The sequence below is a fragment of the Corynebacterium sp. HMSC076D02 genome, from assembly GCF_001813815.1.
Taxonomy (GTDB): domain Bacteria; phylum Actinomycetota; class Actinomycetes; order Mycobacteriales; family Mycobacteriaceae; genus Corynebacterium; species Corynebacterium simulans.
The window spans coordinates 246,442-330,726 of the sequence record NZ_KV814082.1 but is presented as its reverse complement, the minus strand read 5'-3'; the positions used below and the strand labels follow the sequence as shown (position 1 = coordinate 330,726).

The window sequence follows — 84,285 nt, the reverse complement described above, 5'->3', positions numbered from 1 at the left end:
TTTTCGATGAGCTCTTCGGCGCGCTTTTCCTTCGAGGTCTTCGTCGCCCACTCGCCGAGGACCAGAATGGTGGTCTTTTTGGTGACGTTCTTGCCAATCTTGCCGCCGCGCTCAGCGATGCCCTTCCAGAGCAGACCTTTATCGAAAGGCTCAAAGTCACCGGTCAGAGTTACGTTTTGGCCAAAGAGCGCGCCTTCCGGATCCGCATCGAGGTTCGGGTCCGGAATGGTATCCGGTGTGGCTACCGACTGCCACGGAGCGGGTCCGCGGCCGGACTTCTTTTCCTTTCCGCCGGTCTTTGCGTCGGTCTTAGTACCCGACTTACGGGTCTTGTCGCGGAAGTCCGTGCCAGCGCCAAGGTCGGCCGCAGAGGTAGGCGCGGTATGCGCGCGCAGTACCGGCAGAATTGCCTCTTTATCCAACTTGCCGAGGCTAAATTCGCGGGAACGGAAGAGCTCATCCACCGAGCCCACGTGCCCAAAGCGCCGCGCAAGGTCCGCGACGATGACGCCGGCTGCGCGGGCGTCGGCAGTTGCCTCGTGGTGTTGGAAGTCATCGGCACCACAGAATGCCGCCACCGTGGGCAGCTTGTGGTTGACCACATCGATAACGCCGGCAGAAGAGGCATCGCGAGCCAGTGCTAGCGAACATGCCAAAGTGATCTCCGGAATCGAACCGCCAGCCTTCAGCAGGCCCTGACGCAAAGCGGTGGAATCGAACTGTGCGTTATGCGCGACTAAAACATCGCCGTCCATGAACTCAAAAAGTTCCGCCGCGGCCTCTGCAAAAGGCTGGGCACCCTCGACGTCGGCAGGCTTAATGCCGTGGATCGAGATGTTGATATCGGCGAACTTCTCAAGGCCCGGCGGGGGAGTACACAGCCAAGTGCGGGATTCGGTTTCCTGCCCATCGCGGAAACGCACCGCACCAATCTGGCACACCGAACCCCAATCATCGTTGGCGGTTTCCACATCAACGGCGGTGAAGTTCAGCCCGCTGACCGAGGCCGCCTCCGCCGGCGCCTCACCGCGCAGCGCAGCCTCGACCGCACGCGCGAAAGCCGCCGCGTCCTGATTGGGGGCAAAGGCAATGCGCTTGCCGACGCCGCCTAATTCCACGTATCCAAAGCCCGCCGCGGTGGGGGCGCAGACGGTGACATCGGTGACGTCGCTTAGCGCAACCTGCTCCTGTTTAGCCTTGCCCAGGCAAGCAGAAAGCAAAGAAGCTTGGAAAATAAGCTCCTTATTCGTGACATCGATGCGGGTGGCGTGGGCGTGAAAAGACACGAACTACCTTTCCGGGGAAAATCGGAGGAAAATTTCTTAAGCGTCGAAGACTGGCGGCTCTTCCTGGCGCAGAATCAGCGTCGAGCGCGGTTGAACAGTGATCGTACCCTCTGCATCAATGTAGGTTTCCTCCGCGGGGTAGCCGCCGGAATCCGCCGTATCGACCATAAGCCGCCAGCGCGCGCCCAAGTCCTTGGTAGGCAGGGTGAACTCAATCTCGCCGTGGTGGGCGTTGAAGATCATGATGAAGGAATCATCGGTGATGCGCTCGCCGCGGGCTGTGGTCTCGGTGATTGCGTTTCCGTTGAGGTAAACCATCAACGCGCGGCCAAAGTCATGATCCCAGTCGTCCTGCGTCATCAGCTTGCCAGAGGGCACCAGCCAGGCGATGTCGCGGTCCTGCACGTCGGAGCCCAGCGGGCCACCGGCCAAGAAACGTTGCCTGCGGAAGACCGGATGCGCGCGGCGGATGGCGAGCACGCGCTTGGTAAAGCCCAGCATCGCCTCGGACTTTTCTTCTTCCAGCAGCGACCAATCCATCCAGGAAATCTCGTTGTCCTGGCAATAGACGTTGTTATTGCCGCCCTGCGTGCGCCCGAACTCGTCGCCGTGGCAAAGCATCGGCGTGCCCTGGGAAAGCAACAAGGTGGTCAGGAAGTTGCGCACCTGCCGGCGGCGCAACTTCTTTATCTCTTCGTCCTCGGTAGGCCCTTCCACGCCGTGGTTCCAGGAACGGTTGAAGGACTCGCCGTCGCGGGAGTCCTCGCCGTTTTCCTCATTGTGCTTGTCGTTGTAGGTGACGAGGTCCCGCAGCGTAAATCCATCGTGGGCGGTGATGAAGTTGATGGAAGCGGTAGGGCGGCGGCCATTGTTGCCATAAAGATCGGAAGAGCCGGTAAGCCGCGAGGCAAACTCTCCCAAGGTGGCGGGCTCGCCGCGCCAGAAATCGCGCACGGTGTCGCGGTACTTGCCGTTCCACTCGCTCCAAATCGGTGGAAAGTTTCCCACTTGGTAGCCATCATGGCCCACGTCCCAGGGCTCCGCGATGAGCTTTACTTGGCTGACCACGGGGTCTTGTTGCACGAGGTCGAAGAAGGTGGCGAGCTTGTCGACGTCGTCAAGCTCCCGCGCCAGCGTCGCCGCCAGGTCGAAGCGGAAGCCGTCCACATGCATCTCCGTGACCCAGTAGCGCAGCGAATCCATAATCAGCTGCAGCGAGTGCGGATGCCGAACGTTAAGGGAATTACCGGTGCCAGTGTAGTCCATGTAGAGGCTCTTGTCCTCATCAACCAGGCGATAGTAGGCGTGGTTATCGATGCCGCGGAAGGCGATGGTGGGGCCTAGATGGTTGCCCTCCGCGGTGTGGTTATAGACCACGTCGAGGATGACCTCGATGCCTTCCTCATGGAAGGCACGCACCATGGCCTTGAACTCCGCGACGGCCTCGCCGGGCTTTTTGGCATAGGCATAGTCCAGGTGAGGAGCGAAGAAGCCGAAGGTGTTGTAGCCCCAGTAGTTGCGGAGGCCGAGGTTGCGTAGGCGATCATCCTGCAGGAACTGGTGCACCGGCATCAGCTCGACGGCGGTGACGCCGAGCTCCTTGAAATAGTTGATGATCGCTGGATGCGCCATGCCCGCGTACGTGCCTCGCAGCTCCTCAGGCACGTCGGGATGGCGCATAGTCATGCCCTTGACGTGGGCTTCGTAGATGACCGTCTCATTATCAGGGGTGCGGGGGCGGCGGTCGCCGGCCCAATCGAAGAAGGGGTTGATGACCACCGAAAGCATGGTGTGGCCGAGGGAATCTTCAGTGTTGCGGCCGGTGCCTTCCTCTTCGGCGTGGATGTCATAGGAGTAGAGGGAGGCGTCGCCATCGAAATCGCCGTCGAAGGCCCTAGCATACGGATCTACCAGCAGCTTTGAGGGATCGCAGCGCAGGCCATTGGCGGGGTCATAGGGGCCATAGATGCGATAGCCATAGCGCTGGCCCGGGCCAACGTTGGGCAGGTAGGCATGCCAGACGTGGGCTGTTATTTCATTCAGCTCGACGCGCTCTTCTTTTCCTTCGCGGTCGATGAGGCAGAGCTCGATTTTTTCGGCGATTTCAGAAAAGATGGCGAAGTTTGTACCGGAGCCATCGAACGTGGATCCTAGTGGCGCGGGTTTTCCTGGCCAGGCTTGGGTAGGGCAGACAGCGGTTTCAGTCATGCCCTAGAGCATAATTAATTTTCCGTGCCCGCGAGCGGGTTGCGCAGGCCGTTTACGATGATCTCGACGCCGCGGTGGATATCTGGGCGGTGGTCTACGGGGGATTTATCCGCGGCGTCTGCAGAGGCTGTGGCCTTAGCTGACTCCACCAACTGCTGGCGCGATTGCTCCATCTGGGTAGCGCCCAAGACTAGGTGCGCGATGGCTAGTGACGCCGCCTGAACTTCGGCTTCCGAGGCACAGTGGCCTTCGACTGACTTAAATGAGGCGGCGATCTTTTCGGTGAGTACTTCCCAAGTTTCGGAGTCAGGGTAGGCGAGGCCAGCGCTGGCAACCTCTGCGCCATCGCGCCAGCTGAGCAGGGCAGAGTGCAGGCTCTTTGCGACGTCTAGCGGGCTCGTGCCGGAAACAGGCGCTAGGATTTTCTCGGCCATGGCGGCGATGAGCGCTTGCTTGTTGGCGACGTGCCAGTACAGCGCGCCGGGCGCTACGTCGAGTGCGGTGGAGACTCTGCGCATCGTAACATCCGCGAGCCCGTAGGAATTTAAGAGCTCGAGGGCAGTCGAAAGAATACGGTCTCGGTCTAATTGCACGCTGTTATCTTACCCGTCCGGCTGTCGGTGCATCCGTGCGGCACGGCAGGTGTATAAGGCCTGTGCGCCGAATAGTGGTGACTGGCTTAACATTTGCCAGTAAATGTGTAAGAAAAGGCCTAAGTTCACAGGCTTCTTTGAGGGATCCGACATGTATTCCGCACCTTCGACTTGTTAGGATGAGGCGGAAAGAAAACTGGCTCAGGCTGTTTCGCTCGCGCTGAATCGGCGACCATTCGGAACCGATTTACAGCGACCTACATTTAGCCTTGACGCCAGCCATCGTAAATATTTCAGGAGCCTAACCCTTGTCTTTTCTAACCCCTGCGAAGAAGTCCCTCGTTGCTGTAGCCATGGTTCTGCCGATGACCCTCGTTGCCTGCGGTAACGACGAAGAAGCCAACAACGCTCAGGGTGGCGACAAGACCACCGCCACGAAGACCACGCAGGCTTCCAAGGATGCGGACAAGTCTGCTGCTGCGAGCAAGGAAAAGAAGTCCGAGGACAAGGACGCAAACAAGGATAAGAAGGACGGCAAGGACGCAGAGAAGAAGGGAGGCGCAGACAAGGACTCCAACGCAGCCGCTGCGGAGGAGACCCTGGCTAACCCATTCGAGGGTGGCGCCAACCCGCTTGAGAACGCCGCGCCGGTCGCTCCGGTTGAGGGCGCTCCGGCAGAGCAGGGAGATGTCGACGGCATCAATCAGCTGGTCCGTGGCCTCTACGAGACCAAGACCATGCGCCAGTTCTTCAAGTACATGCCGGATCACACCTGCTCCGCAGTGCTGAACGCGCAGGGCTCTGAGGTTGCCAACATGGACTACAACCAGATCCCGGATGTTCCGATGAACGAGCTGAAGAACATGCTCGCAGCTTCCGGCCAGGACACCTCCCAGCTGGATGGCTTCGACTGGAACGCAATTGGCGTTGAGTCCATCAACGACGTTGTTGTCAACGGTGACGATGCTTCCGCAACCGTCAACGTCAACACCAACGAAGGTCTGGATAGCTCCACCATGCGTTTCCGCCGCGAGAACGGCAACTGGACCTTCTGTGGCGAGGTCTAAACTCTCCGCGGAGAAAATAGCGTCAAACAAGGCGCTGTAATTTATAAGGAGGGAGTGCTTTGGCACTTCCTCCTTTTCGTTTTAGTTCTTTCGAGTCAGGCCTTATAAAGAAATGGTGTCCAAGTCCAAGTTTCGTATTCCTCGCTCCATCGGGTTCGGTGCGGGGCTGCTTGCCCTAGTCCTTGTTGTCTATTCGGTAGTGGGGGCGGTGTGGGGGATGTGGCGCCCGACTCTTACCGGCCGTGAAGTAGAAGACGGCGGCTATGCCATCGAAAATGTTGCTGACGTGCAATTTTCTTCCTTCATTGTATTCGCTGTCCTGGTGGGTTTCTTGGGGCTTTGCTTCGGGCTGTTTTCTTATATGCGCGGCGCGGCGTTCCGCGGCGTCGGGCAATTGCTGTGGTGTGGGGTGGCCTGCCTGGCAGGTGCGGCGGCTTTCTATGTGGTTGGCGGGGTAACGGCGCATTCCGCGCCGGCGGATCCGGGGCAGGTGGTCCAGTTTGTGCCAAAGTTTGCCCCGGGGATCGCGTGGGTGGTTTCGCCGTTTATGGCGATGTTTGCTTATTGGTCGGCGGCCTTCGTGGATGTGCCGGGCGTAGATTAGAGGCCGAGGATGCGGGGCTCGGGGGTATACATTATGTGTAATTTGCTGGACGTGTGGCGGGAATCATGCTGTGGAGTAAACCAGCATTGTTCCAGCTATGCGGGTTGATTTTGCCCAAAAGCTAAATAAGCACGGAAAAACCATTGGTATTTCGGGGTGGGTGCGACACAATGAAAAATAAGTCACACTAGTGAAAAGTTGTATCTCTCACCACCGAGGAATTTTCCCATGGACTATGTATTGGCTCTGGGTGAAAACCCAGACTTTCCTATCTGGTTGCGGGCCTCGCACCTCATCAACTTCGTACTCATCGGTATGCTGCTGCGCTCCGGCATCGAAATGCTCTCTTCCTTGCCGCGTCTGTGGTGGCGCAGTGATTGCGCGCCTGGCACCGAGTGGATCAAATTTACAAAGCGTGAGCTGCCCAAAGAGGAGGGCGTTTACACCTCCCTTATGGATGAGCTTTCGGTCTCGCCGATGCTTTCCCTGCCCGGCCGCGAGAACATCGGATTGGGCCGCCACTGGCACGGCGCCGCGGTGATGCTGTGGGTGCTCAATGGCTTTGTCTACGTTACCCTGCTCTTTGCCACCGGCCTGTGGCGCCGGCTGATTCCGACCTCCTGGGATATAGTCCCTGAGGCCTGGGAATCGGCCAAGGTCTACTTGAGCCTGCAGGCACCCTCGCTGGAGCACTTCACGCCATACGACGCCCTCCAGCAGCTCGCGTACTCCTTCGTCATTTTCATCCTGGCGCCGTTTATGATGCTCACCGGCGTAGCCATGGCCCCGGCCGTGCGAGTGAAGTTCCCTCGCTACGTGAAGTTCTGGGGTGGCCACCAAGGTGCTCGCTCCCTGCACTTCATTGGAATGGTGCTGATGAGCGCGTTTATTGTTGTGCACGTCTTCCTCGTGTTCTTCGTTCACCGCGAGCACAACATGGTCCACATGGTCTTCGGCGACGTGAGCGTGGAGCGCTACGCGCAGGCCTTTACCACCGTGGTCTTTACCATCGTGGTGGTCATTTTGTTCTGGATCTTCTTGTCCTACTGGTCCCTGGCGGATCGCGCCCGTGCCCAGCGCATCGTGGTGAAGTTTACCGAGCTCGGCCGCAAGCTCTTCCTGAACTGGTTGAAGGTTTCGCCTTCTACCCAGCAGGCTTATACCGATAAGGACATTTCCAAGTTTCACTGGACTAACGGCCTGCCGCCGACGCCCGATGAGTCGCCGGAGTGGACCAAGTTCCGCGAGAATGACTGGAAGGGCTACGAAATCACGCTGGCTGATGACATTAATGGCGTAGAGAAGGTCGTCACCATCGAGCAGCTACGTGAGTTGCCGCAGCAGTCCTACGTGGCAACGCATACTTGCATGCAGGGTTGGTCGGCGACCTCCCGCTGGGCTGGGCCTTCCATCGAGGACGTGCTAAGCCTGTTGGGACCACGCCCAGAAGGCGCCAACTACGTCATGGTCGAGTCCTATGGCCTAGCGCAGAAGATGTACGACAACCGCCCGCGCGAGCCCTTCTATGCCTGCTTTAGCATTGACGACGCCCTGGATGCACAGTCTGTCATCGCCCTGTCCCGCAACGGCCATGAAGTCGACATCCATCTCGGTGCCCCGGCGCGCTGCCGCGTGGAATCCAACCACGGCTACAAGGCCGTGAAGTGGGTTTCCAAGGTTAGCTGGATCGCTGATTACGCAGGCTACGGCGACGGCCGCGGCGGTACCCGCGAGGATTCTGCGCTGCAGGCGTTCAACGGCCGTATCTAAGTTCGGGAATCTAACGGCAAAAGTCGTACAATTTGACTCATGTCGATTATTGTTTCCACTCACTACCACGTCAGCGGCGTAAAGAATGACAACGATGTCCGCAAAGCGCTGCAGGCACTCTATGACATCTTCGCTTCCGGTGGCCTGGGCCAGGCCACCTTCGAAATTACGGACCATGAGTATGCCCGCCTTGTGGTCAAGCACAAGGACGATGTGATCCCCTCCGTCCCGGCGATGAACGAGGCCCTGGCTAAGGCTGGCAACTACGAAATCGTCCAGTAGTTTGAGCCTTTAAGGCCTGTTAAGGCCACTGGACCGGTGAGGCGCCAACCGCCTCTCGGGCAATATCGTCGATGCCGTGCAGGATGTGCTTCATGCCGCGGCCCAGGCTGGTCAATAGCTGGGCGTCGGTAAGCCCGCCGCCTGCCATGACCGCGTAATCCAAGCGCACCTGCAGGCCGTCGACGTTCGAGTGACAAAACGCCGCCGCCGAATGATGCGTGCGGTTCCAGTCGTTGCACGTTAAAAATATGCGGGTGAAATCCTCACCCTTTAAGTTCGGGTCCCAGTGGCCCTTGATGATTAGGCTCGGGCCCACATCGAGCACGAATGCAAATAAAACATCGTTTATCCAGGCATAAACGGATTGCTCGGCGTCCGTCTGGAAGCGATTGATGCCTAGCCTGCGCAGGATATCCTCCACCCGTGCGATGTCCACGGGCAGCACCTCCGCTGTTGCGCTTTCCGACGCCGGCGAATCCTCCGCTGGGGATGGCTGGCTGCGGAGGGAAGGGAAGGCGTCGGCAAGCGCGTTCAAAAACAACCTCGCATTGCGCAAAGCCGGCACCAGCGCTGCCTCCAACTGGGAATCCTGCGGCTCGTCCTGAACCACCAAGAATGTATGCCCCCACAGCGTGACCGCAGTGGGGTCGGCATAATCCACCACCACGCGCGGCGAGATGCAGTCGTGGTTCCAGTCGTTGGCGAATTCGCCGAGCGCTGCTATATCTTCGAAGCCCAAGTGGCCTTGGTGGGTGGTATAAAAATGCAACACCGGCTCGCCCGCAGCGTCGAGGCTCACGCGGGTTTCACCCGCTGTGGAATGTGGAAAAATCACTAGCTCATCAGTGGCTTTAATGGAATGAATACCCAAGCGGGAAGCGATCTCGCACATGCGAGCCAGGAGCCTCGTGCTCGTGGCGGACTCGCAGCTGGCATCTGAATCGAATTCATCCATGCGCTGGGCCCTGCCTTCCATAATTTGCTTAAGCGATAGTGCAATAAGGGGAGAGAAGCTGTGGCCCAATTCTATTACCAAAACTCGCCCTACCGCTGGGGAATCGGCGTTAGTATATTGGTCTAGCTATAGAAAGGGCTCGGACTATGTTGCACACCATCGATCTGCGCGGAAAGACTTTAAGCCCCGCCCGCCTGCGCCGAGTCATGCCACGCGGCGGCGCTGACGTTGCGGCTTATCTGGACAAGGTAGCACCGATGGTGCATGCGGTGCGGGAAAAGGGCGCGGCTGCGGCATTGGACTATGGCGAGCATTTCGATCGTGTACGCCCGGCCGCCGTGCGCGTTTCCCAAGCCGCGCTCACTGCAGCCGCCGCCGGGCTGGAGCCTCGGGTCCGTGCCGCTATCGAGGAATCCATCAAGCGCGTGCGCAAGGTGCACGCGGAGCAGAAGCCGGCCGCGCACACTACGACGCTTGGCCCGGGAGCCACGGTGACGGAGGTCTTCCAGCCGATAGAGCGCGTGGGCCTTTATGTTCCAGGTGGCAAGGCGGTTTATCCTTCCTCGGTCATCATGAATGCCGTTCCCGCGCAGGAGGCGGGCGCTTCCAGCCTGGTGGTGGCCTCGCCGCCGCAGGAGCAGTTCGCTGGCATGCCGCATCCGACAGTGCTGGCAACCTGCCACATGCTGGGCGTCGACGAGGTATGGGCCGTCGGCGGGGGACAGGCCGTAGCCTTGCTAGCCTACGGCGATGAGGAACCGGTGACGGGCGAGGCCTCCCTCGAGCCGGTAGATATTATTACTGGCCCTGGCAATATCTTCGTCACCGCAGCCAAGCGCCTGGTACGCGGCGTGGTGGGCACCGATGCGGAGGCAGGGCCCACAGAGATTGCCATCCTCGCGGATTCCACGGCAAACCCGGTCTATATTGCCTACGATCTAATCTCCCAGGCAGAACACGATCCGCTGGCGGCGAGCGTGCTCATCACTGACTCGCCGGAGCTTGCCGCGCTTGTCGACGCCGAGGTTTCCATGCGCTACCTTGTCACCCGCAACGCCGAGCGGGTGCGCGAGGCGCTGGAAGGCCAACAATCGGGAATCATTCTGGTCGATGACCTAGAGGCCGGAATCGCGGTTGCCAATGCCTATGCCGCAGAGCACCTGGAAATCCACACCAATGATGCCCGCGCTGTGGCCGAACGCATTAAGCATGCTGGCGCGATTTTCGTCGGGGAGTACGCACCGGTGCCGCTGGGGGATTATTCCGCAGGCTCCAACCACGTGCTGCCAACTTCTGGAACTGCCCGCTTTAGCGCCGGGTTATCCACTCATACTTTCCTGCGCCCAGTAAACCTCATCGAGTATGACCGAGCGGCGCTGGCAGAGATCTCTGACAACGTCATCGCCTTCGCCGCCGCCGAACAGTTGCCAGCCCATGGCGAATCCATCGCCGCCCGTTTTCAAGGAATATAGCCATGACCCAACTTTCTGATCTGCCCCTGCGTAAAGAGCTGCGCGGCAAGTCTGCCTACGGTGCGCCGCAGCTGCGTGTGGCCAACCAGCTCAACACCAACGAAAACCCTTATTCGCCTTCTGCCGCCCTCGTAGCGGATCTCGTGCGCAGCATCGAGGAGCAGGCAAGCACGCTCAATCGCTATCCGGATCGCGACGCCACCGAGCTACGCCGCGCGCTGGCTGAGTACTTAAGCGCCCAAACCGGCACCAAACTGAAAGCGGAAAACCTCTGGGCGGCAAATGGCTCCAACGAGGTTCTGCAGCAACTCCTGCAGGCCTTCGGCGGCCCAGGGCGTAAAGCCCTGGGCTTTAGCCCCAGCTACTCCATGCACCCCATCTTGTGCGCGGGCACCCACACCGAGTTCATCGATTGCCCACGCGGTGCGGATTTCCGCATCGACGTGCCCCGAGCACTGGAAGCTATAGCGCAGCACCGCCCCGACATCGTGTTTATCACCACGCCGAATAATCCCACCGGCGATGTCACGCGTCTTGCAGACATCGAAAAACTGGTCCAGGCCGCGCCGGGAATCATCATCGTGGACGAGGCCTACATGGAGTTTTCTTCCTCGCCCTCGGCTGCCCACTTGATTGCGAAATATCCCACCAAGGTGGTGGTCTCGCGCACCATGTCCAAGGCCTTCGACTTCGCCGGCGGGCGCCTGGGATACTTCGTGGCTGACCCAGCCTTCATCGAGGCCGTTATGCTCGTGCGCCTTCCTTATCACCTTTCCACGCTTTCCCAGGCCGCGGCCATCGTCGCGCTGCGGCATAGCGCTGAGACACTGGAAACGGTGCACAAGCTGGCCACGGAGCGCGAACGCGTCGTCGCCAAGCTGCAGGAGCTGGGATATTTTGTGGTAGAAAGCGAGGCCAACTTCGTGTTCTTTGGCCGCTTTGCAGATCAGCACGCGGTCTGGGAGCGGTTTTTGAGTAGCGAGGTGCTGATTCGCGACGTCGGCCAGCGCGGATTTCTGCGAGCCACCATCGGGCTGCCGGCAGAAAACGATGCCTTCCTTGCGGCGGCAGCGAAACTTAGCGGTACAGTAACTGCGGAAGGAGAAGACTAATGGCAAACCGCATCGGCAAAGCGGAAAGGGTGACCAACGAGTCCCAAATCCGCGTCGAAATAAACCTCGACGGCAGCGGGGACGCAGACATCAGCACCGGCCTGCCATTCTTCGACCACATGCTGGGCGCGATGTGCACCCACGGCAGCTTCGACCTCATGGTCCACGCCCAAGGCGATACCCACATCGATGCCCACCACACGGTGGAAGACACCGCGATTGTGTTGGGCCGCGCGCTTGCCGACGCCGCCGGCAACAAAGCTGGCATCCGCCGCTTCGGTTCGCAGCTTTTGCCCATGGATGAGACATTGGTAGAAGCAGTGGTGGATCTTTCCGGCCGCGCCTACTTCGTGATGAACGGCGAGCCGGAGCATCTACAATGGCAGATTATTGGCGGCCACTATGCCACAGTCATCAACCGCCACTTCTTCGAAACATTGGCCACACACGCGGCAATGACCTTGCACCTCAACGTGCGCTACGGGCGCGACCCGCACCACATCACCGAGGCAGAATTCAAGGCGGTAGCCCGTGCGCTGCGGCAGGCCGTCGAACCGGATCCCCGAGTAAAGGGGATTCCTTCCACGAAGGGAGCTTTATAATTTCTGGGAACTTTTTGATTTTGGTCCTGTTCTTGGTGGCAGGACTTCTTTTTGGTGGTGCCTGGTCTGCTTATCAGCAAGGCTCTAAGTTCTTTACCATCGTGGCTGCTGTGCTCGGCGCGGTATCCATCGCAGCGGCGCTGGCGTGGATGTTTGGTGTGATGGGCCAGTGAGCAACGCGAAGCAGTCCATCTGGAAGGTCCCGGGCTATACCGCCACGATGGTCGCCGTTGCGGCGGCCTTTGGCGCGTGGTCCATTCTGCTGCCGGTGGTCCCGCTGGCGGTTCTAGACTCGGGCGGCTCGGCAACCCTGGCAGGCGCCTCGACCGGCGCTTTCATGGCTGCCACGGTTATCACCCAGACTTTGACCCCGCGCATGTTGCGTACCTTTGGCTACCGTCCCGTCATGGCGGCGGCCGCGCTGCTGCTCGGTGTTCCGGCCTTCGGCCACTTGCTTGGTAACGCCGCCGTTGTCGTGCTTGTCTTTTCCGCCCTGCGCGGGATTGGCTTCGGCGCGTTGACAGTTTCGGAAAGCGCGCTGATCGCAGAAATCGCCCCCTCGCGGCTGCTGGGCAAGGCCACCGGAATGATTGGCGTCTTTGTCGGATTCGCCCAGATGGTCTTCTTGCCGGCTGGCATTGCGATGGGGCAGGCTTGGGGCTTTGAAACCGCGTACATCACCGCTGGCATCATCGGCATCATTGGCTTCGTGATGTGTTTGCGTGTGCCATCGCTGAAGGCGGCGTCGTCAAGCGTGGCGAACCGTGAGACCGGAGCCGTCGCTCCGATGTGGAAACTCTTCGCCGTGCCGGCCCTAGCTCTTACCACCTTCTCCATGAGCTACGGCGTGGTCTCCACGTTCATCGCCCCCGCGGCGCGAGAACTGGACCCAGCCACCGGCGCGGCCGTCGGCGGCCTGCTGCTTTCCTTAGTGGGTGCTGCGACGATGGTGATGCGTTACTTCGCAGGCGCGGTGGCAGACCGCCTTGGCAAACCCGGCACTTTGTATATCCCGGCCCAGCTCGCGGCCGCCGGTGGCGTGGCGTTGATTGCCTTCACGCTCGCGCAAGGCTGGTCGCTGTGGCTGCTGGTTTGCGGCGCCGTAATTTTCGGCGGTGCCTTTGGCATCGCGCAGAACGAGGCACTGCTGGCGATGTTCGACCGCGCGCCTCGCGAAAAGATTTCCGAGGCCTCTGCGGTGTGGAATATTTTCTACGACGCGGGCACCGGCCTGGGCTCCACGGTGCTGGGCGCGTTGGTCGCCAGCACCGGCTATAGCGGCGCGTTTGGTGCGGGCGCCGCGATTATCGCGGGCGGGCTGTTGCTGACCGTCAGCGATACGCTGCTGGGACGTACCCGCGTTAGCGAGACACACGATATTAAGACCCGTTTGCGAAGGTTGCGTAAGGTATAGCCCATGACAGGCAAGAATGTTGTTGTGCTGGACTACGGTGCCGGCAATCTGCGTTCGGCGCAGCGCGCGCTTGAACACGCAGGCGCGCAGGTCACCGTCACTGCGGATCCCCAGGTGGCCGTAGCTGCCGACGGCCTCGTGGTCCCCGGAGTCGGCGCCTTTGCCGCGTGCATGGAGGGGCTGAAAAGGGCCCAGGGCCCGCGGATCATCGGCCAGCGCTTGGCCGGTGGCAGGCCGGTGTTGGGGATCTGCGTGGGCATGCAAGTGCTTTTCGACGCCGGCTTCGAGCACGGCATTGCCACCGATGGTTGCGGGGAGTGGCCCGGCCGGGTGGAAAAGCTGCAGGCTGACGTGCTTCCGCATATGGGCTGGAATACCGTGGAATTTGCTGCGGACTCGGCGATGTTCGCGGGGATTTCTCCGCAAGAGCGCTTCTATTTCGTGCACTCCTATGCGGCCCGCCGCTGGGAGCTGGAAACCGAAATCACCGAGCCGCCGCGGGTGGCCTGGGCTGAGCACGATGGGGACCGTTTCGTGGCGGCCGTGGAAAATGGCGCGCTGTGGGCCACCCAGTTCCACCCGGAGAAGTCCGGCGAGGTAGGAGCGCAGTTGTTGCGCAACTGGATTAATACGCTTTAAGTAGGATTTGAAACCATGACCTTTACTTTGTTGCCGGCCGTCGACGCCGTTGACGGCCAGGCTGTGCGACTTGACCAAGGCGCGGCCGGAACCGAAAAGAACTATGGCACCCCGCGCGAGGCCGCGCTCAAGTGGCAGGAGCAGGGAGCTTCATGGCTGCACTTTGTCGACCTCGATGCGGCTTTTGGCCGCGGTTCTAATCACGCGCTGATGGCGGAGATCACCGCGGAGCTTTCGATGCAGGTGGAACTGAGCGGCGGAATTCGCGACGATGAGTCTTTGGAGCGTGCGCTTGCCACCGGTGCGCGGCGGGTCAACATCGGCACCGCGGCGCTGGAGAAACCGGAGTGGGTCGAGGAAATGCTGGAAAAGCACGGCGACAAAATTGCCGTGGACTTAGCGGTGCAGCTAGAAGAAGGCGAGTGGCGCTGCCGCGGCAACGGCTGGGTATCGGATGGCGGAGACCTCTGGGAGGTACTCGAGCGCCTCGATGCGGCAGGCTGCCAGCGCTTCGTGGTCACCGACGTCACCAAAGACGGCACCCTCGAAGGGCCCAACGTGGAGCTGCTGCGTGAGGTTGCTGCGGCTACCGAGGCAAAGATTACGGCCTCGGGCGGCATCTCTAGCCTGGATGATCTTCGCGAGCTGGCGCTGTATGAAAACGAGGGCATCGATTCCGCGATTGTCGGGAAAGCGCTCTATGAGCAGCGCTTTAGCCTCGAAGAAGCAATCGCGGCGGTGGCGGAGGTAGAGCCGCTGCCGGAAGAGGATTACATCGACCCCATTGACACCTATTAAAGCGAGGAGCGCCAATTCATGACTCAACCGCGTGAGCTCGTGGCTTTTGCCGAGGCGGCCGTTGACCAAGTAAGCGAATTATTCCGCGCCGGCCTCGGCGCGCCGCCTGCCCATTTCAAGGGCGAGGGCGATTTTGCCACGGAAGTGGACCTGCAGATCGAGGCGCAGCTGCGCCAGCATCTCACCCAGCTCACAGGCATTCCGGTTTATGGCGAGGAGTCTGCCTCGCCTTCCGGCGTGTTTGCGTCCGAGGAGACCATGTGGGTGGTCGATCCCATTGATGGCACTGCGAACTATTCCGCGGGCAACCCGCTGTGCGGCGTTCTGGTCAGCCTCATCCATGACTCCCGCCCCGTAGTTGCGGTGGCGGACTTCCCGCTGCTGACGCGCCGCGTGGTGGCTGCCGAGGGCATGGGCCTGCGCTCGGTTGGCGGACCTGCCACAGGCTTTGGCGGCGGCGCGGATTCTCTCGGTTTTGACGAAGGCCGCGGGCACGTCGGCTGCTCTTCGCACCTGCCCATGGATATCTTCCACGAGCTGCGCGAGACCGGGCTGCGCCCACGCATGACCGGCTCCGTGGGGGTTGATTCGGCTTTCGTGGCGCAGGGCGTCTTCGACGGCGTGGTGAACTTCTCGCCGCATCCGTGGGACAACGCCGCGGGCGCTCTGCTCATCAAGGCCGCTGGCGGCATCGCGACCGACCCCGAAGGCAACGACTGGGCACCGGGCGCCCGCGGTCTGGTCGCCGGCACCCCTCAGGTGCACGCCACGATTCTCGACATCGTGGCCCGCCACAGTCAAAAATCTTAAAAAGGAGGATGCCATGGCCTTGGCCGTGCGTGTTATCCCTTGCCTCGATGTGGACAACGGCCGCGTGGTCAAGGGCATAAACTTTGAAAACCTGCGCGATGCCGGCGACCCAGTAGAGTTGGCCGCCCGCTACGAAGAACTCGGTGCCGATGAACTGACCTTCCTCGACGTCAGCGCCTCGAAAGAAGGCCGGGGCACCATGCTCGAGGTGGTGCGACGTACCGCAGACCAGGTCTTTATCCCACTGACCGTGGGCGGCGGCGTGCGTTGCATCGACGACGTCCGTAAGCTGCTGCGCGCCGGCGCCGATAAAGTAGCCGTCAACTCCGCGGCGTTTTCCCGCCCGGAGCTGCTGCGCGAGCTTGCCCGAGTCTTCGGCTCCCAATGCATCGTCCTATCCGTCGACGCCCGCAGAACCCCACGCATGCCTTCCGGCTTCGAGGTCACCACCCACGGCGGCACGCGCTCCGCTGAACTCGACGCCATCGAATGGGCGACCCGCGGCGCGGAGCTGGGCGTCGGCGAGATTCTGCTGAACTCCATGGACGGTGACGGCACGAAGGCAGGCTTCGACATCGAGCTCATCAAAAAGGTGCGTGCTGCGGTGTCTATCCCCGTCATCGCCTCCGGCGGAGCGGGCAAGGCGGCCGACTTCCCACCGGCTATTGCAGCTGGCGCCGACGCCGTCCTCGCGGCCTCCATCTTCCACTTCGGCGAGGTGGAAATCGCCGAGGTGAAGGATGCCCTCGCGGCGGCCTCCTACGAGGTACGCAAGTGAGTAGCCCGGAAGACTTCGAGCTAGACCCGGGCGTCGCTAAGCTGCTCAAGCGCAACGCCGACGGCCTGGTTCCCGCCATCGCCCAGTCCGAACAAGGCGAGGTGTTGATGTTGGCATGGATGGATGACCACGCACTCGCGCACACCTTGGCCACGCGCAAGGGCACCTATTACTCGCGTTCGCGGCAGGACTATTGGATAAAAGGCCAGACCTCGGGGCATACCCAAGAAGTACTGGGGGTGCGGCTGGATTGCGATGGCGACACCATCCTGATTACAGTTCGCCAAGAAGGCGCGGCCTGCCATACCGGAGACCGCACTTGTTTCGATTCTCGTGACCTTTTGGGAGGCGCATTTTAGATGGCACGCCGTCTTGGCCCACTTTTAATTGCTGCAGGCGCAATCCTGCTGTGGCTTTCATCCCGCATGACGTGGGCTACCGCTGCCGTAGAAGACGATAAGTCCGGCTCCAGCACCGTCGACATGGTGGGTTCCTTCTGGTCCCTCGAGCTAATCGCGCTGACCCTTGTGCTGTTGGCCGGTTCGGTCGCCGTGGCGGCCCTGCGTCGCACCTCCCGCCGCATCGTGGCCGTCATTTGCGCGCTGGCCGCAGCCGCCGTGGCGTGGAGCCCAGTCTCCCTGCTGACCTACGGCGCCGACGCCGCTCGCGCCCAAGAACTCCTGCGCGCCGGCTCCTCCGACGAGAATGCCGTCAACGGTGCGCATATCTCCGAGTGGGCCACCGTCCTCAGCACCGAGGCCGCAAAGGCTGGCCCCATTCTTGCCATCTTCGGCGCAGCGTGCGCGCTGTTTGGGGCGATGCTGCTGGTGCGCAAACCGGGCGTCGACAAGCCCCGCTCGACCAAGTACGAAAGCCCGGCCGCCCGCCAGGAGCGCATCGCCGAGGAACTAGAGACCACCACCGATTCCGGTCGCGTGATGTGGGATGCGCTCGACGCCGACATTGACCCCACGGACGTAAAACGCCCCTGAATTTCTATTTCGCGGGCCATCGCGATAGCCTAAGTGTGATCTCAAACGCCCCTGTGGAGGGAGGTGCTGATGTCCACTCCGATCGCCGTAGACCACCTGATAGCAGGTGTGCTTGACGACGTCGCCGTGCGCGAAGCCCGCGTCTCCTTCCAAGACATCAAAGCGCGCTCGCGTTCCATGAGCGAGCCTCGCGACGTCCGCGCTGCGCTGTTGCGCCAGGGCTGCTCCGTGATTACCGAAATCAAACGCGCCGTGCCTTATGCCGGCGAAATCGCACACCTGGACTCTCCGGAGTCGGTGGCGCAGATGGCCGCGCAGCTAGCTGCCACGGGGGTCCACCTGATGGCCTGCCAGACCGACAGGCGGCGCTTCCACGGTTCTTTGGAGGATATGCGCCAGGCCCGCGAGGCGATCGATATCCCGATGATTTGCCGCGACATCATCGTGGACCCGTACCAGATCCACGAGGCGCGCTGCTATGGCGCGGATGCGGTGCCGCTGCAGGTGGAGATCTTGGAGCAAGCGCGGTTGGAGGCGCTGCTCGATCGCATTGAATCGCTGGGAATGACCGCAATTTTAGAGGTGCGCACCTGTGATGAAGTCGACCGCGCCATCAAGGCCGGTGGCAGCGTGGTGGCCATTAACGCATGGTCGGTGGCCTCGGATGCCATCAACCGCGAGGCCTTCTCCGAGATTGTGCCGGGGCTGCCGGAATCCATCGTGCGCATCGCAATCGGCGGAGTGAATTCGCCACGTAACGTGTTGAGATATGCCTCCCAGGGCGCCGATGCGGTGCTGGTAGGAGAGGCCATCATGGCGGCCCAAGACCCCGCCGCCGCGGCGCGTTCCTTGGTCGCTGCTGGCCAGCACCCGGCGTGCCCTTCGCGGAAGTCTCTTTAGTGGCTTTGTCCCGCCGGATAAGGCAAACTGTCTAGCGTGCAAATTCTGGCAAACATCCCGTCCCCGCCGCAGGGCGTGTGGCATTTAGGTCCGTTTCCGCTGCGTGCTTACGCACTTTGTATCATTGTCGGCATTCTGGTGGCGATGTGGATGACGCAGCGCCGCTACGTTGCGCGTGGCGGCAATTCCGATGTCGTGTGGGATGCAGCCATCGTTATCATCCCGGCGGGCATCGTCGGCGGGCGCTTGTATCACGTGATTACGGATCACCAGAAGTATTTCTGTGCCGACTGTAACCCGGCCGACGCCTTGAAAATCACCAACGGCGGCCTCGGTATTTGGGGCGCGGTGGCGCTCGGCGTGTTCGCGATTTGGGTGATGTTCAAGATTAAAAAGGTGCCCATGGCGCCGTTTGCCGACGCCGTCGCTCCCGGCCTCATCCTTGCCCAAGCCATCGGGCGGCTCGGCAACTGGTTTAACCAGGAGCTTTACGGCCGGCCCACCGACGTTCCGTGGGCGCTGGATATTTACTACCGCATCAACGAGGCAGGGGAGTATGCGCCGGTCTCGGGCCGCTCAACTGGGGAAGTAATAACGTCCGTGCACCCGACCTTCCTCTACGAGCTGGTCTGGAATGTTGCCGTGTGCTTGTTCTTACTGTGGGCGCAAAAGGCGTGGAAGCTGGGGTACGGCCGAGTGTTTGCGCTCTATGTGGCGGGGTATACGCTGGGTCGTTTCTTCGTTGAGAATATGCGCTCGGATGAGGCCACGATGGTCTTCGGCCTGCGAATCAACGTCATTGTTTCAGTAGTGCTTTTCATCGTGGCGCTGGTGGTATTTTTCAAGCTTCCGCGCGGGCAGGAGACTCCCGCTGAGGTAGATCCTGCGCGTAACGGGCCGAAAGCGCTCGGTGAGTCGCAGGAATCACACTAAGCAGTGTACGTTGCCCATTCATGCCCGCTTTTAAGCGGGCATTTCTGGTTTTGTTGGCTTTGGCAGTGGCCGTTGCCGGCGAACGCGGGTAGGTTGGGTTTCGTTAGCATTCCCGATGTGAATAGGGCTTTTAATGTTGGATAGAAGAACCAAAATCGTTTGTACCTTAGGTCCCGCTGTGGCAAGCAAGGACGGAATCCTGCGCCTCGTGCAAGAGGGCATGGACGTCGCTCGCCTTAACATGTCCCACGGCGAGCACACCGACCACGAAGCCAATTATCGCTGGGTACGTGAGGCCACCGATGAAACTGGCCGCGCCGTCGGCATCCTAGCCGACCTGCAGGGCCCGAAAATTCGCCTGGGTCGCTTCATCAACGGCGAGGAGATGTGGGCAGATGGTGAAATCGTTCGCATCACCGTCGACGACGTCGAAGGCACCCACGACCGCGTTTCCACCACCTACAAGAACCTCGCGAAGGATGCGAAGGCCGGCGACCGACTGCTTATCGACGACGGCAAGGTCGCCGTGGTCTGTAAAGAAGTAGATGGCAACGACGTCGTCTGTGAGGTCACTGAAGGTGGCCCCGTATCCAACAACAAGGGTGTTTCCCTGCCCGGCATGGATATCTCCGTGCCGGCTCTATCCGAAAAGGACATCACCGACCTGCGCTTCGCTCTGCAGCTCGGCGTCGACATGATCGCGCTGTCCTTCGTGCGCTCGCCAGCCGACGTCGACCTAGTCCACGCCATCATGGACGAAGAGGGCCGTCGCGTGCCGGTCATCGCGAAGCTGGAGAAGCCGGAGGCGGTCGATGCTCTGGAGTCCATCGTCCTTGCTTTCGACGCTATCATGATTGCCCGTGGTGACCTGGGCGTCGAGGTGCCGCTCGAGCAGGTGCCGCTGTTCCAGAAGCGCGCCATCCAAATCGCGCGTGAAAACGCTAAGCCGGTCATCGTGGCAACCCAGATGCTGGATTCCATGATCAGCAACCTGCGCCCGACCCGCGCGGAAGCATCAGATGTGGCCAATGCCGTGCTCGATGGCGCCGACGCCGTCATGCTCTCCGGCGAAACTTCCGTGGGCATCGACCCACAGAACGTCGTGCGCACTATGTCTCGTATCGTGCAGAACGCTGAGTCCGATGGCCAGGTGCCGCCGCTTTCGCACGTTCCGCGCACCAAGCGCGGAGTGGTGTCGTACTCGGCGCGCGACATCGCTGAGCGCCTGAATGCGAAGGCAATCGTTGCCTTCACCACCTCCGGCGATACCGCAAAGCGCGTGGCGCGTTTGCACTCCAAGCTGCCGCTGCTGGCGTTTACCCCGTTCCCGGAGGTGCGCTCGCAGCTGGCCCTGACCTGGGGCGCACAGACTTTCCTGAGCGATGCCGTGGACTCCACCGACGACATGATGGCTACCATCGACCGCTCGCTGCTGGCCATGGATAGTTACAAGGAAGGCGACCTCATCGTCGTCATCGCTGGCACCCCGCCGGGAATTGCGGGCAACACCAACATGATTCAGTGCCACATGTTGGGTGAAAGCCGCTAACCGAGCTCCTTGAGCGCGCTTCGCCGGCGCTCGGTAATCGCTGGCCCGTCAGCCCTGTGGCCTTCCTGCTTTTGCGCAGGGAGGCCTCTTTTTGTGGATAACTTTGTGGCCGCGTCATCGGAAAGCGCGTTTTAGCCTCTTTTAGGCGAAGTTATCCACAGACCAAAAATTGATGCTTGTGGCGGTCTTGTGAGTGCTTTTAGCGTGAAAGGTATGAACCTTCAGACGTATTTGCAAGCACGGGCGCGCGGCGTGGATCTTCTCGCCGAGGCGGCCGCGCTAAGCAAGTCTGAAATCATGGCATTAGGCGCAAGCCCCGATGACGCCGACCATCTCATCCGCCTCGCCGAGCCTTATTTTGGCAAGACGCCGTATACCCGCAAGCAGGCTCGTGCGCTCGCCGGCGCGCGGCGCCGTGGCCATGGATTGAGCGTGCTGGCCCGAATCGAAAAATACGTCGCGCGGGTGCGCAACCACCATCACGCGTGGGACCTAAGAGTCGAGTTGTGCCACGTGCCAGCCAATAACGTGGACGGGCTCGCGCGCGCTCGGCTACGCGAGCTCCTCACTCCGCCGCAGCCCCAGCCGCAGGTATCGCATACCCGGTACTCCAACGGCCTGGGCGCAATCCGTATCACCGATAAGGCGATGACCATCGAGGACTTTCGCGCCATCATTTCGCATGCGGACGGCGCCCTTGAGGGTTTTCGCGCGTTGGTGGCCGGAAACGCGAGCGGCGGGGCCGTTAAAGTATCGACCTCGGCGATTGTTTATCTTGACCAACTCGACCGCATCGTAAATGGTGAGGGTGAGGAGGTCACCATTGAGCTGAGTAACGGCGCGGTGGTCTCTGGCGCGCAGTATATTCAGCGCGCGCTGGCCCAGCATGGGGAGGCCGTCCTCGTGCATCCGCTGGCTGGGCCGGTCGATGCTTTCCGAACCCAGCGCATCGCAAACGATAAACAGCGTGCCATGCTCAAAGCGAAGTTCCGCGAGTGTGTGTGGCCGGGATGTTCCGTGCCTTTCGATGACTGCCAAATCCACCACATTGAAGCCTGGAACCACGGCGGGCACACCAACCTCCAAAATTTGGTGCCACTTTGCGCCTATCACAACGGGCTCAACCAGGATGACCCGCTAGGGCCCGCGCATCGCGGACGCATCACGCTTATCGACGGCCGCCTTGCCTGGCTTTCACCCAAAACCGGCAGGCCGTTGTTTCTAAAACACAACCTCCGCCCGCCACCCTAGGTTTGCGCCGGGCCGCCCCTGCCGGTCGCTCGTGCAAACGGAGCCACGGGTTGCACGGCGGGGGTGTCAGTAGCGGCGGTTGAGTAGCGGCGGTTGAGTGGCGGCGGTTGAGTGGCGGGGCCGCGTAGGGCGGGGAAAGCCAAAAAGGCGCTAGGTGAAATGCCTAGCGCCTACTGGTCGTGGTTACTTACTAATTGGGGTGGGGTCGTGGTTACTTACTAATTGGGGTGGGGTTGAGCTTCCAGACTTCGGCGGCGTAATCGGCAATCGTGCGATCAGAGGAGAAGCGGCCGGAAAGGCAGATATTCAGCCATGCCTTCTTGGCCCAGTCGAGTGGGGCGTCGACGTAGTCCTGCGCCATGCGGTCGCGGGTCTTCCGGTAAGAGTCGAAGTCACCGAGAACGTAGTAGGTGTCTTGGGCGTGGATGCCCTGGCCGTCGAGAAGCGAGGAGCGCAAGTCGCCGAACATACCGGAATTCTCGTGGCCTAAAGTGCCATTGTTGAGGGCGTCCAGAACGCGCTTCAAACCCGAGACGGATTCGTAGAGCTCGCCAGGGTTATAAGACTCTCGCAGCGCTGGCAGCTCCTCGTTGGAAGCGCCGAAGATATACGCGTTGTCTTCGCCGACTGCCTCTACGATTTCGACGTTTGCCCCGTCCATCGTTCCCAAGGTGAGCGCGCCATTCATCATGAACTTCATGTTCGAGGTGCCGGATGCTTCCTTACCCGCCACCGAAATCTGCTCCGAGATGTCGGCGGCCGGGATGATGTGCTCGGCAGGGGAGACGTTGTAATTTTCCACGAACACAACGCGAATGACATCGCGGGTGTCCTCGTCGTTATTGACCAGCTCAGCGATGGAGTTGATGAGCTTGATGATCTCCTTAGCACGGACATAGCCCGGGGCGGCCTTCGCACCAAAGATGAAGGTACGCTTCGGCACGGACTCGCCGTCTTCTTTGATACGGAAATACAAGTCCAGGATATAAAGCGCATTCAACAGCTGACGCTTGTACTCGTGCAGGCGCTTGATCTGCACGTCGAAGATAGAATCCGGGTCGACTTCCGCGCCCTGATGCTGCATGATCCACTCTGCGAAGTCGACTTTGTTTTTGTGCTTTACCTCCATGAGCTTGCGCAGAACCTTCTTGTTCTCAGAAAGCTGGGTAAGCGAGGCAAGTGAGTTAAGGTCGGTGACCCACTCATCAGAACCGGACTGCTTGGTCAGAAGTTTCGCCAGGCGCGGGTTACACATCTTCAGCCACCGGCGAGGCGTGACACCGTTGGTCTTGTTGTTGAATTTCTCCGGCCACAATTCATGCCACTCGTAGAGCGTGTCGGCCTTGATGATCTCCGTATGCAGGGCGGCGACGCCGTTGATAGAAAACGCTGCGTAGCAGGCAATCCACGCCATGTGCACCTGCCCGTTGGATACCGGCGCCATGTATTCGATGCGCTGGGAATCGATGCCCCGAGCTTCCATATCCAGCCGGAAACGACGGTCGATTTCTTCCACCAACTGCCAGATGCGCCAAAACAGCTTCTGGAAAATAGACACTTCCCAGCTCTCCAGCGCCTCGGCGAGAACGGTGTGGTTGGTATAAGCAAAAGTCTCTGTGACAACCTGCCAGGCATCGTCCCAGGATAAGCCGTGGTCGTCGAGAAGCAGGCGCAAAAGCTCTGGAATCGCCAGCACTGGGTGTGTGTCGTTGAGCTGGATGCAGTTGTACTTCGCGAATCCGCGCAGGTCGTCGCCGTGGTGGGCGATGTAGTTATCGATCATCTGCTGCAGCGAAGCAGAAACGAAGAAGTACTGCTGGCGCACGCGCAGCACCTTGCCCTCGTAGGTCGTGTCGTTGGGGTAGAGCACTCGGCAGATGTCCATGACGCGCTCGCGCTCGACGATGGCGTCGGTAAACCGCTGTGAGTTGAACGCATCGTAGTCGAATTCGTCGATGGGTTCGGACTTCCACAGGCGCAGGGTGCCGACGTTGTCGGTGCCGTAGCCGGTAATCGGCATGTCGTAGGGAATCGCGCGGACGTCCATGTCATCGAAGTGCACACGACGCTGATCGGAAGCACGGCGAATGACAAACTCGTAACCGTTTTCCATCCATGCGTCGGGCTGCTCCTTTTGGTGCCCATTGTCAAAGGACTGGCGGAACAAGCCGTAGCGGTAGAGCAGGCCGTAGCCGGTGACTGGGTAGTCCTGCGTGACCGCCGAATCGAGGAAGCAAGCAGCGAGTCGGCCTAGGCCACCATTGCCGAGGGCGGCGTCGTGCTCGGCCTCGAGGACGTCGGAAAGCTCGCGGCCGGCTGCCTTCGCTGCGGCCTTGGCTTCGTCGACCAAGTCCAGGTTGGTGAGGTTATTAAGCAGCGCGCGGCCTTGCAGGAACTCGGCGGAAAAGTAGTGCTGCTGGCGGGTCGCAGAGTAGGCAGCGCGGGTAGCTTCCCAATTGTCAGCGATTTCGGCTACGACAGCAGAAGATAAGCCGGACCAGAATTTGCGCTGGCTGGCAGCAGAAGGGCTAACCCCGGCAGCGGAGCGCACGTGTGCGGGGACAGTGGACTGAAAAGCAGAGTGCTTGGGCTGGCTCATTTATTACCTATCTGGTTCTTTAAGAGAATGGAAAATACCGTGTGCCAGCTTATCCGGCCTTGAGCGCAAGCGCTTGCTTAATTTGCGAGGTAGGCCAGCACCGCTGCTGCGGCGGCTTGGGTACTCGATGCCACGGTGGGTTCATAATCGGGCAGGAATATCGCTTGGTGGTTGACGGGTGGGTTATCTGCCAGTTCCGCGGGTGTCGAGCCAATAAACCAGAAATAATACGGCACACCCCAAGCTTGGGGGAGGTAACAAAAGTCCTCGGAGGCCGTTGAAGGTTCGGCTGTACCCGAGGCCGCGCCGAAGACGGCGTCGAAGACTGCGCGCACGGTTTCGTGGGCGGCAGGATCGTTGTCGGTGACTTCGCCGTGGGCAAAGTACTCGAATTCCGGCGGCTTGGGGGCGTCGGAGGCTTCGCATTCCGCGCGCACCATTCGCTCGAGGGAGGCATACACACGCTTGGCGACGTCCGGTTTGTAATAACGGGTATTCAACACCAGCTCGGCGGTCTCAGGAATGATGTTGTTTTTATCGCCTGAATGCAGCTCCCCTACAGAAATGACAAAGAAGTCATGCGGTGCCACCTCGCGCCCAACGATCGCTTGCAAACGCGTGATGACCATGGCGGCGATATAGGTCGGGTCAACGGCTGCGTGCGGCATCGAGGCATGTGCCGAGCGTCCGTGAATGGTGATGCGCAGGGAGTCGCAACCGGCCATGATTGCTCCGGAGCGGGACAGAACATCGCCTGCTTTGCCGGGCATAACGTGTTGGCCGAGGCAGATGTCGGGTTTCGGGACGCGGGTAGTAAGCGAATCGGCCAGCATATATTTTGCTCCCATGGAAGATTCTTCTGCTGGCTGGAAAAGAGCGAGGAAGGTGCCGGACCAGGCGTCGCGGTGGGCGTCGAGAAGCGCGCAGGCTCCCAGCAGCGCTGTAGTGTGCATGTCGTGGCCGCAAGCATGCATGTTGCCGTTGCGGGAGGCGTATGCAACTGCCGTTTCCTCTTGCACGGGCAGCCCGTCGAAGTCAGCGCGGAAAAGAGCGGTGGGGCCGGGACCGTTGCGGAAGATGGCCACAGCTCCGAAGCCGCCGATGGGCTGGACAATCTCGCAGTCGAAAGTGCGCAGGCGCTCAAGGATTCGACCGGCGGTGCGCTCTTCTTCGTGGGAGAGCTCAGGGTGAGCGTGAAGGTCCTCGTAGAATTCGCGCTGCCAGCTAAGGTCTACGCGGGAGTCTTTCAAGAGGTTTGCGATTTTGGTGGAATCTGCCATAGCTAATCTTCTTTTCGTTAGGGTAGGGTTACCTACATGCCAATTATTCAGTTTGATGTTCTTGTGCCGGATGCCCAGGCCGAGCGAGTGGCGGAGGTCTTTAGCACCGCCACCGAAAAGCTGGTTGCAAATGAAACGCTGGCCGCTGCCCGCGTAACCCGCGAGGAAAATCCCACCTTGCCGGCCGGCTTGGAGGAGCAGTTGCGCCAAACCTACCGCGACGAGCACTTCGACCGCGAACTAGAAGATGCCAACGTTTATCGCTACAACATTGAGGTCGACGGCGTGAAGGGATCCGTGAACCAGCTGACGATGGTGCTCGCGCGACTTCTCACCCCGCACGCGGTGTTGCCGAAGGACCACGTGCTTTTGGAAGATGAGGTCGCGCACGAGCGGCCGGCTATTTTTCCGTGGTCTGTACAGGTGCAACCTTAGCTGCCAGCGCGTGGGCGGCGGCGCGCAATTGCTCCACGACGTCGCCTTTCGCGGCGCCTTGCGCATTGTCGAGCTCGACTCCTACGGCGCCGTGGGGAAGCGGCGATGCGATGGAGCCTGCGATGACGCCGACTGGCGTTTCGCCGGCTAGCTCGGCGACGGTACCGACAACTTTGCCGGTGAGGGATTGCTCATCAAAGCGGCCCTCGCCGGTGACAACGAGGTCTGCCTCGGCGAGTTTCGCCGACAGGCCGATTTTTTCTGCCACATACGCGCCGCCGGGGACTACTTCGAAGTGTTCTTCGCTTCCCCAGAGCGTTTGCGAAAGCCAGCGCAAAGCGATGGGGATGCCGCCTGCGGCGCCAAAGGATTCGGCGTTTTCGTCGGTGCCGGTTACTTCGCAGAGGCGAAGAAGAGCGCCCGCGAGCAGCGCGATGTGTTCTCCCTCGACGCCTTTTGTGGGCCGTACATGGTAGCGGCCTGGATAGGCACGGCTCGGGTATCGGCGAGCAGGGTGTAGTCAAGGGCACCGGCCTTGATGTTGAGCTGGGCGGTGTCGATGTTGTCGAGGCGAACGAGGGGAGCACCGCCCTTGGGTAGCGCGTAGCCGCGCTCGTCGTGTGCCGCAGCACCAAGTGCGGCGAGGATGCCCATTCCGCCGTCGATGGTCGCGCTGCCGCCAAGACATAAAACGATGTGCTTAGCGCCGCGGGCTTCGGCGTCCACGATGAGCACTCCGGTGCCGTAGGAATCCGAGTGCAGTGGGTCGAGGTCATTGGCGACGGCGGGCAGCCCGGTGGCGGAGGCGACGTCGATTAGCGCATGCTCGCCGGCCAGGAAGTAGCTGGCTTCGGTCAGCCGCCCGCGGGCGTCGGTAGTGGGCAGTGTAATCGTTTGCACCTCGACGCCGGAAAGGCTGGCGGCGGTGGCGAGGATTTCGGAGGTGCCTTCGCCGCCGTCGGCCATGGGGCAGGTGGTGATGGTGGCGTCGGGAAGGGCCTCGCGCAGACCGCCAGCGATGGCTGCCGCGGCCTGCATTGCGCTTGCTGTCCCTTTGAAAGAGTCCGGTGCGACGATGATATGCATGCCGAAAAGTATAGGTGGCCACTAATTCGTGGGCGGTTTTACCTCGCGGATACTTGCACTTTTGGTCACACGATAGAAAACTGTTTGGTGTCCTGTAAACCACCGATTCGGCACCCTCGCCGGCGAAAGGCGCACCAGATGCACATCGAAAAGCAAATTTCCAACTACTACGACATGCTTTTAAAGCGAAACGCCGGCGAGCCCGAGTTTCACCAAGCCCTCTCCGAGGTACTGGATTCGCTGAAGATTGTCCTGAACAAGGATCCGCACTACGCCGACTACGGCCTGGTCGAGCGCCTATGCGAACCCGAGCGCCAGCTCATCTTCCGCGTTCCCTGGACCGATGATCGTGGAAACGTTTGCGTCAACCGCGGTTTCCGTGTGTAATTCAATTCCGCACTGGGCCCGTACAAAGGCGGGCTGCGTTTCCATCCTTCGGTGAACCTGGGCATCATCAAGTTCTTGGGCTTTGAGCAGATTTTTAAAAACTCGCTGACCGGCCTGCCCATCGGTGGCGGTAAGGGCGGTTCTGATTTCGACCCGAAGGGCAAGTCGGATGCGGAAATCATGCGCTTTTGTCAGTCCTTTATGACGGAATTACACCGCTACATCGGTGAATATCAGGATGTTCCGGCAGGCGATATCGGTGTTGGCGGGCGCGAGATTGGTTACCTGTTCGGCCAGTTCCGCAGGCTGGAAAATCGCCACGAGTCTGGCGTGCTGACGGGCAAGGGGCTGTCCTGGGGTGGCTCCCTGGTGCGCACCGAGGCCACCGGCTACGGCTTGGTCTATCTCACCGCAGAGATGATGAAGACCCACGGCGAGTCCTTTAGCGGAGCAAAGGTCATTGTCTCTGGTTCCGGAAACGTGGCGATTTACGCGGCCGAGAAGGTCCAACAGTTGGGCGGCACCGTCGTAGCGATGTCTGACTCCGCGGGGTATGTCGAAACCCCAAACGGCGTTGACATCGAGCTGCTGAAAGATGTCAAGGAGATTCGCCGCGAGCGCATTAGCGTATATGCCCAGGAGGCAGGCGTGAAATATGACGAGGGCGGCAATATCTGGGCCACGCCTGCCGACGTTGCGTTGCCGTGCGCTACTCAAAACGAGCTCGACGTCGACGCCGCGCGGCTGCTGGCAGAAAATGGCGTGTGCTACGTCGCCGAAGGTGCGAACATGCCGTGTACCGCAGAAGCGACGCACTTCTTCGTGGGCTCGCAGGTTAAATTCGCGCCGGGCAAAGCCGCGAATGCCGGCGGCGTGGCCACCTCTGCGCTGGAGATGCAGCAAAATGCATCGCGCGATTCGTGGTCTTTTGACTACACCGACAAACGATTGCACGAAATCATGTCGAAGATCTTCAAAAACATCGACCGCACCGCGCGGGAGTATGACATGGAAGGCGATTATGTCGCGGGCGCGAATATCGCGGGCTTTAAGAAGGTGGCTGATGCGATGTTGGCGCAGGGCGTCGTATAGCGCTGCTTAAAGCCTGAAGTCGAACTTTAGATTTTTATTGCAAGTGCCGCGTGGGAAACGTGTGAAAAAAGTTTCTTTGGTTACTCTGAGCGCATGTACCGCGTATTTGAGTCCCTAGATGAACTTGTTCGCAATCTGGAGCAGGCCTACTCCGTTCCCATGACGGCCAACTGCATGGTCCCGCGCCACGAGATGCTCGCGCTTCTCGACGACCTCCGTAACGCCCTGCCCGTCGAAATGGACGATGCGCAGGATGTCCTAGATAAGCAGGACGAAATCTTGGCTGGCGCGGAGGAACGCGCTGCGCAGATTGTCGCGGATGCAAACGCGCAGTCTGACGAGATTATGGCGCGTGCGCAGGAAGACTCTGACGCCATGCTTTCCGACGCCCAGCAGCGCTCGACCACCATGGTCGCCCAGGCGGAAGACGATGCCAGCGCCATGATCGAAAGCGCGCGTGCCGATGCGGACCGCACCATCGCGCAGGGTAACCAGGAGTACGAGCGCAGCGTCGCCGCAGGCCAGGCGGAGCAGGAACGCTTGGTCTCTGAGTCCGAGGTGGTCCGCCGCTCGAACGATGAGGCGCAGCGCATTGTGGAGACCGCCCACACCGAGTCGAATCGTTTGCGCACCGAGTGTGATGAGTTTGTCGATTCTAAGCTCGGCGAGTTTGAAAGCTCTCTTTCCGGCCTGCTGCGTACCGTGAACTCTGACCGTCAAGCGCTGCGCCGCGGCGCGGGCGTGCGTTCCCGCATAAGCGATCCGCGCGCAGATGTGCGCAGCGAGTACCGCACCGACCGGGGCGAGCGCGGCGAGTACCGCGCCGAAAGCTCCGAGCGCTAGGAACGCTAAGACCTATAGCCCGGATGCGTCAAAGCGCCGAGAGCTTCCGGCACCCGGGCGCTAGCGCGGCGATTGCATACTCTGTTTGCATAGGGTTTGCATAGGTCGGCTGCGGCGCGGAGACGATGGTCCTTGCTGGTGGCCAGACGGTTTGTCGTACACCGTCTGTTCATCAGCTGGGGCCATCGTCTTTGTAGCAACGGCGATCGCCGCCGATACCGCAGCGGGAAAACCGAACACGCCCCACATCAATGCAAACGTTTCCATAGGCGTACCCGCGATGAGGCGCACAGAAAATAGCGCCTCCACCAAATATTGCCCTGCGACAACGCTCAAAATTCCGCCGAGCGCCGTAGCAACGGACATGAGAACGCCTGATAGTCCTTCGCGCGCATTCCAGGCCAGCCACGCGGTGCCAAGGCCTAAGAGCGCGGAGGCGACAATCATCGTGATGTCGAAGGGCAGCGGAAGCGCCACGAAAGCACCAATCACAAACCCCAAACCCAGACCGCGATAGGCCAGGGAGCGCAGTGCCATCCCCGGCCGTAGGCGGCTGCGGCGGTATCGCAGATATGCGATTGCGCCAAGCGCTACCACCGGCAGCGCACAAAGCAGAGAAAACGCCCATCCAAGCTGGGCTAATTCGCTGTTTGGTGCAGTGGTGCCGTAATTCATAGTCCCCAGACTAAGGCCCCCTAAGCCATTGGGAAACCACCTGCCTTTAGTGCATAAGACCTTGTGCGGTGCAGTTCAGGCAACACCCAGATAGCGGGCAAAAGGCGGCGTCGGCAAGCGTGGGCAAAGCTCTGCTAAAAGGATAGCGCCGCACAATGTAGGCTAAGAGACGTTATGGCAGATGTATTGGAATCACCGCTGAAATTTAACGTGGCCGAGCTCTTGCGTGGCCAGGGCGCTGCCGCAATGCCGGAGCAGCGCGTGCAGAAGGGCCCTGCGCCCGAACGTATCGGCGTCGAGATGATCGCCGTTGCAAAAGGCGACGAGATTACGGTCGACGCTACCTTGACACCCCTGGGATCGGGCGTGCTTGTCGACGCCACGGTTACCGGCACTCTCACCGGCGAATGCGCTCGTTGCTTGCGCCCGCTGCAGCCGCAGCTGGATCTGCAGGTCTCGCAGGTTTTTGCTGCAGACGAGTCTTTCATCAGCGGCGACGAACTCGATGATGAGGATGCAGGCTCTGGCGATGAAGTTCCTGAGGTCGTAGACGACGAAATCGATTTACTGCAGACTGTCATCGATGAAGCTGGCCTGAGCTTGCCTTTCGCGCCGGTGTGCGAGGAAGGCTGCGACATAGAGATGCCGGAGGGTGTTTCCACCGGAGTCTCTGGGGAAGAGGAAGACAAAGTCGATATCCGTTGGTCTGGACTGGAGAAGTTCCTGTGAGCAAGAAGAAGAAGCTGACCGGCGAGGAAGCCCTCAAGCAGGCCTATAGCGCCGTCGATCATGGCCCGTTGCTGCAGGCATTGGGCATCGACCTGGCCGATGAAAACTTGCGTCTGGCGCTGACCCACCGCTCTTTTGCCAACGAAAACGGGTACTTGCCCAACAACGAACGCCTCGAGTTTCTAGGCGACGCTGTCCTTGGCCTGTCCGTGGCTTCGAAGCTCTACGAGCAGTATCCTTCGCGTCCGGAATCGGATATTTCGAAGATGCGCGCTTCCATCGTCTCGCGATACGGGCTTTCCGATATCGCTCGCGAGATTGAGCTGGGCCAACATATCCTGCTGGGCAAGGGCGAGCAGTCCACCGGCGGCCGCGACAAAGATTCGATTCTGGCGGATACTACCGAGGCCATCTTCGGCGCGATTTATCGCCAGCACGGCTTTGAGGTCGCGCGCGATGTCATTTTGCGCCTGTTCCAGAAGAAGATCGACAACGCTGTCGTCTCCGGCCGCCACATGGACTGGAAGACCAACCTGCAGGAGCTGTGCGCCGAGCTGAAGGCCCCGATGCCGGTCTATACCGCTACCTCGACCGGCCCAGAGCACGACCAGACCTTCACCGCGGTGGCTACCGTCGCAGGCCTGACCGTGGGCAACGGCGTTGGCCACAACAAGAAGCTGGCCGAGCAGCAGGCGGCGCAAGAGGCGTGCGATACTCTGCGCGAAACTCCGCTTTTGGTCCAGGGCACCGCTAACCGTGAGAATTAATGCCTGAACTTCCAGAAGTCGAGTCCGTCCGCCGCGGGCTGGAGGCCTATCTTCCCGGCCGCCGCTTCGAGTCCGTGAAAGTCTTGCACCCGCGGGCCAACCGCGGCCAGGATGGCCCCTTGGAACAGCTCCTAGCCGGCCGCGAAATCGCGAATGTGGCACGGCGCGGCAAGTTCATGTGGCTGGAATTTGTCGACGAAGACCTTACGGATCCCGGCCGCGATGTGCTTTTCGTACATCTCGGCATGTCCGGCCAAATGCGGGTGGGGGAGACGGACTCGAAACATGTACGCATCGCGGCGTCGTTAAGCGGCGGCGTCCAGCTGAACTTCGTGGACCAGCGCACCTTTGGATATTGGTTGCTGGCCCCCTGGACGAAGATCGCGCACATCGCGCGGGACCCGCTAGAGCCGGACTTTGACCTTGTTGCCACGGCGCGGCGGCTGCGGGGGAAGAAAACGGCGGTGAAGACGGCGTTGTTGGATCAGACTGTGGTCTCGGGAATCGGCAATATTTATGCCGACGAGGCGCTCTGGTTAGCCCGCATACAGCCCCAAAAGAAGGCCTCCACGCTGCGCCAACGCGACGCAGTTGCGCTTGTCGACGCCGCCGCGACCGTCATGCGCGCTGCCCTTAAAGTCGGCGGCACCAGCTTCGATGCGCTTTATGTCAACGTCAATGGCGAGTCGGGTTACTTCGACCGCTCTTTGCATGCCTACGGCCGCGGCGATGAGCCGTGCGATAGGTGTGCGACGCCGCTAAAAAGGGTGGTTGTGGGCAGCAGATCTACCCACTATTGCCCCCGCTGCCAAACCTATTAATGGATCGATAGGGGATATATAGCGTTTAATATTCCACATGGAATTTATTGAGAACGCTGTGACAACGTTCAACGATTCGGTATGGACTTATCTGATCCCGTGGATCTTGATTGCTGCGGGACTATTTTTCGGCTTTAGGACTGCGCTCGTACAGGTGCGCATGGTCCCGCAAATGTTCAAGGCTGTGGTGGAACGTCCGAAGGGCGTCGGCCGCGACGAAGATGAGGACTACGGCGGAATCTCCGCTTTCAAGGCTTTTACCATTTCGGCGGCCTCGCGCGTGGGCACCGGCAACGTCGCGGGCGTGGCTGTGGCTATTTCCGTGGGCGGACCTGGTGCCGTGTTCTGGATGTGGCTGATTGCCATCCTGGGCGGTGCGACGGCGTTTATCGAGTCCACCCTGGCTCAGGTGTGGAAGGTCCGTGAAGGCACTGCTTACCGCGGCGGCCCGGCTTATTACATGAAGCGTGGCCTAGGCTGGGGCCCGCTTGCCGCTATCTTCTCTGTGGCCATCGCCTTTACCTTCGGCTTTGTCTACAACGCATTCCAGACCAACGCCATTGCCGATTCCATCGCGTTCTCCTTCGGCCGTGACGACTTCTCCTTCCGCTTTATCATCGGCGGCGTTATCGCTGCTATCTCCGCTCTCATCATCTTCGGTGGTGTGCAGCGTATTGCGAATATCACTCAGGTCATCGTTCCGTTTATGGCGATTGCCTACCTGCTCATCGGTGGCTTCGTTGTCGTGGCCAATTTTGACAAGGTCCCGGGCATGATCGGTGACATCATCGGCCACGCCTTGGGCTTCAAGGAAATCGCCGGCGCCGGTCTAGGCACTGCCATGATGAAGGGAATCCAGCGCGGCCTGTTTTCCAATGAGGCCGGCGAGGGCTCCGCGCCGAACGCCGCAGCTACCGCCGCCGTGTCGCACCCAGTCAAACAGGGGCTGGTGCAGACCTTGGGCGTTTATTTCGACACGCTAGTTGTCTGTTCTATCACCGCCTTCATCATCCTGCTGGGGCCTACCGTCAACTACGGCGCGGAAGCCGAGGGTGTTTCCCTGACACAGGCTGCACTGGCTTCTGAGGTGGGCGATTGGGGCATCCATTTCGTCAGCTTCATCCTATTCTTCCTGGCATTTTCTTCGATTCTGGGCAACTACTACTTGGCAGAGGCCAACGTGGAGTACTTAACCCGCAAAAAGAGCCTGCTGATCCTCTTCCGCCTCGTGGTGCTCTTCTTCGTATGGTTTGGCGCCGTGGGCTCTTTGCCTTTGGTCTTCGCCCTGGCAGATACCGGCGCGGCAACGATGGTATTCCTGAATATTCTTGCCATCGTTCCTTTGTCCGGCGTGGCCATCAAGCTGCTGAAGAACTTCAACGAACAGCGTCGTGACGGCGTGGACCCGATTTTCCATCGCGACATGATGCCGGAACTGAAAAACGTCGAGTGCTGGGACGGCTCTGACCCGGTTACCCGCCGCAGCCCGGAGGACCGCAAGCACTTGCAGCACAAGTATGACCTGTCGGATCGCACCAATCTACGGGAGTACTAAATGCAACGCCTGACCGCTTTCGTGCACGGTACGGTCCAAGGCGTTGGCTTCCGCTGGTGGACGCGCTCTCGGGCCCTCGAATTGGGTCTTGCGGGCCACGCCACGAACTTAAAGGGCGGGCGCGTGCAGGTTGTTGCCGAAGGCCTGCGCGAGGACTGCGAGCGCCTGCTCGAGTTATTGCGCGAGCAGCCTTCTACTACCAAGCGCCCGGGAACCGTAACCACCGTGGTGGAGCAGTGGTCGGACCCACGCGGTGAGAGCGGCTTTATCGAACGCTAGCGCCTAGGCTTGCTAAACTTTCACGAATGCACCTGAAATCGCTCACGCTCAAAGGCTTCAAGTCTTTCGCGTCCGCGACGAACCTGAAATTCGAGCCCGGCATCTGCGCCGTGGTTGGTCCGAACGGCTCAGGTAAGTCGAACGTCGTCGACGCGTTGGCGTGGGTCATGGGCGAGGGCAGCGCCAAGACCCTGCGCGGCGGCAAGATGCAGGATGTCATCTTCGCCGGCGCGGGCGACCGCAAGGCGCTAGGCCGCGCCGAGGTAACCCTTACCATCGACAACTCCGATGGCGCGCTGCCCATCGAATACTCCGAGGTTTCTGTCACCCGCCGCATGTTCCGCGACGGCGCCAGCGAGTATGAAATCAACGGCGCCAAAGCGCGCCTTATGGACATCCAGGAGCTGCTTTCTGACTCCGGTATCGGCCGCGAGATGCACATCATCGTCGGTCAGGGCAAGCTCTCCGAAATCCTAGAATCGCGCCCAGAAGATCGCCGCGCCTACATTGAGGAAGCCGCCGGCGTGCTCAAACACCGGCGTCGTAAAGAAAAAGCGCAGCGCAAGCTCACAGGCATGCAGGCCAACTTGGATCGCCTGCAGGATCTCACCGAAGAGCTGGGCAAACAGCTAAAGCCTTTGGCCCGTCAGGCCGAAACCGCCCAGCGCGCGGCCACCGTCCAAGCGGATTTGCGCGATGCCCGCCTGCGCATCGCCGGCGACCAAGTCGTGCAAACCCGCAAGAAGTACGCCGATGCCGAGCAACAGGCTCAGGTGCTCGCCGAGCAGGTGGCGGAAGCTACCGAGCAGCACGAAGAGGCCACCGGCGTCCAATTGGAAATCGAGGCCCAGCTCGAGGAGGTTAATCCGCAGGCCGAGGCCGCGCAGAAGCTGTGGTTCGACCTGTCGACGCTGTCCGAGCGCATCGCTGCCACCCAGCGCATTGCGGAAGAGCGCGCGAAAAACGTCGGCGCACAGGTCGCCTATGCAGGCCAAGACCCAGAAGAGCTCGAGGCCCGTGCCCTGCGCGCGGACGAGGAGCACGCCGAGCTGCTCATGGAGGCCGAAGAGGCCGCCGAGCGTCTGGAGTCCATCCGCGAGGAGGTGGCGCAACGCCGCGCCGTCTTCGAAGAGGCGGAAAAGGAACACATGGCGCAGCTACGCGCGATTGCGGATCGTCGCGAGGGCGTGGTTCGCCTCATCGCCTCCGAGGAAAACCTCGCCGGGCAGGTCTCCGCGGCAGAGGAGGAGCTCGCGCGCCAGGAGGAGACGCTGCAGTCCACCAAGGCGCGCACGCGCACGGCGCAGGCTGAGGCGGACGAAGTTGCCGATAAGTTGGAGGCCTTAAACGCCGAGCGCGAGCCGCTGGAAGAGGCCCACGTGCGGGCCGCGAGTGAGTCAGGGGCGGCCGAAAAACGCCTGGAGCAGCTTCGCGACGGCCAGCGCGAACGCGAACGCGCGGTCTACACGCTGCGTTCGCGCATCGATACTTTGGCGCAGACTGCCCCGGAAAACATCGACTTGGGCGAGGGCTTTAAGCCGCTGGCGCAATACATCACCACCTCCCATGACACGGCCGTTGCGGCGGCGTTGGGCGCGTTCGCGGAGGCGCAAACGGGCGTGGTTACAGAGGATATCGTGGCAGCCTTGAGCACCGCCGCCCGCACCCCGCTGGTGGACACCACTGCCGCGGGTGCCTCCGACTGGCGTCTGGACGCCAACCTGCCCAGCGGTGCGACCTGGCTGCTGGATGAGATGCAGCTTGCACCCGAGGTGCAGGCGGCGCTGACGCGTCTGCTTTCCGACGTCGCGCTGGTTGGCGATCTTGCCCAAGCCCGCGAGCTGGTGCGCGAGGATCCGCGCCTGCGCGCGGTTACCGCCGAGGGCCTGTTGGTGGGCGAGGGCTGGGTCGAAGCCGGTACCGGCGCTTCTTCTACCGTCGAGGTCACCGCGCGCATCGCGGAGGCAGAAGGCCAGCTGGAATCTGCCACGCAGGAGTTGGAAGAGCTTTCCGGCACCCTGGAGGGCGCGAAGATGGCGGCCGAGGAGGCTCGCGTCGCGGCGGCCTCGGCAAAGGCGGCCTTGCGTGAGCACGACACGACCGTGGAAGCCTGGCAGCGCGACCACCAGCGCCTGCTGAAGCAGCACGAGGTCAACAAGGCTGAGCATGAGAAAGCCGCGGCCCGTGCGACCGAGATTGAGGTCAAGCTTGCCGAAGTGCGCGAGCAGCTGGCTGAGACCCGCGAACGCCTCTCGCGCGTCGATGAGGAGGTCGAAGACGGCGAGCCTTCCTCCCACGAGCGCGATGCTGCTTCGGCCGCTTTGGAGCAGGTCAAGGCCATGGAGATGGAGGCCCAGCTCGCGGCGCGCACCGCCCAAGACAAGGTGGGGCAGGCGGCGGGTAAGGGCGACGCGCTGCGTCGCCAAGCGCAGCATGAACGTCAGGCAAAGGCCCGCCATGAGCAGGCGATGGCGCGTCGTAAAGCGCAGGCCGCTTTAGCTCAAGCGGTGGCAGGCCATGCCACGGACCTTGCCGGACGCGCATCCCAGGCCCTGGAGCGCGCCACCGCTGAGCGCGATGAGTTGGTCAATCAGCGAAACGTGTTAGGCGGGCGCTTGCAAGCGGCCAAACAGCAGGTTTCGGCAACACGGCAGAAGCTCGACCGCCTGACGGCGAACGCCAATAATTCCGAAATCGCCCGCTCGCAGGCGCAGGTGCGCGTGGATGAGACCGAAGCGAAGATCGTGGACCAGTTGGGCATTGCGATCCCTGACTTGCTGCGCGATTACACGCCGGGCGAGGACTTCGACCGTAGCGCGGAAAAGGCGCGCCTGAAGCAGGCAGAAAAAGACCTGAACTCCCTTGGCAAGGTCAACCCGCTGGCGCTGGAGGAGTACAAGGCGCTGGAGGAGCGCTATTCCTTCCTGTCTACGCAGCTCGATGACGTTATTCAGGCGCGCAAGGATTTGACGGGCGTGATTGAGGATGTGGATCAACAGATTCTGCAGCTTTTCACCGATGCGTGGAACGACGTGGAGGCGGAGTTCCCGAAGGTCTTCCAGACCCTCTTCCCGGGTGGCGAGGGCCGCCTGATCCTGACGGAGCCGGATGACATGCTGGCCACCGGCATTGAGGTTGAGGCGCGCCCGCCGGGCAAGAAAGTCAAGCGCCTGTCCTTGCTTTCTGGTGGTGAGAAGTCCCTGACCGCCTTGGCGATGCTGGTGGCCATCTTCCGTGCGCGCCCGAGCCCGTTCTACGTGATGGACGAGGTTGAAGCCGCGCTTGATGACGTCAACCTGCGACGCCTCATCGCCCTGTTTGAGGAACTGCGCAAGGATTCGCAGCTTATCGTCATCACGCACCAGAAGCCGACGATGGATGTGGCTAACGTCCTCTACGGCGTGACGATGCGTGGCGATGGCGTCACGCGCGTGATTTCGCAGCGTATGAGCCAGGCTGGCGACGCCCCCGGTTCCGCCGCTGCAGCCGAGGATGCCACACGCCTGGGCGTCGATGCCCCGCGCGGCGCTGCGCTTGGCGACGCCGCCGAGCCCGACGCTGGGCCCGAAACCCAGGGTTAATCCGCAGGGTAGTGGTGCCAGGCTGCACCAAGCCTGGCACTATAGAGGGCATGAATACGACGTTGATGTGGATTCTTATTGCCGTAGCCGTCATCGTGCTGCTGGCGATTGTGCTGGTAGCAGTAGGTAAAAAGCGCGGCGATGCCAAGAAAGTATCGTTCGAAAAGCCGGCCGAGGAAGCTCCCAAGGAGCTGACCCAGGAGCAAAAGTCTGGCAACTACCAGGCCAAGTCCGGGTTCAACTTTGCCCCCGCTGGTGTTGCAACCGGCGCGGCCGCTGCCGGTACCGCTGCCGCAGGAGCTGCAGCTGCGGCTGCCTCCAAGCCGGCGGAGTCTGAGCCTGCCAAGACTGAACCTGAAAAGGCCAAGCCGGTAGCAGATAAAAACCCGGTTGAACAGCCGGCCGTCGAGGAGCCGGTAGAAGAAGAACCGGTTGCTGAGGCGCCGCAGGAGGAAGCGGTCGCGGAAGAGCCGACGGTGGCTGCCGAAAGTACAGACGAAGTCTCGGCAGATGAAGCCCCGGAATCTCCAGCAGAAACTTCTGATGCCGAAGCTGAGGAAGCTGCGGAGGCTGAGGAAGCCGCGGCGGCAGCCGAAGCGCAGACGCAGGGCGCTGAGGCAGCGCTAGAGGCCGAGCCGGAGGAGCTTGAAGTCTCTGAGGACGCTGAGGTTGTCGAGGCGCCGGAGGCGACGGAACCTGATATTGCGCCGGCGGGTGGCCGTTTGGGGCGCCTGCGCGGCCGCCTGTCGCGCTCGCAGAATGCTATTGGACAGGGCCTGATGGGCATCTTGTCCGCGGGTGACCTCGACGAGGAAGCGTGGGAGGAAATCGAAGACACCCTCATCATGGCGGACCTGGGCACCAAGTCCACTATGAAGGTCACGGAGGCGCTGCGCGATAAGTTCGCAGAGCGCGGCGTCGCCAGTGAGGAAGAGGCCCGCGCGATGCTGCGCGAGTGCCTCATAGAGGCCGGCCACCCGGAGATGGACCGTTCCATCAAGGCCATGCCGAACGAGGGCAAGCCTGCTGTCATCATGGTCGTCGGCGTCAACGGCACCGGCAAGACCACCACCACGGGCAAGCTTGCGCGCGTGCTCGTCGCGATGGGTCACAAGGTGTTGTTGGGCGCCGCGGATACCTTCCGTGCAGCCGCAGCGGATCAGCTCGAAACCTGGGGTCGCCGCGTCGGCGCCAGCACGGTCCGCGGCAAGGAGGGGGCTGACCCGGCTTCCGTTGCTTTCGATGCCGTTGCAGCGGGCGTTGACCAAGGCGTAGACGTCGTCCTCGTCGACACCGCCGGCCGCCTGCACACTTCTGTTGACCTGATGGATCAGTTGGGCAAGGTCAAGCGCGTGGTGGAAAAGAAGACTGAGGTGGACGAGGTTCTGCTGGTTCTCGACGCCACCGTTGGCCAGAACGGCCTCACACAGGCCCGCATTTTCCGTGAGGTCGTCGACATCACGGGCGTGGTGCTGACCAAGCTCGATGGTACCGCCAAGGGCGGCATTGTCTTCCAGGTTCAGGAGGAGCTAGGCGTCCCAGTCAAGCTTGTTGGCCTGGGCGAGGGTGCCGATGACCTCGCGCCATTCGAGGTCGAGGGCTTCGTCGACGCCCTGCTCGGGGAGAAGTAGCCTCCTTTTAGCCTCGCGTTTGCCGCCGTGGATTTCTTTCCGCGGCGGCTTTTTTATGTATGGGGTGGTGCTTTCCGGAGCCGCCGCTAGAACGACGCTGGAAAGCGCTGCTTGGAGGTTGTTTTTCTTGCAAAATCGCCGCGCGAGTTGTCGCCTTGAGTACCGAAAAAATGTGCTTTGACGTGGGCCACAATGGTAGTGTGGGAACGTCGTATTTTATGCGCGCTCTAAGTAATAAATCTCTACACAATGGTTTGTGAGGCTAATTTTTCGTGACACTTATTTATGTTGTCCTCCTCGCAGCTTTGGCAGTGGTTCTTGCCCCAGTAACCGTCAAGGTTGCTGATCGCGCCGCCGGCTACCCCCTAGCCGGCATTTTTATTGTGGCGGCAGGTCTTCTTGCCAAAGAATTTGGAACTCTATCGGCGGGCGAAGAGCTGTCTTTCTCGCGCACGTGGGTCGGCGACGTCGTCGGCACCGGCATCGACGTCCACTTCGCTCTGCGTGGCGATGCCTTGGGCGTATTCTTCGCCATGCTGGCTTTGGTCATCGGCGCCGTAGTCTTTACCTACTCGGCCGCCTACCTGCCCAAGGGCAAAGGAAACACCAGCTTCTACCTGCTGATGACGGCATTTACCATGTCGATCCTGCTGCTGGCGCTGGCTAACGACGTTATCCTGCTCTTTTTTGCCTGGGAGCTGGTTTCCCTGGCCTCGTTTATGCTTATCGCGCGTTCGGGCAAGGCGGGCGAGAAGGGCTCGCAGCGCACGCTGATTTTGACCTTTATCGGTGGCCTTACCCTGTTGGCAGGCGTGGCCATCGCGGCGACGGCCGCGGGTACTACCAACCTGGAAAAGATTCTGGCCTCCGGTGTCTGGCACGAGCGCCCAGGGCTTACTGCCGCCGTGGCAGTTCTTATTGCTTTCTCTGCTTTTACCAAGGCCGCGCAGTTTCCGTTCCACTTCTGGCTGCCAGAGGCCATGGCCGCAGCAACGCCGGTCTCTGCCTTCCTGCACGCAGCCGCGGTGGTCAAGGCAGGCGTGTACCTGCTGATTCGTTTCTCCACCATCTTCCACGACGTGGCCGTGTGGAACTGGCTGCTTATCGTCGTCGGTATGGGCACCGCCGTTATGTCCGCGGTCTTTGCGGTGCAAAAGACTGACCTGAAGAAGCTGACCGCTTATTCCACCGTCTCGCACCTGGGCTGGATCGTGGCCACCATCGGCGTCGGCACGCCTTTTGCTATCACCGCCGCCCTGGTACACACGCTGGCGCATGCACTGTTTAAGTCTTCTATCTTCATGCTCATCGGCGTGATTGATCACGAGGCCGGCTCCCGCGATATCCGCCGCCTCGGCGTACTGTGGAACAAGATGCCATGGACCTTCGGCTCCATGGTTATCGGCGCGGCATCGATGGCCGCGGTTCCACCGCTTTTGGGCTTCGTCTCCAAGGAAGGCATGCTCACTGCCTTCGAAGACGCGCCCATCGGTGGGGCAGGGCAGCTGGTGCTGCTGATGGTTGCCGCAATCGGCGCCTTCTTTACCTTCACCTACTCCGCCAAGATCGTCTTCGGCGCCTTCTTCGACGGCCCGCGCAACATGTCCAAGGTCCACGAGGCGCCTGTTCGCCTCTGGCTGCCGGCAGCACTTCCGGGCTTTATGTCTTTGCCGCTGGTCTTCGTGTTGGGCAAGTTCGACAAGCCTTTGGACTTGATGGCAGGTTCCGTGGGAATGGAATCTCACGCCCACCTTTCCCTGTGGCACGGGGTGAACGTTCCACTGGTCATCTCCGTTGCGGTTCTCATCGCGGGCATCGCCGGTATCTTCATTCGCAAGCAGCTGTGGTCCGCATTCGAGGACACCAAGCTGGTTCCGCGCACCGGCAACCAGATTCTGCGTTCTGTCCAAAATGGCGCGGCCGCGATCGGCCGCTTTGTCGGCCGCATGTCCGATACCCATAATCCTTCACGCCTGATGCTGCCCATCGTCTTGCTGCTCATCATTCTGGCTGCGGCAGGCCTTATCAGCGAAGGCGTCGACGGCGTCGCTCTTGCACCACGCGTCGAAGGCCTGGATAACCCATGGGATCTTTTGCCGCTTTCCATCGTCGTGCTGTCCATGTTTGGCCTGGTGCGCACCCGCAACCGCCTGACGGGCGCGGTGATGATCGGCATCGCCGGCACGGGCGTGACCCTGCAGATGTTCCTGCTCGGCGCACCCGACGTCGCGCTGACCCAGTTCACCGTCGAGGCACTGTCTGTCATCGTGATGATGATGGTGCTGCGCTACCTGCCGGAGAAGTTCCACCCAGTGCAAGAGAAATCGCGTAAGACCGGCTCCATCGTGGTAGCTGTCCTCGCCGGCGTGGCCGCCTTCCTCGGTGTCTGGGGCCTGATGGGCCGCCATGAGCGTTCCGATCTTTCTCTGTGGTACCTGGACAACGCTCCGGATATCACCGGCGGCGACAACGTCGTGGCCACCATCATCGTGGAGTTCCGTGCACTCGATACCCTGGGCGAGCTTTCAGTTCTGGGCATGGCCGCCGTGGTGATTGCTTCTGTTACCTCCACGCTGCCGCGCTTCCCATTTACCTCCGGCACGCGCCCGGCTCCGTTCGGCCAGTCGCAGCTAAATTCGGTTCCGCTGCGTAAGGGCATTGCCATCGTTATTCCGATTTTGGTTGTCACCTCCGTCGTGGTCTTCTACCGCGGTCACCAGGCCTCGGGCGGCGGCTTCCCGGCCGCGCTGATTATGGGCGCAGCCATCGGCCTGACCTACCTGTCCCGCGGCTCTGATGAGATTGTCTTCGGCCGTATGACCCCGATTCACCTCACGGGCATCGGCATCATCGTGGCGCTGACTGCAGGCTTTATCGGTTACATCCCGCACCACGGCGAGCCGGGCGGCTTCCTGACCGCCATCCACGGCCACGCCTTGGGCCAGCACTGGACCACGTCGCTGATTTTCGACCTCGGTATTTATCTCGCGGTTCTGGGCATGCTGACCATGGCCATCAACGCCCTCGGCGGTTATCTGCGCCCGGGCACGGAGCGCGACTTCTTGCCATGGGTCCACGACGACGATTCCGCGTTGCCGACGACCCCGCGCGTTGTGCTTGACGACGTCGATGATCCTTACCCCGAGCCCATCAACCCCTCGAGCAATCCGCTGGCTTTGCTCAACAAGTCTGAGGCTCGAACTAAGAAGGACTCGCCGCGCGTGGCACGCCAGAAAGGCGGGGAGAAATAATGATTCTTGCACTAACCATCGCACTGCTTATCGGTTCTGCGGTCTATCTCATCCAGCAGCGTGGCTTGGTCCACATCGTGCTGGGCATGATGGCCTTCGGCCACGGCGCAAACCTGACGCTGCTCGCTACGGGCGTGTACTCCTACCGTGGGGAATCTTTCCCCTCGCAGGTCGCACACGACCAGATGGCGGATCCGCTTCCGCAGGCCTTCGTGCTGACCGCCGTGGTCATTTCCATGGCGACTTCCACGATCTTGCTAACCATGGCGGCTATGGGCGCCAATGATGACACGGACATCGTGGAGCCGGTTGATGACAACACCATTGACCACGCGTTCTCCACGCTGGGTCGTGATTCTAAGAATCGAGAGATTTTGCAGCGTTCTGCCAACAAGATGGATCGTGTGAAGCAGTTGGACCACAGTGAGGGAGGGGAGAAGTAATGGCTGAACTCGTCAGTGCACTGTTGCCGCTATTCCCAGCGGTTCCCCTCGTGGCCGCGGCCTTGGCCCTAATGGCCCCGTGGCGCGGCGTGCGTGATTCCATCATGCTGATTATCCCGGGCATCGGAATCTTTGCTGGTTTCGCACTCTTGCTCTATACCTTGAACAACGGCGTGGTGGCCCACACCGTGGGCGGCTACCCAGGTAACGCGGGTATTGCCTTCGCGGCAGATACCTTCTCCGCGTTGATGATTGTCACGACGATGATCGTCGCATTCGGCGCCAACTGGTTTGCCATCGTGGGCGGCGAGACGAAGTCGCGCTACTACCCATCGTTGACGCTGATTCTCATCACCGGTGTCTGCGGCGCGCTGCTTACCGCAGACCTCTTCAACTTCTTCGTGTTCATCGAGGTCATGCTGCTGCCTTCTTATGGCCTCATCACGATGTCCGGTACCTGGTCGCGCCTCGCGGCCGGCCGTGCCTTCGTTCTGGTTAACCTCTTTGCCTCGACGCTGCTAGTCGTCGGCGTGGGCTATATCTACTCTGTTACCGGCGCGGTCAACCTCGCCGCACTAGAGGGCGCTGCGGCGGGCCACGGCCCAGTGACCGTGGCCTCGGGAATCGTAATCATCGCCATCGCGGCGAAGGCCGGCGTCTTCCCCGTGCAGTCCTGGCTGCCGCGCACCTACCCAGGCACCTCGGCTGCCGTGATGGGCTTATTCTCCGGCCTGCACACCAAGGTTGCGGTCTACATGCTCTACCGCCTGTGGGTCCACCTTTTTGGCATGGACCAGCGCTGGGGCACGCTCATCATCGTGGTCATGATCATCTCGATGCTGATCGGCGCATTTGGTGGCTTGGCCGAAAACTCCATCCGCCGCGTGTTGGGCTATCAGATGCTCAACGGCATGCCTTTCATCTTGGTGATGATGGCCTTTACCACCCACGATCCGCAGCGAGCTCTCGCCGCCGGCATCTTGTACACCATCCACCACATGCTCACGGTGGGCTCGCTCATCCTGGCCTCTGGTGCCATCGAAGAGACCTACGGCACTGGCTTGCTATCTAAGCTTTCGGGCCTGGCACGCCGCGATCCGCTCATCGCCTGGATCTTCGCCGCCGGTGCCTTTTCTGTGGTGGGCTTCCCGCCATTTTCTGGCATGTGGGGCAAGGTCTTGATCGTCATCGAGATCGCCCGCACCGGTGGGGTATGGGCATGGATTGTCATCGCGGTCATCATCATCGCTTCCTTTGCCGCCTTCTTGTCCATGCTGCGCGTGTGGCGCGAGGTTTTCTGGGGCAAGGATCTGCCAAAGCAGAAGGTGCCGAAGGAACTGATCATCCGCAAGAAGCTGATGGCTCCTTCCGCGGCGCTGATCATGGGCTCGCTGACCATGTTCGTCCTGGCAGGCCCGTTCATGGATATCACCCTGCACGCGGCACAGGATCTGCTGGATACTCAGGCTTATACCGAAGCCGTGCTTGGCGACGCCCCCGTTGCCTTGCCAGACATCGACTCCATCCAGGGAGGTCGCTAAATGAAACTTTTCTTCCACTCCTGTGTCTATGGCCTATGGCTGATTAAGGAGATCTTCGTTGCCGGTTTCGGCCTGGCCATGGAGTCTTTCAAGCCGCATAATTCTTACCACCCAGTCATCGTGCGCTACCCGTTGCGCGTGACCGATGCGTGGGAGATCTTCTGGTTTACCTCGTCTATCACCGCAACCCCTGGCACTTTGTCGCTGGGCCTGCGCGAGCCGGTGGCAGAGGGGTTGCCGCGTATCGTGCTCGTCCAGGCGGTCATGGGCGATGACCCGGTAGAAATCATGGAGTCGCTCGCGGACATGGAGGAGCACTTGGCACCGCACGTGAAGGACATCGACTATGGCGTGCCAGGCCAGAGCGATACCAAGGACCTGGATCCGGCCTTCTACGAGTACCCACTCGAGACCCTCGGCCGCCACATGCGTGCGCCGGATATCGCGCAAGAAGAAGACACCCCGTTGCCAGCGGATGAGACGGAGAAGTATTCCGTCTGGCCGCTGCATCCGGAAAGGAAGGGCGAATAATGGTAGATTTCGCGCAGTTTAGCGCTTTCGAATGGGTCATCTTCGTCTGCATATTCGTGATGGGCGGTGCCCTGGCTTCGGCCTTGGTCTTGGCGCTGCGCTCCCGCGACGAGCTGACACGTACCGTCATGTCAGACATGGCCTTCTACGGTATGCTGTGCATGTACATCGCTTGGACCTTTGTTAATCACGCCTCGATTCTCTATGACATCGCCATGCTGGCAGCGATTGCAGCCGGCGTGCTGCCTACGTTGTCGATGGCGCGCATCATTTCGAAGGGACGTCGATAGCCATGGCGTGGTACGAAATCATCGCATCCATTCTCCTCATCGTGGCCACCTTGTTGGTGGTTGCTACCGCAATCGCGCTGTGGCGCGCCCCCGACGCGTTGACCCGAGTAAACCTCTTGGGCCCGACCGTCGGCCTTGCGGTGCCGCTGTTGCTCGTGGGAAAGCTCGTGGTGGACTTTGCTGAAAACGGCTTTGATCTGTGGTCGCTGGTGCGCGTTCTCATCGCATGCTTCGGCGTGTGGATCATTGGCTCCGTTGGCTCTTTCTACATGGGCCGCTCCATCTACGGCGTCACCGTCACGGACGTGAAGTATGCGCGCCGCATGCGGAAGCAGACCGACATGGTAGAAGCCAGTGAAGACGAGATTTAATTAGCGCCGCGGCGGCGCCGTTGACGCTAATATGATCACATTAGGCACATACTTTCAATCGGAGCCCAAGGAGTAGGACATGAAACTCATCACTGCTGTTGTAAAGCCTTTTACGCTGCCGGATATTCGCGAGGCATTGGAACAGCTTGAGGTTCATGGTCTCACCGTGACTGAGACGCAGGGCTTTGGTCAGCAGCGCGGACACAGCGAGGTCTACCGCGGTGCCGAGTACGCCACCGACTTCGTCCCGAAGGTCAAGCTGGAGGTCGTTGTTAATGACGCAGCGGTAGAAGAGACCATCAACGCTATCGTTGAGGCTGCCTACACCGGCAAGATCGGTGACGGCAAGCTGTGGGTAACCCCAGTCGAGGACGTCATCCGCGTGCGCACCGGCGAGCGCGGCGAGGCTGCTGTCTAAATGGACAAAGCCGCGCAGCTGCGCGCAGAAGCTTTCGATGCGGCAGAAGCATTGATTAAGACCCTGGAGCTGCCAGAGGGCACCGCCCTCGCAGCGACGGGGTCTTTTGCGCGCCGCGAGATGACAAAGTATTCCGATCTGGATCTGCTGTTGATTCATCCAGAGGGGATGGTGCTAGACGAGCAGGCGGTGGCCAACATTTGGTATCCCATCTGGCAGGCGGGGTATCACCTGGATTATGCCCTGCGTACCCCGGGCGAGTGCGCGGAGATAGCCGGCACGGATCCGGCGGCGGGTTTTGCGCAGCTGGATCTGTCTTTTGTGGCGGGTAGCAAGGCGCTTGTCGACGAAGCCCGCGCCAAGCTTCTATCCCAGTGGCGGGTGCTGCTGCAAAAGCATTTCGATTCTTTCGTCAGCACCGCAATTGCGCGCTGGCGGCGTTCGGGCACGTTGGCAACGATGGCGAATCCGGACATTAAAAACGGGCGGGGCGGCCTGCGCGATATCCAGTTCATTAGGGCCCTGGCCCTGGGCAATCTTGCCGACGCCCCGCGGCTGGATGCCGAGCGTGACCTGCTGCTCGATGTCCGCAGCCTTTTGCATATGCATGCCCATCGTCACCGCGACCTTTTGGACCCTGAATTCGCCGCGGAGATCGCTGACGAGCTGGGGTTTGCGGACCGTTACGAGCTTTCGGCCGCGGTGGTGCGCGCGGCGTCGACAGTCGATAGGGCGATGGAGCGCGCGCTTGCCACGGCCCGCGGCGTCGTGGGCAAAAGGCAACGGGACCGTTCGCGCAAGCCTTTGGACCTGGGCGTCGTCGATAGTGGCGGCTACGTGACGCTGGCGCGCAACGCCGACCTGCAAGACCCCGGGCTAGGGCTGCGCGTGGCGGCGGCGTCGGCGCGCACGAGCCGGCCCATAGAGCCGGGCGTGTGGAAGCTGCTGGCTAACGCGCCTGCGCTTCCGGAGTGTTGGAATACCGCGATAACCGACGCCTTCTTTACTATCTTGTCTTCGCCCACCGAAACGCCACGGCTCATTGAGGAGCTTGACGAGGTGGGACTGTGGGAGACTCTGGTGCCGGAGTGGGGGCACATCCGCGGGATGCTGCCGCGGGAGCGCAGCCACGCGCACACCGTGGATTATCACACCATGCTGACCGTGGCGCGCTGCGCGGAGGTGCGTACCACGGTCGCGCGTCCGGACTTGTTGTTGCTAGCGGCGCTGTACCACGACATCGGCAAGGGCTATGGCCGCCCGCATTCCGCCGTAGGCGCGGAAATGGTGACCAAGGCCGCGGCAAAAATGCGGCTGAGCCTTGCGGATCGTTCGCGTGTGCAGACGCTTGTGGCAGAGCACACAACCTTGGCCAAACTGGTCTCCCGCATGGACCCGGAATCGGACGCGGCCCGGGATAAGTTGCTGGCGGCGGTGCATTATGACCACCTGACGCTTTCGCTGTTGCTGGTCTTGGCACGCGCGGACGCTTTATCGACTGGCCCCAACGTGTGGAATCCGCGCCTGGAGGCGGGCATTCGGGTGCTGTCTTCGCGCGCCTTTGCGCAGCTGGAGGCGCTTAGCCCTACGAAGCCGGCGGTGTATGCGGAAAAGGAGATTGCGCTCAAGGCGAACTATGAGGAACGCACCCTGACGGTTTCGTGGCGGGGCAAATATCAGCGCGAGGTCATCCGCCCGCTGGCGCTTATTGCGGCGTTGGGGTGGACCATCGAGTCCTCCCGCATGGGCAGGGTAAGTGATGAGCAAGGCGAGGGCTTTGCTGCCGAATTCGACGTGCGTACCGTGGCGGAGAGCTTCGATGCGGCGGCCGATGAGGCGCGTTTCATCCAGTCCTATAAATCTGGCGTGTACACCATCCTTCCGGAGATTGATGGCGCGCCCACAACGGCGATGTGGACGGGAAGCATCTTCGAGGTGCGCACGGGCGAGCGTACGGGTGTGCTTGGACATGTCATCGCCAAGCTTCCCGATTGCGAATGGATTACGAGCTACGTTCCGGGCGCAACGATGGTGCTGCACGCCAAACCGCTAGGCGATGTCGCGCGCGCGACATTGGTCAGGAATGTGACCGAAGCGCTAGTCAGCGGCTAAGCTGGGGGAGTTAAAAAATTACTCGAGATTGTTTAGGGAGCACTCACTCGTGTTTGAGTCACTGTCCGATCGCTTGCAAACTGCCTTGTCGGGCCTGCGTGGCAAGGGCAAGCTGACCGAGGCCGACATCAATGCCACCGCGCGCGAGATTCGCCTTGCGCTGCTGGAAGCTGACGTCTCGCTGACCGTAGTCCGCGCGTTCATCAAACGTATTAAGGAGCGCGCTGCCGGTGCAGAGGTCTCTGAGGCGCTGAACCCAGCGCAGCAGGTTGTCAAGATTGTCAATGAGGAACTCGTTGACATCCTGGGTGGAGAGACCCGCCGCCTGCAGCTGGCAAAGAACCCGCCCACGGTCATCATGCTGGCTGGTCTGCAGGGCGCTGGTAAGACCACTTTGGCCGGTAAGCTGTCCAAGCACCTGGCCAAGCAGGGCCATACACCGATGCTGGTGGCCTGTGACTTGCAGCGTCCGGGCGCGGTCCAGCAGCTGCAGATCGTTGGTGAGCGTGCGGAGGTGCAGGTCTTTGCTCCGGACCCAGGTACCTCCATCGACTCCAACGATCACGAGATGGGTACCTCCCACGGTGACCCAGTCGCCGTCGCCCAGGCCGGCATCGAGGAAGCTAAGCGGACCCAGCACGACATCGTGATTATCGATACCGCGGGCCGCCTCGGCATCGATGAGACCTTGATGACGCAGGCACGCAACATACGCGATGCTGTGAACCCGGACGAGGTCCTCTTTGTCATCGATTCCATGATCGGTCAGGACGCGGTGCAGACCGCCGAGGCCTTCCGTGACGGCGTTGATTTCACCGGCGTCGTGCTGACCAAGCTCGATGGCGATGCCCGCGGTGGTGCGGCGCTGTCCATCCGTGAGGTCACCGGCAAGCCGATTATGTTTGCCTCCACCGGTGAGAAGCTCGAGGACTTCGACGTCTTCCACCCGGAGCGCATGGCTTCGCGCATCCTGGGCATGGGTGACCTTCTCTCGCTGATTGAGCAGGCTGAGGCCACCCTGGACCACCAGAAGGCAGAGGAAGCTGCCGCCAAGCTGGGCACCGGTGAGCTAACGCTCAACGACTTTTTGGACCAGATGCTGATGATTCGCCGCATGGGCCCGATTGGCAATCTGCTGAAGATGATGCCGGGCGGCAAGCAGATGAACAAGATGGCGGATATGGTCGATGAGAAGCAGCTCGACCGCATCCAGGCCATCATCCGCGGTATGACCCCGCAAGAGCGTGAGAATCCGAAGATCCTTAACGCCTCGCGCCGTAAGCGTATTGCAAACGGTTCTGGCGTTTCCGTCTCCGAGGTCAACCAGCTCATCGAGCGCTTCAACGAGGCGAAGAAGATGATGTCCAAGATGGCCGGCCAGTTTGGCATGGGCCCGGGCATGGGGCGCTCTGCCACCAAGAAGAAGCGGAAGGGGCGCAAGGGCAAGAACGGCAAGCGCAAGGCCCCGAAGAACCGTCCAGGCGGCGGCATGCCAGGCATGCCAGGCGGTATGCCGGGAATGCCAGGCGGCATGCCTTCCATGGAGGAGCTGCAGAAGCTGCAGGAGCAGATGGGCGGCGGCGGAATGCCAGGCATGCCAGGTATGCCAGGGGGTATGCCTAAGATGCCGAAGGGCATGGAAAACATCGACTTGAATAACCTGGACTTTGGCCAGGGCAAGAAGTAGTCGGGCCTAGAAGAGGCGAGGGAATTCCTCGCCTCTTTTTCTCGTTTTGGAGGCGTGTTTTTCTACGGCTAAAGTTGTATTTATGAAGCCGACCCCAGCCGTTCGCCAAGTTCACCACGACATCAACGCCAAGCCTTTCATCGCAATCTGGGAGGTGACGCGCGCGTGCCAGCTGGTGTGCCAGCATTGCCGTGCCGATGCGCAGCATGAGCCAGCGCCAGGGCAGCTGAGCACGCAGCAGGGCAAGGCGCTATTGGATTCAATCGCGAGCTATGAGAAGCCGCGTCCCATCGTGGTGCTCACAGGCGGCGACCCTTTTGAGCGTGGCGACCTCGAGGAGCTGACGGAGCACGGCACCTCGCTGGGGCTAAACATCTCCCTTTCGCCTTCGGTCACCCCGCGTCTTACTCGCGAGCGCCTAGAGGGCCTGCGGGCCGCGGGTGGCTCGGCGTTGTCGCTTTCGCTCGACGGCGCGACGGCCAAGACCCACGATTATTTTCGCGGCTTTTCCGGCATCTTTGACCAGACCATCGCAATGGCAGGGGTGGTCACGGACGTGGGCTACCGCCTGCAGATCAACTCCACGATCACCAAGAACAACGTTTATGAGGCGCCGCAGCTGCTCAAGCGTGTCATCGACATGGGAGCAAAGCTGTGGAGCGTGTTTTTCCTGGTGCCAACTGGCCGTGGAACGGGTCTCGAGGCGCTGACTCCGCACGAGCGCGAGGACGCTATGCACTGGCTGCACGATGTTTCGAATCGCGTGGCAATCAAGACCACTGAAGGCCCGCAGTATCGCCGCATCGTGCTGGAGGCACAGCAGGGCAAGGAATACGTCGGGGGAGAGCTCTACCGCTATCTCACCGAAGAGACCGAGCGGGTGCTCGGGCCTGCCGACGCCGCGCATACCCGCCGCCCGCGCCCGCCCATGGCGATTAACGCAGGCTCCGGCTTCGTGTTCATCGACCACCTCGGCGATGTTTATCCCAACGGCTTCCTGCCGATGCACTGCGGCAACGTCAAAGACATTCCGCTGCCCGAAATCTATGCCAATTCGCCTGTCTTTAAAAAGTTGCGCGACCCCGCCCAGTGGTCGGGCAAGTGCTCCGTGTGCGAATATGCCACCGTCTGCGGCGGTTCCCGCTCGACCGCGTTCGCAATGACGGGTGATCCGCTAGCTTCCGACCCGACGTGCGCATACGTGCCCGCGGCGTGGGGCAAATAGCAGAAAGCGTGGTGCCATCTGGCACCACGCTTTCTTTGCTCTAGGGTGAGGAAATTAAGTAATCCGCGACTTAGACTGCGTCGTTGTCGGTCAGATACGGGTAGGGGACCGGCTGGGCATTGGAGGCCGTGGCCGTGGAATCGGCCGGTGCCGACGGCGTGGTCGGTGCGGTTGAGGTCGGCATGTTAGCAGGCGTCTTAGGCGGTGCCTGCTTTACTTTTTTGCCGGCCAGGAACGGCTCGATGGCCTCGCGCAGCATTGGCATTGCGGACTCCGCGAAGGCGTTGCTGATGTGGTGCATATCGCGGTAGACCATCGTGTTGCCGATGACCACCGGGCAGTTGCCATTTTTGTCACAGAACCAGGAAGAGGTATCCAGCGACAGCATGTTGTCGTATTGGGACAGGATTTCCGCGCCTGGATCGACCGGTGCGTAGACCTCGTCGAAGGTCATGCCGCAGCCCTTCTCGTCCTCGGTAGCGACATAGCACTCGTCGAACTCGCGGCCCTTGCCAGCATCGTCAAAGCCCCACGGGTTATCGCGCAGGCCCATAAATGGAATCTTGGCGTTTGCCAATTGCTTCCAGAACTCGGCGTAGCCTGCCGGGACGTAGTCTGGGCCTTCGCCCAGCGGGCCGGATGGGCGAGTGGTATTCGAGATGACCAGCGCCGGATCCGCATCCAGGATGCGCTCGGTGACCATCTCGCCCCACTCGTGACATTCAGGGGTAACGGTCAGGTCTTCGCCAAGTTCAATCGGGCAACCCTGACGCAGCATTGGGATGATCTTGAAGTGCATCTCACGGCCCAGGCGGTCCAAGCCGGACATCCACTGTTCCGCGTGGGAGCCACCGACGACGTAGACCTCGGTCTTTGACTCACGGTCGCCCCACTCACATGGAGTGCCGTCGCGGCGGGCATCCGGCAGGTAATCCGTCGGCATGTCCTGCCCAATAAAGCAATAGGCCACTGCGGTTGGCGGCATGAGGCCGCCAACGAGGGTCGGGTCCGGCTTGTACTCTACGTCCTTCGGCACCGGCTTATTTAGTGCGAGGGCCGTGGCACCTGGGTAGAGCTTCGGGTCGAGGTTCTCCGCATTCTCGGAGTAGATGGTGTTCATCCACAGCGGCTGAATGGCAAGCAAACCGACAACGCAGGCGCCCACGACGACGCCGCCTACTGCTCGGAATGCGCCAGCGCGCTGCTTCATTGAGGCAATTGCGCTATTGACCGGCATATCGTCCGCCGTCGGGCGCTTGCGGGCCTGGCGCAGCGGCTTCTCCAAGAAGCGGTGGGTCAGATCTGTCAGCACCAGGGAGATGGCGATGATAATGATGCCCAGCCACCATGGAGGGGTCTCCAGCTCGAGGGCCTTGGTGGACAAAATCAGAAGCGGCCAGTGCCAGAGGTAGAGCGGGTAGGCGACGTCGCCAAGCCAGCGCGCCTTCTTCGAAGCCATGTGGCGGGAGATGGAACCGCCGCCGCCCAAGATGACGAGCACCGCACCACCCAACGTCAGCAGGGAGAGCGGGCCTGGGTAAGCCGTGGTTTCAGCGATGATAGCGCCGGTAAACGCTAGGCACACCAGGCCGAGGCCGGTAAACAGGTTGGAAAAACGGCTAGAAATATTCCACTTCGTACCGTAAATAGCCAAAACCGCACCCAGGGTCAGCTCCCATGCGCGCGACCACGTGGAGTAGTAGTTCGCGGCCGTGCCGTAGAGGCCATCGCGGGAAGCATAGGCAAAGGACGCGATGGTAACGACGATAAGGATAGGGCCAGCAATCTGGTTGACGGTGGGGAAGCGCACCTGCTTGAGGCGCTTCGGGTCCGGCGCCGGGCGCAGCTTCATGATGGCTGCCAGAATCAGCGCAAAGGCGATGCCCATGATGTAGAACTGACCCTGTACAGCCATGGACCACATGTGCTGCAGAGGGGAGGTGCTAGCAGAAGCTGCGGTGTAGTCCGCGTTTTGGCGGGCTAGCTCCCAGTTCTGGAAATACAGCATCGTGGCCGTGATTTGCTGGGCGAGCTCCGTGCGCATCAGCTCCGGAGCAAAAATGCGAACCAAGATATAGGTGACGCCGATGACCAACACGAGGCTGGGAACGAGGCGTCGCAAAGTGCGCCAGATTGGCCACCATGGATTCAAAGAAGCATTAGGCTTGGCCGCGTAACGCAGCTGGGAGCCTAAGAAAAAGTAGCCCGAAAGCAAAAGGAACACGTCCACGCCGCCCGAGACTCGGCCGACGAAGACGTGATAAATGACCACGAGTGCGATGGCGATGCCGCGCAGACCATCGAGGTCATAGCGGTAACGGAAGCTGCGTGGTGAATTTTCAGTCATAATTTCTCTCAGCAGGCCAATTAAGGCATACGTCTGTCCCCTAAAAGGTTTTGCCTCTAGGGGAAGTGTTTGGAAGTAAATAAGGGCAAACTGGCCTGAAAGGTGTTTAGGTTAGCGTCAAATAGGTTACTCTCTCGGGCCGCGCTGTTCATAACTCCACGGGCAGTGCCGCCGAAGATTGCATAAAAGTCCAAGGAAAAGCGCCACCAGAGTTCTCCGCGGGAGGATTTCCGTTTTGGGGCGTCTGCCGCTAATATAGTCGGGGTTGTCTATAGGTAGTTGGTTCTATAGATGGACAACACTAGATAGACAACACTGCAAACTTAACATTCTGCGTAACGCCGTATACCGCCTACGGACGGCCGGCACGTCACGCGCAGGGTAAATCCAAGAGCTGAACCGGCGTGGTTTGAATCCACGCGTCTGAACTGCTCGGTGACTAGAAAAGGAGCCAATCATGGCTGTCAAGATCAAGCTGCAGCGTATGGGTAAGATCCGCAACGCTGAGTACCGCGTCATCATCGCTGATGCACGCACCCGCCGTTCCGGCAAGGCTATCGAGAACATCGGCATCTACCAGCCGAAGCAGGAGCCTTCCCTCATCCAGATCGATTCCGAGCGCGCACAGTACTGGCTGGGCGTCGGCGCACAGCCGACCGAGCCGGTTCTCGCACTGCTGAAGGTTACCGGTGACTGGCAGAAGTTCAAGGGCCTGCCAGGTGCTGAGGGCACCCTGAAGGTTGCTGAGGAGAAGCCTTCCAAGCTGGATCTGTTCAACGCTGCACTGGCTGAGGCCAACAACGGCCCGACCATCGAGGCTATTACCGAAAAGAAGAAGAAGGCCAAGGAAGAAGCAGAGGCTAAGGCTGCTGCTGAGAAGGCTGCAGAAGAAGCTGCTGCTGCTGCTGAGGCTGCTGCTGCAGAGTCCGAGGAGTCCGCTGAGGCTTCTGAGGAGTCCGCAGAGTAATCTCGCCGCGCTTTTGCGTAACTAGATCTTCTAATCAGATCTTCTAAAGGGCGCCTGTTACCTCCCGTAAAGGGGAACGGTAACAGGCGCCCTTTGCTTCCTTTGCTATTGCGCTTCCGGGCGCACGCTGCCTGGGTAGTTGCGATAAGGATTTTCCGGATTCTTAAAATCGGTGCCGCGGATGGAGGCGGCGAAGACGGATTTGGCGATGTCGAGCTTCATTTGCTCCGGCAGCGCGCTGAGGTGACCGCTGGTGGCGAGTACCGAAAAGCCGTGCACCGTGGCCCAAGCAGCAAGCGCGTTGACGGGAAAGTGCGTGTAATCCGCTGTGCCATCGGTGTCTATCGCGTGCTTGGCCAGTAGGTGATAGAAGCGGTGCAGCGTAGACGAGTGGCCGTCGGAAGCGCCCATGTCTAGATCGTCGTTGAATGCCCGCGGGTAATTAAAGCCGCGTCCAGACAAGATGCATTGGAAGAAGCCGTTTTCGTCCAAAGCGAAGCGGAGATAAGCCATTGCGGCGTGCATGAGCTGCTCGACGTGAATGGGGCCTGGATTTTCTTCCTGCGCGGCGAAGTCCTCGGCCTCGATCAGCGCGGCGTCGAGGCGCTTGAGGAGCTCATCAATCGAGGCGTCGGCAACCGCGCGTAGCAGTTCCTCCTGATCCGTGAAGTGGCGGTACGCTGAGGTGGGGGACACACCAATGGCGCGCGTGACTGCACGAATGCTCACCGCGTCAGGCCCATGCTTTCGGCCGAGCTCTACTGCTACACGCAACATCTCCGCGCGCAGATTTCCGTGATGATATGGCTTGGAGGTACTCATGATTTGGCTATGCTATCACCGTCTTAAGCGCTTACTATTGTTTCTCCTGTCAACATTGTGAGCAGCATAATTGCCGGTGAATCGCCGTCAGATTCCACCGCGTCAACCCGGTGTGGAACATAGGCCGGAAGGTGGATGATCTGGCCTGGCCGGAGGAGGACTTCTTTGCCTCCACACGTAAACAAGACTTCTCCGCGCAACGTTTGTACGGTAATCGGATGTGCAGCCTTGTGATCCGGCAAACTTTGGCCCGCGTTAAAGGTGAATAGGATGAGGTTGCCGCCATCGGCGCTTAACACGCGTTTGACGGCCGGGCGTGGGCGCTGCGCGTTCGGCTCCGGCGCCTCCGCCAGGAGGTCCAGGTTGAGCATTTTCTCGCCGTGATGGCTGGCATTGCCGAAGGTGGTTACGTCATTGATTGGAAGCTCTGCCACGGGCCTATCTGTCATGGGCTTCTCCTTTATCTAAAGGCGGTGGTTTCATTCTCAACGTTACCCAAAAACATCAGATTTAATAAGACTCAAGCCGTATAAAATATTGTAGTTCGTGCCGTCAGTTGGAAGCGATTAAAGTTGAGCAAATGGAACTAATGATCGGCCGTGTCATCAAATCGCACGGAATCAAAGGCGAGCTGAGCGTCGAAGCCACCACCGACGAGCCCGAAATCCGCTTCGCGGTGGGCGAAGTGCTCCATGGCCGCCAGGGAAAGAAGGAACACGATCTCACCGTCAAGGCAGTGCGCGCGCACAAGGGCCGCCTGCTCATTACCTTCGAGGAAGTAAAAGACCGAACCGCAGCCGATAGCCTGCGCGGCACCCAATTTTTTGCGCCGCCACTGGATAACCCAGACGACGAAGGTTTCTACGACCACGAGCTCGAGGGTCTGCGCGTCATCCACGAGGGGGCCGACATCGGTGAAGTCGCCGGAATTACCCATGGGCCAACCCAGTCCTTGCTAGAGGTGCGATTGGAATCTGGCAAGGAAGCCTTGATTCCCTTCGTTGAAGAAATCGTTCCCGAGGTCGACCTTGAGGAAGGCACCTGCACGATTACGCCACCGGAAGGATTGCTAGAGCTGTGAGGCTAGACGTCGTCACAATTTTCCCTGAATACCTAGACCCGCTGCGCCATGCTCTGCTGGGCAAGGCCATCGAACAAGGCAAGCTTTCGGTGGGCGTGCACGATCTGCGCGGCTGGGCCACCGATACACATAAGTCGGTGGATGATTCGCCCTTCGGTGGCGGCCCCGGCATGGTGATGAAGCCGGAGGTCTGGGGCCCTGCGCTTGACGATGTCGCCAGTGGCGCCGCGCGCACCACGGACCTGGAATCCTCGCTCCCGCACCTGAACAAACCGCGCCACGACGACGTCGAGGGTGTGGAGGCCACCGGCTACGAGCGGTCGGTAGGGGAGGACGGCGTTGCCGAGGATCCGTCCTTGCCGCTGCTGATCGTGCCGACCCCCGCGGGTAAACCTTTTAGCCAAGCAGACGCGCGCGAGTGGTCCAACGAGGAACACATCGTCTTTGCCTGTGGCCGCTACGAGGGCATCGACCAGCGCGTCATCGACGATGCAGCGCAGCGCTACCGCGTACGCGAGGTCTCCATTGGTGACTACGTGTTGATCGGCGGGGAAGTGGCGGTGCTCGTCATGGCCGAGGCCATCGTGCGCCTCATCCCAGGAGTGCTGGGCAACAAGCGCTCTCATGAGGAAGATTCATTCTCCGATGGTTTGCTGGAGGGGCCGAGCTACACCAAACCACGCGAGTGGCGTGGGCTGGCCGTGCCTGAGGTGCTGACCTCTGGAAACCACGCGCTCGTGGATAAGTGGCGCCGCGAGCAATCCCTGCGCCGCACCTTTGAACGCCGCCCCGAGCTATTGGACGGCGTGGAGCTCGATAAAGCCGACCGCAAGTACTTGGAGCAGCTACGCAATGGAAGTTAGTACCGATCTATCTATTTTGATGACGGAGAAAGAATGGAATGACATTCTCACCCGCATGCCGCAGCAGCTGGCAGAAGGTGGCTATGAGCCGGCGAATATCAGCGCGGAGGTCATCTCCTTTACCTGCGAGCCAGACAACATCTTGGTCAACGAGTACATGTCCAAGCACGGCAGCGCACCAGTAGGCGAGAGCGTGTGGCGCGTCATCGTCAACGGCAGCTCTGACCTGCCCTTGCATAAGGTCACCGCGGCGGTGGTGGACTGTTTGCCGCCGCACACGCTGTGGTACGGGACCTCTGAGATCGGTCACACCGAGTTCGGGTTGGGCACCGCCTGCGCGTGGCAACCATAAATCTTTAGGTAGTAACTTCGGCGACGAAAATGGGGAACCTCGCCCTCTGATTAGTTGCTGCAGAATCATCTTGTGAGCTGCGGAAAAAGGAATGTTCCCCGGATTCAATCGTCGTTGGCAGCGCCCGTCTTAGCATGAGGTCATCAAAAGGAAGTCTCCTTACTTCCTTCTCTCTTTACTCGATACAAGGCAGGTGCACCGCATGTCCATCCCCAATACTTTCCCTCCGGTCAACAACGTCGCTGGTTTCACCGATCCGGCAGATAACTACGTGGCACCCACAGAGCAGCGCGGCGGGATATCGACCGGCTTGACGGTGGCTATTACGGCCATCGTTGGTCTTTGCTTGGCTGCAATCGTGGCGGGCGTCATGGCGTTCATGGGCAAAAGTGGCGGCTCTGATGCTGCTGGTGCGGCCTCCCCAGCACTCGTCTCCCCTGCGCAGGAGGCCGCCCCAGTAACTGTCACTGAGCAGCGCCCGGCCACCGTGACCGCGCAGTCGCCAGAACCCGTCGTACCCGTTGAGCGCGTTGCACAAGCTCCGTCCTACTCCTCTGGATACTCCAGCTATCGAGCGCTCACCGGCAACACCTCGCAAAGCTTTGCGGCAAATGTTTATTCATCTTTTGTAAGCAACTACGCTGCGACCGGCTCCTCGAACGCAACGCTGACGGTTTATTCTCCGGTTACCGGCGGCAACTACGACATGTACTGCTCCGGCACGTCCTCCTCTGTCCGCTGTTCTGGAGGCGACAACGCAGCAGTTCTCATCTACTAGCACTCTGCGAGCACGTCAAAGCGTTTTCGCTTCCTGGACGAGTCGCCCCGACACGAATGTGTTGGGGCGTTACTGCGTGAGGGGAGAGTAATTGAGGAGTTGGAGCGCTCATCGCTGGGATGAAAGGGCGGTGGGGTACCTTTGTTGAGTCCAGAAAATCAGCCACAAAGGTGAGGATTTCTTTTGAAGATTGCAGCTACCATCGCCGCAGAGATTGGTGTAAAGGAGTCTCAGGTTGAGACTGCTTTGACGCTTCTGGCGGAGGGAAACACTGTCCCATTCATCGCGCGTTACCGCAAAGAAGCCACTGGTGGTTTGGATGATTCGCAGTTGCGCACCATCGAGGAGCGCGCGACGTACCTGCGCGAATTGGAAGAGCGTAAAGAGGCAATTTTGGCGGCTATCGATGAGCAAGGAAAGCTCACCGACGAGCTGCGTGCACAGATTCTCGAGTGTGAGACCAAGGCGCGTTTGGAAGACTTGTACCTGCCATACAAGAAGCGCCGCAAGACCAAGGCCGACATCGCTCGCGAGGCCGGTCTGGAAGAGTTGACGGACAAGCTCATTGAGAACCCCACGGCCAATCCAGAAGAGATGGCGGGGCAGTTCCTGACTGAAGGATTTGAAGACACCAAGAAGGCTCTCGAGGGTGCGCGTTCCATCATCATCGACCGGTTTGCTCTCGACGCCGATCTTGTTGGTGACGTGCGCGAGCGCATGTTCAACGAGGGGACCATGGGTGCTTCCGTGGTGGCTGGCAAGGAAACCGAAGGCGCCAAGTTCAAGGACTACTTCGAGTTCTCTGAGCCTTTTGATCAGCTGCCCTCGCACCGGATTTTGGCCTTGCTGCGCGGTGAGAACGAGGGCGTTCTCCAGCTCAACCTGGATGCCGGTGAAGACGAAGTCTATGAGGGCATGATTGCCGAGCGTTTTGATCTTGCGGTTAAGGATTCCAAGTGGCTTTCCGACGCCGTGCACTGGGGCTGGCGCACGAAGCTCTACATCTCTTCTGGCCTTGATGTTCGCATGCGTCTGAAGGAGATCGCCGAAGAGGGCGCCTTGAAGGTCTTTGCCACCAACCTGCGCGACGTCTTGTTGGCGGCACCGGCGGGTCAACGCTCCACGATTGGGCTGGACCCGGGCTACCGCAATGGCGTGAAGTGCGCGGTGGTGGATTCCACCGGCAAGGTGCTCGACACTGCGATTGTTTATCCGCACCAGCCGCAGAACCAGTGGAGCCAGGCAGTAAGCACTCTGGCCACGCTGTGTGCGAAGCACTCGGTGGACCTTATGGCCATCGGCAACGGCACCGCTTCCCGTGAGACGGAGAAGCTGGCCAACGAGATCGCTGACATGTTGAAGCAAGCCGGCGGCCAGCGTCCGACGCCCGTCGTTGTCTCCGAGTCCGGCGCTTCGGTGTACTCGGCATCCCAGCTTGCCGCGGATGAGTTCCCAGACATGGACGTCTCGCTGCGTGGTGCGGTCTCCATCGCTCGCCGCCTCCAGGATCCCCTGGCTGAGCTGGTAAAGATCGATCCGAAGGCCATCGGCGTGGGGCAGTACCAACACGACGTCAACCAGACCTCGCTGGCGCGCACCCTCGACGGCGTGGTTGAGGACGCCGTAAACGGTGTCGGCGTTGACCTAAACACCGCATCTGTTCCGCTGCTTGAGCGCGTGGCGGGCGTGAACTCTACCATCGCGAATAACATCGTGGCCTACCGCGACGAGAACGGTTCCTTCGCATCCCGCAAGGAGCTCAAGAAGGTGCCGCGCTTGGGGCCAAAGGCTTTCGAGCAGGCAGCAGGCTTCCTGCGCATCAATGGCGGAACCGATCCGCTCGATAGCTCGGCAGTTCACCCTGAGGCCTACCCGGTGGTGGCGCGTATCGCGGAGTCCACTGGCATGGGCGTGGCGGACTTGATTGGTAATTCCCGCGTCCTGCAGAAGCTGCAGCCGGGCGACTTTGCCGATGGGACCTTTGGTATCCCGACTGTCACCGACATCATTGCCGAGCTGGACAAGCCTGGTCGCGACCCGCGTCCAGAGTTTAAGACCGCTACTTTCAAGGAAGGCGTGGACAAAGTCTCGGACCTGGTACCGGGCATGATTCTGGAGGGCACCGTCACCAACGTTGCGGCCTTCGGCGCCTTCGTGGACGTCGGAGTGCACCAGGACGGACTGGTACACGTCTCCGCGATGAGCAATAAGTTCATCTCCGATCCGCACGAGGTCGTGCGCTCCGGGCAGGTAGTAAAGGTCAAGGTCATGGAGGTTGACGTGCAGCGTCAGCGCATCGGCCTCTCGCTGCGCCTCGATGATGAACCAGGCCAGCCTGCACAACGCCAGGGTGGCGGCAAGCGTGGTGGCAACGGCGGTAGCAGCAGAGGCGGCAACACCGGCAATGGTGCCAAAGGTGGCCGTGGAGCGCGTGGCGGCCGCGGCAATTCCGGTGGACGGCCCGCCGGCGGCTCCATGGCAGATGCGCTGAAGAAGGCCGGCTTCGGCAAATAACTTTATTAAAAGTTGCTTCGTGGCGTGCTAGTGCAGTGCGGTGAGTTAGTGATAAGTTTGGTGAAACAAACAAGAGGGTGACCGCGGTCACCATTCCTTCATGAGGGAGGGTTTCGCCTTGCACCAGAAACAAACGCCGTTCGACGCCACGCAGCCGGCTGCCCATGCCGTGCAGGAAACGGAAGCGAAGGGGTGGCATCGCATCCTGGACTGGCGCCCGCGTAGCGCACTCTCGCGGGTGCTGATCGTTTTCCTGCTGGTAGCGCCAGTCATCCTCGCAGCCACGATGATGTGGGCGATGTGGGACCCTTCCAAGTACATGCGGCAGATTGACTTGGCGGTGGTCAATGAGGACGCAGGCGTGGAAAAGCAGGGCAAATACGTCAACTACGGCGATCAAGTAGTAGAAGGCCTCCTAGAAACTGAGTACCTGAACTTTGCCGAGATGAACGCCCAGGAAGCAAACGATGGGTTGCTAAAGGGCAAGTACCTGATGGTGGTGACCATCCCAAAGGTTTTCTCGGAGCAAGCGGTCACCATCATCAGCGATAAGCCGGTCAAACCGCAGATCCACTTCGCCAGCAACGACTATTATGGTACGAATGGCTCGGTGATTTCTTCGAGCCTGGTTCCGCAGGTGCAGACCAGCGTTGAAAACGCGATTTCCAAAAAGTATGCGGATCAAGTCATCGAGGGCATGGTCAAGCTCAGCGATGGCATTGGTACCGCGGCCGAAGGCGCAGGCCGTCTTGACGAGGGCGTGGGCAAGCTGCAGGCTGGCGGCGAGAAGGCGGTGACCGGCATCGACAAGCTGGATGCCGGAGCGGGCGAGCTCAACAACGGTGCGGGTCGGCTGCACGATGGCACTGGCCGGTTGGTCCAGGGCGTAAGCGAGCTTTCCACGGGCGCGGGCCGGCTTGACGACGGCGCGAATGAGTTGGCGACGGGCTCCGATAAGTTGCTGGAGGGCACGGGCAAGCTTGGCGAAGGCGCCAGCCAAATCGAAGGCGGCGTCGGCCAGCTCACCGGCATGCTCATCCCACTCCTGCAGCAAGCACAGTTGGTGGTGCCGAGCCTCATCGGCTTGGTGGATGTGCTGCGCGGAATGGGAATGACGGCCCAGGCAGACCAGCTTTTCACTTTGCTGACGAAACTGGATCCGGCAAATAGCAGCAACATGGTCTCCCAACTGGAGAAGCTACGTGATGGTACGCAGCAGCTGAATTACAACTTGTCCGACCCGAATTCCGAGTACCTAGGTGGCATGCTCACGCTCAACCAGGGCACCCATCAGCTGGCGGAGGGAACCGGACAGCTGAAAAGCGGCGTGGGCGAGCTATCTACCGGCGCCGTGCAGCTGGATGAAGGTGCGGGACGCCTGGCAGAGGGCACCACGAGCCTCAAGGATGGTACCGGTCAGTTGAAGGGCGGCGGTGCCCAATTGAAAGACGGCATCGATCAGCTCAAGGATGGTTCGGGTCAGCTCGCCACGAAACTGGGCGAGGGTGCTGAGAAGGCCCCGCATATTGCCCAGCCGGACGTGACAGCACAGAATATGGCGGTGCCGATCAACTTCACCGAATCCAACGTCCATCCGGTGCAGACCGGCGTTAGTGCCGTCGACCCGACCAAGAAGGAAATCACGGGCGGCGTCTCGATGCTTCTGGTGCTCGTCTTTGGCTTCCTAGCCATGCTGCTGCTCGCTATGACCCTGCCTTATCATCTGCGTGGCATTTTGCCCGCATTCGCGGTGGTTAGCGGCATCAACTTCCTGTTGTTGCTGGGCATGGCGCTGATGTCCACGCTTATGGGCTGGCACCCGGCAAGCTGGCCGATGATGCTGGGAGTGCTCGCAGCAATCGCGATGGTGGGCGCTGCCACCTACCAGCTGCTGCTGGTGACCTTCGGGCGCAGGATTGGCGCCATCTTCTCGGTCGGCGTTTTTGCCATGGGAGTCATGGTCTTCGGCGGCGTGTGGCCCACGGCGGCCATCCCGGCACCGCTGCGTTTGCTGCATCCTTTGCACCCGATGACCTATGCCAAGAACGCCTTCACCCGCGCCACCGATGGTATTCATGACGGCACCTTCGTCGGCGGCATCATGGTCTTGCTTAGCGTCACCGTCTTGGCAGTAGCCGCCAGCTACCTCATCTTCCGCGCACGCCACCACGGTACCGCGCGACTGTTGGACGAGCACAAGGTCATGGCAGCGACTACGGCTTAAGCGGCGTGCGCGAGCTAACCAAGCTCTCGGCGTAGGCGCTCCGCGCCGCCGGGGTAGCTGCGCAGCCGCAGTCCAAGCCCTGCGGCCAGCTCGCCATAGCGCAGCGCGAAACCGGCGCTGCGGCTGCCAGAATCACAAATTACCCAGACGGTGCCGCCAGCCGGAGCATCTAAGGAGCCCAGAGCCGCGCGCACCATCTCATCGCCAGCGGTGCCTGCCGCAATCGTGTGAAAAGGCAGAGCGCGCTGGCGCAAGTTCGCCGGCAGCGAGCTATAAAGCAGTGCGGACGGGTCACGGATGTCGAGGAAGCACTCCGCAGCTTCGCCAGCGCTAGCAGCAACGCCAGCGCTAGCAGCAACGCTGGCGTTAGAATTGAGCTCGGCATGAGCTTCCAGTGAAGCGCATAGTGCGCGCCCAGGATCGGCGCTGACGCGGAAGCTGCGCAGGCTAGCTGGGTACGCGGTGTAGCTGGATACCTGGCCCACGGTGGTTTCGATTCCGGTGAACCAGCCAATCGCGGCGGTGGCCATCAGCCCGCCGATGACGGAGGTGGTAGCCCCCAGAACACCGGCGCTGGCGCAATCGGGAAGGGCATCGGCAGTGGGAGCGGCAGGGAAGAGGTCGCGCAAACCGCAGCCGCGGCCATCCGGGGCGAAAGTGCCTGAATGCCATAGTGCTACGTCGCCGCGAAAACCCAAGACGGTGCCCCAGACCAGCGGAGTCGAGGTTGCCTCGCAGGCGTCGGCGATGAGGTACTTCGTGTCGAAGGTATCTGTGCCGTCGATGACGAGGTCTGTGTCCTGACACAGTTGCAGTGCATTGTCTGCGCTAAATCGGGCGACTTTCGCTTGAATGTGTATCTCTGGCTGTAGCTCGCGGGCGCGCCGGGCGGCGACCGCGGCCTTGGGCTGGCCCACGTCATCCACGCCGAAGAGCACCTGGCGGTGGATATTGCTCAGCGCTACCTCGTCATCGTCGATGAGCGTAATGTGCCCGATACCCGCGGCGGCCAGCTGCTGCAGGACCGGGCAGCCCAATCCGCCCGCACCCACGATGAGCACGTGCGCGCGGTTAAGAGCTACCTGCGCATCTTGGCCGATTAGCACCTGTTGGCGCGCGGTGCGGGCAGACTCGAGTTCGCTAAGGCCCACTAGAGCACCTCATCGGCCCAGCTGGCAAGGCCTTCAAAGGTTGAAGAGGCTTGGGCATGCTCGCGGCGCGGGATGCGTCCTGCCTGGCGGGCATAGTGCCCGGCGGCCACCGCATGACGCATAGCGTGGGCCATGGCTACGGGGTCTTGGCAGCGGTTGATAGCGCTGGCCAGCAGAACCCCGTCACAGCCTAGTTCCATCGCGAGGGCGGCGTCGGAGGCGGTGCCGATGCCGGCGTCGACAAGCACGGGCACACTGGCGCGCGCGGCGATGAGCTCGATGTTATGGGGTTTTAAAATACCCAGCCCCGTGCCAATCGGCGCGCCCAGCGGCATCACGGCGGAAGCGCCCGCATCCTCCAAGCGCAGCGCCGCCACTGGGTCATCGCTGGTATAGGCCAAGACCGTAAACCCCTCTGCCACGAGGAGCTCGGTGGCGTCGATGGTTTCTACGACATCGGGAAGCAGCGTGTGCTCATCCGCAATGACTTCTACCTTGACCCAATTGGTGCCTAGCGCCTCGCGCGCCAGCTGCGCCGTGAGCACGGCATCGCGCGCGGTGCGGCAGCCCGCGGTATTCGGCAGCGGCTCAATGTTAAGCCGGCGCAGCAAGTCAAAGACGCTCTCGCCACCTGCCTGCGCGCTGTGGCGGCGCATCGCCACGGTGGTCAGCTGCGTGCCGGAGGCTACCAGCGCTTTTTCCAGCGCGTCCTGGCTGCTTGCGCCACCCGTGCCCATGATGAGCCGGGATTTAAAGCTCTTATCCGCGATTGTCAGCACTTTACTAGCCTCCCTGGATTGCAGTAAGAACATCGATGACCGCGCCTTCTTCGAGGCGGGTGTCTTCCCACGCCGAGCGCGGAACCACCGCGCCATTTATGGCCACCGCAGTGCCCGCCTCTGGTGCATTGACCTCGGCAATCAGTGCCGCCACTGTTGCTGCGGTGGTATCCATCTTCTGCCCGTTGTAGGTGATTGTCATCGTGTTCCTTAAATATCCGTCTCGATATAACTGTCTTTACTTCGGCTCTAGCGCGCAAAGCGCAGCGGGTCACAGGCCGAAAGGTCGATGCTGGGGTCCTCGCCGAGGACGATCTCGCGCGTACACCGTGCACCGAAGGCGGCCAGCAGGATACCGTGGCGGAAATACCCGGTGGAGACAATGAGCCTGTCACTCACGCGACCCAGGTAGGGAAGATCATCAGGCGTGCCCGGGCGGGCGCCGGTGGTAGCTTCTAGGAACTCGCAATCTTCGATGCCCGGCAGCACCCGGATGGCATCGCGCAGCAGGTCATAGACACCGCCGGCCAGCGGGGCATTGAGGCTATCCTCGCGGCTGGTCGCGCCCACGGCGATGGTTCCGTCGCCGCGTGGAATCAGATAGATAGGGCGGTCTTCCACGAATCCGCGCACCACGCGGTCTAGCAGCGGGCGGCGTTGCTCTGGTACACGTAGGCGCAGGATGTCGCCGTAGACTGGGCGCAGCGGTTGCGACCATTCGCTAAGACCATCCGCCCCCAGCCCGGCAGCCAACACCACCTGGTCTGCGGCGAAAGTACCTCCTTCGGTGTGTACCATTCCGCCGTCGACTCCATCGTCGACGCGTGTGACCTTTGTGCGGTGAAAGCGCACGCCTAGGTTTTCCGCGGCGTCGTATAGCGCGAGCGCCCATTGCCGGGGGAAGACCTGCGTATCCCCAGGAATTGAGACAGCGCCGGCCAGGCGTGGGCTCAGCCCCGGTTCGAGGGAGCGCGCCTGCCGCACGGTGATGCGCTCGACCTGCATGCCGTGCGCATTCTGGTAGTCCATGAGCTCTGACAGATGCTGGGAATCGGCGCGGTCTGCGGCTACCACGAGCGTGCCTTCGTCGCGGTAGCCGGTATCGAGGTCGCTGTGCTTGGCGACGGCCGCGATAAGCTCCGGATACCACTTGCCCGAGGCCTGCATCAGCGGAAAGAGCGGGTCTTGTTGATAGACCACCTCCGCGGCGGGCGCCAGCATGCCGCCGGCATGGTGCGTGGCGCCGGATGCCGGCGCTGGGTCGAAGACATCGACATTGATCCCTGACTGGGCCAACTCCACTGCGGTGGCAAGGCCAATGACCCCGGCGCCGACGATGGCAACGCTTGAGCTGGCGGTACTAGTAACGCTGGCAGCGCTCATGCGCGACCTTTCTCGAATTCGCTCAGGAGACGCTCGCAGTAGGCCGCCGGGTCCGGGGCATTCATGATTCCGCGCACGACGGCCAGGCCGTCGACGCCGGTTGCAGCGAGCTCGGCGGCATCGTCCGCGGTGACGTCGCCGATGGCGACTACGGGCAGCTGCGAGGCGTTGACGATCTCTGGGTAGCCCTCGAGCCCCAGCGGGGTGCGCCCGGAATCCTTCGTCGGGGTAGCGCGGAAGGGACCGCAGCCGACGTAGTCGAGGACGTCCGCGTACTGGTTCGCGTCCCTAATTAACTCAAGCGTTCCCGTGGTCAGGCCAATTATCGCATCGGGGCCGAGCAGCTCACGCGCGGCACGTGGGCAGAGATCGTCCTGGCCGATGTGCACGCCGTGGACGGGCGCGCCCGCGCAACGCAGAGCTAGGGCGACGTCGACGCGGTCGTCGATAAGCACGTGCGCGCGCGGATTTACCTCGTGCACCGCCTCGGCCACGCGGGCGCCCAAATCATAGAGCGTGCGGGCAGAAATTGGCTTTGAGCGCACCTGTACCACGCCCGCGCCGCCACGCACGGCGGCCGCGGCAATCTCCGGTGACATATTGGTGCCGGTGACGAAGTAACAACGCAGATCAAGCACGGTCGGCTGGCTCCGTGTCTGCCGTTTGATAGAGCTTGGAGCCTTGCGCCTTGAACTCGGCTGACATCATTGCCTCGCCTGCCTTGGCATCGGTGGGAAAGCTCGGCATGCCCAGGGAATCCGAGAAAGTATCGCGGATGTCCTGGCTAATACGCATGGAACAGAACTTCGGGCCACACATCGAACAAAAGTGCGCGGTCTTGGCGGGCTCAGCCGGCAGGGTCTCATCATGGTATTCCTGCGCGGTCTCAGGGTCGAGCGAAAGCGCGAACTGATCGTGCCAGCGGAACTCGAAGCGGGCCTTGCTCATCGCGTCGTCCCACGCTCGCGCGCCGGGGTGGCCCTTGGCCACGTCGGCGGCATGCGCGGCGAGCTTATAGGTGATGACGCCGGTCTTGACATCGTCACGGTTCGGCAGACCCAGATGCTCCTTCGGGGTGACGTAGCACAGCATCGCGGTGCCGCCCATGGCGATGTGTGCAGCGCCGATGGCGGAGGTGATGTGGTCATATCCCGGAGCGATGTCCGTGACCAGCGGGCCCAGGGTGTAGAACGGGGCGTCGTGGGCCCAGTCCTGTTCCAGCTCGTTGTTTTCCTGGATCATGTTCAGTGGAACGTGGCCGGGGCCTTCCACCATGACCTGCACGTCGTACTCCCAGGCGCGGCGGGTGAGCTCGCCGATGGTCTTGAGCTCGGCGAACTGCGCCGTGTCGTTGGCGTCAGCCAGGCTGCCGGGGCGCAGGCCATCGCCCAAGGAGAAGGCGACGTCGTATTGCGCGAAAATCTCGCACAGCTCGTCGAAGTTCTCGTAGAGGAAGGACTCCTTGTGGTGGGCCAGGCACCAGCCGGCCATAATCGAACCGCCGCGGGAGACAATTCCGGTGACGCGCTTGGTAGTCAACGGGATGAAGGGCAACAACACACCGGCGTGGATGGTCATGTAGTCCACGCCCTGCTCGCACTGTTCGATGACGGTATCGCGGAAGATCTCCCAGGTAAGGTCCTCGGCCACGCCGTTTACCTTCTCCAGCGCCTGGTAGATAGGCACGGTGCCAATCGGTACTGGGGAGTTGCGCAGAATCCACTCGCGGGTGGTGTGGATGTCATCGCCGGTGGAAAGATCCATCACGGTATCGGCTCCCCAGCGGGTGGCCCAGCGCAGTTTGGACACTTCTTCTGCGATTGAAGAAGTCACGGCGGAGTTGCCGATGTTGGCGTTGATCTTGGTCAAGAACTTGCGGCCGATGATCATCGGCTCGGACTCAGGGGGGTTGATGTTATTCGGGATAATCGCGCGTCCGCGGGCGACCTCGGAACGCACGAACTCGGGATCGCAGTGCTCGCGCAGCGCCACGAACTCCATTTCCTTGGTGATGATTCCCTTGCGGGCATAGTGCATCTGGGTGACGCGCTTGCCGGCCTTGGCACGCAGGACAGCACGCTTCTCGCCGCGCCATTCCGCTGAGGCCGCACCACGCTTTTGGGCGGACTTGCCGTCATCGGCCAGATTGCGCTCGCGGCCGGCGTACTCCTCAACGTCGTCGCGGCCTGCAATCCACTCGCTGCGCAGACCCGGCAGGCCCACCTCCGGCTCACACTCGGGGCCGCGGGTGCGGTAGACGCGGAAAGGCTCGTTGGGCCCAGTGGGTGAGTCATCGAGCTCGATCTGGGTTTCCGGTACCTCCAGTCCATCACGGATGATGGGGGAGTAAGAGTGCTTTGGATGGATCTCGTTAGGGGTAGCCGACATGGCGCCTTCCTCACTTCCTTCGCTGGTGCTAACCAGACAGGTTCGAACGGTCTAGACGCGGCCTTGGCGCCTATCTCAGCCCACTTCTTCGTGGGCACCCGTGGGGTACTTGCATCACACACCATAAACCCTGTGATGCGCGTCTGTCTTGGAATTGCAAGAATTTGCTGTTCGCGCGGTGGGTATGGAAGAATTCCTTTGTTCTATGTAACAGGCACGAACCGGTCAGCTTCTTCAAGGTTGAAGGGGCGCTAGGGTCCTCTGTCTTAAACTGAAAAGGAAAAACAATGGCTAACCTCATTGACAAGGTAGATGCAGCACAGCTGCGTGACGATGTTCCAGACTTCCGCCCAGGCGATACCCTCGACGTAAACGTCAAGGTCATCGAGGGTAAGACCCAGCGTGTTCAGCTCTTTAAGGGCGTGTGCATCCGCCGCCAGGGCGCTGGCATCCGTGAGACCTTCACCGTCCGTAAGGTCTCCTTCGGTATCGGCGTTGAGCGTACCTTCCCGGTTCACTCCCCGAACATCGAGTCCATCCAGGTTGTACGCCGCGGCCGTGTCCGCCGTGCAAAGCTGTACTACCTGCGCGACCTGCGCGGCAAGAAGGCTCGCATCAAGGAGCGCCGCTAGTTCTAGCGCCGAAAGCGCCCGCCTCCGTTTTCGTTCCTCATTCGAGGTTCGAGAGGGAGAGTGGGCGCTTTTGCTATGTCTAGACTGTTAGGTCTGGACTGTTAGCTTTGCTCTAGTTTTCTTGGTTTTGGTGCTGCGTTTAAATCTGTGCTGAGCTGGTGCCCGGCTGCTGGGTGGAGCCCTGGGCCATTTGCTGCTCGGCGAGCATGTGCTTAATGTCTTGTTGGTCGCTCCTTACCTTTTTCGCCCACCAGACGACGCCCGCGACGATCGCAACGATGATCAGTAGCGGTACGAGTATGAAAAGAAGTTCAATTATTCCCAAAGACATAAACAGCACGCTACTTCAGGCGAAAAAGTAATTCAATACTTTTTGATGGAAGTTTGCGGAGCTCGCGGGGGACTGATGGGGGATTCGGCGAACTTAGAGTTCGCTGAATGCTTTCGTCAGGGTACCGGTTTTCGGGCCCATTGTTGCTAGGATTTAGCCCGTGAATAACGAGAAGGAATTCGAAGACCATGGCGCAGACGTCGCGACTAGCGAGGCCAAGCCGGTAGAAGAAGTATCAGAGAAGAAAGAAAAGAAGGGGAAAAAGGAGCTGCCGTGGCTCCTGGAGACCCTTCTCATCATCCTCTGCGTATTGTGCGTGGTAGGCCTCGTACAAACCTTCATCGGCCGCCAATATGTCATTCCTTCTGGTTCGATGGAGCCAACCCTCCACGGCTGCGATGGCTGCACCAATGACCGCATCTTCACCGAGAAGATTTCCTACTACGGAGATAAGGGCCCGGAGCCTGGCGACGTCGTGGTGTTCAAGGGCACCGATGACTGGAACCGCAATTACCAGTCGCCGCGTTCTTCCAACGAGGTCATTCACAAGATTCAGGATGTACTGAGCTACGTCTCGCTGACCCCGCCGGATGAGAACACCTTGGTCAAGCGCGTCGTAGCTACGGGCGGCCAGACCGTGTCCTGTAAGGAGGGCGATCCATCTGTGATGGTGGATGGCAAGCCGATTAACCAGGACTACGTCATGGACCCGCCAACCTACAAGGTCGACGAGAAGACCGGTTCCTATGCCTGCGGCGGTGCCTACTTTGGCCCAGTTACCGTTCCGGAAGGAAACATCTGGGTAATGGGCGATAACCGCACGGCTTCCGCGGACTCCCGCTATCACATGCAGGATCAGTACCAGGGCACCATTCCGGTAGAAAACGTCCGCGGCAAGGTCATGTTCGTGTTCTTCCCGTTCAACCATATCGGTGGGGTAGATGACCCAGACATCCAGGCCTAGAAAGCGGCGTCCCAACCTAGAAAACCGCGCCGTTGACCACGCCCCGGAAGAAGAGCGCGTGCGCGTGCGCGATCTTCTGCCTACGGTCATCGTGGTGTTTCTGGTCTTGGCTTTCGTGCAGACGTTCATCGGGCGGATGTATCTGATTCCGTCGGCTTCGATGGAGCCGACGTTGCATGGCTGTGCGGGCTGTAAGAACGACCGTATCTTGGTCCAAAAACTCAGCTATTACTTCTCTGATCCGCAGCCCGGTGATGTCGTGGTCTTCGCAGGCACCGATTCCTGGAATTCTTCCTTCGCAGTAAAGCGCTCCGATAACGTGCTCGTTCGCGGCGTCGAAAATGCCGGCGCGGCCATCGGCTTGCTGCCTAATGGTGAAAACATTTTGGTCAAGCGTGTTATCGCTACCGAAGGCCAGACCGTTTCCTGCGAGGCAGGTGACCCGGCAGTGATGGTGGATGGCCAGCCCATCGACCAGTCTTATGCCAAAACCCCGCCAGAGATGCCGGTGGATACCGCAGCTGGCTCGGAGGCCTGCGGCGGCAGCTATTTTGGCCCCGTCACGGTCCCGGAGGGAAATATTTGGGTGATGGGTGATAATCGCACGAACTCGCTCGACTCCCGCGCGCACTTGGGCGACAACCTGCAGGGCACGATTCCGGTGGACAATGTTCGCGGCAAGGTAGAGGCAGTGGTTCTGCCGATTCCACGCGCACAGCTTATCGACGATCCCAAAATCCAACATGCGGCGGCTTAAACAACAGCGCACCTACGAAGTGGCCTTGAGTAAGGCTGGTCTGGGCCCGGTAGCCGGCGTCGATGAGGCCGGCCGCGGGGCGTGCTGCGGGCCGATTACTATCGCCGCATGCATCCTGCCGGAGAAGATCGTTCCGGAGTTGGATAAGCTCACCGACTCTAAAAAGCTCACGCCCAAGACGCGGGAGAAGCTCTATCCCATCATCAAAGACAAGGCTCTGGCCTGGTCTGTGGTGCATATTGGGGCGGATGACATTGATTCTCGCGGCATCCAGCACGCTAACGTCTCTGGGATGCGTAGGGCGGTAGCGCGCCTGGAGGTGCGCCCGCACTACGTGCTTACCGACGCCCTGAAGATCCCCGGCATGCCCGCACCCCAGCTGCCCATGGTGGGCGGCGATGCCGCGGCGCGCTGCATTGCGGCTGCCAGCGTGCTGGCGAAGGTCTCGCGCGACCACGTGATGGATGAGCTCGATAGGCAGTATCCGGGCTATGGTCTGGGCTCGCACAAGGGCTATGGAACGGCTATTCATCAGGAAGCGATCGCCCAATTGGGTGCCTGCCCGGAACACCGGATGAGCTATCGCAACGTGGCACAAGCCCACGCGAAATTTCTCGCGCGCGCCTGAAACTGTTCAGGTGATTTCCGGGTTAAGCTAAGGCCCATTGACCCCACAACTTTGGAGGATTAGCAAGTGAGCGCCGAGGAACTCGACAACTACGAGGCGGAAGTAGAACTCTCCCTCTACCGCGAATATCGAGATGTTGTAAGCCAGTTCTCCTACGTAGTGGAAACCGAGCGCCGCTTCTACCTGGCGAACGCCGTGGAGCTCATCCCGCACACCTCAGGCCCGGATGTCTACTACGAGGTACGCATGTCTGATGCCTGGGTATGGGACATGTACCGCTCTGCTCGCTTCGTGCGCTACGTCCGCGTTATTACCTACAAGGACGTCAACATCGAGGAGCTGGATAAGCCAGACTTCCTCCTGCCGGAATAGTTATTTCCTTAAAATGTCAGCCCCTGAATAAGGCTGTGCTGGCTTAGCAAACGACACCATCTTTGCGCGCCCTGTCGCGGTAACTTGCCTGAGTCGCGGTGAGTTATCCACAGTTGGCGCGCTTTTTGCGTTTTGGGGCTAGCTATATTCTCTGCTTCTGCGCTGGACTGGGTCTTACAAAGAAAAGTTGATGCGGCTTTTGCGGCGTTTCAGCGGGTGTCGCAGCCCAGGGCGCGGCGAAAGCTCGGAATTTGGGGGAGTAAAGCGTGCTTTTAAGGTCCAATAAGAACCAGGTTTTAGGAAAACGCGGGGAGGCATTTGCCGCGCAGTTTTATCGTGAGCGCGGCGGACAGGTGCTGGCCGCCAACGTGCATTATGCGGTGGGCGAGATTGACCTTATCGTGCAGGAGGGGGCCACGATTGTTTTCGTAGAAGTTAAAACGAGGGCCTCTGATGCTTTTGGGGTAGCCGAAGCCGTTACCCCGCGAAAGCTGGTGCGCATGCGGAAGGCTGCGGCGCAGTGGCTGCAGGATAAACCCTTGTCCGTGGTGCGCTTCGACGTCGTGGCGCTGGTGGCACGCGGCCAGGGATTTGAGCTCACGCACTACGAAGGGGTTGAGCATGGCGCTCGGTAGATGCCATACGACGGCCCTCGAAGGCGTTACCGCGCACGTGGTCACGGTGGAAGCCAACGTGGGAACGGGGCTGCCGGGAGTGCAGGTGGTGGGCATGGCGGATACGGCGATCTCGGAATCGCGAGACCGCATCCGTACTGCGGTGGTTAACTCGCGGCTGCCGTGGGCGAAGACGCGCGTGGTGGTCTCAATGGCGCCGGCGGCTTTGCCGAAGTCAGGTGCACACTTTGACCTTCCCATGGCGTTGGCGATCTTGTCTGCACAGATGCCGCATAATGAACTCCTCGACAATGCGTTGGTGCTTGGTGAGTTGGGCTTGGATGGCAGCGTGCGCCCAGTATCTGGCATCATCCCAGCACTTCTAACGGCGCGGTCCCAGGGCTTCGACACCTTGGTGATCCCGCCGGGCAATGCGGCTGAGGCGACGCTGGTGCCGGATATGAACGTGCTGGTGGCGCACACGCTTGTCGATGCCTTCGCATGGGCATGCGGCAGCCGGGACTTGCCTTCGGCGCAGGGGATGGAAGTACCAGTACCCGCGTGCGAGGAGGTTCCAGACTTTCGCGACATCGCGGGCCAGAGGGAAGCGAAGTGGGCCGCAGAGGTTGCAGCCGCTGGCGGGCATCACCTGTTGATGGTGGGCCCGCCGGGATCAGGAAAATCGATGATTGCGGCACGTTTGCCTTCCATCCTGCCCAAGCTGAGCACCGATCAATCCGTCGAGGCCACAGCCATCCACTCTTTGGCGGGCACTCCCGGCGCGGTGGTCTCCCGTGCGCCGTTTATTGCGCCGCATTCCTCGGTCACGCGGGCAGCGCTGCTCGGCGGCGGTGCGGGGAATCCGCGGCCAGGCGCGGTGAGCTTGGCGCATCATGGGGTGCTGTTTCTCGACGAGGCCAGCGAAGTATCCGCGCGCGTATTGGACGGGCTGCGCGCTCCCTTGGAGGACGGGCACGTGACCATCTCGCGTGCGCGGCGCGAAGTTACCTTCCCGGCGCGTTTTCAGCTGGTGCTGGCCGCCAATCCATGCCGTTGTGCCGCTGAGGAGCCAAGCAAGTGCCGGTGTAGGGCGTCTGAGCGACGGAACTATCTCACAAATTTGTCGGGGCCGTTGCGTGACCGCTTGGATATGGTGGTGGATATATCGGGCCGGGCGGCGAGCTTGCATGCGGTGGATGAGGAGCCTTCGGCGGCAATCGCGGAAAGGGTCGCGCAAGCACGGGATCGAGCGAAGCAGCGCTGGCGCGGTGATGGACTTGCCGTTCACAATAACGGTGCGGTGCCAGCTTCGTATTTGCGGCGGAATCGTCCTGCGACGGAGACTGCAATGGCGATGCTTGCGGCCTATCTTGCAGATGGCGAGCTAAGCCAGCGCGGCGTTGACCGTGTACTACGCCTAGCGTGGACGCTGGCAGACCTTGATGGCAGCGCCCAGCCTGACATCGACCATGTGGGCAAGGCGCTAGACCTGCGTGGGGCGGGCGTGCTGGAAAGGCTGGCGGCATGAGTAGCTTAAATTTGTCTACTTCGCTGCATGCTTGGATCTATCTCAACCGAGTGGTGGAAGGTCCATCTCGTACCCTGCACGGTTTGTTGTCCCAGTACCCCGTGGATGAGGTGGCGCATGGTGTCTATCACGCGGCGGACTGGATTGGTGCGTTGCGCGATGAGACGACAAGTAGGAGGGACTGGCTGCGGCAGGACGAAGACTTGGCAGCGGCGCAGCGCGTGGGCGCGCGGCTGATTACTCCTGAGGATGCTGAATGGCCTCGGGAAGAATTCGCGCAGGCCTTCGGCTTCTATCAGGCAGGCGGCGCCGATGCCCCGGCGACCTTTGATAGCCAGGCCGTTCCACCGAATGCGCTGTGGGTGAAAGGCAAGTCCGTGCGCGAATGCGTGGCTCAGTCGGTAGCTCTCGTGGGAACACGCGCGATTAGTCGCTACGGCTGGGAGGTCTCCAAGTTGCTGGCTGGGGGCTTGGCCAGCCACCAATGGACCACGGTTTCGGGCGGGGCGCTGGGCGTGGATACGACTATCCATGAAGCAACTTTGGAAGCAGGTGGCCAAACAGTCGCGGTTGCGCCATGCGGCATCGATGTTAACTATCCTGCGCGCAATGCGTCCTTGTTCGCGCGGATCGCGGAAAGCGGATGCGTCATCTCTGAGTTCGCACCCGGGACTACCCCGCAGCGTCATCGTTTCCTCACCCGCAACCGCTTGGTCGCGGCGCTTTCGGCCGGCACTGTGGTGGTAGAAGCCGCGTTTCGTTCAGGGGCTCTCAACACTTTGAACTGGGCGGAGGCGCTCGGCCGGGTAACCATGGCGGTGCCAGGGCCAGTCACCACAGCAGGCTCGCTGGGATGCCATCAACGCATTCAGGACCAGCGGGCGCAGCTGGTGACATCGGTGGATGAGATTCGCGGGTTGGTGGGCAACGTCGGAAGTGTGGATGCGGCAGGGCAGTACGAGCTCGACTTTGCTCCGAGCAAGGTGCAGCAGCTATCTCGCAACGAGCTCAAGGTCTTTGATGCCGCGCCACAAAATAGCGAGGAAGGTGCAACCGCAGAAGACATCGCTCAGCAAGCAGGCATGCGCGTGGCCTTGTGCGTCCACCTCTTGGTGGCTTTGCAGAAACAGGGGCTGGTTATACGCGAGGGCAAGCGTTGGCGGCGCAGCGAATGAGATACGAAGATAGAAAGGACAAAGGCGCTGCGCTAGACACGGGGATGTTGAGCCTTCTGCAACTGGAGTAGACTCCTGGGACATGACACGGAGCGCGGAGGAGCTATCTGGGCAGCTGGTAGAGGCAATCGAGGATTTCGCCGAGCACCAGCTGCTCATCCGTGGGCGTTCGCAGGCCACGGTGAAAGGATACCGCTCCGACCTTCGGGACTTAGCTCGTAGCGTTCCAGACTTTGCGAGTTTTGACCTGAACGCACTGCGCGCCTGGCTCGGTGAGGCTGTCACTGCCGGCAAGTCCCGAGCCACCTTGGCACGCCGCACTGCGGCGGTTCGAGCGTTTTCGACGTGGGCGGTGCGCGAAGGCCATCTTGGCTCGGACGTTGCAGCGCGCTTGGTGACTCCGAAGGTGGGCAAACACCTGCCTAAGGTTCTGGGGGAGAACGAAGCAGGGGAGCTCGTGGGCAATGCCGTCTCGGCTGACGAGGTTCATTTCCTGCGCGATAGTGCGATGCTGGAGTTGCTCTACGCCACCGGCATGCGCGTGGCAGAGCTTGCCGGCCTCGATATCGGTGACCTCGATCTGCGCCGGCAGACCGCGCGGGTTACCGGCAAAGGAAACAAACAGCGCGTGGTGCCTTTTGGAGAGGCAGCCGCTGATGCCTTGCGCACTTGGTTGGATAAGGGTCGCGCTCAATTGGCGGGGGAGACGGAAGCCGTCTTCGTTGGCACACGCGGTGGGCGTATTGACCAACGCCAGGTGCGCCGCGTGGTGGAAAAAGCTGCACAGGTAACCGGCGCCAATGGGCTAAGCCCGCACAGCTTGCGGCACACTGTGGCCACCCACCTTCTAGAAGGCGGCGCAGACCTGCGCGTGGTGCAGGAGCTTTTAGGGCATTCCTCTTTGCAGACCACGCAGGTTTATACCCACGTTTCCGCACAGCGGCTCAAGGACGTTTACTCTAAGGCCCATCCACGGGCTTAAGCCGGATCACCGGGGCGTCGAGAAGCGAAAGCGGATCGATATACGTCTTTTCCGGGCCGTCGATAAGCGCGCCCCAGTGCAGGCCAGGCTTGCCGTCCACCGGTGGCGCTAACCTGCCAATGATTTGGCCCTCGCGGACCTTATCGCCCTTGGCCACATGCCCGAATACAGGCTGATAGGTCGTGCGCACGCCATCGGCATGTGCGATGGAAACTACGGGTTTGCCCGCCACCTTGCCAACAAAATAGACCTCGCCGTCGCCAGCAGCGCGAACGTCAGAGCCAATCGAAAGCGCCAGGTCCACACCCCGGTGACCAGCGCTCCACTTCTGAGCCGGTGGATCAAAACCTTCCAAAACCCGCGTTGCCATGGCAGCGCCCGTGGTGGGATCGACATATGCCCACGCGGTCGGCGTGTTGGGCGCGCCGGGAGCACAGGGAAGAATGACCAGTTGAAAGGCGCCGAGGCACAGAGCCAGCCAGCAGACATTTGGCTTCGTGCGTATCCAAGAAAAGTTCTTTGCGTTGAGTTTCATAGACCTAGTCTTTGCAATGGGGCAGTGGTGGCGAAAGAGTTGATTAATGCGCTGTGAACAAACTGGGGTTAGTGGGGTGCATGTGAGCGATGTGGTGCCGTTTGGGGCCGCGTCAGCGAAAAATTGTGGAAAAGCGCCACTCGTTTTGGACTAGTGCGCAGGATGCGGCTAGAATTTGCCCCAGCAGTGTGTCTGGCATGTTTAAAAACATTTCGATGCGCTGACTACGCGCGGCGAAGTCGTTGCTTCCTGGGTTAAGGAAGAAACAGCCCTGTGTTGACGCGGTCCCCACATGAAGTGGGGTGTTGACCAGAGCCTTCGTTGCTAGGGTGCGGAATAAAACACCGCACATTTTCTTGCAAAACCGAAATAACAACAGAAAGCGAGCGAATCATGGCAGTTGTAACCATGCGCGAGCTCCTCGACGCTGGTGTGCACTTCGGCCACCAGACCCGTCGTTGGAACCCAAAGATGAAGCGTTTCATCTTCACCGACCGTAACGGCATCTACATCATCGATCTTCAGCAGACCCTGACCTACATCGATGAGGCTTTCGAGTTCGTCAAGGAGACCGTTGCCCACGGCGGCACCATCCTCTTCGTCGGCACCAAGAAGCAGGCTCAGGAAGCAGTTGCTGAGGAAGCAACTCGCGTTGGCATGCCTTACGTCAACCACCGTTGGCTGGGCGGCATGCTCACCAACTTCCAGACCGTTTCCAAGCGTCTGAAGCGCATGAAGGAGCTTCAGGCAATGGACGCAGCTGAGGACGGCTACAAGGGCCGCACCAAGAAGGAAGTTCTCATGCTGACGCGCGAGCGCGTCAAGCTGGAGCGCGTTCTCGGTGGCATCTCCGAGATGACCAAGGCGCCTTCCGCACTGTGGATTGTTGACACCAACAAGGAGCACATCGCGGTTAAGGAAGCTCAGAAGCTGAACATCCCAGTTGTTGCCATCCTGGACACCAACTGCGATCCGGATGACGTTGACTTCCCGATCCCGGGCAACGACGACGCAATCCGCGCTACCAAACTGCTGTCCGGCATCATCGCCACCGCAGTTGAAGAGGGCAAGAAGGCCCGCGAGGAGCGCCAGCTGGCTGCAGCTAAGGAAGCTGCCGGCGACTCCGCTGAGAAGGAAGCTCGCGACGCAGCAGAGGCTGCTGCTGCTTCCGACCCAGCATCTGCTGAGTCCGCAGAGTAAAAGACTTTAGGCTAAGCCCCCGCTACCGTTGGATTACGGCCGCGGGGGTTTATTCTTCTGTAAAAACTCACCCCCAAGGGCGGCGTAAAACGTTAGCGTCGAGTACGCTGTCACATCGAATACTGTTTGAAACCAAGGAGGATCGCCCGAACTATGGCGAACTACACTGCTGCAGACGTAAAGGCACTGCGCGAGGCTACCGGCTCCGGCATGCTTGATTGCAAGAAGGCACTCGACGAGTCCAACGGTGACTACGACAAGGCCGTAGAGTTCCTGCGCATCAAGGGCGCAAAGAACGTTTCCAAGCGCGCTGAGCGCGAGGCTACCGAGGGCCTCGTTGCTGTTTCCGGCAACACCATGGTCGAAATCAACTGCGAGACTGACTTCGTTGCAAAGAACGAGGCATTCAAGGCTTTCGCTACCAAGATCGCTGAGGCTGCTGGCGAGGCTAAGGTCAACTCCGGCGAGGAGCTGAACAACCTCGAGATCGACGGCAAGAAGGTTTCTGAGATCGTCGACGAAGAGTCCGCAAAGACCGGCGAGAAGCTGCAGGCACGCCGTGCAGTCACCCTCGAGGGCGACAACGTTGCTGTCTACCTGCACCAGCGTTCCGCTGACCTGCCGCCGGCAGTTGGCGTTCTCGTTTCCTACGAGGGCAACGCTGAGGGCGCACACGCTGTTGCTCTGCAGATCGCAGCTATGAACGCTGAGTACCTGACCCGCGAGGACGTTCCGGCTGAGGTCGTTGAGAAGGAGCGCGAGATCGCTGAGGCTACCACCCGCGAGGAGGGCAAGCCGGAAGCTGCTCTGCCGAAGATCGTGGAAGGTCGCCTGAACGGCTTCTACAAGTCCGTCGTTCTGCTTGAGCAGGCTGCACTGTCCGACTCCAAGAAGACCGTCAAGCAGGTTGCTGAGGAAGCTGGCACCACCATCAAAGGCTTCGTGCGTTATGAGGTCGGCGCCTAAGGCTTCGATTTAAAGCTGCTTGCTTTTTAGCTGCAGACTTTCTAGTGGTCCTGTCGCAATTGCGGCAGGACCATTTCGCGTTTTCTGTGCGGGGGGCATCCACCCCATTGAATATGAGCAATAGAGCTTGTGTGGGTAAGATGGAACGGACTTAAAAACGCCCGCATTAAGGAGACGATGAAGGCCGTGGCTAACCCTGACACCAAGCGAACCGGATACAAGCGCGTAATGCTTAAGCTGGGCGGTGAAATGTTCGGAGGTGGCAAGGTCGGCATCGACCCAGACGTTGTAGAAAACGTCGCCCAGCAGATCGCCGAGATTGCAAAGCAGGGCACCGAGGTCGCCGTAGTCATTGGCGGCGGTAACTTCTTCCGCGGCGCCGAGCTTTCCCAGCGCGGCATGGATCGCGCCCGTTCTGACTACATGGGCATGCTGGGCACCGTCATGAACTCCCTGGCACTGCAGGACTTCCTGAAGCAGCAGGGCGTCGATTGCCGCGTGCAGACCTCCATCAACATGGCTCAGATCGCAGAGCCTTACCTGCCGCTGCGCGCAGACCGCCACCTGGAAAAGGGCCGCGTGGTTATTTTCGGCGCTGGCATGGGCATGCCGTACTTTTCCACTGACACCACCGCCGCACAGCGCGCGCTGGAAATTGGGGCAGAGGTGCTCTTCCTCGCCAAGGCTGTCGACGGCGTCTATTCCGACGACCCACGCACCAACCCTGATGCGGAACTCTACTCCGAAATCACCCCGCGTGAGGTCATCGAGAAGGGGCTAAAGGTTGCAGACGCCACCGCGTTCAGCCTCTGCATGGATAATGACATGCCAATCCTGGTGTTCAACCTGCTGACTGAGGGCAACATCAAGCGCGCCGTCAACGGCGAGCAGATCGGCACCCTGGTTCAGTCCAAGGAAGATTAAGAAAGTACTTTAGGCCACGTCCTTCGCCCCAGAAGGCGTGCGATCCTGCTAGATTCAATCCCAGTTACTTTAAATTCGAAAAGGGGAGTTTTAACCCAATGATCGACGAGATCCAGCTCGAAGCAGAAGAGCACATGACCGCTTCGGTGGAGCACACCCGCGAGCAGCTGGTCACCATCCGTACCGGCCGCGCAAACCCGGCTATGTTCAACGGCTTGGTTGCTGAGTACTACGGTGCGCCGACCCCGATCACCCAGATGGCTACCATCTCCGTTCCGGAACCACGCATGATGCTCATCAAGCCTTATGAACAGTCCATGATCCAAGAGATCGAAAACGCTATCCGCAACTCCGACTTGGGCGTTAACCCAACCAACGACGGCCACGTTCTGCGCGTAACCATCCCGCAGCTGACCGAGGAGCGCCGCCGCGACCTCGTCAAGCAGGCAAAAGGCAAGGGCGAAGACGGAAAGATTGCTATCCGCAACATCCGCCGCAAGGCCATGGACCAGCTGAAGAAGCTGCAGAAGGACGGCGACGCCGGCGAGGACGAAGTCGTTGCAGCCGAAAAGGAAATGGAAAAGACCACCGCGGGTTATATCGACCAGGTGGATAAGCTCGTTGCCAACAAGGAAAACGAGTTGATGGAGGTCTAAGCACCTCGAACCTGGCCGCCGGGCACTTTCAGCTCGGCGGCGCTTTTTTGTGAGTATCCCATCTTCCTGTGGAAGGAGCGCGCGTGACTAGCGAGTCGAATCGTCGTCTGCCCAAGCCGAAGAACGGCGCGGGCCGTGACCTGCCTGCGGCGGTCGGGGTAGGCGTGGGCCTTGGCGCACTCGTTGTCTTTGCCGTCTGGGCCGGTGCCTTTGCTTGGTACATGGTCGTGGCAGTAGCCGTCGCTATCGCAATGTGGGAAGTACTCACGCGCCTGCGCGAGCATTCCTTTTTTATGCCTCGCACCCTGCTCATCGTCTTGGGCCAAGCGATGCTTTGGGTCTCCTGGCCGCTAGGAGCCCCCGGGCTTGTAGCGGTCTACGTCGTCGCCGTCTTGGCACTCATGTTTGGCCGTCTCTTCCACAACGGCCGGCATCGCCCGCCGATTAACTATCTGCGCGATATGGCCGTGGGACTTTTCGTCCTGACCTGGATTCCTTTGTTTGCCACGTTTGCGGCGATGCTGTCCCGCGTGGAGACCCCGTTCGCCTCTGGCGCGGCGTCGATTGTGGCGTTCATGCTCTGCGTCGTGGCCTCTGACACCGGCGGATACGTAGCCGGCGTAATGTTCGGCTCGCATCCCATGGCTCCTGCAGTAAGCCCCAAGAAGTCGTGGGAAGGTTTTATCGGCTCGGTCATCTTTGGCGTTGTCACCGGCGCCCTTAGCGTGAAGCTGCTGCTGCACCACGATGCATGGGTAGGCGGCCTGATGGGCTTGGGGCTGGTGTTCTGCGCCACCTTGGGCGACCTCGTGGAATCCCAATTTAAGCGCGAGCTGGGTATCAAGGACATGTCCCAGATTCTTCCCGGCCACGGCGGCTTAATGGATCGCCTCGACGGCATGCTTCCTTCCGCCATGGTGACCTGGGTGGCCGTGAACTTCTTGGCTAATTTCCACGGTTTCTAAATTTTTAGCCGAAGGCAAAACCTAAAAGACTCCTCCCTCTCTTCCGGCCACGCGTCGAGCGTGACTTAAGAAGATGCGGGAGGAGATTTTTAATGTATCAGTGTTTGGCTCGCTGGGTATTTAGCGGTTGCGTGCCTTGGCCTGCTTGCGCACCTGGCGGCGCAGCTCGAACATGCGCCACATGCCAACCAGTGCCATGATCAGTGCGCCGGCGATGGCGAAGATGAGGTAGGCGATGCCAGCCGGGAATTCGCCCGACCAGTTCAGGAAGTTCATCGGCACCTTCTGCTGGTTCTGCAGGATAAAGACGATGAGGACGATGAGCAGCAGGAATCCCACGATCAGTGCGGCCCAGGTGGAACCTGCGAAAGATCCTTTGACCTTCGTGTCCTCTTGCTGGGAGTAAGTGGACTCAACTTCGGTGTGCGTGCCAGTGGTGTTATCAGCGGTGGTCTCTGGCGCGTAGGCGGTCTCGTCTGCGGGGAATTCGTTTTGTGTCATATGTCTATTTAATCCTGCGAGCTGTCGATTGTGCCACTTCGCCTCGGTTTCAATTGGGTAAAAGTGCCGAAAACGTGGAAAAATGGGCGGAACCATGGCTGAAGCATTGAAACTTAATTTCTCCGCCCCTCGGCGCGGTTTGCCGCCGAAGCACTTCGCGGATCTGTCCCACGACGAGCGCATTGACGTCCTCGCGGAAATTGGCCTGCCTAAGTTCCGCGCGAACCAGCTGGCAAAGCACTACTACGTACACCGCACCGCGGATGTCTCCGAGATGACGGACATCCCGGCCGGCAAGCGTGAGGAAGTCCAGGAGCGTCTCTTCCCAACGCTGATGACTCCCATCCGCCAGACCTCCACGGATGACGGGGAGACCACCAAGTCCCTGTGGCGCCTGCACGATGGCACCATGCTCGAGTCTGTGCTCATGCGCTACCCGGGCCGCGCCACCTTGTGTATTTCTTCCCAGGCCGGCTGCGGCATGGCGTGCCCGTTCTGCGCTACCGGTCAGGGCGGCCTCGACCGCAACCTGTCCACCGCAGAGATCGTGGAGCAGTTCCGCCACGCCGCCAAGCTTATGGAGGAAGAAGGCGGCCGCCTGTCCAACGTGGTGTTCATGGGTATGGGCGAGCCGCTGGCCAACTACAAGCGCGTGGTCCACGCCGTGCGCCAGATAACCGGCCAGGACTTGACGGGCTTTGGCCTTTCCCAGCGCAACGTGACGGTTTCCACCGTGGGACTTGCTCCAGCTATCCGCAAGCTTGCCGACGAAGACCTCTCCTGCACCCTGGCAGTCTCCCTGCACACTCCAGACGATGAGCTGCGTGATTCCCTGGTTCCGGTCAACAACCGCTGGCCGGTCGAGGAGGTCCTCGACGCCGCTCGTTACTACGCTGACAAGTCCGGCCGTCGCGTCTCCATCGAGTATGCGCTCATCCGTGACAAGAATGATCAGGTCTTCCGCGCCGACATGCTGGGGCAGAAGCTGCACCGCGCGCTCGGCTCCAAGGTGCACGTCAACGTCATCCCGCTGAACCCAACCCCGGGCTCTGAGTGGGACGCCGCACCGAGGGACCGCCAGGACGAGTTCGTCCGCCGTGTCATCGCACAGGGCGTGCCGTGCACCGTCCGCGATACTAAGGGCGATGAAATCGCCGCCGCCTGCGGCCAGCTCGCTGCCGACGAGCGCGAGTCCGCCTAAAGCTCGGCCAATCCACCCGAGCCATTCACGCCGCCCAACCCATTTACGCCGCCCAACCCAT

79 protein-coding genes, 2 pseudogenes and 1 riboswitch are annotated in these 84,285 nt (G+C 60.7%); of the genes and pseudogenes, 61 read left to right on the top strand and 20 right to left on the bottom strand.

What is annotated here, in order from left to right; genetic code table 11:
* The 3 genes from HMPREF2935_RS12155 to HMPREF2935_RS12145 all read right to left on the bottom strand — a co-directional run.
* The coding region (locus tag HMPREF2935_RS12155) for a 3'-5' exonuclease (protein WP_070733393.1) at nucleotides 1–1,286 on the bottom strand (1,286 nt) is incomplete at its 3' end.
* Between the two features lie 36 nt (nucleotides 1,287–1,322).
* Nucleotides 1,323–3,494, bottom strand: a complete 2,172-nt coding sequence (gene glgX, locus HMPREF2935_RS12150) for a glycogen debranching protein GlgX (protein WP_061923386.1) — start codon at nucleotides 3,492–3,494, stop codon at nucleotides 1,323–1,325.
* Between the two features lie 14 nt (nucleotides 3,495–3,508).
* The gene (locus tag HMPREF2935_RS12145) at nucleotides 3,509–4,087 is read right to left on the bottom strand and encodes a TetR family transcriptional regulator (RefSeq protein ID WP_070733391.1); all 579 of its coding nucleotides are present in this window, start codon (nucleotides 4,085–4,087) and stop codon (nucleotides 3,509–3,511) included.
* A 308-nt stretch (nucleotides 4,088–4,395) separates the two neighbouring features.
* Here HMPREF2935_RS12145 and HMPREF2935_RS12140 point away from each other — a divergent pair, with 308 nt between their 5' ends.
* From HMPREF2935_RS12140 to HMPREF2935_RS12125, 4 genes are all read left to right on the top strand, one after another.
* Nucleotides 4,396–5,154 carry a hypothetical protein gene (locus HMPREF2935_RS12140; RefSeq protein ID WP_083313241.1) on the top strand — a complete coding sequence of 253 codons (759 nt, stop codon included), beginning with the start codon at nucleotides 4,396–4,398 and terminating at the stop codon, nucleotides 5,152–5,154.
* Between the two features lie 115 nt (nucleotides 5,155–5,269).
* The gene (locus tag HMPREF2935_RS12135; protein WP_235591056.1) at nucleotides 5,270–5,758 is read left to right on the top strand and encodes a hypothetical protein; all 489 of its coding nucleotides are present in this window, start codon (nucleotides 5,270–5,272) and stop codon (nucleotides 5,756–5,758) included.
* Between the two features lie 228 nt (nucleotides 5,759–5,986).
* Nucleotides 5,987–7,528, top strand: coding sequence for a molybdopterin-dependent oxidoreductase (locus tag HMPREF2935_RS12130; RefSeq protein ID WP_061923374.1), 1,542 nt, complete (start codon nucleotides 5,987–5,989; stop codon nucleotides 7,526–7,528).
* Nucleotides 7,529–7,567: 39 nt separating this feature from the next.
* The gene (locus tag HMPREF2935_RS12125; protein ID WP_061923371.1) at nucleotides 7,568–7,810 is read left to right on the top strand and encodes a hypothetical protein; all 243 of its coding nucleotides are present in this window, start codon (nucleotides 7,568–7,570) and stop codon (nucleotides 7,808–7,810) included.
* Between the two features lie 19 nt (nucleotides 7,811–7,829).
* Here HMPREF2935_RS12125 and HMPREF2935_RS12120 read toward each other — a convergent pair whose 3' ends face one another.
* Nucleotides 7,830–8,765 carry a YbjN domain-containing protein gene (locus HMPREF2935_RS12120; RefSeq protein WP_061923368.1) on the bottom strand — a complete coding sequence of 312 codons (936 nt, stop codon included), beginning with the start codon at nucleotides 8,763–8,765 and terminating at the stop codon, nucleotides 7,830–7,832.
* 146 nt (nucleotides 8,766–8,911) lie between these two features.
* On the opposite strand from HMPREF2935_RS12120, the gene hisD reads away from it, so the two are divergent.
* The 15 genes from hisD (at nucleotide 8,912) to HMPREF2935_RS12050 (ending at nucleotide 22,015) form a co-directional block, all read left to right on the top strand.
* Nucleotides 8,912–10,237, top strand: coding sequence for a histidinol dehydrogenase (gene hisD / locus HMPREF2935_RS12115; RefSeq protein ID WP_070733387.1), 1,326 nt, complete (start codon nucleotides 8,912–8,914; stop codon nucleotides 10,235–10,237).
* A gap of 2 nt (nucleotides 10,238–10,239) precedes the next feature.
* Nucleotides 10,240–11,349 carry a histidinol-phosphate transaminase gene (locus HMPREF2935_RS12110; RefSeq protein WP_061923361.1) on the top strand — a complete coding sequence of 370 codons (1,110 nt, stop codon included), beginning with the start codon at nucleotides 10,240–10,242 and terminating at the stop codon, nucleotides 11,347–11,349.
* Nucleotides 11,349–11,951 (top strand): imidazoleglycerol-phosphate dehydratase HisB, encoded by a 603-nt coding sequence (gene hisB / locus HMPREF2935_RS12105; RefSeq protein WP_061923358.1) that lies wholly within the window; start codon nucleotides 11,349–11,351, stop codon nucleotides 11,949–11,951. The genes HMPREF2935_RS12110 and hisB overlap by 1 nt, the downstream gene beginning before the upstream one ends.
* A gap of 14 nt (nucleotides 11,952–11,965) precedes the next feature.
* Nucleotides 11,966–12,124 (top strand): hypothetical protein, encoded by a 159-nt coding sequence (locus tag HMPREF2935_RS13295; protein WP_162839574.1) that lies wholly within the window; start codon nucleotides 11,966–11,968, stop codon nucleotides 12,122–12,124.
* A gap of 47 nt (nucleotides 12,125–12,171) precedes the next feature.
* Nucleotides 12,172–13,365 carry an MFS transporter gene (locus HMPREF2935_RS12100; protein ID WP_210385665.1) on the top strand — a complete coding sequence of 398 codons (1,194 nt, stop codon included), beginning with the start codon at nucleotides 12,172–12,174 and terminating at the stop codon, nucleotides 13,363–13,365.
* Nucleotides 13,366–13,368: 3 nt separating this feature from the next.
* Entirely contained in the window at nucleotides 13,369–14,004 is a 636-nt protein-coding gene (gene hisH, locus HMPREF2935_RS12095) for an imidazole glycerol phosphate synthase subunit HisH (RefSeq protein ID WP_061923352.1), read from the top strand.
* A 15-nt stretch (nucleotides 14,005–14,019) separates the two neighbouring features.
* Complete coding sequence (gene priA, locus HMPREF2935_RS12090; RefSeq protein ID WP_061923350.1) at nucleotides 14,020–14,802, top strand: bifunctional 1-(5-phosphoribosyl)-5-((5-phosphoribosylamino)methylideneamino)imidazole-4-carboxamide isomerase/phosphoribosylanthranilate isomerase PriA; 783 nt, start codon at nucleotides 14,020–14,022, stop codon at nucleotides 14,800–14,802.
* 18 nt (nucleotides 14,803–14,820) lie between these two features.
* Nucleotides 14,821–15,612 carry an inositol monophosphatase family protein gene (locus HMPREF2935_RS12085; protein ID WP_070733385.1) on the top strand — a complete coding sequence of 264 codons (792 nt, stop codon included), beginning with the start codon at nucleotides 14,821–14,823 and terminating at the stop codon, nucleotides 15,610–15,612.
* Between the two features lie 13 nt (nucleotides 15,613–15,625).
* Nucleotides 15,626–16,390: an imidazole glycerol phosphate synthase subunit HisF gene (gene hisF, locus HMPREF2935_RS12080; RefSeq protein ID WP_070733383.1), complete on the top strand. Its 765-nt coding sequence runs from the start codon at nucleotides 15,626–15,628 to the stop codon at nucleotides 16,388–16,390.
* A complete protein-coding gene (hisI, locus tag HMPREF2935_RS12075; protein WP_070733381.1) occupies nucleotides 16,387–16,749 on the top strand; it encodes a phosphoribosyl-AMP cyclohydrolase in 363 nt (120 codons plus the stop codon). The genes hisF and hisI overlap by 4 nt, the downstream gene beginning before the upstream one ends.
* Nucleotides 16,750–17,382 (top strand): TIGR02234 family membrane protein, encoded by a 633-nt coding sequence (locus HMPREF2935_RS12070; RefSeq protein ID WP_061923337.1) that lies wholly within the window; start codon nucleotides 16,750–16,752, stop codon nucleotides 17,380–17,382.
* 69 nt (nucleotides 17,383–17,451) lie between these two features.
* Nucleotides 17,452–18,282, top strand: a complete 831-nt coding sequence (locus HMPREF2935_RS12065) for an indole-3-glycerol phosphate synthase TrpC (protein ID WP_070733380.1) — start codon at nucleotides 17,452–17,454, stop codon at nucleotides 18,280–18,282.
* Nucleotides 18,283–18,318: 36 nt separating this feature from the next.
* Nucleotides 18,319–19,215: a prolipoprotein diacylglyceryl transferase gene (gene lgt / locus HMPREF2935_RS12060; protein WP_061923331.1), complete on the top strand. Its 897-nt coding sequence runs from the start codon at nucleotides 18,319–18,321 to the stop codon at nucleotides 19,213–19,215.
* A gap of 136 nt (nucleotides 19,216–19,351) precedes the next feature.
* The gene (gene pyk / locus HMPREF2935_RS12055; RefSeq protein WP_070733479.1) at nucleotides 19,352–20,764 is read left to right on the top strand and encodes a pyruvate kinase; all 1,413 of its coding nucleotides are present in this window, start codon (nucleotides 19,352–19,354) and stop codon (nucleotides 20,762–20,764) included.
* A gap of 213 nt (nucleotides 20,765–20,977) precedes the next feature.
* Complete coding sequence (locus HMPREF2935_RS12050; RefSeq protein WP_061923327.1) at nucleotides 20,978–22,015, top strand: HNH endonuclease signature motif containing protein; 1,038 nt, start codon at nucleotides 20,978–20,980, stop codon at nucleotides 22,013–22,015.
* A gap of 211 nt (nucleotides 22,016–22,226) precedes the next feature.
* Here HMPREF2935_RS12050 and HMPREF2935_RS12045 read toward each other — a convergent pair whose 3' ends face one another.
* Nucleotides 22,227–24,614: a glycogen/starch/alpha-glucan phosphorylase gene (locus HMPREF2935_RS12045; protein WP_070733379.1), complete on the bottom strand. Its 2,388-nt coding sequence runs from the start codon at nucleotides 24,612–24,614 to the stop codon at nucleotides 22,227–22,229.
* 77 nt (nucleotides 24,615–24,691) lie between these two features.
* Nucleotides 24,692–25,894: an amidohydrolase gene (locus tag HMPREF2935_RS12040; protein ID WP_070733377.1), complete on the bottom strand. Its 1,203-nt coding sequence runs from the start codon at nucleotides 25,892–25,894 to the stop codon at nucleotides 24,692–24,694.
* A gap of 36 nt (nucleotides 25,895–25,930) precedes the next feature.
* Here HMPREF2935_RS12040 and HMPREF2935_RS12035 point away from each other — a divergent pair, with 36 nt between their 5' ends.
* Nucleotides 25,931–26,329, top strand: coding sequence for a hypothetical protein (locus tag HMPREF2935_RS12035; RefSeq protein ID WP_062044039.1), 399 nt, complete (start codon nucleotides 25,931–25,933; stop codon nucleotides 26,327–26,329).
* On the opposite strand, the pseudogene HMPREF2935_RS12030 reads toward HMPREF2935_RS12035, so the two are convergent.
* A pseudogene (locus HMPREF2935_RS12030) lies at nucleotides 26,295–27,415 on the bottom strand (glycerate kinase). The gene HMPREF2935_RS12035 and the pseudogene HMPREF2935_RS12030 overlap by 35 nt on opposite strands.
* A gap of 138 nt (nucleotides 27,416–27,553) precedes the next feature.
* Here HMPREF2935_RS12030 and gdhA point away from each other — a divergent pair.
* Both gdhA and HMPREF2935_RS12020 read left to right on the top strand, forming a co-directional pair.
* Nucleotides 27,554–28,894: pseudogene (gene gdhA, locus HMPREF2935_RS12025) on the top strand (NADP-specific glutamate dehydrogenase).
* A gap of 93 nt (nucleotides 28,895–28,987) precedes the next feature.
* On the top strand, nucleotides 28,988–29,737 hold the full coding sequence (locus tag HMPREF2935_RS12020; protein ID WP_070733376.1) for a DivIVA domain-containing protein: 750 nt from the start codon (nucleotides 28,988–28,990) through the stop codon (nucleotides 29,735–29,737).
* 60 nt (nucleotides 29,738–29,797) lie between these two features.
* Here the strand turns inward: HMPREF2935_RS12020 and HMPREF2935_RS12015 are convergent, their stop codons facing one another.
* Entirely contained in the window at nucleotides 29,798–30,412 is a 615-nt protein-coding gene (locus HMPREF2935_RS12015) for a hypothetical protein (RefSeq protein WP_070733374.1), read from the bottom strand.
* Nucleotides 30,413–30,586: 174 nt separating this feature from the next.
* On the opposite strand from HMPREF2935_RS12015, the gene HMPREF2935_RS12010 reads away from it, so the two are divergent.
* The 17 genes from HMPREF2935_RS12010 to HMPREF2935_RS11930 all read left to right on the top strand — a co-directional run bounded on the left by HMPREF2935_RS12010 (nucleotide 30,587) and on the right by HMPREF2935_RS11930 (nucleotide 51,644).
* Nucleotides 30,587–31,141: a YceD family protein gene (locus HMPREF2935_RS12010; RefSeq protein WP_235591055.1), complete on the top strand. Its 555-nt coding sequence runs from the start codon at nucleotides 30,587–30,589 to the stop codon at nucleotides 31,139–31,141.
* Nucleotides 31,138–31,908, top strand: a complete 771-nt coding sequence (gene rnc / locus HMPREF2935_RS12005) for a ribonuclease III (RefSeq protein ID WP_070433275.1) — start codon at nucleotides 31,138–31,140, stop codon at nucleotides 31,906–31,908. Before HMPREF2935_RS12010 ends, rnc begins: the two co-directional genes overlap by 4 nt.
* On the top strand, nucleotides 31,908–32,729 hold the full coding sequence (gene mutM, locus HMPREF2935_RS12000) for a bifunctional DNA-formamidopyrimidine glycosylase/DNA-(apurinic or apyrimidinic site) lyase (RefSeq protein ID WP_070733373.1): 822 nt from the start codon (nucleotides 31,908–31,910) through the stop codon (nucleotides 32,727–32,729). Before rnc ends, mutM begins: the two co-directional genes overlap by 1 nt.
* A 37-nt stretch (nucleotides 32,730–32,766) precedes the next feature.
* Nucleotides 32,767–34,284, top strand: a complete 1,518-nt coding sequence (locus HMPREF2935_RS11995) for an alanine/glycine:cation symporter family protein (RefSeq protein ID WP_070733371.1) — start codon at nucleotides 32,767–32,769, stop codon at nucleotides 34,282–34,284.
* Nucleotides 34,285–34,563, top strand: coding sequence for an acylphosphatase (locus tag HMPREF2935_RS11990; protein ID WP_070733367.1), 279 nt, complete (start codon nucleotides 34,285–34,287; stop codon nucleotides 34,561–34,563).
* A 26-nt stretch (nucleotides 34,564–34,589) separates the two neighbouring features.
* Nucleotides 34,590–38,144 (top strand): chromosome segregation protein SMC, encoded by a 3,555-nt coding sequence (gene smc / locus HMPREF2935_RS11985; RefSeq protein WP_070733365.1) that lies wholly within the window; start codon nucleotides 34,590–34,592, stop codon nucleotides 38,142–38,144.
* 50 nt (nucleotides 38,145–38,194) lie between these two features.
* Nucleotides 38,195–39,775 carry a signal recognition particle-docking protein FtsY gene (gene ftsY / locus HMPREF2935_RS11980; protein WP_070733363.1) on the top strand — a complete coding sequence of 527 codons (1,581 nt, stop codon included), beginning with the start codon at nucleotides 38,195–38,197 and terminating at the stop codon, nucleotides 39,773–39,775.
* 272 nt (nucleotides 39,776–40,047) lie between these two features.
* Nucleotides 40,048–43,026, top strand: coding sequence for a DUF4040 family protein (locus HMPREF2935_RS11975; protein ID WP_070733360.1), 2,979 nt, complete (start codon nucleotides 40,048–40,050; stop codon nucleotides 43,024–43,026).
* Complete coding sequence (locus HMPREF2935_RS11970; protein WP_061923288.1) at nucleotides 43,026–43,469, top strand: cation:proton antiporter subunit C; 444 nt, start codon at nucleotides 43,026–43,028, stop codon at nucleotides 43,467–43,469. Before HMPREF2935_RS11975 ends, HMPREF2935_RS11970 begins: the two co-directional genes overlap by 1 nt.
* Complete coding sequence (locus HMPREF2935_RS11965; protein WP_062044051.1) at nucleotides 43,469–45,010, top strand: monovalent cation/H+ antiporter subunit D family protein; 1,542 nt, start codon at nucleotides 43,469–43,471, stop codon at nucleotides 45,008–45,010. Before HMPREF2935_RS11970 ends, HMPREF2935_RS11965 begins: the two co-directional genes overlap by 1 nt.
* Nucleotides 45,011–45,541: a monovalent cation/H+ antiporter subunit E gene (locus HMPREF2935_RS11960; protein WP_070518852.1), complete on the top strand. Its 531-nt coding sequence runs from the start codon at nucleotides 45,011–45,013 to the stop codon at nucleotides 45,539–45,541.
* Nucleotides 45,541–45,831, top strand: a complete 291-nt coding sequence (locus HMPREF2935_RS11955; protein WP_061923279.1) for a cation:proton antiporter — start codon at nucleotides 45,541–45,543, stop codon at nucleotides 45,829–45,831. Before HMPREF2935_RS11960 ends, HMPREF2935_RS11955 begins: the two co-directional genes overlap by 1 nt.
* 2 nt (nucleotides 45,832–45,833) lie before the next feature.
* Nucleotides 45,834–46,202, top strand: coding sequence for a Na+/H+ antiporter subunit G (locus tag HMPREF2935_RS11950; protein ID WP_061923276.1), 369 nt, complete (start codon nucleotides 45,834–45,836; stop codon nucleotides 46,200–46,202).
* Nucleotides 46,203–46,281: 79 nt separating this feature from the next.
* Nucleotides 46,282–46,620, top strand: coding sequence for a P-II family nitrogen regulator (locus tag HMPREF2935_RS11945; RefSeq protein WP_062038390.1), 339 nt, complete (start codon nucleotides 46,282–46,284; stop codon nucleotides 46,618–46,620).
* Nucleotides 46,621–48,732, top strand: coding sequence for a [protein-PII] uridylyltransferase (locus HMPREF2935_RS11940; RefSeq protein WP_070733358.1), 2,112 nt, complete (start codon nucleotides 46,621–46,623; stop codon nucleotides 48,730–48,732).
* 49 nt (nucleotides 48,733–48,781) lie between these two features.
* Nucleotides 48,782–50,419: a signal recognition particle protein gene (ffh, locus tag HMPREF2935_RS11935; protein ID WP_070733356.1), complete on the top strand. Its 1,638-nt coding sequence runs from the start codon at nucleotides 48,782–48,784 to the stop codon at nucleotides 50,417–50,419.
* An 82-nt stretch (nucleotides 50,420–50,501) separates the two neighbouring features.
* Nucleotides 50,502–51,644: a TIGR04053 family radical SAM/SPASM domain-containing protein gene (locus tag HMPREF2935_RS11930; RefSeq protein ID WP_061923264.1), complete on the top strand. Its 1,143-nt coding sequence runs from the start codon at nucleotides 50,502–50,504 to the stop codon at nucleotides 51,642–51,644.
* 70 nt (nucleotides 51,645–51,714) lie between these two features.
* On the opposite strand, the gene HMPREF2935_RS11925 is transcribed toward HMPREF2935_RS11930, so the two are convergent.
* Nucleotides 51,715–53,991 (bottom strand): acyltransferase family protein, encoded by a 2,277-nt coding sequence (locus HMPREF2935_RS11925; RefSeq protein ID WP_070733354.1) that lies wholly within the window; start codon nucleotides 53,989–53,991, stop codon nucleotides 51,715–51,717.
* Nucleotides 53,992–54,448: 457 nt separating this feature from the next.
* On the opposite strand from HMPREF2935_RS11925, the gene rpsP reads away from it, so the two are divergent.
* Complete coding sequence (gene rpsP, locus HMPREF2935_RS11920; protein ID WP_062044056.1) at nucleotides 54,449–54,958, top strand: 30S ribosomal protein S16; 510 nt, start codon at nucleotides 54,449–54,451, stop codon at nucleotides 54,956–54,958.
* Nucleotides 54,959–55,063: 105 nt separating this feature from the next.
* Here the strand turns inward: rpsP and HMPREF2935_RS11915 are convergent, their stop codons facing one another.
* A complete protein-coding gene (locus tag HMPREF2935_RS11915; protein WP_070518847.1) occupies nucleotides 55,064–55,780 on the bottom strand; it encodes a TetR/AcrR family transcriptional regulator in 717 nt (238 codons plus the stop codon).
* A gap of 23 nt (nucleotides 55,781–55,803) precedes the next feature.
* Nucleotides 55,804–56,229 (bottom strand): cupin domain-containing protein, encoded by a 426-nt coding sequence (locus HMPREF2935_RS11910; protein ID WP_275436958.1) that lies wholly within the window; start codon nucleotides 56,227–56,229, stop codon nucleotides 55,804–55,806.
* Between the two features lie 131 nt (nucleotides 56,230–56,360).
* On the opposite strand from HMPREF2935_RS11910, the gene rimM reads away from it, so the two are divergent.
* The 6 genes from rimM (at nucleotide 56,361) to HMPREF2935_RS11880 (ending at nucleotide 63,592) form a co-directional block, all read left to right on the top strand.
* The gene (rimM, locus tag HMPREF2935_RS11905) at nucleotides 56,361–56,861 is read left to right on the top strand and encodes a ribosome maturation factor RimM (protein WP_061923255.1); all 501 of its coding nucleotides are present in this window, start codon (nucleotides 56,361–56,363) and stop codon (nucleotides 56,859–56,861) included.
* Nucleotides 56,858–57,724: a tRNA (guanosine(37)-N1)-methyltransferase TrmD gene (gene trmD / locus HMPREF2935_RS11900; RefSeq protein WP_061923254.1), complete on the top strand. Its 867-nt coding sequence runs from the start codon at nucleotides 56,858–56,860 to the stop codon at nucleotides 57,722–57,724. The genes rimM and trmD overlap by 4 nt, the downstream gene beginning before the upstream one ends.
* Nucleotides 57,714–58,076, top strand: coding sequence for a hypothetical protein (locus tag HMPREF2935_RS11895; protein WP_061923253.1), 363 nt, complete (start codon nucleotides 57,714–57,716; stop codon nucleotides 58,074–58,076). Before trmD ends, HMPREF2935_RS11895 begins: the two co-directional genes overlap by 11 nt.
* A 202-nt stretch (nucleotides 58,077–58,278) precedes the next feature.
* Nucleotides 58,279–58,854 (top strand): hypothetical protein, encoded by a 576-nt coding sequence (locus HMPREF2935_RS11890; RefSeq protein WP_061923252.1) that lies wholly within the window; start codon nucleotides 58,279–58,281, stop codon nucleotides 58,852–58,854.
* A 183-nt stretch (nucleotides 58,855–59,037) separates the two neighbouring features.
* On the top strand, nucleotides 59,038–61,368 hold the full coding sequence (locus tag HMPREF2935_RS11885) for a Tex family protein (RefSeq protein WP_070733352.1): 2,331 nt from the start codon (nucleotides 59,038–59,040) through the stop codon (nucleotides 61,366–61,368).
* Nucleotides 61,369–61,486: 118 nt separating this feature from the next.
* On the top strand, nucleotides 61,487–63,592 hold the full coding sequence (locus HMPREF2935_RS11880) for a YhgE/Pip family protein (protein ID WP_070733477.1): 2,106 nt from the start codon (nucleotides 61,487–61,489) through the stop codon (nucleotides 63,590–63,592).
* 14 nt (nucleotides 63,593–63,606) lie between these two features.
* Here HMPREF2935_RS11880 and HMPREF2935_RS11875 read toward each other — a convergent pair whose 3' ends face one another.
* The 6 genes from HMPREF2935_RS11875 to thiC form a co-directional block, all read right to left on the bottom strand.
* A complete protein-coding gene (locus HMPREF2935_RS11875) occupies nucleotides 63,607–64,743 on the bottom strand; it encodes a ThiF family adenylyltransferase (RefSeq protein WP_070733350.1) in 1,137 nt (378 codons plus the stop codon).
* Nucleotides 64,743–65,522, bottom strand: a complete 780-nt coding sequence (locus HMPREF2935_RS11870; protein WP_070733349.1) for a thiazole synthase — start codon at nucleotides 65,520–65,522, stop codon at nucleotides 64,743–64,745. Before HMPREF2935_RS11870 ends, HMPREF2935_RS11875 begins: the two co-directional genes overlap by 1 nt.
* A gap of 4 nt (nucleotides 65,523–65,526) precedes the next feature.
* Entirely contained in the window at nucleotides 65,527–65,724 is a 198-nt protein-coding gene (thiS, locus tag HMPREF2935_RS11865; RefSeq protein WP_061923244.1) for a sulfur carrier protein ThiS, read from the bottom strand.
* A 47-nt stretch (nucleotides 65,725–65,771) separates the two neighbouring features.
* Entirely contained in the window at nucleotides 65,772–66,905 is a 1,134-nt protein-coding gene (gene thiO / locus HMPREF2935_RS11860) for a glycine oxidase ThiO (protein ID WP_070518839.1), read from the bottom strand.
* Nucleotides 66,902–67,543, bottom strand: a complete 642-nt coding sequence (locus tag HMPREF2935_RS11855; RefSeq protein WP_083313240.1) for a thiamine phosphate synthase — start codon at nucleotides 67,541–67,543, stop codon at nucleotides 66,902–66,904. The genes thiO and HMPREF2935_RS11855 overlap by 4 nt, the downstream gene beginning before the upstream one ends.
* Entirely contained in the window at nucleotides 67,536–69,293 is a 1,758-nt protein-coding gene (gene thiC / locus HMPREF2935_RS11850) for a phosphomethylpyrimidine synthase ThiC (RefSeq protein WP_070733347.1), read from the bottom strand. The genes HMPREF2935_RS11855 and thiC overlap by 8 nt, the downstream gene beginning before the upstream one ends.
* A riboswitch (TPP riboswitch) is annotated at nucleotides 69,290–69,405 on the bottom strand. Its footprint overlaps the gene before it by 4 nt.
* 175 nt (nucleotides 69,406–69,580) lie before the next feature.
* Here thiC and rplS point away from each other — a divergent pair.
* Nucleotides 69,581–69,925, top strand: coding sequence for a 50S ribosomal protein L19 (gene rplS / locus HMPREF2935_RS11845; RefSeq protein WP_005528888.1), 345 nt, complete (start codon nucleotides 69,581–69,583; stop codon nucleotides 69,923–69,925).
* 139 nt (nucleotides 69,926–70,064) lie between these two features.
* On the opposite strand, the gene HMPREF2935_RS11840 is transcribed toward rplS, so the two are convergent.
* Nucleotides 70,065–70,256 carry a hypothetical protein gene (locus HMPREF2935_RS11840; protein WP_141744865.1) on the bottom strand — a complete coding sequence of 64 codons (192 nt, stop codon included), beginning with the start codon at nucleotides 70,254–70,256 and terminating at the stop codon, nucleotides 70,065–70,067.
* A gap of 160 nt (nucleotides 70,257–70,416) precedes the next feature.
* Here HMPREF2935_RS11840 and lepB (HMPREF2935_RS11835) point away from each other — a divergent pair, with 160 nt between their 5' ends.
* The 8 genes from lepB (HMPREF2935_RS11835) (at nucleotide 70,417) to HMPREF2935_RS11800 (ending at nucleotide 77,276) form a co-directional block, all read left to right on the top strand.
* Complete coding sequence (lepB, locus tag HMPREF2935_RS11835; protein WP_070733345.1) at nucleotides 70,417–71,220, top strand: signal peptidase I; 804 nt, start codon at nucleotides 70,417–70,419, stop codon at nucleotides 71,218–71,220.
* Nucleotides 71,198–71,977 carry a signal peptidase I gene (gene lepB / locus HMPREF2935_RS11830; RefSeq protein ID WP_070433252.1) on the top strand — a complete coding sequence of 260 codons (780 nt, stop codon included), beginning with the start codon at nucleotides 71,198–71,200 and terminating at the stop codon, nucleotides 71,975–71,977. The genes lepB (HMPREF2935_RS11835) and lepB (HMPREF2935_RS11830) overlap by 23 nt, the downstream gene beginning before the upstream one ends.
* Nucleotides 71,964–72,605 (top strand): ribonuclease HII, encoded by a 642-nt coding sequence (locus tag HMPREF2935_RS11825; protein ID WP_070456400.1) that lies wholly within the window; start codon nucleotides 71,964–71,966, stop codon nucleotides 72,603–72,605. Before lepB (HMPREF2935_RS11830) ends, HMPREF2935_RS11825 begins: the two co-directional genes overlap by 14 nt.
* Nucleotides 72,606–72,671: 66 nt before the next feature.
* Entirely contained in the window at nucleotides 72,672–72,977 is a 306-nt protein-coding gene (locus HMPREF2935_RS11820) for a DUF2469 domain-containing protein (RefSeq protein ID WP_061923219.1), read from the top strand.
* 266 nt (nucleotides 72,978–73,243) lie between these two features.
* Nucleotides 73,244–73,612, top strand: a complete 369-nt coding sequence (locus HMPREF2935_RS11815) for a YraN family protein (RefSeq protein WP_061923217.1) — start codon at nucleotides 73,244–73,246, stop codon at nucleotides 73,610–73,612.
* A complete protein-coding gene (locus tag HMPREF2935_RS11810) occupies nucleotides 73,599–75,119 on the top strand; it encodes a YifB family Mg chelatase-like AAA ATPase (protein ID WP_070518834.1) in 1,521 nt (506 codons plus the stop codon). Before HMPREF2935_RS11815 ends, HMPREF2935_RS11810 begins: the two co-directional genes overlap by 14 nt.
* Complete coding sequence (gene dprA / locus HMPREF2935_RS11805; RefSeq protein WP_070733343.1) at nucleotides 75,116–76,294, top strand: DNA-processing protein DprA; 1,179 nt, start codon at nucleotides 75,116–75,118, stop codon at nucleotides 76,292–76,294. Before HMPREF2935_RS11810 ends, dprA begins: the two co-directional genes overlap by 4 nt.
* A gap of 82 nt (nucleotides 76,295–76,376) precedes the next feature.
* Complete coding sequence (locus HMPREF2935_RS11800; RefSeq protein ID WP_070733341.1) at nucleotides 76,377–77,276, top strand: tyrosine recombinase XerC; 900 nt, start codon at nucleotides 76,377–76,379, stop codon at nucleotides 77,274–77,276.
* Here HMPREF2935_RS11800 and HMPREF2935_RS11795 read toward each other — a convergent pair.
* Nucleotides 77,254–77,811 carry a M23 family metallopeptidase gene (locus HMPREF2935_RS11795; RefSeq protein ID WP_082778616.1) on the bottom strand — a complete coding sequence of 186 codons (558 nt, stop codon included), beginning with the start codon at nucleotides 77,809–77,811 and terminating at the stop codon, nucleotides 77,254–77,256. The genes HMPREF2935_RS11800 and HMPREF2935_RS11795 overlap by 23 nt on opposite strands.
* Before the next feature lie 393 nt (nucleotides 77,812–78,204).
* Here HMPREF2935_RS11795 and rpsB point away from each other — a divergent pair, with 393 nt between their 5' ends.
* From rpsB to HMPREF2935_RS11770, 5 genes are all read left to right on the top strand, one after another.
* Nucleotides 78,205–79,011, top strand: coding sequence for a 30S ribosomal protein S2 (rpsB, locus tag HMPREF2935_RS11790; RefSeq protein ID WP_061923205.1), 807 nt, complete (start codon nucleotides 78,205–78,207; stop codon nucleotides 79,009–79,011).
* Between the two features lie 153 nt (nucleotides 79,012–79,164).
* Nucleotides 79,165–79,977, top strand: coding sequence for a translation elongation factor Ts (gene tsf, locus HMPREF2935_RS11785; protein WP_061923201.1), 813 nt, complete (start codon nucleotides 79,165–79,167; stop codon nucleotides 79,975–79,977).
* Nucleotides 79,978–80,154: 177 nt separating this feature from the next.
* On the top strand, nucleotides 80,155–80,901 hold the full coding sequence (gene pyrH, locus HMPREF2935_RS11780) for a UMP kinase (protein WP_061923198.1): 747 nt from the start codon (nucleotides 80,155–80,157) through the stop codon (nucleotides 80,899–80,901).
* Between the two features lie 98 nt (nucleotides 80,902–80,999).
* Nucleotides 81,000–81,557 carry a ribosome recycling factor gene (frr, locus tag HMPREF2935_RS11775; RefSeq protein WP_061923195.1) on the top strand — a complete coding sequence of 186 codons (558 nt, stop codon included), beginning with the start codon at nucleotides 81,000–81,002 and terminating at the stop codon, nucleotides 81,555–81,557.
* A gap of 83 nt (nucleotides 81,558–81,640) precedes the next feature.
* Nucleotides 81,641–82,522: a phosphatidate cytidylyltransferase gene (locus HMPREF2935_RS11770; RefSeq protein WP_210400656.1), complete on the top strand. Its 882-nt coding sequence runs from the start codon at nucleotides 81,641–81,643 to the stop codon at nucleotides 82,520–82,522.
* A 120-nt stretch (nucleotides 82,523–82,642) separates the two neighbouring features.
* Here HMPREF2935_RS11770 and HMPREF2935_RS11765 read toward each other — a convergent pair whose 3' ends face one another.
* A complete protein-coding gene (locus HMPREF2935_RS11765) occupies nucleotides 82,643–83,023 on the bottom strand; it encodes a LapA family protein (protein WP_070733339.1) in 381 nt (126 codons plus the stop codon).
* Between the two features lie 94 nt (nucleotides 83,024–83,117).
* On the opposite strand from HMPREF2935_RS11765, the gene rlmN reads away from it, so the two are divergent.
* A complete protein-coding gene (rlmN, locus tag HMPREF2935_RS11760) occupies nucleotides 83,118–84,224 on the top strand; it encodes a dual-specificity RNA methyltransferase RlmN (RefSeq protein WP_061923668.1) in 1,107 nt (368 codons plus the stop codon).
* The last annotated feature ends 61 nt before the right edge of the window (nucleotides 84,225–84,285 follow it).

Excerpts from the sequence above, each read along its gene's own strand:
- HMPREF2935_RS12050 (WP_061923327.1), top strand. The coding sequence starts at position 20,978 with ATGAACCTTCAGACGTATTTGCAAGCACGGGCGCGCGGCGTGGATCTT.
- HMPREF2935_RS12070 (WP_061923337.1), top strand. The coding sequence starts at position 16,750 with ATGGCACGCCGTCTTGGCCCACTTTTAATTGCTGCAGGCGCAATCCTG.
- HMPREF2935_RS11800 (WP_070733341.1), top strand. The coding sequence starts at position 76,377 with ATGACACGGAGCGCGGAGGAGCTATCTGGGCAGCTGGTAGAGGCAATC.
- HMPREF2935_RS12120 (WP_061923368.1), bottom strand. The coding sequence starts at position 8,765 with ATGGATGAATTCGATTCAGATGCCAGCTGCGAGTCCGCCACGAGCACG.
- hisD (WP_070733387.1), top strand. The coding sequence starts at position 8,912 with ATGTTGCACACCATCGATCTGCGCGGAAAGACTTTAAGCCCCGCCCGC.
- rimM (WP_061923255.1), top strand. The coding sequence starts at position 56,361 with ATGGAACTAATGATCGGCCGTGTCATCAAATCGCACGGAATCAAAGGC.
- HMPREF2935_RS11965 (WP_062044051.1), top strand. The coding sequence starts at position 43,469 with ATGGCTGAACTCGTCAGTGCACTGTTGCCGCTATTCCCAGCGGTTCCC.
- HMPREF2935_RS11925 (WP_070733354.1), bottom strand. The coding sequence starts at position 53,991 with ATGACTGAAAATTCACCACGCAGCTTCCGTTACCGCTATGACCTCGAT.
- HMPREF2935_RS12130 (WP_061923374.1), top strand. The coding sequence starts at position 5,987 with ATGGACTATGTATTGGCTCTGGGTGAAAACCCAGACTTTCCTATCTGG.
- hisH (WP_061923352.1), top strand. The coding sequence starts at position 13,369 with ATGACAGGCAAGAATGTTGTTGTGCTGGACTACGGTGCCGGCAATCTG.
- HMPREF2935_RS11960 (WP_070518852.1), top strand. The coding sequence starts at position 45,011 with ATGAAACTTTTCTTCCACTCCTGTGTCTATGGCCTATGGCTGATTAAG.
- HMPREF2935_RS12110 (WP_061923361.1), top strand. The coding sequence starts at position 10,240 with ATGACCCAACTTTCTGATCTGCCCCTGCGTAAAGAGCTGCGCGGCAAG.
- HMPREF2935_RS11895 (WP_061923253.1), top strand. The coding sequence starts at position 57,714 with ATGGAAGTTAGTACCGATCTATCTATTTTGATGACGGAGAAAGAATGG.
- HMPREF2935_RS11840 (WP_141744865.1), bottom strand. The coding sequence starts at position 70,256 with ATGTCTTTGGGAATAATTGAACTTCTTTTCATACTCGTACCGCTACTG.
- hisF (WP_070733383.1), top strand. The coding sequence starts at position 15,626 with ATGGCCTTGGCCGTGCGTGTTATCCCTTGCCTCGATGTGGACAACGGC.
- HMPREF2935_RS11910 (WP_275436958.1), bottom strand. The coding sequence starts at position 56,229 with ATGACAGATAGGCCCGTGGCAGAGCTTCCAATCAATGACGTAACCACC.
- HMPREF2935_RS12085 (WP_070733385.1), top strand. The coding sequence starts at position 14,821 with ATGACTCAACCGCGTGAGCTCGTGGCTTTTGCCGAGGCGGCCGTTGAC.
- rpsB (WP_061923205.1), top strand. The coding sequence starts at position 78,205 with ATGGCAGTTGTAACCATGCGCGAGCTCCTCGACGCTGGTGTGCACTTC.
- HMPREF2935_RS11995 (WP_070733371.1), top strand. The coding sequence starts at position 32,767 with ATGGAATTTATTGAGAACGCTGTGACAACGTTCAACGATTCGGTATGG.
- pyrH (WP_061923198.1), top strand. The coding sequence starts at position 80,155 with ATGAAGGCCGTGGCTAACCCTGACACCAAGCGAACCGGATACAAGCGC.
- HMPREF2935_RS11890 (WP_061923252.1), top strand. The coding sequence starts at position 58,279 with ATGTCCATCCCCAATACTTTCCCTCCGGTCAACAACGTCGCTGGTTTC.
- dprA (WP_070733343.1), top strand. The coding sequence starts at position 75,116 with ATGAGTAGCTTAAATTTGTCTACTTCGCTGCATGCTTGGATCTATCTC.
- rlmN (WP_061923668.1), top strand. The coding sequence starts at position 83,118 with ATGGCTGAAGCATTGAAACTTAATTTCTCCGCCCCTCGGCGCGGTTTG.
- HMPREF2935_RS12015 (WP_070733374.1), bottom strand. The coding sequence starts at position 30,412 with ATGAATTACGGCACCACTGCACCAAACAGCGAATTAGCCCAGCTTGGA.
- hisB (WP_061923358.1), top strand. The coding sequence starts at position 11,349 with ATGGCAAACCGCATCGGCAAAGCGGAAAGGGTGACCAACGAGTCCCAA.
- thiO (WP_070518839.1), bottom strand. The coding sequence starts at position 66,905 with ATGAGCGCTGCCAGCGTTACTAGTACCGCCAGCTCAAGCGTTGCCATC.
- rpsP (WP_062044056.1), top strand. The coding sequence starts at position 54,449 with ATGGCTGTCAAGATCAAGCTGCAGCGTATGGGTAAGATCCGCAACGCT.
- HMPREF2935_RS12035 (WP_062044039.1), top strand. The coding sequence starts at position 25,931 with ATGCCAATTATTCAGTTTGATGTTCTTGTGCCGGATGCCCAGGCCGAG.
- HMPREF2935_RS12020 (WP_070733376.1), top strand. The coding sequence starts at position 28,988 with ATGTACCGCGTATTTGAGTCCCTAGATGAACTTGTTCGCAATCTGGAG.
- HMPREF2935_RS12065 (WP_070733380.1), top strand. The coding sequence starts at position 17,452 with ATGTCCACTCCGATCGCCGTAGACCACCTGATAGCAGGTGTGCTTGAC.
- glgX (WP_061923386.1), bottom strand. The coding sequence starts at position 3,494 with ATGACTGAAACCGCTGTCTGCCCTACCCAAGCCTGGCCAGGAAAACCC.
- HMPREF2935_RS11970 (WP_061923288.1), top strand. The coding sequence starts at position 43,026 with ATGATTCTTGCACTAACCATCGCACTGCTTATCGGTTCTGCGGTCTAT.
- HMPREF2935_RS12125 (WP_061923371.1), top strand. The coding sequence starts at position 7,568 with ATGTCGATTATTGTTTCCACTCACTACCACGTCAGCGGCGTAAAGAAT.
- HMPREF2935_RS11945 (WP_062038390.1), top strand. The coding sequence starts at position 46,282 with ATGAAACTCATCACTGCTGTTGTAAAGCCTTTTACGCTGCCGGATATT.
- smc (WP_070733365.1), top strand. The coding sequence starts at position 34,590 with ATGCACCTGAAATCGCTCACGCTCAAAGGCTTCAAGTCTTTCGCGTCC.
- HMPREF2935_RS11990 (WP_070733367.1), top strand. The coding sequence starts at position 34,285 with ATGCAACGCCTGACCGCTTTCGTGCACGGTACGGTCCAAGGCGTTGGC.
- HMPREF2935_RS11765 (WP_070733339.1), bottom strand. The coding sequence starts at position 83,023 with ATGACACAAAACGAATTCCCCGCAGACGAGACCGCCTACGCGCCAGAG.
- lepB (WP_070433252.1), top strand. The coding sequence starts at position 71,198 with ATGACCCAGACATCCAGGCCTAGAAAGCGGCGTCCCAACCTAGAAAAC.
- HMPREF2935_RS11795 (WP_082778616.1), bottom strand. The coding sequence starts at position 77,811 with ATGAAACTCAACGCAAAGAACTTTTCTTGGATACGCACGAAGCCAAAT.
- HMPREF2935_RS11825 (WP_070456400.1), top strand. The coding sequence starts at position 71,964 with ATGCGGCGGCTTAAACAACAGCGCACCTACGAAGTGGCCTTGAGTAAG.
- HMPREF2935_RS11950 (WP_061923276.1), top strand. The coding sequence starts at position 45,834 with ATGGCGTGGTACGAAATCATCGCATCCATTCTCCTCATCGTGGCCACC.
- priA (WP_061923350.1), top strand. The coding sequence starts at position 14,020 with ATGACCTTTACTTTGTTGCCGGCCGTCGACGCCGTTGACGGCCAGGCT.
- tsf (WP_061923201.1), top strand. The coding sequence starts at position 79,165 with ATGGCGAACTACACTGCTGCAGACGTAAAGGCACTGCGCGAGGCTACC.
- ftsY (WP_070733363.1), top strand. The coding sequence starts at position 38,195 with ATGAATACGACGTTGATGTGGATTCTTATTGCCGTAGCCGTCATCGTG.
- mutM (WP_070733373.1), top strand. The coding sequence starts at position 31,908 with ATGCCTGAACTTCCAGAAGTCGAGTCCGTCCGCCGCGGGCTGGAGGCC.
- HMPREF2935_RS12045 (WP_070733379.1), bottom strand. The coding sequence starts at position 24,614 with ATGAGCCAGCCCAAGCACTCTGCTTTTCAGTCCACTGTCCCCGCACAC.
- thiS (WP_061923244.1), bottom strand. The coding sequence starts at position 65,724 with ATGACAATCACCTACAACGGGCAGAAGATGGATACCACCGCAGCAACA.
- rplS (WP_005528888.1), top strand. The coding sequence starts at position 69,581 with ATGGCTAACCTCATTGACAAGGTAGATGCAGCACAGCTGCGTGACGAT.
- HMPREF2935_RS12040 (WP_070733377.1), bottom strand. The coding sequence starts at position 25,894 with ATGGCAGATTCCACCAAAATCGCAAACCTCTTGAAAGACTCCCGCGTA.
- HMPREF2935_RS12100 (WP_210385665.1), top strand. The coding sequence starts at position 12,172 with ATGGTCGCCGTTGCGGCGGCCTTTGGCGCGTGGTCCATTCTGCTGCCG.
- HMPREF2935_RS11810 (WP_070518834.1), top strand. The coding sequence starts at position 73,599 with ATGGCGCTCGGTAGATGCCATACGACGGCCCTCGAAGGCGTTACCGCG.
- HMPREF2935_RS11940 (WP_070733358.1), top strand. The coding sequence starts at position 46,621 with ATGGACAAAGCCGCGCAGCTGCGCGCAGAAGCTTTCGATGCGGCAGAA.
- frr (WP_061923195.1), top strand. The coding sequence starts at position 81,000 with ATGATCGACGAGATCCAGCTCGAAGCAGAAGAGCACATGACCGCTTCG.
- thiC (WP_070733347.1), bottom strand. The coding sequence starts at position 69,293 with ATGTCGGCTACCCCTAACGAGATCCATCCAAAGCACTCTTACTCCCCC.
- HMPREF2935_RS11955 (WP_061923279.1), top strand. The coding sequence starts at position 45,541 with ATGGTAGATTTCGCGCAGTTTAGCGCTTTCGAATGGGTCATCTTCGTC.
- HMPREF2935_RS11930 (WP_061923264.1), top strand. The coding sequence starts at position 50,502 with ATGAAGCCGACCCCAGCCGTTCGCCAAGTTCACCACGACATCAACGCC.
- HMPREF2935_RS11915 (WP_070518847.1), bottom strand. The coding sequence starts at position 55,780 with ATGAGTACCTCCAAGCCATATCATCACGGAAATCTGCGCGCGGAGATG.
- HMPREF2935_RS12010 (WP_235591055.1), top strand. The coding sequence starts at position 30,587 with ATGGCAGATGTATTGGAATCACCGCTGAAATTTAACGTGGCCGAGCTC.